This is a genomic window from Maribacter stanieri (genome assembly GCF_900112245.1).
Lineage (GTDB): Bacteria > Bacteroidota > Bacteroidia > Flavobacteriales > Flavobacteriaceae > Maribacter > Maribacter stanieri.
On the sequence record NZ_FOYX01000004.1, the window covers coordinates 1 to 115,343 of the forward strand.

90 protein-coding genes, 2 tRNA genes, 1 rRNA gene and 2 riboswitches (1 of these 95 running past the window's edge) are annotated in these 115,343 nt (G+C 34.8%); of the genes, 70 read left to right on the forward strand and 23 right to left on the reverse strand.

What is annotated here, in order from left to right:
• Nucleotides 1–193: 193 nt before the first annotated feature.
• Nucleotides 194–305 (forward strand): 5S ribosomal RNA (rrf, locus tag BM296_RS17000).
• A 664-nt stretch (nt 306–969) separates the two neighbouring features.
• Here the strand turns inward: rrf and BM296_RS17005 are convergent.
• The 3 genes from BM296_RS17005 to BM296_RS17015 all read right to left on the reverse strand — a co-directional run bounded on the left by BM296_RS17005 (nt 970) and on the right by BM296_RS17015 (nt 8,415).
• A complete protein-coding gene (locus BM296_RS17005) occupies nt 970–2,436 on the reverse strand; it encodes a glutamate synthase subunit beta (RefSeq protein WP_091904931.1) in 1,467 nt (488 codons plus the stop codon).
• 9 nt (nt 2,437–2,445) lie between these two features.
• On the reverse strand, nt 2,446–6,954 hold the full coding sequence (gene gltB, locus BM296_RS17010) for a glutamate synthase large subunit (RefSeq protein ID WP_091904934.1): 4,509 nt from the start codon (nt 6,952–6,954) through the stop codon (nt 2,446–2,448).
• A 321-nt stretch (nt 6,955–7,275) separates the two neighbouring features.
• Nucleotides 7,276–8,415, reverse strand: a complete 1,140-nt coding sequence (locus BM296_RS17015) for an acyl-CoA dehydrogenase (RefSeq protein ID WP_027068118.1) — start codon at nt 8,413–8,415, stop codon at nt 7,276–7,278.
• A 337-nt stretch (nt 8,416–8,752) separates the two neighbouring features.
• On the opposite strand from BM296_RS17015, the gene nhaD reads away from it, so the two are divergent.
• The 15 genes from nhaD (at nt 8,753) to BM296_RS17090 (ending at nt 25,819) form a co-directional block, all read left to right on the forward strand.
• On the forward strand, nt 8,753–10,123 hold the full coding sequence (gene nhaD, locus BM296_RS17020; RefSeq protein ID WP_027068117.1) for a sodium:proton antiporter NhaD: 1,371 nt from the start codon (nt 8,753–8,755) through the stop codon (nt 10,121–10,123).
• Between the two features lie 52 nt (nt 10,124–10,175).
• On the forward strand, nt 10,176–10,865 hold the full coding sequence (locus BM296_RS17025; RefSeq protein WP_027068116.1) for a MotA/TolQ/ExbB proton channel family protein: 690 nt from the start codon (nt 10,176–10,178) through the stop codon (nt 10,863–10,865).
• A 9-nt stretch (nt 10,866–10,874) separates the two neighbouring features.
• Complete coding sequence (locus BM296_RS17030; RefSeq protein WP_027068115.1) at nt 10,875–11,261, forward strand: ExbD/TolR family protein; 387 nt, start codon at nt 10,875–10,877, stop codon at nt 11,259–11,261.
• On the forward strand, nt 11,262–12,200 hold the full coding sequence (locus BM296_RS17035; protein WP_091904937.1) for an energy transducer TonB: 939 nt from the start codon (nt 11,262–11,264) through the stop codon (nt 12,198–12,200).
• Nucleotides 12,197–13,408, forward strand: coding sequence for a bifunctional folylpolyglutamate synthase/dihydrofolate synthase (locus BM296_RS17040; RefSeq protein WP_091904940.1), 1,212 nt, complete (start codon nt 12,197–12,199; stop codon nt 13,406–13,408). Before BM296_RS17035 ends, BM296_RS17040 begins: the two co-directional genes overlap by 4 nt.
• Nucleotides 13,409–13,467: 59 nt before the next feature.
• Nucleotides 13,468–13,542, forward strand: a tRNA-Val gene (locus tag BM296_RS17045).
• A gap of 905 nt (nt 13,543–14,447) precedes the next feature.
• Nucleotides 14,448–17,552 (forward strand): SusC/RagA family TonB-linked outer membrane protein, encoded by a 3,105-nt coding sequence (locus BM296_RS17050; protein ID WP_027068112.1) that lies wholly within the window; start codon nt 14,448–14,450, stop codon nt 17,550–17,552.
• A gap of 17 nt (nt 17,553–17,569) precedes the next feature.
• On the forward strand, nt 17,570–19,012 hold the full coding sequence (locus tag BM296_RS17055) for a RagB/SusD family nutrient uptake outer membrane protein (RefSeq protein WP_091904943.1): 1,443 nt from the start codon (nt 17,570–17,572) through the stop codon (nt 19,010–19,012).
• A gap of 21 nt (nt 19,013–19,033) precedes the next feature.
• Nucleotides 19,034–19,855, forward strand: a complete 822-nt coding sequence (locus BM296_RS17060; protein ID WP_091904946.1) for a PKD domain-containing protein — start codon at nt 19,034–19,036, stop codon at nt 19,853–19,855.
• 163 nt (nt 19,856–20,018) lie between these two features.
• Entirely contained in the window at nt 20,019–21,461 is a 1,443-nt protein-coding gene (locus BM296_RS17065) for a hypothetical protein (protein WP_091904949.1), read from the forward strand.
• 9 nt (nt 21,462–21,470) lie between these two features.
• Nucleotides 21,471–22,379 carry a polysaccharide lyase family 7 protein gene (locus BM296_RS17070; RefSeq protein ID WP_091904952.1) on the forward strand — a complete coding sequence of 303 codons (909 nt, stop codon included), beginning with the start codon at nt 21,471–21,473 and terminating at the stop codon, nt 22,377–22,379.
• A gap of 12 nt (nt 22,380–22,391) precedes the next feature.
• A complete protein-coding gene (locus tag BM296_RS17075) occupies nt 22,392–23,372 on the forward strand; it encodes a polysaccharide lyase family 7 protein (RefSeq protein ID WP_245787047.1) in 981 nt (326 codons plus the stop codon).
• 225 nt (nt 23,373–23,597) lie between these two features.
• Nucleotides 23,598–24,305 carry a FadR/GntR family transcriptional regulator gene (locus tag BM296_RS17080; RefSeq protein ID WP_091904954.1) on the forward strand — a complete coding sequence of 236 codons (708 nt, stop codon included), beginning with the start codon at nt 23,598–23,600 and terminating at the stop codon, nt 24,303–24,305.
• 105 nt (nt 24,306–24,410) lie between these two features.
• Nucleotides 24,411–25,682, forward strand: a complete 1,272-nt coding sequence (locus tag BM296_RS17085; protein ID WP_091904957.1) for an Nramp family divalent metal transporter — start codon at nt 24,411–24,413, stop codon at nt 25,680–25,682.
• A gap of 62 nt (nt 25,683–25,744) precedes the next feature.
• Nucleotides 25,745–25,819: transfer RNA gene (locus BM296_RS17090), tRNA-Val, on the forward strand.
• A 19-nt stretch (nt 25,820–25,838) separates the two neighbouring features.
• Here BM296_RS17090 and BM296_RS17095 read toward each other — a convergent pair.
• Complete coding sequence (locus BM296_RS17095; protein WP_091904960.1) at nt 25,839–27,116, reverse strand: UDP-N-acetylmuramoyl-tripeptide--D-alanyl-D-alanine ligase; 1,278 nt, start codon at nt 27,114–27,116, stop codon at nt 25,839–25,841.
• A 63-nt stretch (nt 27,117–27,179) separates the two neighbouring features.
• The gene (gene gldJ / locus BM296_RS17100) at nt 27,180–28,847 is read right to left on the reverse strand and encodes a gliding motility lipoprotein GldJ (RefSeq protein WP_027068103.1); all 1,668 of its coding nucleotides are present in this window, start codon (nt 28,845–28,847) and stop codon (nt 27,180–27,182) included.
• 440 nt (nt 28,848–29,287) lie between these two features.
• Between gldJ and porV the strand changes: the two genes are divergently transcribed.
• From porV to BM296_RS17145, 9 genes are all read left to right on the forward strand, one after another.
• Nucleotides 29,288–30,436 carry a type IX secretion system outer membrane channel protein PorV gene (gene porV / locus BM296_RS17105; RefSeq protein ID WP_027068102.1) on the forward strand — a complete coding sequence of 383 codons (1,149 nt, stop codon included), beginning with the start codon at nt 29,288–29,290 and terminating at the stop codon, nt 30,434–30,436.
• A 125-nt stretch (nt 30,437–30,561) separates the two neighbouring features.
• A complete protein-coding gene (gene cdd, locus BM296_RS17110) occupies nt 30,562–31,047 on the forward strand; it encodes a cytidine deaminase (protein ID WP_091905292.1) in 486 nt (161 codons plus the stop codon).
• 188 nt (nt 31,048–31,235) lie between these two features.
• The gene (gene pdhA / locus BM296_RS17115; RefSeq protein WP_091904963.1) at nt 31,236–32,234 is read left to right on the forward strand and encodes a pyruvate dehydrogenase (acetyl-transferring) E1 component subunit alpha; all 999 of its coding nucleotides are present in this window, start codon (nt 31,236–31,238) and stop codon (nt 32,232–32,234) included.
• Nucleotides 32,235–32,238: 4 nt separating this feature from the next.
• Nucleotides 32,239–33,879, forward strand: a complete 1,641-nt coding sequence (locus tag BM296_RS17120; protein WP_091904966.1) for a dihydrolipoyl dehydrogenase family protein — start codon at nt 32,239–32,241, stop codon at nt 33,877–33,879.
• Between the two features lie 86 nt (nt 33,880–33,965).
• On the forward strand, nt 33,966–35,015 hold the full coding sequence (locus BM296_RS17125) for a M28 family metallopeptidase (protein WP_091904969.1): 1,050 nt from the start codon (nt 33,966–33,968) through the stop codon (nt 35,013–35,015).
• Nucleotides 35,015–35,695 (forward strand): SDR family NAD(P)-dependent oxidoreductase, encoded by a 681-nt coding sequence (locus tag BM296_RS17130; RefSeq protein ID WP_091904971.1) that lies wholly within the window; start codon nt 35,015–35,017, stop codon nt 35,693–35,695. The genes BM296_RS17125 and BM296_RS17130 overlap by 1 nt, the downstream gene beginning before the upstream one ends.
• Nucleotides 35,696–35,697: 2 nt before the next feature.
• On the forward strand, nt 35,698–36,300 hold the full coding sequence (locus BM296_RS17135; protein ID WP_091904973.1) for a SprT-like domain-containing protein: 603 nt from the start codon (nt 35,698–35,700) through the stop codon (nt 36,298–36,300).
• 1 nt (nt 36,301) lies between these two features.
• Nucleotides 36,302–37,381 carry a mannose-1-phosphate guanylyltransferase gene (locus tag BM296_RS17140; RefSeq protein WP_091904975.1) on the forward strand — a complete coding sequence of 360 codons (1,080 nt, stop codon included), beginning with the start codon at nt 36,302–36,304 and terminating at the stop codon, nt 37,379–37,381.
• A 2-nt stretch (nt 37,382–37,383) separates the two neighbouring features.
• A complete protein-coding gene (locus BM296_RS17145) occupies nt 37,384–38,853 on the forward strand; it encodes a DUF389 domain-containing protein (RefSeq protein ID WP_027068094.1) in 1,470 nt (489 codons plus the stop codon).
• Here BM296_RS17145 and BM296_RS17150 read toward each other — a convergent pair.
• Together BM296_RS17150 and BM296_RS17155 are read right to left on the reverse strand one after the other, a co-directional pair.
• The gene (locus BM296_RS17150; protein WP_091904977.1) at nt 38,850–39,617 is read right to left on the reverse strand and encodes an ABC transporter ATP-binding protein; all 768 of its coding nucleotides are present in this window, start codon (nt 39,615–39,617) and stop codon (nt 38,850–38,852) included. The two genes, BM296_RS17145 and BM296_RS17150, sit on opposite strands and share 4 nt — an antisense overlap.
• Nucleotides 39,617–40,354, reverse strand: coding sequence for an MlaE family ABC transporter permease (locus tag BM296_RS17155; RefSeq protein WP_027068092.1), 738 nt, complete (start codon nt 40,352–40,354; stop codon nt 39,617–39,619). The genes BM296_RS17150 and BM296_RS17155 overlap by 1 nt, the downstream gene beginning before the upstream one ends.
• A 117-nt stretch (nt 40,355–40,471) precedes the next feature.
• Here BM296_RS17155 and pafA point away from each other — a divergent pair, with 117 nt between their 5' ends.
• The gene (gene pafA / locus BM296_RS17160; RefSeq protein ID WP_091905295.1) at nt 40,472–42,139 is read left to right on the forward strand and encodes an alkaline phosphatase PafA; all 1,668 of its coding nucleotides are present in this window, start codon (nt 40,472–40,474) and stop codon (nt 42,137–42,139) included.
• A gap of 1 nt (nt 42,140) precedes the next feature.
• The gene (gene murI / locus BM296_RS17165) at nt 42,141–42,929 is read left to right on the forward strand and encodes a glutamate racemase (RefSeq protein WP_091904979.1); all 789 of its coding nucleotides are present in this window, start codon (nt 42,141–42,143) and stop codon (nt 42,927–42,929) included.
• Here murI and BM296_RS17170 read toward each other — a convergent pair.
• Complete coding sequence (locus BM296_RS17170; RefSeq protein ID WP_091904981.1) at nt 42,916–43,416, reverse strand: dihydrofolate reductase; 501 nt, start codon at nt 43,414–43,416, stop codon at nt 42,916–42,918. The genes murI and BM296_RS17170 overlap by 14 nt on opposite strands.
• Nucleotides 43,417–43,427: 11 nt before the next feature.
• Nucleotides 43,428–43,829 (reverse strand): 2TM domain-containing protein, encoded by a 402-nt coding sequence (locus BM296_RS17175; protein WP_091904984.1) that lies wholly within the window; start codon nt 43,827–43,829, stop codon nt 43,428–43,430.
• A gap of 54 nt (nt 43,830–43,883) precedes the next feature.
• Here BM296_RS17175 and BM296_RS17180 point away from each other — a divergent pair, with 54 nt between their 5' ends.
• Nucleotides 43,884–44,969 carry an aminotransferase class V-fold PLP-dependent enzyme gene (locus tag BM296_RS17180; RefSeq protein WP_091904987.1) on the forward strand — a complete coding sequence of 362 codons (1,086 nt, stop codon included), beginning with the start codon at nt 43,884–43,886 and terminating at the stop codon, nt 44,967–44,969.
• Between the two features lie 148 nt (nt 44,970–45,117).
• Nucleotides 45,118–45,414, forward strand: coding sequence for an isoamylase early set domain-containing protein (locus BM296_RS17185; RefSeq protein ID WP_091904990.1), 297 nt, complete (start codon nt 45,118–45,120; stop codon nt 45,412–45,414).
• Between the two features lie 72 nt (nt 45,415–45,486).
• On the opposite strand, the gene egtD is transcribed toward BM296_RS17185, so the two are convergent.
• The 7 genes from egtD to BM296_RS17220 all read right to left on the reverse strand — a co-directional run bounded on the left by egtD (nt 45,487) and on the right by BM296_RS17220 (nt 52,826).
• Nucleotides 45,487–46,455 (reverse strand): L-histidine N(alpha)-methyltransferase, encoded by a 969-nt coding sequence (egtD, locus tag BM296_RS17190; RefSeq protein ID WP_091904993.1) that lies wholly within the window; start codon nt 46,453–46,455, stop codon nt 45,487–45,489.
• A gap of 16 nt (nt 46,456–46,471) precedes the next feature.
• The gene (gene egtB, locus BM296_RS17195) at nt 46,472–47,632 is read right to left on the reverse strand and encodes an ergothioneine biosynthesis protein EgtB (protein WP_091904996.1); all 1,161 of its coding nucleotides are present in this window, start codon (nt 47,630–47,632) and stop codon (nt 46,472–46,474) included.
• Nucleotides 47,633–47,932: 300 nt separating this feature from the next.
• Nucleotides 47,933–48,757, reverse strand: coding sequence for a thymidylate synthase (locus tag BM296_RS17200; protein WP_027068083.1), 825 nt, complete (start codon nt 48,755–48,757; stop codon nt 47,933–47,935).
• A gap of 129 nt (nt 48,758–48,886) precedes the next feature.
• Nucleotides 48,887–50,347, reverse strand: a complete 1,461-nt coding sequence (locus BM296_RS17205) for a NupC/NupG family nucleoside CNT transporter (protein WP_091904999.1) — start codon at nt 50,345–50,347, stop codon at nt 48,887–48,889.
• Nucleotides 50,348–50,364: 17 nt separating this feature from the next.
• The gene (locus BM296_RS17210; RefSeq protein ID WP_027068081.1) at nt 50,365–50,994 is read right to left on the reverse strand and encodes a bifunctional nuclease family protein; all 630 of its coding nucleotides are present in this window, start codon (nt 50,992–50,994) and stop codon (nt 50,365–50,367) included.
• An 85-nt stretch (nt 50,995–51,079) separates the two neighbouring features.
• Nucleotides 51,080–52,048 (reverse strand): electron transfer flavoprotein subunit alpha/FixB family protein, encoded by a 969-nt coding sequence (locus tag BM296_RS17215; RefSeq protein ID WP_091905002.1) that lies wholly within the window; start codon nt 52,046–52,048, stop codon nt 51,080–51,082.
• Between the two features lie 37 nt (nt 52,049–52,085).
• Entirely contained in the window at nt 52,086–52,826 is a 741-nt protein-coding gene (locus BM296_RS17220) for an electron transfer flavoprotein subunit beta/FixA family protein (protein ID WP_027068079.1), read from the reverse strand.
• Between the two features lie 174 nt (nt 52,827–53,000).
• Here BM296_RS17220 and BM296_RS17225 point away from each other — a divergent pair, with 174 nt between their 5' ends.
• From BM296_RS17225 to BM296_RS17240, 4 genes are all read left to right on the forward strand, one after another.
• Nucleotides 53,001–53,978, forward strand: coding sequence for a pyruvate dehydrogenase complex E1 component subunit beta (locus tag BM296_RS17225; RefSeq protein WP_027068078.1), 978 nt, complete (start codon nt 53,001–53,003; stop codon nt 53,976–53,978).
• Between the two features lie 104 nt (nt 53,979–54,082).
• On the forward strand, nt 54,083–56,584 hold the full coding sequence (locus tag BM296_RS17230) for a DUF5686 and carboxypeptidase-like regulatory domain-containing protein (protein WP_091905005.1): 2,502 nt from the start codon (nt 54,083–54,085) through the stop codon (nt 56,582–56,584).
• Between the two features lie 72 nt (nt 56,585–56,656).
• A complete protein-coding gene (locus BM296_RS17235) occupies nt 56,657–57,184 on the forward strand; it encodes an inorganic diphosphatase (protein ID WP_027068076.1) in 528 nt (175 codons plus the stop codon).
• A gap of 105 nt (nt 57,185–57,289) precedes the next feature.
• Entirely contained in the window at nt 57,290–59,713 is a 2,424-nt protein-coding gene (locus BM296_RS17240) for a sodium-translocating pyrophosphatase (RefSeq protein ID WP_091905008.1), read from the forward strand.
• Between the two features lie 60 nt (nt 59,714–59,773).
• Here the strand turns inward: BM296_RS17240 and BM296_RS17245 are convergent, their stop codons facing one another.
• Nucleotides 59,774–60,475 carry an energy transducer TonB gene (locus tag BM296_RS17245; protein ID WP_027068074.1) on the reverse strand — a complete coding sequence of 234 codons (702 nt, stop codon included), beginning with the start codon at nt 60,473–60,475 and terminating at the stop codon, nt 59,774–59,776.
• Nucleotides 60,476–60,682: 207 nt separating this feature from the next.
• Here BM296_RS17245 and BM296_RS17250 point away from each other — a divergent pair, with 207 nt between their 5' ends.
• Complete coding sequence (locus BM296_RS17250) at nt 60,683–61,711, forward strand: App1 family protein phosphatidate phosphatase (RefSeq protein WP_317041569.1); 1,029 nt, start codon at nt 60,683–60,685, stop codon at nt 61,709–61,711.
• Nucleotides 61,712–61,714: 3 nt separating this feature from the next.
• Here BM296_RS17250 and BM296_RS17255 read toward each other — a convergent pair whose 3' ends face one another.
• Genes BM296_RS17255 through BM296_RS17265 form a run of 3 tightly spaced genes read right to left on the reverse strand, consistent with a single transcriptional unit; the run spans nt 61,715 to nt 63,916 of the window.
• Complete coding sequence (locus tag BM296_RS17255; protein WP_091905014.1) at nt 61,715–62,317, reverse strand: aminotransferase class IV; 603 nt, start codon at nt 62,315–62,317, stop codon at nt 61,715–61,717.
• Nucleotides 62,301–63,275 carry an aminodeoxychorismate synthase component I gene (locus BM296_RS17260; protein ID WP_091905017.1) on the reverse strand — a complete coding sequence of 325 codons (975 nt, stop codon included), beginning with the start codon at nt 63,273–63,275 and terminating at the stop codon, nt 62,301–62,303. The genes BM296_RS17255 and BM296_RS17260 overlap by 17 nt, the downstream gene beginning before the upstream one ends.
• Before the next feature lie 26 nt (nt 63,276–63,301).
• Nucleotides 63,302–63,916, reverse strand: a complete 615-nt coding sequence (locus BM296_RS17265) for a deoxynucleoside kinase (protein WP_027068071.1) — start codon at nt 63,914–63,916, stop codon at nt 63,302–63,304.
• Between the two features lie 195 nt (nt 63,917–64,111).
• Here BM296_RS17265 and BM296_RS17270 point away from each other — a divergent pair, with 195 nt between their 5' ends.
• The 10 genes from BM296_RS17270 (at nt 64,112) to BM296_RS17315 (ending at nt 82,002) form a co-directional block, all read left to right on the forward strand.
• Complete coding sequence (locus BM296_RS17270; protein WP_091905020.1) at nt 64,112–64,963, forward strand: GLPGLI family protein; 852 nt, start codon at nt 64,112–64,114, stop codon at nt 64,961–64,963.
• Nucleotides 64,964–65,003: 40 nt separating this feature from the next.
• A complete protein-coding gene (locus BM296_RS17275) occupies nt 65,004–67,682 on the forward strand; it encodes a TonB-dependent receptor (protein WP_091905023.1) in 2,679 nt (892 codons plus the stop codon).
• 262 nt (nt 67,683–67,944) lie between these two features.
• Nucleotides 67,945–69,201, forward strand: coding sequence for a methionine adenosyltransferase (gene metK / locus BM296_RS17280; RefSeq protein WP_091905026.1), 1,257 nt, complete (start codon nt 67,945–67,947; stop codon nt 69,199–69,201).
• A gap of 412 nt (nt 69,202–69,613) precedes the next feature.
• Nucleotides 69,614–69,811: a hypothetical protein gene (locus tag BM296_RS17285; RefSeq protein WP_091905029.1), complete on the forward strand. Its 198-nt coding sequence runs from the start codon at nt 69,614–69,616 to the stop codon at nt 69,809–69,811.
• A 426-nt stretch (nt 69,812–70,237) separates the two neighbouring features.
• On the forward strand, nt 70,238–72,181 hold the full coding sequence (locus BM296_RS17290) for a CocE/NonD family hydrolase (protein WP_091905032.1): 1,944 nt from the start codon (nt 70,238–70,240) through the stop codon (nt 72,179–72,181).
• 64 nt (nt 72,182–72,245) lie between these two features.
• Entirely contained in the window at nt 72,246–73,673 is a 1,428-nt protein-coding gene (locus BM296_RS17295) for an amidohydrolase (protein ID WP_091905035.1), read from the forward strand.
• A 78-nt stretch (nt 73,674–73,751) separates the two neighbouring features.
• Nucleotides 73,752–75,374 (forward strand): sulfatase family protein, encoded by a 1,623-nt coding sequence (locus tag BM296_RS17300; protein WP_091905039.1) that lies wholly within the window; start codon nt 73,752–73,754, stop codon nt 75,372–75,374.
• 389 nt (nt 75,375–75,763) lie between these two features.
• Nucleotides 75,764–75,867, forward strand: a riboswitch (SAM riboswitch).
• 119 nt (nt 75,868–75,986) lie between these two features.
• Nucleotides 75,987–77,261: an O-acetylhomoserine aminocarboxypropyltransferase/cysteine synthase family protein gene (locus tag BM296_RS17305; protein ID WP_091905042.1), complete on the forward strand. Its 1,275-nt coding sequence runs from the start codon at nt 75,987–75,989 to the stop codon at nt 77,259–77,261.
• 146 nt (nt 77,262–77,407) lie between these two features.
• Nucleotides 77,408–80,794 (forward strand): bifunctional aspartate kinase/homoserine dehydrogenase I, encoded by a 3,387-nt coding sequence (thrA, locus tag BM296_RS17310; protein ID WP_091905045.1) that lies wholly within the window; start codon nt 77,408–77,410, stop codon nt 80,792–80,794.
• Between the two features lie 35 nt (nt 80,795–80,829).
• A complete protein-coding gene (locus BM296_RS17315; protein WP_091905048.1) occupies nt 80,830–82,002 on the forward strand; it encodes a trans-sulfuration enzyme family protein in 1,173 nt (390 codons plus the stop codon).
• A 69-nt stretch (nt 82,003–82,071) separates the two neighbouring features.
• Here BM296_RS17315 and BM296_RS17320 read toward each other — a convergent pair whose 3' ends face one another.
• Nucleotides 82,072–82,599, reverse strand: coding sequence for a lipocalin family protein (locus BM296_RS17320; protein ID WP_091905052.1), 528 nt, complete (start codon nt 82,597–82,599; stop codon nt 82,072–82,074).
• An 88-nt stretch (nt 82,600–82,687) separates the two neighbouring features.
• Here BM296_RS17320 and BM296_RS17325 point away from each other — a divergent pair, with 88 nt between their 5' ends.
• The 21 genes from BM296_RS17325 to BM296_RS17425 all read left to right on the forward strand — a co-directional run bounded on the left by BM296_RS17325 (nt 82,688) and on the right by BM296_RS17425 (nt 107,517).
• Nucleotides 82,688–83,098 carry an RrF2 family transcriptional regulator gene (locus tag BM296_RS17325; RefSeq protein WP_027068059.1) on the forward strand — a complete coding sequence of 137 codons (411 nt, stop codon included), beginning with the start codon at nt 82,688–82,690 and terminating at the stop codon, nt 83,096–83,098.
• Between the two features lie 198 nt (nt 83,099–83,296).
• Nucleotides 83,297–83,560 (forward strand): DUF2061 domain-containing protein, encoded by a 264-nt coding sequence (locus BM296_RS17330; RefSeq protein ID WP_091905055.1) that lies wholly within the window; start codon nt 83,297–83,299, stop codon nt 83,558–83,560.
• A 14-nt stretch (nt 83,561–83,574) separates the two neighbouring features.
• Nucleotides 83,575–84,198, forward strand: a complete 624-nt coding sequence (locus tag BM296_RS17335; protein ID WP_091905058.1) for a phosphoadenosine phosphosulfate reductase domain-containing protein — start codon at nt 83,575–83,577, stop codon at nt 84,196–84,198.
• A gap of 47 nt (nt 84,199–84,245) precedes the next feature.
• Complete coding sequence (cysD, locus tag BM296_RS17340) at nt 84,246–85,196, forward strand: sulfate adenylyltransferase subunit CysD (RefSeq protein WP_051638385.1); 951 nt, start codon at nt 84,246–84,248, stop codon at nt 85,194–85,196.
• A gap of 105 nt (nt 85,197–85,301) precedes the next feature.
• Nucleotides 85,302–86,555 carry a sulfate adenylyltransferase subunit 1 gene (locus BM296_RS17345; protein ID WP_091905061.1) on the forward strand — a complete coding sequence of 418 codons (1,254 nt, stop codon included), beginning with the start codon at nt 85,302–85,304 and terminating at the stop codon, nt 86,553–86,555.
• A gap of 107 nt (nt 86,556–86,662) precedes the next feature.
• Complete coding sequence (locus tag BM296_RS17350; RefSeq protein WP_091905064.1) at nt 86,663–88,753, forward strand: ferredoxin-like domain-containing protein; 2,091 nt, start codon at nt 86,663–86,665, stop codon at nt 88,751–88,753.
• A gap of 3 nt (nt 88,754–88,756) precedes the next feature.
• Complete coding sequence (gene cobA / locus BM296_RS17355; protein WP_091905067.1) at nt 88,757–89,575, forward strand: uroporphyrinogen-III C-methyltransferase; 819 nt, start codon at nt 88,757–88,759, stop codon at nt 89,573–89,575.
• Between the two features lie 94 nt (nt 89,576–89,669).
• Nucleotides 89,670–90,731 carry an NAD(P)/FAD-dependent oxidoreductase gene (locus tag BM296_RS17360; protein WP_091905070.1) on the forward strand — a complete coding sequence of 354 codons (1,062 nt, stop codon included), beginning with the start codon at nt 89,670–89,672 and terminating at the stop codon, nt 90,729–90,731.
• 158 nt (nt 90,732–90,889) lie between these two features.
• Nucleotides 90,890–91,002: riboswitch (SAM riboswitch) on the forward strand.
• Nucleotides 91,003–91,120: 118 nt separating this feature from the next.
• Nucleotides 91,121–92,125 (forward strand): homocysteine S-methyltransferase family protein, encoded by a 1,005-nt coding sequence (locus BM296_RS17365; RefSeq protein ID WP_091905073.1) that lies wholly within the window; start codon nt 91,121–91,123, stop codon nt 92,123–92,125.
• A 48-nt stretch (nt 92,126–92,173) separates the two neighbouring features.
• Complete coding sequence (locus tag BM296_RS17370; protein ID WP_073247054.1) at nt 92,174–92,521, forward strand: four helix bundle protein; 348 nt, start codon at nt 92,174–92,176, stop codon at nt 92,519–92,521.
• Nucleotides 92,518–95,247, forward strand: a complete 2,730-nt coding sequence (gene metH, locus BM296_RS17375; RefSeq protein WP_245787048.1) for a methionine synthase — start codon at nt 92,518–92,520, stop codon at nt 95,245–95,247. The genes BM296_RS17370 and metH overlap by 4 nt, the downstream gene beginning before the upstream one ends.
• Before the next feature lie 175 nt (nt 95,248–95,422).
• On the forward strand, nt 95,423–96,376 hold the full coding sequence (gene metF, locus BM296_RS17380) for a methylenetetrahydrofolate reductase [NAD(P)H] (protein WP_027068049.1): 954 nt from the start codon (nt 95,423–95,425) through the stop codon (nt 96,374–96,376).
• A 215-nt stretch (nt 96,377–96,591) separates the two neighbouring features.
• A complete protein-coding gene (locus BM296_RS17385; RefSeq protein WP_091905078.1) occupies nt 96,592–97,689 on the forward strand; it encodes an acyloxyacyl hydrolase in 1,098 nt (365 codons plus the stop codon).
• A 10-nt stretch (nt 97,690–97,699) separates the two neighbouring features.
• A complete protein-coding gene (locus BM296_RS17390; RefSeq protein ID WP_091905298.1) occupies nt 97,700–98,494 on the forward strand; it encodes a head GIN domain-containing protein in 795 nt (264 codons plus the stop codon).
• Nucleotides 98,491–99,621, forward strand: coding sequence for a serine hydrolase domain-containing protein (locus BM296_RS17395; RefSeq protein WP_091905082.1), 1,131 nt, complete (start codon nt 98,491–98,493; stop codon nt 99,619–99,621). The genes BM296_RS17390 and BM296_RS17395 overlap by 4 nt, the downstream gene beginning before the upstream one ends.
• Before the next feature lie 73 nt (nt 99,622–99,694).
• Nucleotides 99,695–101,014, forward strand: a complete 1,320-nt coding sequence (locus tag BM296_RS17400; protein WP_091905085.1) for a hypothetical protein — start codon at nt 99,695–99,697, stop codon at nt 101,012–101,014.
• A 299-nt stretch (nt 101,015–101,313) separates the two neighbouring features.
• Nucleotides 101,314–102,141 carry a prephenate dehydratase gene (locus BM296_RS17405; protein ID WP_091905087.1) on the forward strand — a complete coding sequence of 276 codons (828 nt, stop codon included), beginning with the start codon at nt 101,314–101,316 and terminating at the stop codon, nt 102,139–102,141.
• A complete protein-coding gene (locus BM296_RS17410; RefSeq protein WP_091905090.1) occupies nt 102,138–103,286 on the forward strand; it encodes a pyridoxal phosphate-dependent aminotransferase in 1,149 nt (382 codons plus the stop codon). The genes BM296_RS17405 and BM296_RS17410 overlap by 4 nt, the downstream gene beginning before the upstream one ends.
• Nucleotides 103,287–103,318: 32 nt before the next feature.
• Nucleotides 103,319–104,185 (forward strand): prephenate dehydrogenase, encoded by an 867-nt coding sequence (locus BM296_RS17415; protein ID WP_027068042.1) that lies wholly within the window; start codon nt 103,319–103,321, stop codon nt 104,183–104,185.
• Nucleotides 104,186–104,190: 5 nt separating this feature from the next.
• Nucleotides 104,191–105,273: a bifunctional 3-deoxy-7-phosphoheptulonate synthase/chorismate mutase type II gene (locus tag BM296_RS17420; RefSeq protein ID WP_027068041.1), complete on the forward strand. Its 1,083-nt coding sequence runs from the start codon at nt 104,191–104,193 to the stop codon at nt 105,271–105,273.
• Between the two features lie 153 nt (nt 105,274–105,426).
• Nucleotides 105,427–107,517, forward strand: coding sequence for a DUF5723 family protein (locus BM296_RS17425; protein WP_091905093.1), 2,091 nt, complete (start codon nt 105,427–105,429; stop codon nt 107,515–107,517).
• A gap of 61 nt (nt 107,518–107,578) precedes the next feature.
• Here the strand turns inward: BM296_RS17425 and BM296_RS17430 are convergent, their stop codons facing one another.
• Both BM296_RS17430 and BM296_RS17435 read right to left on the reverse strand, forming a co-directional pair.
• Nucleotides 107,579–108,019 (reverse strand): hypothetical protein, encoded by a 441-nt coding sequence (locus tag BM296_RS17430; protein WP_027068039.1) that lies wholly within the window; start codon nt 108,017–108,019, stop codon nt 107,579–107,581.
• 192 nt (nt 108,020–108,211) lie between these two features.
• The gene (locus tag BM296_RS17435; RefSeq protein ID WP_091905096.1) at nt 108,212–109,024 is read right to left on the reverse strand and encodes a hypothetical protein; all 813 of its coding nucleotides are present in this window, start codon (nt 109,022–109,024) and stop codon (nt 108,212–108,214) included.
• 107 nt (nt 109,025–109,131) lie between these two features.
• On the opposite strand from BM296_RS17435, the gene rsgA reads away from it, so the two are divergent.
• The 5 genes from rsgA to BM296_RS17460 all read left to right on the forward strand — a co-directional run.
• Complete coding sequence (rsgA, locus tag BM296_RS17440; protein WP_091905099.1) at nt 109,132–110,085, forward strand: ribosome small subunit-dependent GTPase A; 954 nt, start codon at nt 109,132–109,134, stop codon at nt 110,083–110,085.
• Complete coding sequence (dtd, locus tag BM296_RS17445) at nt 110,082–110,534, forward strand: D-aminoacyl-tRNA deacylase (RefSeq protein WP_091905102.1); 453 nt, start codon at nt 110,082–110,084, stop codon at nt 110,532–110,534. Before rsgA ends, dtd begins: the two co-directional genes overlap by 4 nt.
• Before the next feature lie 79 nt (nt 110,535–110,613).
• Entirely contained in the window at nt 110,614–112,506 is a 1,893-nt protein-coding gene (locus BM296_RS17450; protein ID WP_091905105.1) for a DUF3857 domain-containing transglutaminase family protein, read from the forward strand.
• 5 nt (nt 112,507–112,511) lie between these two features.
• Complete coding sequence (locus BM296_RS17455) at nt 112,512–114,530, forward strand: DUF3858 domain-containing protein (RefSeq protein WP_091905108.1); 2,019 nt, start codon at nt 112,512–112,514, stop codon at nt 114,528–114,530.
• Nucleotides 114,531–114,602: 72 nt separating this feature from the next.
• Nucleotides 114,603–115,343, forward strand: the beginning of a protein-coding gene (locus tag BM296_RS17460) for a DUF3858 domain-containing protein (protein ID WP_091905111.1). The gene runs 1,236 nt beyond the window's last position; only the first 741 of its 1,977 coding nucleotides appear in the window; it begins with the start codon at nt 114,603–114,605; the stop codon falls past the right edge of the window.

Sequence of the window (115,343 nt, forward strand, 5' to 3'; positions counted from 1 at the left end):
CTAATTGCCCGTCAGGCTTGCGCATACGCTCGTCCCGTTCTTAGGAACGGGGCGGACGACGATCTTTACTTCTTTCTTTTTATTACGAAAATTGCTTAATACTATAAGTGCTTCTTTCCTTTATAGGATCCTGTTCCATTCATGTCAACGATATTGCGGCGGAGGCCGCGCTCGGGAATGCCCGATCTAAAACTTAGGTGGCCATGGCGACGGGGCCCACCCCTTACCATTCCGAACAGGGAAGTTAAGACCGTTTGCGCCGATGGTACTGCTATACCAAGTGGGAGAGTAGGTAGCCGCCTTTTTCGAAAGCCCTTTACAGAAATGTAAGGGGCTTTTTTTATGCCATAGATTTAACGCAAGGGATACGGTCCTTACGTATCAAGACGTGCAAAGAACATTTTATATATAACAACATGAACCCGTCCCGGCATCCGGTACAACACAATAATAAAGGTTCGATTTAAACTAGTTATCTTTTTTGCAACTAAATAGATGTTCCATTGATGGATCTATATTAGCCCTTTCTTAAAAAGCATCTGCCGCAATAAGGACTAATCAATTGATTTTTTAGGTATGTTTACTACGTATAATGTAAAAAATATTGCTACTCTTTTAATTTTAATGGGACATCATCATATACATTATCTTCCCGTAATTCAAATTTAGTGTTAATATATTTATAGAATTGATAGGCTTCTTTAGTGTCGATAAAAATTAACTTTGGTCTCTATGGAAGATTTTTCTTAAATTTTTTACCTTTTATTATTTTGTAATCCTGAATTTTAAAAGCTATTCTTACTGGTATAAAAGAATTTAGTGCTAAGAATAAACTTTAAGACAACATGGTAGTTCTTCTTTTCAAACGCTAGTACTTTAATGTTTTGGTACCAGAGCTATATTTTTAATATTTACGCAAAAAAAAGCACACAACAATGTTGTGTGCTTTTTAGAAATCTTTAATATATATTATACTCTTGGCAAATCGCCTTCACCTTTAAGAGGTAAAGCTGTTTCACCCATCAAATATTTGTCTACATGATGTGCAGCTTGTCTGCCTTCAGAAATAGCCCAAACAATTAGGGATTGACCTCTTCTTTGGTCACCAGCAGCAAATACACCTGCAACATTAGTTTTGTAATTATTTTCGGATGCTTTAATATTTGTTCTGGCATCCATTTCTAATCCTAATTGGCTAGCGACGGTATTTTCAGAACCTGTGAAACCTAATGCTAATAATGCCAATTCACATTTCCATTCTTTTTCCGTACCAGGAACTTCTTTTAGCTGTGGGCGTTGTCCTGGAGTTTTAATCCATTCTACTTCCGACGTTATTAATCCTGTTAAATTACCATCTGAATCACCAATAAATTTCTTAGTAGATATACTAAAGAAACGTTCAGCACCTTCTTTATGAGAAGAACTTGTTCTAAGTCTCATAGGCCAAAATGGCCAAGGTTGACCTTCTGGTCTTTCAGCAGTACCCATTGGCATAATTTCAAAATTCGAAACAGATGTTGCTCCATGGCGAAAAGAAGTTCCAATACAATCGGAACCAGTATCTCCACCACCAATAACAACTACATCCTTGTCAGTGGCTTTAATTTCTTCGCCTAAATCTTTAATACCGTCTACACGTCTGTTGTTTTGACCTAAAAAATCCATCGCTTGAACGACACCTTTTAAATCTGAACCTTCTATTGGTAGATTGCGTCTAATGGTAGCTCCACCTGTTAATACGATAGCATCATAATCTTCTTTAAGTTTATCTGCTTGAATATCAACACCAATATGAACTCCACATGAGAATGATATACCTTCTTCTTTTAGGATTTCTAAACGTCTATCGATAACATTTTTTTCCATTTTAAAATCTGGAATACCATAACGTAATAAACCGCCAGGTTTTTCATCTCGTTCAAAAACAGTAATATCGTGTCCAGCTCTGTTTAATTGTTGAGCAGTTGCTAATCCAGCAGGACCAGATCCAACTACAGCAACCTTTTTACCAGTTCTATTTAATGGGGGTTGGGCAACGATCCATCCCTTTTTAAAGGCAGTTTCTACAATATTTTTTTCAATATTTTCAATACTTACTGGATCTTCATTAATTCCTAAAACACAAGCTTCTTCACATGGGGCTGGACATAATCTTCCCGTAAATTCGGGAAAATTATTAGTTGAATGTAAAATTTCGCTAGCTTTTTCCCATTTACTTCTGTAAACTGCATCGTTAAAATCAGGAATCAAATTTCCTAAAGGACAGCCACTATGACAAAAAGGTATACCACAATCCATACAACGAGCACCTTGCTCTTTTAGTTCCTTTTCAGGAAGCGGCACAGTAAATTCCTTATAATTTTTTAAACGTTCTTCAACCGGTTCGTATGATTCAATTTTTCTATCGAATTCCAAAAATCCTGTTATCTTTCCCATATTCCGATTTTAAATAGTTTGTAAATTTTCTTCTTCTAATCTAATTAAAGCTTGTCTGTATTCTTCAGGTAAGACCTTAACGAATTTAGGTAAGTAAGATTCCCAATTTTCTAAAATACGTTGAGCTAATGGACTAGATGTTGAGTTGTAATGACTTTCTATTAAATCTTTCAACTGTTTAATATCGCTAGCTTCTGTTACTTCTAAAAGGTTTAAACCTTCAGCACTACAGCGTTTTTTGAATGTTTTATTATTATCTAAAACGTAGGCTATTCCTCCACTCATACCAGCTCCAAAGTTTCTTCCAACTTCGCCAAGAATAACAGCAACACCACCGGTCATATATTCACAACCGTGATCTCCTATACCTTCCACTACAGCTTTTGCGCCTGAGTTACGAACGCAAAAACGTTCTCCTGCTTTACCATTAATATACGCTCTACCTGCGGTAGCTCCATATAACGTAACATTGCCGGTAATTACGTTGTCTTCTGGAACAATAGTTGATTTTTCAGGAACTTTGATGACTAATTTTGCACCAGAAAGCCCTTTGCCTAAATAATCATTAGTGTTTCCATTAACGATCATGGTTAATCCTCTTGTGGCAAATGCACCAAAACTTTGACCTGCTGATCCAGTGAAATTAAGTCTTAAAGTGTTTATAGGTAATCCTTCTGCACCGTAGGTCTTTGAGATTTCATTACTAATTATGGCTCCTACTGCACGATCTGTGTTGCAGATTGGATAATCTAAACTAAGTTTCTCCTTTCTAAATAGGGAAGGATTGGCTTTTGCAATAATATCAAACTCGATAGATTTATCTATATCGTGCTTTTGCTTTTCTGTATTATAAAATTTAGTTCCTTTAGGTACATCAACCTGATGTAATATTGGTGTTAAGTCTATACCAGCAGCTTTATAATGGTCTATTGCCTTTTTTCTATCTAGTTTTTGAACTTGACCAACCATTTCATTAATAGTCTTAAATCCTAATTGAGCCATTATTTCACGTAACTCTTGTGCTACAAAATACATGTAGTTAACTACGTGTTCGGGCTTTCCTTTAAATTTCTTTCTTAATTCTGGATTTTGAGTAGCTATACCAACTGGGCAAGTGTTTAAATGACAAACCCGCATCATTATACATCCTGATGCTACTAAAGGAGCTGTTGCGAAACCAAATTCTTCTGCACCTAATAAACATGCAATTGCAACATCTCTACCAGTTTTTAATTGACCGTCACATTCAAGAACAATTCTATTTCTTAAATCATTTAATACTAGAGTTTGTTGTGCTTCGGCAATACCAAGTTCCCAAGGTAATCCACAATGTTTTAGAGAAGTTAAAGGAGATGCTCCTGTTCCCCCATCAAATCCAGAAACAAGAACTACATCTGCTTTAGCTTTTGCAACACCGGCAGCAACTGTACCTACACCTACTTCTGAAACTAATTTAACATTAATTCTTGCTTTTCTATTCGCAGATTTTAAATCGTAAATAAGTTGAGATAAATCTTCTATAGAATATATATCATGATGTGGTGGTGGTGAAATTAAGCCTACATAAGGAGTTGAATTTCTAGTTTTCGCTATTTCAGGATTTACTTTTGGTCCAGGTAATTGACCACCTTCACCAGGTTTGGCCCCTTGTGCCATTTTTATTTGAATTTCCTTAGCGTTTGTTAAGTAATTAGATGTAACGCCAAACCTACCTGAGGCCACTTGTTTAATGGCACTATTTCTCCAGTCACCAGTAGAGTTTTTGTAAAATCTGTTTGCATCCTCTCCACCTTCGCCTGAATTACTTTTACCACCAATACGGTTCATGGCAATAGCTAAATTCTCATGAGCTTCTTTGCTGATTGAGCCATATGACATTGCTCCCGTTTTAAATCTTTTTACAATTTCTGTCCAAGGTTCAACATCTTCTAAAGGAATTGGATCATAGTTAGAAAATTCAAAAAGACCTCTTATTGTCATAAGGTTTTTTGATTGCTCATTAACCATCTTTGAATACTCCTTATAAGTGTTAGGTTCATTATTACGAACCGATTTTTGAAGTTTCGCAATTGATAACGGATTAAACATGTGTTTTTCACCGTCTCTTCTCCATCTATATTCACCACCTATTTCTAAATCTAGATTAGCGGCTACTTGTTTTTTACTAAATGTTTTATGATGACGTAATGCTATTTCTTTTTCTATTTGGTAAAGACCTATACCTTGAATACGTGTTGGTGTATTAGGAAAGTATTTGTCAACGACCTTTGTGTTGATACCAATACATTCAAAAAGTTGAGAACCACGGTAAGAGTTAAGAGTAGAAATACCAATTTTGTTCATCACCTTTAAAATTCCTTTTCCTATAGCCTTATTGTAATTTTTAATGGCTTCATCGAAAGAAATATCGGTAATATCATTTTCCTCTATTTGCTCTGCTATAATCTCATTAACCAAGTATGGGTTAATTGCACTAGCACCAAAACCGAATAATAAAGCGAAATGATGTACTTCACGAGGTTCTGCAGATTCAATTATCACACTTAATTTAGAACGCTTTCCTAATTTTTGTAATCCGCTATTTACAAATGAACAAGCTAACAAGGCTGGAATAGGTGCCATTTCCTCATTTATATTTCTATCGGATAGAATTATAATGTTAGCTCCTTCATCAACAGATTTAGATGCTTGGTCCAATAAAGATTGTAAAGCGTCTTCAAGTCCATTATGTCCTTGTTTTATAGAATATAGCATAGGTAATGAAACTACCTTGTAATCTGGACTTACATCATAATTTTTAATCTTATCTAAATCCTCTTTTGAAATAACAGGGTTTTGAATTTTAAGTTTTCTACAGTGTAATTCAGAAAATTCAAATATGTTATGGTCACTACCTAAGGTTAAACTTATATCTGTAATTAATTCTTCACGAATACCATCCAGTGGTGGGTTGGTAACCTGAGCAAATAGTTGTTTAAAATAATTATATATTAATTGAGGTCTTTGAGATAGTACAGCAATAGGGGTATCTGACCCCATTGATCCTATTGGCTCCTTACCTGCTTTGGCCATTGGGAGAACAATAGTATTAATATCCTCTAAAGTATAACCAAATACTGATTTTCTTTTTTCAAGCGTTTCTTCACCTAAAAATAAAGGACAATCATTATATGGAATGTCTTTTAGATGAACTAAGTTATCTTCTAGCCATTTTTTATAAGGGAATTTTTGAGCGATGTTTTCTTTAATTTCTTCATCGTTAACAATTCTACCTTCCTCCATATTTACCAAGAACATTTTACCTGGCTGTAATCTTCCATGAAAATCTACATTTTCTGGAGCTATGTCAACAACACCAGTTTCAGAAGACATAACTACGTAGTCATCTTTTGTTACTGTGTATCGTGAAGGTCTTAATCCATTTCTGTCTAGCACGGCACCAATAAAGTTACCATCGGTAAATGGTATAGATGCTGGTCCGTCCCAAGGTTCCATCATACAAGAATGATACTCGTAAAATGCTCTTTTAGCTTCAGACATTTCTGCATTTTTCTCCCAAGCTTCAGGTACCAATATCATCATTACCTCAGGTAAAGATCTACCGGTCATTAATAATAGCTCAACTACCATGTCCATTGTAGCTGAATCTGATTTGCCTGGTAATATTATTGGAAGAACATTTTTAATTTCATCTCCGAACATATCACTTTTCAGTAATTCTTCTCTGGAGAACATTCTAGTAACATTTCCTCTTAAGGTGTTTATTTCACCATTATGACACATGTATCTAAAAGGTTGTGCCAAATCCCAGGTAGGAAAAGTGTTTGTAGAGAAACGTTGGTGAACTAAAGCTAATCTTGTAACTACTCTAGAATCCATTAAGTCCGAGTAATAAAGACTAATGTCCAAAGGCATCAATAGTCCTTTGAATATTATAATTTTGGTAGATAAACTAGGGACATAGAAAAATTTATTTTCAGATAATTTTGAACCTATTATAGTATGTTCCGTAGTCTTTCTTGCTATGAATAATTTTAGGTTGAAATCGAAGTAATCCTGTTCTTCGTTTTCTTTTGCAACAAATATTTGTTTTACAAAAGGTTCAGTTTCAGCTGCAATTCTACCAGGAATCGATCTGTTTACAGGAACATTTCTCCATCCTAATAATTTTAACCCCTGTTTCTTAATATTCTCTTCAAAAACTGAAATGCAGAAATCACGTTGATTTTCTTTACGAGGAAAGAATATATTACCAACGGCATAATCGCCAACTTTTGGTAATTCAAAGTCACAAACGGCCTGGAAAAAGTCGTGAGGAATATCAATTAATATACCTGCTCCATCTCCTGTTTTACCATCTGCACTAACTGCACCTCTATGTTCTAATCGTTCAAGTATTTCCAACGCTTTATGTATAATGTCGTTGGACTTCTTTCCTTTAAGACTGCATATAAATCCAGCCCCACAGTTATCATGTTCAAATTCCGGTAGATATAATCCTTGCTTCTTCAGTGTCATCCTTTGTGGTATTTATTCAAAAATATCAATTTAATTGAATTATATTCAGTGATTAGAACAAATTCAAATAAAAAACTCAACGAAATAAATAAAAGCTTAAAAAATCGATAATTATGGATTTTTGAAACCTTCAATTTATCAGATTGATAAATTTAAGTTAAAATTCAGTAAATATAGGAGAGTTGGTGGGGGTGAATTGTGATTTTTATTGCTTTCTAACAATTAAGCTCAGCTTTATTTGTAGTATAACAAAGCAGATGGTGGTATTGAGAACAATCACCCCTATAAAAAATAGGGGTGATTGTTTTGTGTTTGAGTTTTTTACTTTAAAATACTTCTTGAAATTACAATTTTTTGAATTTCAGATGTGCCTTCGTAGATCTGAGTAATCTTAGCATCTCTCATTAATCTTTCAACGTGGTAATCCTTAACAAAGCCGTTGCCTCCATGAATTTGTACGGCTTCCACTGAGGTTTCCATGGCAACTTTAGATGCGTATAATTTTGCCATAGCACCAGATAAATCATAATCTCTTCCGTTATCTTTATCTAAGGCCGATTGATAAACAAGTAATCTTGCTGCTTGAATTTCGGTATGCATATCTGCCAGTTTAAAGGCAATTGCTTGGTGATTGCTAATTTCAGTACCAAAAGCTTTACGTTCTTTAGAATATTTCAATGCTAGTTCATAAGCTCCTGCAGCAATACCTAAGGCTTGAGCTGCAATACCTATTCTACCGCCAGCCAATGTTTTCATTGCAAACTTGAAACCGAAGCCATCTTCACCTATTCTGTTCTCTTTTGGTACTTTAACGTCATTGAATATAAGAGAGTGTGTATCGCTACCTCTAATACCAAGTTTATTTTCTTTGGGTCCAATTTCAAATCCAGGTGCACCTTTTTCTATAATCAAGGCATTAATTCCTCTATGCTTTTTGTCTTTGTCCGTTTGTGCTATTACAATATAGGTACTTGCCGTACCACCATTGGTGATCCAGTTTTTAGTTCCATTTACAATATAGTGGTCTCCCATGTCAATTGCTGTGGTTTTCTGTGAAGTAGCATCACTACCTGCTTCAGGTTCAGAAAGGCAGAATGCTCCAATTTGTTCTCCGGTAGTTAATTTGGTGAGATATTTTTCTTTTTGAGCTTCTGAGCCATATTTTTCTAACCCCCAGCAAACCAAAGAATTATTGACAGACATAACTACAGAAGTAGAGGCGTCTATTTTTGAAATTTCTTCCATTGCTAAAACGTATGAAAGTGTGTCTAGACCACTACCTCCATATTTAGGGTCAACCATCATTCCAAGAAAACCAAGCTCGCCCAATTTTTTAACTTCCTCTTTAGGGAATCTTTGCGCATCATCACGTTCAATTACCTCTGGTAATAGCTCTGTTTGAGCAAAATCACGTGCAGCTTGTTGTATAAGTCTTTGTTCTTCATTCAATGAAAAATCCATCTAATATATATAAGGGTTAACTTCTCAAAGATAAAGATATACCAGTTAAATATTCAACTAAAGGCACCAATTTTGTTGGTTTTGATAATGGACTTTAGTACTTGGTTTGTGGAGTCTTAATATTTAACATTTTGTTAAGCGTTAAAATAGGGTCAATAAAAACTTGTTAAATTTAAATTAGCAATGATTTAAGTATTTGGATGTCAGGTATCTTTAGAATTATTGTGAAATCATTAGGAATTCACAGACAATTTTAAATATCTTTAAGGATTATTTTTTTTAGAATTAGAACCTATATTTGACAACTAATAACTAGTTATTTAAAAAACCAACGAAAATGGAAACCATCATTGTTATTGTTTTTTTGGCGGGATACCTTGCCATTACCTTAGAACACAATCTTAAAATTGATAAGTTAATACCAGCATTAGCCATGATGGCTATATTGTGGGCATTAATTGCTTTGGATATTGACGGATTTACAAATTGGTTCGATTCTGCTAAGCAAGGTTTGGTAGATGGATTTGCGTCTTTAGGGCATCAAGAGAAAATGCATATGATGGAGGAGTCTCTTTTGCATCATCTAGGTAAAACTGCTGAAATTCTGTTCTTCTTGTTAGGTGCTATGACGATTGTGGAAATAATTGATTATTTCGACGGTTTCGCTACTATAAAAGGTTTTATTAAAACAAAAGAAAAAGGAAAATTACTTTGGTTATTTTCAATATTAGCCTTCATATTATCTGCCATTATTGATAACCTTACTGCAACTATAGTTTTAATAACGATACTTCAAAAAGTTATTAAAGATAGAGAAACAAAATTATGGTTTGCCGGTATGATAGTTATAACGGCTAACGCAGGTGGGGCCTGGTCACCAATTGGTGATGTTACAACGACTATGTTATGGATTGCAAATAGGGTAAGTGCGGGGCAGTTAGTGCTACACGTTCTTTTACCTTCATTGGTATGTATGATTGTACCTGTTGTAATTGCAAGTAGATTCAAGGTTTTTAAAGGGTTGATAGATGGCGAATTGGAAGGGGAGAATTCGAAATCCAAATATAGCGGCGTAATGTTGTATTTAGGTCTTGGAGCTATTTTATTCGTTCCAATTTTTAAAACGGTAACACATTTACCTCCTTATGTTGGTATGATGTTGTCTTTAGCCGTGGTAGCAACTTTTGCTGAGATATACAGTAATAAGAAATTTAGTATTTCTTCTGTGGAACAAGAAGGTCAAGATAGCGAAGGTCATCATAGTCCGGTTCATCATTCATTATCAAAAATTGAATTGCCAAGTATATTATTTTTCCTTGGGATTTTGTTAGCAGTTGCTGCTATGGAATCATTAGGAATTCTTTTTAATGCTGCTGGAGCACTAAATGAAGCAATACCTAATACCGATATCGTTGTTATGTTATTTGGTTTAGGTTCTGCTGTAATTGATAACGTACCATTGGTTGCGGCCAGTATGGGTATGTTTAGCGAGCCTATGGATAATCCACTTTGGCATTTTATTGCTTATTCTGCAGGAACAGGCGGTAGTATGTTAATAATTGGTTCTGCGGCAGGTGTTGTTGCAATGGGTATGGAGAAAATTGATTTCTTTTGGTATCTTAAAAAAATTGCATGGTTGGCATTTGTTGGTTTTATAAGTGGAGCCATCGTTTTCATTTTGCTTAGAGATTTTGTGCTCAACGCATAATTTAATTCGCAATTCATCGTTATAAAGGCAAATTCAATACTTAAAGAATATTATGTTATTATACCAGGATTTGGCTCAAGATGCGAGCGATGAATTATTGTCTGAAGAGAAAACTCTTTCGGTTATAGATTTAATATTTAACGGAGGTACGGGTAGTGTGATTATTATTACAGTACTGTTCATTATGTTAGGTGTTGCTCTGTATATCTATTTTGAACGATTGCTTGCTGTAAATGCGGCATCAAAAATAGATAAGAATTTTATGAATCAAATTCGCGATTATGTTACTTCGGGTAAGTTAGATGCGGCAAAACTTTTATGCGCTCAGACTGATTCTCCAGTGGCAAGATTAACTGAAAAAGGTGTTTCACGAATAGGAAAACCTTTGGATGATATAAATACCGCTATTGAAAACGCAGGTACTCTTGAAGTTTATAAACTAGAGAAGAATGTAAGTATTTTGGCGACTGTAGCCGGTGCAGCTCCAATGATTGGTTTCTTAGGAACCGTAATTGGTATGATCTTAGCCTTCCATGAAATGGCAAGTAGCGGTGGTCAAGCGGAAATGGGTTCATTGGCATCGGGTATTTATACAGCGATGACAACTACTGTTGCAGGTCTAATAGTAGGTATTATAGCTTATGTAGGTTATAACCATTTAGTGAACAGAACTGATAAAGTGGTTCATAAAATGGAGGCTAACGCCGTAGAATTCTTAGACTTATTAAACGAACCTCTTTAATTTTATACTATGAAATTAAAAGGAAGAAATAAGGTCAGTCCAGACTTTAGCATGTCTTCAATGACAGATATTGTATTCTTGTTATTGGTATTCTTTATGCTAACTGCAAATTCACCGAACGCTTTAGATTTGTTGCTACCAAAAGCAAAAGGAAAATCAACAAATACGCAAAACGTATCGGTAAGTATCGATAAAAATCTTCAGTATTTCGTTAATGATGAACGCATTAATGGAGAGTACATAGAAATTGAATTGAAGAAAGCTTTGGCAGGACAAGATAGTCCTACCATAATTTTAAGAGCAGAAGAAAGCGTTGCTATTAAAGAAGCTGTAAATGTTATGGACATCGCTAATAGAAATAATTATAAGGTTATTTTGGCCGTACGCCCAAATTAAATGGCATTTTTAGATACCAAACATAAAAAGAAATCATTGACACTTACCACATTGTTGTTAAGTGCACTCTTATTGGTTTTATTTTATATAGGTTTAACTTATATGGACCCTCCAGAAGAAAATGGTATTTCAGTTAATTTTGGTACTATGGAATTTGGCAGTGGTAAAGTTCAGCCAAAAGAAAAAATTCAATCAGAACCTTTAGATACACCTCCCGTTGAGCCAACTAAACAAGAAGTTGCTGAGTCGATAGAGGAGCCAATAGAAGAGGTTGAGGAGGCTGCGGCGGAGAAGGAATCGCCAGCCGAAAAATTTTTGACTCAAGAAAATGAGGAAGCTGTAAAAATCAACCAGGCAAAAGAAGCTAAAAGAAAGGCTGATGAGGCTGCTGCTGACGCAAAAAGAAAAGCAGAAGTTGCAGAAAACAAGAAAAAAGCTGAGGCAGCTAAAATTGCACAGCAAAAGAAGGACGCAGAAGATAAAGCTCGCCAAGAACAAGAAGCCAAAAAGAAGGCTTTAGATGAAATGATGGGCGGACTCAATAAATCTGACGGTACGGCTTCTGGAAGTGAAGGTGATGATAATAGAGCAGGAGATAAGGGGCAACCAGATGGTGATCCTTATGCAACTAGCTACTATGGTTCCCCAGGTGGCGGTAGTGGTACTGGTGGGTATGGACTTAATGGTCGTTCATTGGTGAATAAAGGTAAAGTACAGCAAGAATGTAACGAGTCAGGTAGGGTTGTTGTTAAGATTATTGTGGATAGAAACGGTAAGGTTATTAGTGCAGAACCTGGTGTTAGAGGTACTACAAATAATAATCCATGTTTGTTAGAGCCTGCTAAGAAGACCGCCTTTATGCATAAATGGAATTTAGATAGTAATGCTCCAAATCAACAAGTAGGTTTTGTTGTTGTTAACTTCAAATTAGGAGAGTGACCTATAAAGAGACTTTAGATTGGATGTTTGCTCAACTTCCAATGTATCAGAATAAAGGTAAAGTAGCCTTTAATTCTAAATTAGATGGCATCATATCATTTGCAGGTCATTTAGGTGAACCACACACTGAATTTAAAAGCATTCATGTTGCAGGAACCAATGGTAAGGGCTCTAGCAGTCATTTACTAGCATCTATTTTGCAAGAAGCAGGCTATAAGGTAGGCTTATATACTTCTCCACATTTAAAAGATTTTAGAGAGCGAATTCGCATCAACGGAAAAAAGATAAGCAAAAATTGGGTAGTTGATTTTATTGCTGAAAACCAGTCTTATTTTAAAACTCATAATCTTTCTTTTTTTGAAATGACCGTAGGTATGGCATTTTCTTATTTCGCTGAGGAGTTAGTGGATATTGCCATTATAGAAGTGGGTTTGGGAGGTAGGTTAGATTCCACAAATATTATTAAGCCAGAGGTAAGTTTAATTACAAATATTGGTTTAGACCATACGGATATGTTAGGCGATACAATTCCTCTTATTGCTAAAGAGAAAGCTGGAATTATTAAAACTAACGTTCCTGTGGTTATCAGTGAGTTTAATGAAGAGACTGCGCCAGTTTTTAAATCTATTGCTTATGAGCGAGGTGCTAATATTATTTTTGCAGATGATAAGGAATATCATGATTATAAAATTGGTCTACTTGGTTCTTACCAAAGGAAAAACGTCAAAGGGGTTTTAGCCGTTCTGAGTGTTTTAAAACATTTTAATGTAACCACGGTTAATATTGAAATAGGGCTGCAAAGAGTGGTGGAAAATACTAATTTAATGGGGCGTTGGCAGCAAATAGGAAATGAACCAACCATAATATGTGATACTGCTCACAATAAGGAAGGAATATCTCTTGTGTTAGATCAATTGAAAGAGCAAGATTTTAATGAGCTTCATATTGTATTAGGTTTTGTGAAGGATAAGGATATCAGTAAAATTATACCGTTATTTCCTAAAAATGCCTGTTATTATTTTTGTAAACCAAAAATATTTAGAGGTTTAGACGAAAATATTTTAGCAGACCTATTTTATCAGCTAGATTTTAAAGGTAATATTTATGAGTCTGTAAATAAGGCATTTAAAGCGGCAAAAAAAGCGGCAAAAACGAATGATTTAATTTATGTAGGCGGTAGTAATTTTGTTGTCTCAGAAGTTCTTTAAAATTTTATTGATTTTTCTTTTGTGGAATGTAAAAGTATTATATATTTGCACTCCTTTTGGGGCTCTTAGCTCAGTTGGTTCAGAGCACCTGCCTTACAAGCAGGGGGTCACTGGTTCGAATCCAGTAGGGCCCACAGGTTAGAAGGCTTTCATGAAAATGAAAGCCTTTTTTTATTTTTATATGTTTTATTACATATGATTTTCTTCTCTCTAGCACCTTTTTCCAACGATGGTTTATAGTACTTTAAATTCGATATTTTTATTAATAATATCGAAGGCTTAAATCTTCCAATTTAATCATAAGTTGAAATCAGAAATTAGGTTTAAATTAATACATCTATTTCTTTAGAATCATAACTATTTCATTAAAATGGATTATATCTTTTATCCACATACTTGAGTTTCATAACAGAATTTTAAATAAGTAAACTGTTAAAATTTATAAAATGCTAAGGATGCATTAAAATATTTGTGTAGGAATGCAGAACTTGATTTTATCGTCATGATATTCTGCATCAAACGGCTTAAAACATTAATGTTTTAAGCCGTTTTTGTTTTGTAGTTAAAATTCTTAAGATATTATCAATTGTATAAAATTTACTGTTGAATTTATAGGAAATGATAATTTTAGAGGCTGTAAATCGTCAAAGTAATTTTTTTTAACAATATAATAACATATATTTGGTAAACCAGTTTGACGAACCAATTTGGTAAACCAGTTAAAATATAATTAATAGCGATCCAGTATTAACTTAAAAATGAGACATGAAGCCTTAGAAGAAATTGCATAAAAAAAGGACGGGTGCTCGCCCATCCTTTTTAATAAAAACATTACTTCATTTCGAAGGGAAGTAATACACAAACATGTAAATATTACTATAAACACATTTCCTGTAAAAATAGGGATTTTCATTGATTTAAAATGAAAATGTGTGTATTGGTAAATTAGAGATTATGATGCGAAATAAGTACTCGCATTTTAAGTAGATCAAAAAGATGGCAAATGCCAATTCAATAGAACTAACTTAATTTAACACAGATGAATTTTAAACTGAAAATTTTTATGGTTGCGATGTTGCTGGTCAACATTCAATTATTTGCACAAGATACCTACGATCTATCGGGTACCGTAACAGATGCGAACAATGTACCGATACCTGGTGCGAACATTCTTGTAGCAAACACAACAAGAGGTACCCAAAGTGATTTTGACGGAAATTTTACCATTCAAGTAGCTAGTGGTGATATAGTACGTATTTCTTATATAGGGTATAGTACTCAAAATGTAGCTATTGTTGCTCAAAAAACTGTCACTGTTACCTTAACCGAAGACGCTAGTCAACTTGATGAAGTTGTGGTAGTTGGTTATGGTACGCAAAAGAAATCTACTATAACAGGTTCTATTTCTAAAGTAACGAATGAAACATTAGATCAAATAGCTGTTTCAAGGGTAGATGATGCATTAATAGGTCAAGTATCTGGTGTAAATATTCAAGCGACCAATGCTGAAGCCGGTGGCGCTCCAACCATTACAATAAGAGGTATTGGTTCTGTAACTGCTGACTCTGGTCCTGCATTGGTAATAGATGGGGTTGTTGTAAGTTCTGACTTCCTTGGTAATCTAGATATGAATGATGTTGAATCATTTGAAGTATTAAAAGATGCGGCTTCTGCTGCAATCTATGGTAGTGAAGGTTCTAATGGGGTAATTTTAATTACTACGAAAAGCGGTAAAGCAGGTAAGACTAAATTCAGCTATCAAACTTACACGGGTATTAAAAGTGCTCATGGTAGTGATGATTATAGAAAAAGTGTAGCTGATTGGGCTGCAATTGAATTAGATGCTACGGGTACACTTTCTAATGAAACTCAATATGCTCAATTATTGGTTAAAGCCACTGGTGTTGACAGAGATTGGCAAGATGTTTTCTTCGATGGAGGAACTATTACAAGTCATTCTTTATCTGCAAGAGGTGGTAGCGAGGATACTAAATTCAGTACATCTTTAAGATATCTTCATGATGAAGGTGTTGTTATTACTGATGATTACAAATTGTTCTCTGCTAATATGAAGGTCGATTCAAAAATCGGGGAAAAAGCAAGATTTGGTATTAGAGCTACTCCTTCTTATACTAAACAAAGAAGATTGCCTACATCGATACACAATCCTACACGTCAATCTCCTTGGTTACCAATATACCATACAGAAGAATCATTACAATTTATAAATAGAGATGTTTATCCAGATGTTGGGGTAGGAGATTACTTCTATGAAAATCATCTTGTTGAATTAGATGTAAACGGAGATGGGAATGATAGTAGACCTCGTACTTCTGGTGATTCTAACCCATACGCTCAGTATGTAGAAAGAGAGCATTTTGAGTACAATACCAAATTATTTGGTTCTACATATTTAAGTTATGAGCTTCTTGATGGGCTTACTGCTAAAACATCTTTAGGTGTAACTCTTGAGCAAAGAAAAAGAACTAGATATGATGGAGTATTAAATCATGCTAGTGGTAATTCAAGAGCTGCTTATTATTTAGCTAATAGATTTAGAACTAGAGTTATTTCTGATAATACATTAAATTATACTAAGACATTTAATGATGATCACGATCTAAATTTATTATTAGGTGCTACAATCCAAAAAAGAACATCAGAAGAAAGTATAACTACTGGTAGTGGTTTTTCAAATGACTTACTTAAGAATTTTCAAGGAGCTACATTGGTGGATCTTCCTACAGAAATCAACACAGAACTTAGAAAGTTAGGTTATTTTGCTAGAGTTAATTATGCTTATAAAGGAAAGTATTTAGTAAATGCTTCATTTAGACGTGATGGTAGTTCAGTTTTTGGAATAGATTCTAAGTGGGGTAACTTCCCGGCCGTTTCTTTAGGTTGGAATGTTGCTAAGGAAAACTTCTTATTAGATAGCGACGCGGTTAATACGTTGAAATTTAGAGCTAGTTACGGTCTTACTGGAGCAGAGAATTTTAATGTAGGTGATGATATTGTAAATGCATGGCCTTACTTAGCTTTATTGCAAAATTCTAATTCAATTGATAATGGTAGTATCGCAGCAGGTGTTTCTCCATTGAATATAGCTAATACATTATTACAGTGGGAAGCTTCTAAAGAATTAACTATTGGTTTGGATTATGGGTTTTTCGGTAACGTAGTGTCTGGTTCAATTGATTACTACAAAAGAACAAGTGATGAATTACTTTTAAATAATCCTGTTTCCTACATATCTGGATTTAATAGTGGTATAGTGAATTTAGGTGAAGTTGAAAACAGAGGTTTTGAACTTGAGTTAAGAACTAGAAACGTTTCTAACGAAAAATTCTCTTGGAATTCTACAATAATAGCTTCTACCAATGCTAATGAACTATTAAGTTTTGGTGATTCTAACAATGCCCTAATTGAGGATGATTATGGTCGAAACTCTCAATGGATTAATAGAATAGGTGAGCCTATATCTTCTTTTTGGGGTTACGTAGTTGATGAAGAAGCTTTTGATGAAACTTCTTTTAGAACAACATATGTAGATAGTCCTTGGAACAGGATCAATGGTCAGTCTGATGATACTATTGTTAAAGATTTAAATGGTGATGGCTTAATTACCGAAGAAGACAAGACTATATTAGGAAGTCCTTATCCAGATTTAGTATATAGTTTCACCAATGAGTTTAAAATTGGAGACTTTGATTTTTCTTTCATGGTTCAAGGTAGCTTAGGTGCTCAGGTTAATAATATTGGTGATCAATATTTCTACAATTGGTTTGGGAATAGAACTAGAAGTGGAGGAGAGTTAGAAGCAGTTGCTAATGGTCTTGTATCAGATGTTTCATTCATCCAAGAAAAAGTATTGACGAGTGATGTTATTGCTAGTGCAGACTACTTCTCTTTACGTAATGTAAACCTTGGCTATAACTTACCAAATGATGTAACAGATCGTATAGGTGTAGCTGGATTAAGAGTTTACGCCACAGCTCAGAATTTACTTTATATAACTGCTGATGATTATCACGGTTTTAACCCAGAACATATAGATGGTAGCAACCCAAGAGCTTATGGGTCTCAAAGAGCAGGTACGCCTATCTTTAGAACAGTAACATTCGGACTTAACGTTGATTTTTAATCTAAAAAAAACAAACAATGAAACATATAAAATATATAATTTTTGCCGTAACAGTGTCCGTTTTTGTTTCCTGTGATACTGAAGAATTTTTAAATCCATTGCCTGATACTGCGGTTGCCGTAGATGGGTTCTTTCAATCTGACGATGATGTGTTGTCTGGCGTGTATGGTATTTATGATGCTCTTCAAGGAGTAAATAGTAATACTGTGTCAAATATTGGAGATGCAAATAGAGGCGTGCAGTTTGAGCATCTTCTAACAGAACACCGTACAGATAATACTAGAAATGCAACACTTGAAGGTTCAAAGGCTGATTTTCACAGGTATGTTGTAAATGCTAATAATGTTGAGTCTGAAGATTATTATGCTTCTATGTATGAAGTTATTTTTAGAGCTAACAACATCTTAGATTTTATAGATGTTGCCGATGAAAGCAACCAGGCAAGATATACTGCCGAAGCAAAATTTTTAAGAGCTTATGCTTATTTTAAATTAGTTAGAATGTTTGGTGCCGTGCCATTAGTTACTTCAGTAGTAGGTCCTACGGATAATGAATCTCTTTTTACTAGAATTCCAGAAGCACAAGTTTACGATCAAATCATAGTTGATTTGGAAGAAGCTGCTAGTGTTTTAGATAATTCTTCAAAATCAAGAGCGTCAAAAGCGGCAGCGCAAGGTATCTTGGCAAAAGTTTATTTGTCATTGGATAGTCCCGACTACACTGCTGCACAGCAATTATGTGAGTCTATTATTAATAGTTCTAATTTTGCTTTAGAAGGTAATTTTCGTGACGTTTTTTATAATGAATTGAATGACGAAATTATTTTTGCTGTTCAATATGAAACAGGAAATAGTGCTGAAAGTCAAAGTTTTTCATCAGAATTCACTTCTTCAACACGAGCTGGTTCAGAAGATGGTCAAAACATAGTCAATGAAAATTTAGTTTTAGACTTCGCTGCATATGGCGGTAATAGAACAGCTGAATCGTATGTTACTTTTGGAACATCAAACGAAGTAATTAAATTTTTGCCTGAAGGGTCTGATATCACAACTTCACCACCTTCTTATGGTTCAAGTGCCCGTGATGCTGGAAACGATTACATTGCTCTACGTTATGCAGATGTACTTTTAATGCATGTAGAAGCGATATTGGCAGGTGGTGCATCAACAACAAGCGCTGCGGCATTAGCTTCTTTCCAAGCGGTTAGGGATAGAGCAGGGTTAACAGCAACTGTTTCTACAATTACAAAAGAAGATCTTTTAGTTGAAAGAAGAGTAGAATTAGCATTTGAGAATCAGCGTTGGTTCGATTTACTTAGGTTCGGTGTTGCTGAATCTGTTTTAAGTGCTCATTCTGCAGAAATGGGATATGTATTTGATGCAAGAAAATTGTTATTGCCTATTCCTGCAAGAGAAATAAATATAAGCGGAGGTCTTTTAACACAAAACCCGGGATATTAAATTTTAAAAACTTTTTAAACTATGAAAAATAAACAAAATATTTTCCGTAAAACAACCTTGTTGCTCTTTAGTATAGTTGTTACAAGTTCTTTTGTTGGTTGTGTTGGTTCTGATACTTTTAGAGACGATTTACCAGATTCTAACTCTAAGGTAGATACTATATTTCCAGAAGCCAATTTTGATTATACTGCAGATCAAACAGATTTTACAATAATAAATTTTACAGACCTTTCTACAGAGGCTTCGTCTTATGCGTGGGATTTTGGAGGTGGAGCTACCTCAACAGATCGCGATCCATCTTTTCAGTTTCCAGGTGAAGGAACATTCCCTGTTACCTTAGTTTCTAGCGATGGAAATGGCGAAACTTCGACTGTTACAATAAACGTTGAAGTTGTAGATGAACTAGTGGCAGCTTTTCAATGTCCAGATTTTCTATGTGATCCAAGAACACCTTGGGCAGGAGAAGATAGAGGAACAACAAGTTCTTACTCTGCAAGTTCTTCACCAACGCCACCAGAAGGAAATGGTGCTGCTAAACTAAGTAGTAGTTCAAATTTTCTTGACCAAAGTATTCGTGTGGTTGCTGGTGCAACATATGAAGTAACATTTTGGTATGTAAGTAAAACAACAGGTTCTTCTGCAGGTACACTTTTAATCGAAGATGCTGATACTGGAGATGATTTCCTCAATCAAGCTATTCCGTTAACAGACCAAGCTTCAGCATATGTGCAAACTTCATTTTCATTTACCACAGGTGATGAAACGGAGAACATGAGATTTAATATTGAATATGCAGGTACTGAATGTAGATTTTCTAAAATTAGTATCGATAGACTTAATTAACTAAAGACCTTGAAATAGTAATTTAAAAATGTGTTTGCATTTAGGTATAGCCCCATTTTTAAATTACGCATCAAGGAATCATGTATACGCTTATGCCGAGAAGACTAAGGTTTAATTACCAAAGTCATTTTAGCAGAAACTAAAAAATAAAAAATAAAATATTATGAGTTTAATAAAAAAAGGAATAAGTGCCTTGTTGTTTACTGGCCTTATTATGTCATGTGATGACGACGGGTTTGAGCCAATTGAGCCAGTTGATTCATCGGGAGGGTCTATTGAAAGTGTATTTTCAAGTTTTGATGTTTCTACCGGCGGAGATGGCACTATTGTTACAGTAAAGCCATTATCTGTTGGCGTTGATTCTTACGTAATCGATTTTGGAGATGGTAGTACTCCTGCTACTGCTCTTCAAGGAGAATCTGTAACATATGATTATCCTAATGTAGAAGCTTCGGCAGATTATACTATTACTGTAACTACAAAAGCAGCTGGTCAAAGTGATCTTACAAAAACGGAAGATATTACAGTAGAGCATACAGTACAATCTATTGATAATGCTCCTGCATCGCCAGAGTTTAAAAGATATAATTTGTTGAACATTTTTACTGATGCTAGTTCGGTTGGATCAGCAGGTACCGGTGGTAAAGCCGTGGTTTTGGAATCTGGAAATAACTTAATTGAATTTTCTAGGCTACACAGTGATACAGGAGTATTTGCATTGAGTGATGAAGTTGTTACTGCTGATGCTTTTTACAGCGAAGTGGGTTCTAACAACATTCATTTTGATGTTTATTCTGAGTTTGCGACAGGAATTGATAAGCTGAAAATAACTTTGGTAGACAGTACTAATTCTACTAGTCATGTAATTGATAATTTAGATTTAACAGATGGTGAATGGACGGGTATAGATTTGGATTTAGCTACAGATTTTTCATCTCCAGTTACTCAATTTAAAACTATTCTTTTTGAATTAGGAAGCACAGGTACAGCAAATGATCACGCAACTATAACTGTTGATAATATTTATATGTCAAGAATGACCGGTTCAACTATTTTAAATGGTGATTTTGAAGATGGTCAAGATTTCTGGAAATGGTCAACATTTACAGATGGGGAAACAAATCCTTTTGGTTCTAGTTCGGATGGTTCTAACCAAGATTATGATGGTGTTGATACAGGAAGCAAGACAAGAGGAGCAAAATGGTCTTCTAGTCAATCTGGTGGGGAGTTTAGAACTGCTAGTTCTAGATACGCATATCAAGAACTTAACTTGGTTCCTGGAGCTGATTATATTTTAGAGTATCAATATGCAATAAAAGATGATAGCGGCACTGATCCAATTGGCGGAAGAAGAGTTGTAGGATTAATTTTAGACGGACAATACGATGATGGAGCTGATGCAGTTGATAATATTGGTGACAACCTAGGATTTAATGAAGGGTTTGTAGCTGAAGGTAAATTTTCAGATACAACTGACGGTGCAGGTACATTAGTACAGATTCCATTTACAGCTAATTCTAGTGGTGAAATTGCCATTATGTTCTATGCTGTTACTCCAAAAGATGCGTTTGTAGATAATGTAAAAGTACGTTCAGTAAACCCATAATTTAATAGAATGTTGAATAACCGAAGAGAAATATTAGTATGTATAGTAATACTGTTTCTGTCTGTTAACGCTATTTCTCAAAACCAGAGAAGTAGTGTTACAGAATCGGATTTAAAAATGAAAAAATCAAGAAAAAAAAAGAAGGTCAAGCTTCCAAACATTGATTTAAGTAATTGGAAAGTGACCATACCGGAAGGAAAGGGAAAAGGAGGGGCAATTAGTGTAGAACCGCCAGCAATTTTGGATTATGCCAAAAATGAGACGTTAAAACCTTATATGTACAATGATTCTACAAAAGGAGCAATTACTTTTTATGCATATCCTACCTCTGCTACTACCGCTAATACAAAATACTCTAGATCAGAACTTAGGGAGCAATTGGTGCCTGGTGATGATAACTTTAACTGGACATTTAAGCAAGGAGGGACTTTAAAAGCAAAACTTTCTGTAGATGATGTTTCTCGGGATAAAAGTGGTAAATATCATAAGGTTATTATTTTACAGATACATGGTAGATTAACAAATGAACAACGAGATTTAATTGACCAAAAAGATAATAACGCGCCACCGGTATTAAAAATATACTGGCAAAATGGTAAAATAAGAGTCAAAACTAAAAAACTAAAAAATACCGAAGTAAATTCTATAGGAATATTGCATGAAGAAGCTTGGACAGATGATGAAGGATTTAATTTTGAACAGGAAGTAGGATTCAGAAAGTTTCAAATCGAAATAAAAGTAACCGATGGTAAATTGGTTGTTAGTTTAAACAAAACGGAATTTGCAATATATGATGACTTTAACATGAAGCGTTGGGGCATATTTGAGAATTACTTCAAAGCTGGAAATTATTTTCAAAGCAGGGATGAGGGATCTTTTGCTAAAGTTAGTTTTTACGAACTAGAAGTGGAACATTAATAGCGTTGGTAAATGACATTTAAAACTATATTTTTTAATTTAAAGAGGTTTGCAAGTGCCGGTATACTTGAATTTATGTTGGTTTTTAGCTTTTTGAGTTGTGATAGTTCCTCTGATATTATTGAAGATGAAGTTGAGCAGGAGGTTAATAAACAAGAAGAAGTGGAAGAAGAAGAGGAGATTGAAGAAGAAATTATAGTAGAGGAAGAAATTGTTAAAGTAGAAGGCGAAGATTATTTCTTGCCATATATTGATTTAAGTAATTGGAAAGTTACATTGCCAATTGGCAGTCCAGATGAAGTAGAGCCGCCGGAAATTTTAGATTATGCCACTGATGAACGATTATTTCCTTATATGTATAATGATTCTACAGATGGTTCTTTAGTATTTTATACTTCACCGGGTTCTTCAACCGCTAATTCGTCATATTCAAGAACTGAATTAAGAGAGCAAATAGTACCTGGTAGTAATAGTACAAATTGGACTTTTGCTGGGGGTGGTCGTATGAAAGGAGTATTGTCTGTTCCAGAAATTACAACCGATGTAAATGGTGAATATCATAGAACATTAGTAATGCAAATTCACGGTAGACTAACTAATGAACAGCGAGATTTAATTGGGGAAGACGATAACAATGCCCCTCCGGTATTAAAAGTATATTGGCAGAAAGGAAAAGTTAGAGTACTGACCAAAAAGCTTAAAAATGAAGATTCTACCAGCGAAGAAATATTACACACGGATGCTTGGGAAGATAATGAAGGCTATATTTTTTCAGAAGAAATAGGGTCTAGCAAATTTACCTTAGAGATTATTGCATCCAGTGGTAGGTTAGAAGTTATTTTGAATGACACAGACTCTGTAGTTTATGAAGATATCCATATGGAAAAATGGAGTGTTTTCGAGAATTATTTTAAAGCAGGTAATTATTTACAGACCTTAGATATTGGCGCATCTGCCAAAGTTAAATATTACGAATTAGAAGTAACACATTAGTGTTAAACGATTAATATACCTAGTAAAAATAAGAAAGTTGTTTGAGTTAGATTTGTTGAAATGAATTTACTGGCCTGTTATAGGTCAGTAAATTTCATAAGCATTGAAATCTAATAATTTAAAATTTGCGATGTTAAGAATAGAGTTTACTCTTGTAGTTAACGATATATTAAATCTTAACTCATGTTTTTTTGCCAACCAAGTTTCTTTTAAAGCAAGCTATATATGAAATTAGAAATCCTCACAAGGACAGAAAATCAAGAAATACATAATGAGATTATAGTACAGTTAAGAGATTTAATGAATAATAAAAATCTTGAACCTGGTGATAAACTACCGTCAGAAAGAATGCTTTCCGACAAATTCGGAGTAAGTAGAAGTAGTGTTCGAGAAGCAATTCAAAAATTAGAATTCTATGGAATTTTAATATCAAAACCTCAAAGTGGAACCTTTGTCGCAGATATAGGTCAGGTTGCTATGAACGGAATGGTCAATGATATTTTACGCTTAGAAGAACCTGATTTTAAATCATTAGTAGAAACTAGAATTCTTTTAGAACTAAAAACAGTAAGACTTGCTGCTAGAAGAAGAACTGAAAATGATCTAAAACAGTTGAAAAACGCATTGGATGCTTATCGTAAAAAAGTGGAAAACGAGGAAGATGCCGTTCAAGAAGATTTATTATTTCATTTGGCAATTGCAAAAGCAAGTGGTAATAGTACAATGAACACTTTTATGTTAATAATCACGCCCGAAATATTGACCAATTTTGAAAAGTACCATGTATGTGATAAAAATATGGCATTTAGGGGTATTCAAGAGCATCAAGATATCTTCGATGCTATTAAAGAACAGAACCCCCAACTAGCAAAAGAAAAGATGAAAGTTCATTTTAAGAACCTATATCAATATTGCTATAATTTGAAACCTTAGCAGATTACCGAATTTGTAGGTGCTAAAGTTTAACGGATGCTGTTTTTACAAAGGAGAATATAATTCTTATGTTTTCGGCAATATCCAAACCAAAAGAATACATAAATGAGTAACTCGACAAGCCCTTCAATCTGGAAAAAAATAATAGCGTTAGTATTGGCTTTTGGACCAGGTATTTTTGCAATTGGCTATACCATTGGTACCGGAAGTGTTACTTCTATGATTGTTGCTGGTAGTACTTATGGCATGCTGTTATTATGGGTATTATTACTAAGTTGTATTTTCTCGGGATTACTAATGTACGCTTATGGGAATTTTGCCTTGGTTACAGGTGAAACTGCTTTGTATGCATTTAAGAAGCATTTAAAATGGGGTAAGCTCATCGCAATTCTTATAATTCTAGGAATCTCTTTTGGTCAATGGAATTCGTTGATGGGTATTCTTGGTATTTCTGCTAATATTATTTATGAAATATTTTTAATTTACTTTCCATACATAGCAGACTTTAAATATGAAGCTGTATTAATAATTGCAATTACTGTCATAGCTGTATTTTATGGTTTGTTGATGGTCGGTAAGTATGCCTTTTTTGAAAAAATATTGGTGATATTCGTTACTATAATGGGGCTTTCTTTTATTATTTCCCTATTTATGGTTTATCCTTTACCGATAGAAGTGGTAAAAGGTTTGGTGCCAACAATACCAAAAGTTGAAGGAGGTCAAATGATGGTTGCGGCATTTGTAGGCACAACTATGGCTGCGGCAACTTTTCTTTCTAGGCCACTATTTGTAAAAGGAAAAGGTTGGACAATAAAAAACCGTAGTCAGCAAAAAAAAGATGCAATTATTGCAGCGACTCTTGTGTTTTTTATTAGTGCATCTGTAATGGCTGTGGCGTGTGGGGCATTGTTTCATCAAGGGCAACCTGTAACTAAGGTACTAGATATGGTAAATACGTTAGAACCTGTAGCAGGTAAATTTGCTTTGACTCTTTTCTTTTTTGGAACTTTAAGTGCAGGTTTATCTTCAATATTTCCTTGTTTACTAATTGCCCCAATTTTATTGGCAGACTATCAATCGGGAGAATTGGATACTAATTCAAAACAATTTAGAATTATTACGGCAATAGCATGTGTGTTTGCCTTGATTGTTCCTGTATATGGTGCAAATCCTATAGAAATGCAAATACTCTCGCAAGTGTTTAATGTATTTGTATTACCATTAGTGATTTTGGGTATTATACTTTTAATAAACAACAAAAAATTAATGATTAATTACAAAGCAACTATTTGGCTTAATATCGGATTATTTGCAGCATTATTCTTTTCATGCGTTATTTCTTATAATGGGGTTATGGCGCTATTCGACTATTTTTAATTTTATGCATTACTATTAAAATAGGATTAGTAGTATCTTTGTTCCCTTAATGATAATTTAAGGGGATATTAGCTCAGTTGGTTTAGAGCGCTGCCTTGACAGGGCAGAGGTCACCGGTTCGAATCCAGTATATCCCACTCGTCTTTTAAGAATAGTTCAAATCAAATCCAATACTCTTTCTAGTGCCATTCCTCTCGAACCTTTTATAAGTATCGTGGAGTTTTCTTGAATTTGATTTTCCTTTAAATAATCTTTTAAATTATCAAAACTCTTTAATTTGGTTGCAGTGGTTTTAGTGCGATTAAAATTTTCACCTATTAAAAGTACTTGTTCAAAATTTAGTTTTTTGGTTAAATCAGCAATATTTTGATGTTCTTCTTTTGCTGTGTTTCCTAATTCGAACATATCACCAAGAATTAAAAATTTTCTGTCTTTATTCAAGGTGTAAAAGTTTTCGAGGGCTACAGTCATACTAGAGGGATTTGCATTGTAAGCATCTAGTATTATATAATGTCCATTGGTATTTAATATTTGTGATCTATTATTGTTGGGAGTGTATTTGTCAATAGCGTTTTTTACCTCACTTAAATCAACATTGAAATATTTTGCTATTATAATCGCCGCACAGCAGTTAGTAAAATTATAAGCACCAATTAAGTTGGATTTTATAATCGTATCCTCAACTTTTATAGTAACAAATGGTTGGGCTTCTACTAATTTAATGTTGTAGTACTTAGAATTTTCTGAGCTAAATCCATATTTTTTAGTGTATGTGCCAAGTTTCTCTAATTGGATTGGGTCATCAGCATTTAAGAAAATAGACTTATTATTTAAAATCAAGTAATCATACAATTCACTCTTACCTTTTTTCACTCCTTCAATCCCACCAAAGCCTTCTAAATGAGCTTTGCCAAAATTAGTGATGTAGCCAAAATCTGGTTCTGCTATTTTACATAAGAATTCTATTTCCTTTAAGTGATTTGCACCCATTTCAACAATAGCAATTTCAGTATCTGGTTGTATTGTCAGAAGTGTTAAAGGAACACCGATATGGTTGTTTAAATTACCTTTGGTGGCTACCGTTTTGTAAGTTTTGCTTATTACAGCGTTAATTAATTCTTTAGTTGTGGTTTTACCGTTACTACCTGTTAAGCTAATAATTTTAGCACTACAGTAGTTTCTATGGAAATTGGCTAATTCTTGTAAAGCTGTTAGAACATCTTTTACTAGAATTGTCCTGTCATTAAGAATATATTCTTCTTCGTCTATAATTACTAAACTTGCTCCACTGTCAAGGGCTTTCTGCGCATATAGATTGCCGTTGAAATTTTCTCCTTTGAGAGCGAAGAAAATATCATTCGTTTTAATCTTTCTAGTGTCAGTGCTAATAGAAGGGTTTGCTAAAAAAGCAGAATGTAAATCTTGAATTTTCATAAAATCGAAGATAAAAAAAAGCCCTTTAAGAAAAGGGCTTTTTTTAGTTCGTAAGGAGAAAAATTATTTAGCTTTTTTTCCTCTAACTGTTTTATTCTTTGTTTTTGATTTTGAACCAACTCTAGACATTGCACATCTAAAGCCGATGTAATCAGTAGCCATATATTGAGGCAAGTATCTTCTTTGCGCAGGGTCTAACCAATAAGCTCTATCTCTCCAAGAGCCACCTTTGTAAACTCTAACTTCATCATTAATTAAGGTAGTTCTATTGTTTGAAGAATCATAACCTTTAACAAGATTTCCTAATGAATCTCTTTCTACCGAATGCTTAGGAGAGTTATACATTTTCTTATTTGGGTCTTCATCTTCACCATCATTAAATCTGTCATAAAATCTTGATGAACCAGAATCACCATCTCTGTAGCCTCTATTATCGCTAGAAGAGAAATTTGTTCTTAAATAAGTTTCTTCTTCATCAACAGGTACCATTTTTATTTCACCTGGTAAATTTACTGCAACTACTTTTCCGTTTGGTAAAGTATCATATACAATAGAATCTCTTAAGATGTTTACTTTTCCATCTTCGCCAATAGCGGTTTTCATGTATATATTACCTCTGTAGTAGTTAAAATCACTTACTTCGTCATCAACTATTGGTCGGTAAACATCAGCTGTCCATTCTGCAACGTTACCAGCCATATCATAAAGACCTAAGTCATTTGGCTTGTAAGACATTACTTGTGCTGTAATATCGGCACCATCGTCAGACCAACCTGCAATTCCGCCATAATCACCTTTACCTTGCTTAAAGTTAGCTAACTGATCACCTCTACCAACACGTTGTCCGTTTCTAGTGTAATCACCTTCCCAAGGATATTTTTTTCTACCTCTGTAATTGTTATATTCTCTTTGACCAACTTGAGCCTGAGCAGCATACTCCCATTCAGTCTCTGTAGGTAGTCTGTATTCTGGCATAATAATACCACTACTTCTTTTTGCGAAAGCGGACGTACTATCCTTTTTCATTTTTCCTTGTAGAGAATCAATTTGTCCATTATAAACAGATTCTGGTCTGTTTAAGTAAGCTTCGGTACTAAAGGTACCTTGTACTTCTCCTGTAGCGGCTTGATATTTTGCGTCTTCAGATAAGTAACCTTCTCTTTCTAGCATTACCTCGTTTACACGGTCTGTTCTCCATTCAGCAAATTGTGTTGCTTGAATCCAGTTTACACCTACCACTGGGTATTCTGCATATGCTGGGTGTCTAAGGTAATTGTTTGTCATTGTTTCGTTGAAGCCTAATCTATTTCTCCAAACCAAAGTATCTGGTAAAGCACCAACATAAATATTCGTGTACTTAGGATTTTCTGGAGGGTAAACACTCTTTAAATAATCAAGGTATTCCAAATACATTACATTGGTTACCTCTGTCTCATCCATGTAAAAAGATTGTACATGTTGCGATGTAGGGGTGTTGTTCCAATCGTGCATAACATCATCTTGTACTTTACCTTTGGTAAAAGTACCACCTTCAACAAATACTAATCCTGGAGCGGTTTCTTGCTCTTTGAAATCGGTATTGTATTGAAAACCACCTTCCTTGGCATTTATTTTCCAACCTGTAGCTCTAGACGTGTTTTTTGAAGATGAAGATTTAGAACAGCTACTAACTGTTAATCCTCCTACGATTACCGTGCATGAGAGTACAACTTTTATTAAATGTTTTTTCATAATTAGGACTTGAGTTCAATTTTCATATACTATAGTAGTTTGGTCGCTATAGAAATATGATACTGTAATTTCTTTTAATTTGTTTGTCACTTTCGCTCAATAGAACGGTGTTTTTATGAGAATATTTTATAATTGAAAATAATTTTAAAAATCTCAAATCGAACTGTCAATAAATTTAGGCTCGCTTAAATAGGTAAACGCTTAAAACAGCTAATTAGTATGGTTTTAAATATTTCTTTTAGAATGAATATGTAACTATATGTTTTTGGAATAAATTACTGGAAAGAATACTTATACTTTTAAGGTGGGAATAAAATTTTGTAAAAAATAGATATTCATGCAAGATAACGGGAAAATGTGCGTTTACATGTAAAATATAAGAGCTCGAAATAGGTTAATCACTATATTTCACCTTTAAAAATTTAAAGAACTATTTTAAGATGAGAAAAATTTCAATAATTTTCTTTGTATTGATTATCGGTAAAGTTTTTGCGCAAGATGATCAGCGTGTGATTACTACGGCTGTTCCATTTCTGACAATTGCGGCAGACGCTAGATCTGCAGGTATGGGAGATATGGGTGTGGCAACTTCTACAGATGCTTTTTCTCAACAATGGAACCCTGCTAAATTTGCTTTTGCTGAGCAAAAAATGGGAATTGGTGTTAGTTATACCCCATATTTAGAAAGTATAATTACGGATATATCTCTATTAAACGCCAGCTTTTATAACAAGCTAGATGATCAAAGTGCTTTTGCGGTTAGCTTACGTTATTTTACATTGGGTGAAATAGAATTAAGACAATTTGCAAATGATCCAGGAACAATAGCAAAACCAAATGAATTGGCATTAGATGGCTCATATTCTTTAAAACTAAGTCCAACTTTCTCAATGGCTGTCGGTGGTAGATATATAAGGTCTAACTTAAAATTACCGCAAAATGGTTCGGAAGATTCTCAAGCGGCCGGTTCATTCGCAGTAGATGTAGCGGGTTACTACAGGTCTAGGGAAATTGCTTATAATAATTTTGATGGTAGATGGAGAGGTGGTTTTAATCTTTCTAATATTGGTGGTAAGATTCAATATGATGAAGGTGGTCAAGAAAACTTTTTGCCAAGTAAATTAAGTGTTGGTGGTGGTTTTGATTTTATTTTAGATCAGGACAACGTAATTGGTGTCACTACAGAATTCAGTAAATTACTTGTGCCAACACCTCAGGATTATGATGGTGACGGAGATGTGGATGCTGCAGATAATGATATTTACCAAAATGAAAGTGGGTTCAGCGGTATTTTTAATTCTTTTTCAGATGCTCCCGATGGATTTAGTGAGGAATTAAAAGAATTTACATGGGCTTTAGGAGCTGAGTATACTTATCAAGATGCTTTCATGTTAAGGACAGGGTATTTTAATGAAAGTGAAGAGAAAGGGTCTAGGAAGTTTTTCACCTTAGGGGCTGGATTTAAATTTAAAGCGGCACAAGTAGATTTATCATACTTATTTTCAACTTCTCAAGTTAGAAATCCATTGGAAAATACACTTCGTTTTTCTCTTACATTTAATTTAGGTGAAGAGTTTTACAACGATTAATTTTAAAGATTTTATATTTTAAAAACCTGCTAAAAGCAGGTTTTTTTATGTACTTATATTTTTATGGTGTTTTTTTAACGACACCAGATTTATATTTGTAGATTGAAAAACAAAATAAACATATGATTAACCGAAAGAAGATAAGTTTTGATGTTACGGTGTACGATGCATTCAATGAATTAAATGATGCAGATCAAACTTTAATGTCAGCGGCTGTTAATGCTAGGCAAAGAGCATATGCCCCTTATTCAAGTTTTAATGTAGGTGCATCTGTATTATTGGAGAATGGAGAAATCATAGAGGGTAATAATCAAGAAAATGCATCTTATCCATCAGGCTTGTGTGCAGAAAGGGTGGCTGTTTTTTATGCTGGAGCTAAATACCCAGGTATGCACATAAAGGCTATTGCAATTACCGCGGCATCTTTAAATCATGAAGTTAATGAGCCTGCCGCGCCTTGTGGTAATTGCCGACAAGCAATTTCTGAGTATGAATTTAGACAAGGGGAACCTATAAGAATTTTATTAATGGGAGAGACTGGTAGTGTTATTGAGTGTAATTCTTTAGCAGATTTATTGCCGTTAGGATTTAATAGTAGCTTTCTTAATTGATGATTTTTGCAAAAAAGTATTGTAAATAAACACGTTATATACTTTATTTGTTAAGCATATAATTTCTTAATGGATTTGCTTCTATTATTTTTATCGGTTCATTTATATGTGTATTTTTGCTCTTCTTGTATACCTTGGTCATGTTACCTTGGTTATCAATTAAGAATTTAAACCTTTAGTTAAAATTGATGAAAAAAATCACCAAGGAAACATATTTAAAATGGTATGCAGACATGCTATTTTGGAGAAAATTTGAGGACAAATTGGCTGCTGTATACATTCAGCAGAAGGTAAGAGGGTTTTTACATTTGTATAATGGGCAAGAGGCTGTTTTGGCTGGTGCACTTCATGCAATGGATTTAACCAAAGACCGAATGATAACCGCTTACAGAAATCACGTTCAACCAATTGGTATGGGTGTTGATCCTAAAATGGTTATGGCAGAACTATTTGGTAAAGTAACCGGTACCTCAAAAGGTATGGGTGGTTCAATGCATATTTTTTCAAAAGAACATCGTTTTCATGGTGGTCATGGTATCGTAGGAGGGCAAATTCCTTTAGGTGCGGGTATGGCTTTCGGCGATAAATATGCAGGTAGAGATAATGTTACTTTGTGTTACATGGGCGATGGTGCCGTTAGACAAGGAGCGTTACATGAAACTTTTAACTTAGCTATGTTATGGCAATTACCAGTTGTTTTTATTTGTGAAAACAATGGTTATGCGATGGGAACTTCGGTAGCAAGAACATCTTTTTCTACAGAAATATGGAAATTAGGTTTAGGTTATGAAATGCCTTGTGGACCGGTTGATGGAATGAATCCTGTTACTGTTGCTCAAGAAATGAATAAAGCTATTGATAGAGCACGTAGTGGGGGCGGACCAACGTTCCTTGAAATGAAAACTTATAGGTATAGAGGTCATTCAATGTCAGATGCACAGCATTATAGAACTAAGGATGAAGTTGAAGAATACAAAAAGATAGATCCAATTACTCAAGTATTGGATATTATCAAAGAAAATAATTATGCAACAGACGCTGAAATCAAAGAAATTGACAAGAATGTCAAGGCTATGGTTAAGGAGTGCGAGAAGTTTGCAGAAGAATCAGATTATCCACCAGTAAACCAATTATATGATATGGTTTACGAACAAGAGGATTTTCCATTTGTTCAACATAAATTATAATTAGATGGCTATAGTAGTAAATATGCCCCGTTTAAGCGATACCATGGAAGAGGGAACGGTAGCTAAATGGTTAAAAAGCGTTGGAGATAAAATAGAAGAAGGAGATATACTGGCTGAAATTGAAACTGATAAAGCGACGATGGAGTTCGAATCTTTCAATGAAGGGACCTTGTTACATATAGGTATTCAAGAAGGTGATACTGCTCCTGTTGATAGTTTGTTGGCAATTATCGGTGACGAAGGTGAAGATATTTCAGCTTTGTTAGGTGGTGGTGCATCAGTTTCTGAATCAGAAGCAAAATCAGCTGAAGAAGAAGTCGTAGTCGAAGATAATTCTGAAGAAGTACAAGGCGGTGGTGAAATTCCTGAAGGAGTTGAAATAGTTAAGATGCCCCGTTTAAGTGACACCATGGAAGAAGGTACTGTGGCTAGTTGGTTGAAGAAAGTTGGTGATGATGTAGAAGAAGGGGATATACTAGCGGAGATTGAAACAGACAAGGCTACAATGGAGTTTGAGTCTTTCTATAATGGTAAGTTGTTGTATATAGGAATACAAGAAGGTGAATCTTCTCCTGTAGATGCGGTTTTAGCGGTAATAGGTCCGGAAGGTACAGATGTTGATGCTGTTTTAAGTAACAAATCTGGTGGAGCTAAAAAGAGTGTCTCAAAAAATACTGAAAAAGAAGAAGAGAAATCTTCTGTTGCATCCGATAATAATGAGGTTTCAAAATCAGTTGCAGATGGAGAAAGAATTTTTGCCTCTCCTTTGGCTAAGAAAATAGCGGCTGATAAAGGTATTGATTTAGCAAAGGTTTCTGGTTCTGGCGATAACGGTAGAATTATTAAAAAAGATATAGAGAATTATACTCCAAGTGCAAGTCCTGCACCAGTTGCGGCTCCAAGTGTAAAAACTGAAAATGCAATTGCTTCACAACCGGTTTCTATGGCTTTGCCATCTGGTGAAGAAGGGACAGAGGAAGTTAAGAATTCTAATATGCGTAAGGCTATAGCCAAAGCATTGGGGAATTCTAAATTTAATGCACCACATTTCTACCTTACGATTGAAGTGGACATGGATAATGCGAAAGCATCTCGTGCTCAAATTAATAGCTTGCCAGATACTAAAGTATCATTTAATGATATGGTATTGAAAGCTTGTGCTATGGCACTTAGAAAGCATCCTCAGGTAAATACTTCTTGGAACGGAGATACAACAAAACAACACAAACATATTCATATGGGTGTTGCCGTAGCTGTTGACGAAGGTTTGGTTGTACCTGTGGTGAAGCATGCAGATTTACTAGGTTTAACGCAGATTGGTAGTGCGGTTAAAGACTTAGCGGGTAAAGCTAGAAATAAGAAAATAGCACCTTCAGAAATGGAAGGTAGCACGTTTACGGTTTCTAATTTAGGAATGTTCGGTATACTTGAATTTACAAGTATTATCAATCAACCTAATTCTGCTATTTTATCTGTAGGTGCAATTGTTGAAAAGCCTGTTGTTAAAAACGGTGAAATTGTAGTAGGTAATACTATGAAATTAACACTTGCTTGTGATCATAGAACTGTTGATGGTGCTGTAGGAGCTCAGTTCCTTCAGACATTAAGATATTTTGTAGAGAATCCTGTTACTATGCTAGCATAGAATATTGGTTTTAAAATAGAATTGCTAAAAGCATCCTTTCAACGGGATGCTTTTTTTTATCTTTAGATTTTAAATTTGATTTTAATATGAAACATATAAGTACAGTATTTCTTAGCTTTTTAGTTTTAAGCTGTGGAGGAGCAAAAGTTGATCAGTCAACAGTTTTAAATCCTACCAATCCAAAAGGTGTAAAGGGTCAGGTTGTTACTAATGCAACTGTTGAAAAAACGGAAAGTAAAATATCAGCATTAAAGACAGGTACTGGTAGTTTTACAACGTCTGGTGATATTGAAACATCTATGTCTTTCTTGACTTCTGATGAACTGCAGGGTAGAGACACTGGAAGTGACGGGATAGCTAAGGCTGCAGATTTTATTCAAAATGTATTTGAAGAGTATAATATAGCTCCATATTTTGCATCTTATAGAGATACTTTATCTAATTATAGTGATGGTACGGCATATAATGTAGTGGGTTTTTTGCCCGGTACCGACGAAAAACTAAAGAATGAGATTGTTATTATAGGTGCGCATTATGATCATATTGGGATAATAAGTGGTAATGATGGTGATACAATTGCCAATGGAGCTAATGATAATGCGTCAGGAACAACTACCGTATTAGAATTTGCAAAGTATTTTGGTAAATTAAACGGCAATAAGAGAAGTATAGTTTTTGCGCTATTTTCAGCAGAAGAAAAGGGCTTAATGGGCTCAAAACATTTAGCCGAGAAGCTTAAAAATGAAAATATTGAATTATACGCTATGTTAAATTTTGAGATGGTTGGTGTGCCTATGGTAGATAAGGACCATAGCTTGTATTTAACGGGTTATGAGCTTTCTAATTTAGCCGAGGTTAGTAACAGATATGCGAATAAAAAATTAGTTGGTTTTCTTCCAAAAGCTAAAGAATTTAATTTGTTTAGAAGGTCAGATAATGCTCCATTTCATGATGCGTTCAACGTGCCTTCTCAAACATATAGTTCTTTTGATTTTACCAATTTTGGTGAGTATCATAAGGTAGGTGATGAAGCCTCGTTGATGGATTATAATTATATGGAAAAAGTTGTAAATGATGTTATACCTGTGCTTACGGGTATTATTAATTCACCTATTAAAGAAGTAAAGTATAACTAATGGAATACGTTATTGTAACAGGTACTAGTAGAGGAATTGGTTTTGAATTGAGTAGGTTATTTGCTGATGCAGGTTTTAAAGTATTGGCGCTATCAAGAAATGATAAACCTATTAATAGCCTTAAACATGAAAACATCGAAGCATTTCCTTTTGATGTATCTTCAAAAGAAGATCAAGATATGTTGTTCAAATTTTTAAAGGAAAATGATTGTACTGTTTCTGCGCTAATTAATAATGCTGGTAAATTAATTAATAAACCTTTTCTAGAGTTAACAGACCAAGAATTTAAATCTGTCTATGAGGTCAATGTTTTTGGCGTCGCTTCTATGACTAAGTTAGTTTTGCCTTTTATGAATAAAGAGGGTCACGTACTAACCATAAGCTCTATGGGTGGTATTCAAGGAAGTGCTAAGTTTCCAGGGCTTTCAGCATATAGTTCTAGTAAGGGAGCAGTTCTTACATTAACCGAATTATTAGCTGAAGAATTTAAAGAAACTGGTCCGGCTTTCAATGCATTGGCGTTGGGCGCAGTACAGACTGAAATGTTAGAAGAAGCATTTCCTGGATATAAAGCACCTGTAAGTGCCGTAGAAATGGCAGAATACATAATGGATTTCGCCTTAAAAGGGCAAAAATTGTACAATGGTAAAATACTACAAGTAAGCAGCAGTACTCCGTAAAAATGCAACAGACCTTAGCTAAATACTTGCCAGAATTAGCAGTTAGTCCTTGTTTTGAACTAATTAAAAATAGTCACGTTCATTTGAAAATTGTGAATGAGCGCGTAACTCGTCATGGCGATTATAGAAGACGAAAAGATGGTAATCATCAAATTACAGTCAATGCATCTTTGAATAAATATCGATTTCTGATGACCTTAATACATGAAATTGCTCATTTAATAGCTTTTGAGAAGTATGGTCGTAATATAAAGCCACATGGCTTAGAGTGGAAAAAGACCTTTCAGCATTTAATGCTTCCGTTCATACGTCCAGAAATATTTCCTGCACAACTTTTGCCATTATTAGCTAGGCATTTTAAAAACCCTAAAGCTAGCAGCGGTACAGATGCTCAGTTGGCTATTGCTTTAAAACAATTCGATGAACAACAATCAGATAAAACTTACGTTTACGAATTACCGATAGGGTGTGTTTTTCGCATCTATAACGGGAAATTATTTAAAAAAGGAAATAAACGAACCAAGCGTTATGAGTGCATAGAAATATCTTCGGGAAGGATGTTTTTGTTTCAACCCAATGCTGAGGTAGAATTAATAAAAAGCTGACATGAATAAAAATTATTATGCCGTTTTAATGGCAGGAGGAGTGGGGTCAAGATTCTGGCCTATAAGCACAAGTGAAAATCCTAAACAATTTCATGATATGTTGGGTACGGGAACCACGCTTATTCAAAAAACATTTCAGAGGTTAAATAAGTTTGTACCTGCCGAGAATATTTTGATTCTTACCAATGAGCGCTATAATGATTTAGTATTAGAACAGCTTCCAATGGTAAAGCAAGAGCAAGTAGTTCTTGAGCCTGCTATGAGAAATACAGCGCCGTGTATTTTATATGCAGCGATGAAGATTCGAAAAATGAACGAAGATGCTGTAATGATAGTGGCGCCTAGTGATCATTGGATTGAAGATGAGGATGCCTTTGCAAAGGATGTTACGGCATGTTTTAAAAAGTGTGAAACTGAAGATGTTCTTTGTACGTTAGGTATAAAGCCTTCTTTTCCAAACACTGGTTTTGGATATATAGAATATAATAAGACAGATAAAGCCCAACTTAAAAAGGTAAATCAATTTAGAGAAAAGCCAGATTATGAAACGGCTAAAGATTTTCTAGCTCAAGGAAATTTTCTTTGGAATGCAGGTATATTTATGTGGAGTGCAAAAACAATTGTAAACGCGTTTCAAAATTTTCAGCCTAAACAATATGCATTATTCAGAGATGGTTTAGTGTGTTACAATACAGATGATGAAAAGAAATTTATATCAGAGAATTATCCTAAAGCTGAAAATATTTCCATCGATTATGCTATTTTAGAAAATTCTGAATCAATTTATGTTAAGGAAGCAACATTTGATTGGAACGATTTAGGTACGTGGGGTTCTTTATATGATAAACTAGATAAAGACAAAAATCATAATGCCGTAGTAAATGCCAAGGTTCTGGCAGAAGATGCTAGTGGTAACATGATAAGGTCTAAGGCAGGTAAGGTTGTTGTTGTAGATGGTCTTAAAGACTATATCATTGTTGATAAAGATGAAGTACTTTTGATCTATCCTAAGTCAAAGGAACAAGATATAAAACAAGTTTTAAATAAGGTAAAGGATACCTTTGGTGATGAATTCGCTTAAGTATGGAAAACAATCTTGATCAAGATAATATTACCCCTAACAGTAACGAGAGCAATGGCGGTACTGAAGTTAAAAAAGATTTTCAAGGTCTTTTAGGTAGCGTTAAAAAGTTTTTGTCTGAATTATTGGATATTAGAACCAATACAGATCAGCAGGCTACGAAAGAAGCTATTATTGCTGATATTCCTTTTAAGGGGCATACTTCTTGGATTTTGATTTGTTCCATTTTTATTGCATCTATAGGTCTCAATGCCAATTCTACTGCGGTGGTAATCGGTGCGATGTTAATTTCTCCACTTATGGGGCCTATTTTAGGAATAGGCATGTCTGTGGCAATTAATGACATTGATACGTTAAAAAGGTCATTGAAGAATTTTGCCGTAATGGTGGTTCTAAGTGTAATAACTGCATATTTATTCTATCGTTTCTTTCCTTTGAGAGATGAGTCTTCGGAGCTTTTAGCAAGAACAGAACCCGATATTAGAGATGTTTTAATAGCATTTTTTGGTGGTTTGGCATTAGTAATTGCTCGTGCAAAAAAAGGAACTATTGCCAGTGTTATTTTTGGTGTAGCAATTGCTACTGCATTAATGCCTCCGCTGTGTACCGTAGGTTTTGGTTTGGCAATAGGTAACTGGTCTTATGCAACAGGGGCAATGTACCTGTTTATTATCAATACTATTTTTATAGCACTCGCAACCTTTTTGGTCATTAAGCTTTTACGTTTTCCCATGGTTCGCTATGTGAATTCGCAAAGAAGAAAATTGATCGGAAGATTGGCTTCACTATTGGCAATTTTAGTGATGATACCGGCCGGTTTTACATTTTATAGTGTGTTCAAAAAATCTTTATTCAATAGAGATGCCGAAACTTTTATTACTGAAAAAATAGTGCCTTACCAATTTTCTGGAGAAGGTAAATTTTTAAAAGATTTTAGTGAAGTCATATACAACGATGATGGTAATTCTAAAATTGAATTATTTTTTATGGGTAATGAAGGTATACCCGATAATGTAATTGCTACTTGGCGAACTCAAATGGCAGAATTTAAGCAACTTGAAGGTACTGAGCTTGCTGTTGTTCAAGGTTCTAAAAGTGACGAAGCCAACGAGCTTAAATACGTTAATGAGTTATACGAATCTCAGAAAAGTATTTTGACGAGTAAAGATGAGAAGATTCAGCTTTTAGAAAGTGAATTGGTTAGGTTAAACCAGATATCATCCAATCAGATTCCTTTTAAGGAGATTAGTCTAGAGGCAAAAACAAATTACGAGAATTTGGATCGCATAGGTTATGCATATTTAATTTCAACAGATTTTACTAAAACCGATAGTATACCTTTATTTGAAGTGACTTGGAAAAAGGAAGCGAAAAGAGCAGAAACGGTAAAGGATATGAATAAGCTGCAAGATTGGTTGCGTCTTAGGTTGAACAATAAGAATATTCAGATAAAAGAGATGCCCAAAGATTAGTTTTGTTCTTGAATGTACATTTGTCTCACTTTTTTAAATAAGTCAGATGAGTAGACGAAATTAGTTACCGCTTCATTATCGGTTTTGAAAATTTCGTTTTTGGTACCTTCCCACTCTAATAACCCATCTTTAAGAAAGATAATTTTCTCTCCAATTTGCATTACAGAGTTCATGTCATGTGTATTTATGACAGTTGTAATGTTATATTCCTCTGTAATTTCTTTGATGAGGTCATCTATAAGAATAGCTGTTTTGGGATCTAGACCAGAATTTGGTTCGTCGCAAAAAAGATATTTTGGATTCATTACAATTGCACGTGCAATAGCAACACGTTTTTGCATACCGCCAGAAATCTCGGAAGGAAATTTATGATGTGCATCAATAAGGTTAACTCTCTTTAATACCGCATCAACTCGATCTTTCATTTCCGACTTCGACTGGTTGGTAAACATTTCTAAAGGGAACATAACATTACCTTCTACCGTCATACTATCAAAAAGGGCACTGCCTTGAAAAACCATCCCCATCTCTTGTCTTAATTCACGTTTTTCATCATCGGTATGATCAGAATATAATTTACCGTCATATGCTATACCTCCTTCTTCAGGGACAAAAAGACCTAATAAACATTTAAGAAAAACAGTTTTCCCAGAGCCACTCTGTCCAATAATTAAATTAGTTTTTCCTTTTTCAAAAGTTGTGGTAATCCCCTTAAGAATATGAGCTTCGCCAAAAGATTTATGTATGTCTCGTACGTCTATCATTATCCTAGTAAAAGTTGGGTTAAAATATAATTTAGTATGATGATTACAACACTTGTCCAAACAAAAGCAGTTGTGCTGGCTTTCCCAACCTCTAAGGCTCCCCCACGCATATAAAAACCATGAAAAGATGGTATCGTTGCAATTACAAATGCAAAAATTAAGGTTTTGACAAAGGCATATGCTATATGAAAAGGAACAAAATCAGACTGTAGTCCTGTTATAAAATCTTCACTGGTTAAGAATCCCCCAAACACGCCTGCCATCCATCCGCCAAATATTCCAACGTACATAGAAATAGCAATTGCAAAAGGGTAAAATAGCATTGCTATAATTTTAGGAAAAACTAAATAATTAAGAGAGTTAACGCCCATAACTTCTAAGGCGTCTATTTGTTCTGTAACCCGCATTGTACCAATACTAGACGTAATGTAAGAACCTACTTTACCCGCCATGATAATGGAAACAAATGTGGGTGCAAATTCTAGTATAACCGATTGCCTAGTGGCAAAGCCAATCAGGTTTCGTGGAATTAACGGGTTGGTAAGGTTAAGCGCAGTTTGTATGGCTACAACGGCACCTATAAAAAAGGAGATGAATATAATAATACCCAATGAGCTAAATATTAACTCATCTATTTCTTTGAATATTAGGGATTTCATTATTCTCCATTTCGTAGGTTTTTTAAAAACCTCGCGGATCATAATTGCATAGCTTCCTACAGATGCTAAATAGTTCATTCTTTAAAAATAGATTTCTTATTGTAAAAATAACAATAAAGGACTTGATTTAACCTGAGTTTAATCTTTAAAGGGGTAAATTATTTACATTTGCGTTTCAATCTTATAAGTATGAAAATGAAAAAATATTTTATTACTTCATTGTTTATTGGGACTTTGTTGTTAGTTAACGGATTAACTGCGCAGAAGAAAAACAAAGACAATACAAGTGACGATTTGTTAAGGGTGAAACCAAAATTGGTAGTGGGGATAATAGTAGATCAAATGCGATATGATTATTTAACGCGCTTCTATAATGGTTTTGGTGACGACGGATTTAAAAAACTTATTGAGCAAGGTTTTAATTGTAAAAACAATCATTTTAATTATGCGCCAACAAGTACGGCTCCTGGGCATACTTCTGTCTTTACAGGCGCATCACCGTCTACACACGGTATTATTGGAAATGACTGGTACGACAAAGAAATAGATGCTAGTGTTTACTGTGCTGGCGATGATGCTTATACTTCTGTAGGGACTTCATCAAATGCTGGGAAAATGTCTCCACATAGAATGACCGTTACCACAATAACCGATGAGTTACGTTTAAGTACACAAATGCAGGGGAAGACTATTGCTGTTGCATTGAAAGATAGAGGAGCGGTTTTACCAGGCGGTCATACAGCTAATGCCGCATATTGGTTTCATGGCGCAGATGAAGGTAAATGGATTACAAGTACATACTATATGAACGAGCTTCCTAAATGGGTAAATGACTTTAACTCTTCTGGTAAAGCGCAATCATATAAAAAAGAATGGAACACTCTTAGGGATATTAAGGATTACAAAGAGAGTGGAACGGATAATAATCTATATGAAGGAAAGTTTAAGGATGAAACAACAACTTCATTTCCTCACAACACGGCAGAACTTTTAGATAAGACAAAGGCATTCGATATCATTAAGGCAACACCTTACGGAAATTCCTTGACGGCAGATTTTGCCATAGAGGCTTTGAAGAATGAAGGTCTAGGTAAGGATGAAATTACAGATTTTTTGACGGTTAGTTTTTCTAGTACTGATTATGTTGGTCATATGTTCGGAGTAAATTCAAAAGAGGTTCAAGATACTTATCTAAGACTGGATGAAGATTTGGCGCGATTATTTAAAGCTTTGGATAAAAATGTAGGTGAGGGTGAGTATACTTTGTTTTTGACAGCTGATCATGCTGCTATAGAAGTTCCCACATATTTAAAAGATCAAAAAATACCTGCAGGATATATCGATAATAAAGCAAATGCAGCAAGGCTTTCCGAGTTTTTGAAATATACCTATGGCACAGAGGATATTGTTAAAAACCATTCTAATAATCAATTATTTTTAGATCATAAAATTGTAAAAAATTTAGATCTTGATTTAGCAGACGTTCAAGCTGAAATAGCGCAAGAATATTTAGGATACGATGGTATTGATAAAGTCTATACGGCTGATCAAATGTGGAACAATGAGTATACTAGGGGAATTCCATATATTTTACAAAACGGATATAATCAAAAGAGATCGGGAGATGTGCTTTTAGTATTAAAGCCTGGTTTTATCTCTTATAATACAACAGGTTCTACACACGGATCACCACAGATTTATGATACTCATGCTCCTTTATTATTTTATGGTAAAGGAATTAAGCCTGGATCAACAATTAAACGTACTGAGATTCCAGATATAGCTCCAACAATTTCTGCCCTATTAGGAATTTCTTATCCAAGTGGTACCACTGGCACACCTATAATAGAGGTTTTAGAGTAATATGGATGATAGGCATATAGGTATTTTTGACTCTGGTATTGGAGGTACATCTATCTGGGGTGAGATTCAAGAGCTTTTACCAAATGAAAGTTGTATATATCTTGCGGATAGTAAGAATGCACCTTATGGTGAAAAATCTGAAGAACGAATACTAGAGCTGAGTATTAAGAATACAGAATATTTATTAAGCCAAGGCTGTAAATTAATAGTCGTTGCTTGTAATACGGCAACGACTAATGCCATAGATTATTTAAGGAATAATTATAGTGTACCTTTTATTGGAATAGAACCCGCTATAAAGCCTGCTGCTATAAATAGTAAATCTAAAATAGTAGGGGTATTGGCAACTAAAGGGACCTTGTCTAGCAGTTTGTTTCACAGTACATCTAAAAATCACGCTGCAGGTATAACGGTATTAGAACAAAGAGGTACTGGTTTAGTAGAGATGATTGAAAATGGTAATCTAGAAAGTGATCAATTGTATCAACTTTTAGAACAGTACATAATGCCAATGCTTGATAAGGGAATGGATTATTTAGTTTTAGGTTGCACTCATTACCCTTATCTCATACCTATGTTAAAAAAAATGCTTCCAGAACATGTTACTATAATAGATTCTGGTCAGGCAGTTGCCAGGCAAACAAAAATGGTTTTAGATAAATATGATTTATTGACCAGTAAAGTAGAATTGGGTAAGCATCAATTTTATACCAATGGAGATGTAAATGTACTTGCTACTATTTTAAACACTACTAAATCTAATATCAATATTTCGTTCAAAGACTTTTAAGGGCGTCGGCTTTTTTTATGTAGGTTAAATAAGTGAAAGAGAGTTTATGTTTTTCATCAGTTGGGTGAAATTCTTGTTTGGTCAGCATCCAAAATTCTTCGTCAATTTCTGGGAAGAAAGTGTCAGCATCTTCAAAAGTACCGTGTACACGAGTAAGCTCTATTTTATCAGAACGTTTTTCTCCTTGCTTATAGATTTCTCCTCCACCAATTATAAATGCAATCTCTTCTTTAACTAAATCAATAGCTTCATCTAAAGAATGAACTACTATACATTCTTTATGTGCTACTGTGTAATTTTTATCCCTGGTAATTATAATGTGAGTTCTATTAGGTAGGGGTTTAGGAAAACTTTCATAGGTTTTTCTGCCCATAATAATTTTGTGCCCAGATGTCAATTTTTTAAATCGTTTAAAATCATCTGGCAAATGCCAAAGTAAATCATTGTCTTTACCCAGAGCATCATTTTCTGCTGCCGCGGCAATCATTATAAGTGTTTTCAAAGCAATTTTTTTTTAGGTTCTATTTCTATAGGGGCTTGTAGTTCATGTTCTCGTTCAATCTCCTTCTCCATTGCGGCAATTCGCTCTTTTTGTTTCTGTACTAATTTTTCTCTTTGAGAACGTTCCCAATCTTGCCCCATAAATTTATTGGTGATGAAAACATTAAAAATGTGAAGGACAAACAAGAAAGCCCAAAAAGTAATGACCCATATAAACCAGTTATATTCTTGTCCGTATTTTAAAATTTTATTGATGAGCACTAGGAATACACTACCAACCAAAAAGACAACAAAATGGGTGTATAGGCGCTTCTTTTGGCGAACCCTTTTCTGAGCATTCTCTAATAGCTCATGCTGTTCTAAATCTAATTTGGAGGTGTTTTTATTTTTAGAAAACATACTCTTCTTATCTTTGGTATAAAGATACAGGAATTGTACAATACGCTATAACTAATGGAAAAATTTAGAAAGGAATTTCCCGTCTTACGAAAAGGAATATATGCTAATACAGCAGTATATGGTTTGTTGTACGAATCGCTGTTAGATTGGAGACAAGAGCATGATTTGGATTTTCTGATATATGGTAGCGATATGCGAGAGAAATCTTTAAAGGTGGTCTCAGATACTCGTTCAGCAGTGGCTAATTTTTTTAATTGTAAAAGAAATAACGTAGCCTTAGTAAATAATTTCTCAACCGGACTTAACGTATTGTTAGAAGGGTTGGGTCAAAAAAAGAAAATACTGCTTATAGAAAACGATTATCCTTCGCTTAATTGGGGTTTTGAGAATAGAGGTTTTGATATCGAATATTTACAAATGACCGCTACCATTGAAGAACAAATTAAAGATGCGGTTGAAAATAAGCATATTGATGTCTTGGCATTAAGCCTAGTACAATGGCTTAACGGGTTTGCTATTGATCTTGATTTTTTGAAAGCATTGAAAAACCAATATCCTAGTTTGATTATCATAGCTGATGGTACACAATTTTGCGGTAGTACTACCTTTGATTTTGATAATTCTGGAATAGATGTTTTAGGGAGCAGTGCTTACAAATGGTTATTGGCGGGTTATGGAAATGGTTTTATGTTGTTTTCAGACCAAATTAAAGATAAATTTTCAGTGAATAATATTGGCTTTAATGCTGCTGATGGTGATTTGGGTAAAATGGATGCTGTTAGGTTTGCTAAACGTTTTGAGCCTGGTCATCTATCATCTTTAAATTTCGGTAGTTTAAAATTTTCTATAGAGTATTTCGAAAGAATAGGAATGGATAAAATTTCTGAACATAACCGTAAATTATCTAAGTATGCTAAAGGGGAATTTCAAAAATTAGGGCTTTTGTCAGATGAGGTTGTCGGAAGAAAAAATCACAGTACTATTTTCAATATTAAGGCGAATGCAGCAACTTTTCAAAAATTAATAGACAATGATGTGTTTTGTGCCCAACGGGGAAATGGGGTGCGTTTAAGTTTTCATTTTTATAACACAGAAGCGGACATTGATACAATTGTAAAAATCTTAAAAACAGATAAGTAGAGATTCCTAATAAATTAATTTTGTAGGATTATATTTCATTGAATGATTATTAATTGCCTAATTATTACGGAATTCATAAAAATCTCTTACGTGTTGGAAATGAGTGTTTTATTATGCTAGTTTTGTCTTAAATATTAAATTAATTATCATGGCAATTGCAAAAAAATATCTAAAGACCAAGCCAGTGTGTAAGGTTACTTTTACAGTACCTACCGACGATGCAAAAAAAGTAGCTGTTGTAGGCGATTTCAATAATTGGAACGCAAAAAAGAGCGAATTAAAGAAACAAAAGAATGGTTCTTTCAAAGGAACTTTCGATCTTCCAAAAGAGAATACATTTGAATTCAAATATATTGTGGATGGAGAATACATTAACGATGCTGAAGCTGATCGTTTTCAATGGAATGATTTTGCTGGATCTGAAAATGCTGTTTTAGAACTGTAAACTAAGTTTGTCAATATAGAAAAAGCCTGCTATTGTAAATAGCAGGCTTTTTTGTTAAATACTTATGATGGATTAAACTTTTTTAAAGACACAATTTTTATACCCATATGCCAAAGATTGGTAAGCTGTTGTCATCTCTAGGCCAGATTCTTTTGCAAGCCAATTAATTATTTCATCATCATATTTCTGCGAAATTTCTGTATGTATGGTTTCCCATGGCTTAAAAGTTATATTTAAATCGAGTGCTTCAATTCTTACTTTCTGTTCAATTTTGGAAACCAAATAGCTTTTTGCAGAGCCTGTTTCAGGATTGTAGACTTCCCAATGCAGAAACTGTTCTAGATTAAAATTTGCATTTAATTCCGTGTTAATTCGTGCAAGTACGTTTTTATTGAATGCAGCGGTAACACCTTCTTTATCATTATAGGCATCTAAAATAGTCTGCGGATTTTTCTTTTGGTCAAATCCCATAAAAAGTAAATCTTCAGGCTCCATTAATTCTTGAATTTTTTTCATAAACCCTTTTGCTTGGTCATGTTCTAAATTGCCAATATTAGAGCCTAGGAATAAAATTATTTTTCTGTTCTTACGACTATTTATGTCCTCTAATGCTTCAAAATAAGTTCCTTGAAAAGGCTGAACCTTAATTTTTGGCAGTTCTTTTTCAATTGAATTATGAAGTTGATTTAAGGCATTATCGCTAATGTCGATAGGTACATAAGTGAAATCTACATTTTTGTCACTAAATTCTTTGAGTAGAATTTTGGTTTTTTTACCATCTCCTGCACCAAGTTCAATTAGGTCGAAAGCTCCAAATTCGGTGAATAAATTTGTAATTTCCTCTTTATTATCTTCTAAGATTTCATACTCACAGTCCGTTAGGTAGTATGTGGGCATAGCCATAATATCTTGAAAAAGCTTGTCACCTTTCTTGTCGTAAAAATACTTGGAAGACAGGTGTTTAGGGTAATCCGTCAAGCCTGTATATACTTCTTTTTCAAACTCAGAGGTACTGGTAAGTGTTGTTTTTGTGTCTTGCATACGTAATATGTCGTAATTATTTAGCTAACCTAATACCGGTGAACTGCCATTTTAAATCTGTTTGAAAAAAATTGCGATAGGTATGCCTTGCGTGATTTTTTGGTGTGGCAATAGAACTCCCTCTAAGAACTTTTTGGTTGACCATAAATTTACCATTATATTCACCTAAGGCACCATCAACTTTTTTATAGTTAGGGTAGGGTAGGTAGGCGCTCTCTGTCCACTCCCAGCGTTGTCCCCAATTAAATTGATTCTGTGCGGCTTCCCATTCAAATTCGGTAGGTAAACGGCAGTTTTTATATTGAGCAAAGGCAAATGCTTCAAAGTACGAGATATGTGTTACAGGCGCTTCTAAATCTACCTTAGTTAATCCTTTAAGACTATAATAATGCCAGTCTCCATCAATCTCATGCCAATATAAAGGTGAGGTAATTTTGTATTGTTGAACCCAATCCCAACCTGCGGCATGCCAAAGGTCAAAACGTTTATAACCATCGGCTTTTATGAATTCTAAATATTCGGCATTCGTTACTAGTTTATTTGAAATTTGATAGTCATGTATATAAACTTTGTGCCTGCCTAATTCATTATCAAAACAAAAATCAGTAGAATTATGACCTATTTCATAAATACCTTCACTCATTCCAATCCAATTTTGAACTTCTTTTTCGGTAGTATATTCTTGGATAGAATCAGAGTATTTCGGTAAAAGAGGATTATTCCCTAAAATATATTTAATATCTGTAAGAAGTAATTCTTGATGTTGTTTTTCATGATGTATTCCTATTTCTAGAACATTTAAAAGTGTGCTGTTGTAGTTTGTTTCTAGCAACTTGTTCATCGCTTCGGTAACATAATGCCTGTATTCGTACACCTTTTTTACGGAAGGTCTGGATAGGTTGCCACGGTCTGCTCGCACAACACGTTTACCCACGGTTTCGTAGTAGCTATTGAATACGAAAGAAAAATCTTCGTCAAAAATTTGATATGATTTATCGTATGTTTTTAGAATAAATTCTTCAAAAAACCATGTTGTATGACCTAGATGCCATTTTGGAGGGGAAACGTCAATTATAGGTTGTACCACATAATCTTCAATTTCAAGAGGCTTACAAATAACCTCGGTATGGGCTCTAGTTTCTAAAAAGAAATCTAAGAGCGTATCAGTACTAACCATGAAAACAATTTTTATTGTAAGATAAATAAAAATGGTCAAACGGAATTAGCCCGATAAATTAAGAAATTGATACTATTAAAGCTTGAAGTTAATGGGGACACAATACGGCATCTTTACGGGGAGAGCATTTGGAAAACAGAGCTGAAATTTTACTAGTAGATTAATATTACGAATTACTTCGTTATCTAAAATAAGACGGGGTCTTTTGAGTTTGCCAATAGGTGCTCTATTAGGAAGTTAGTTAATTGCTAAAATAAAACAGTTGGTCAGAATATAAAAAATTGTTTTAAGACTCATAGCTTATATAGCTACTTTCCCTTTTATATGAGGATGCGGATTATAATCTTCTAATGAAAAATCTTCGAATTTAAAATCAAAAATATCTTTCACATCAGGATTTATATTCATTTTTGGCAATGCTCTAGGTTCTCTGCTTAATTGCAACTCTACCTGTTCCATATGGTTATTGTAAATATGCGCGTCACCGAAAGTGTGAATAAAATCGCCAGCTTCATAGCCACATACTTGAGCCATCATCATGGTAAATAATGCGTAAGATGCAATATTGAATGGTACACCTAAAAAGATATCTGCACTACGTTGGTATAATTGGCAAGATAATTTGCCATCTGCAACATAAAATTGAAAGAATGCATGGCAAGGAGGTAATGCGGCTTTACCATCTGCTACATTTTCAGAAAAAGTTTTAGAATTATCTGGTAACACACTGGGATTCCAGGCAGAGACTAACATTCTTCTACTGTTAGGATTCGTTTTTAATGAGTGGATAACTTCCTTGATCTGGTCAATTTCATCATTGTTCCAGTTGCGCCATTGATGACCGTAAACAGGACCTAAGTCGCCATTTTCATCAGCCCATTCATTCCAAATACGAACACCATTTTCTTGTAAATACTTAATATTGGTGTCACCTTTCAGAAACCAAAGTAACTCATATACGATAGATTTTAAATGCAGTTTTTTAGTAGTGACCATAGGGAAACCTTCACTGAGGTCAAATCTCATCTGATACCCAAAAACACTTTTAGTTCCGGTTCCTGTACGGTCTCCTTTTTGGTTTCCTTCTTTAAGAACATGTTTTAAAAGGTCGTGGTATTGTTTCATAGAGATATTATTATATAAACGCTAAAAAAAACTAGATAGGCGCACTGCAAAAATACCATTTAGATGAATTTTTGAACAGAAATAGTAATAAGGGTTATTAGAATTTATTAACTAAAATAACATATTGGATTATCCTAAAATCATACCGGCAATGGTAGCGGAAAGTAAAGATGCTAAAGAGCCACCAAGTACAGCCTTCATGCCGAATTCAGATAAAGTTTTTCTTTGCCCCGGAGCAAGTGATCCAATGCCACCAATTTGAATACCTATAGATGCAAAGTTTGCAAAACCACATAACATATAAGTGGCCATAATAACAGACTTGTTGAACTTTAAATGTGGTAAAGTGCTAAGGTCTTTAAGTTCTGCTAATTGCACATAGCCTACAAATTCGCTTGCTACCAATTTAATACCGAGTAATTGACCCATGAGCATTATATCTTCGTCGGCGACGCCAATTAACCACATTAATGGAGCGAATACAGTCCCTAAAATTGCTTCAAGCGAGAATTTAGAATAGGAAGTATTGTCCGCTATCCAGCCATTTAAGTGGGTTAAGTCTCCTGTCCACTCTAGAATACCGTTAACCATTGCAATAATGGCTACGAATACTAAGAGCATTGCACCAACATTAACTGCTAGTCTTAAGCCTTCAGTAGTTCCATTTGATATGGCATCCAATACATTGGCTCCAATTTTTTCAGAAGATACATGAACATCACTATTTACTTCTTCAGTTTGTGGGTATAACATTTTAGATATTACAATTGCTCCTGGTGCAGCCATCACGGAAGCGGCTAATAAATGCTTGGCAAATACCAATTGTAACAATTCATCTTCACCACCTAAAAATCCTATATAAGCAGCTAAAACTGCACCAGCAAGAGTTGCCATACCGCCAATCATGACTAATAGAATCTCTGATTTGGTCATTTTTTCTAGATATGCTTTTATCAATAAAGGAGCTTCGGTTTGTCCGAGAAATATATTTCCGGCAATAGAAAGACTCTCAGGTCCTGAAATACCCAGGGTTTTGGAAAGTGCCCAAGCAAGCCACTTTACCACTTTTTGTATCAATCCTAAATAGAATAATAAGGAGGTTAATGCAGAGAAAAATATGATAGTAGGCAGTACTTGAAAAGCGAAAATATATCCGAAGGTCCCTGTATCTACTACAAGACCTTCAAATAGAAATTTACTACCTGCGCGGGTAAATTCTAAGATACTCACAAAGATTCTTCCTATTTGCTCAAAAACCAATTGTACAAAAGGTATTTTAAGAACACCGATGGCAATTACCAATTGTAGTGCTAGACCTATACCAACCGTTTTCCAATTAATGGCTCTTCTGTTAGAACTGAATAAAAATGCTAGAAGTAGTAAGACCGCCATACCAAGAATTCCTCTTCCAAGGCTGTTGATGGAAAACCCCTCACTAGTTTCCATACCCATAACACCGGCAGTAGCTACATCTTCAACCAAAGTAGTGTCAGCTGTACTTTCTAAAGGTGTATTAATGTCTACGTCTTGAGCAAATGTAAATGCGGTAAGAATTAGTGCAAAAAATAGCAACCATTTGCCTTTTTTCATAAACTATAATTTAGTGTTTAGTTGCGTTTAGAGATTTCATCTCTCAATTTAGCCGCTTTTTCGTAGTCTTCGTTGGTGACAGCTTTTTTTAATTCAGCTTCCAATTCGTCTATAGTAAGTTCTGTATAGCCGTCAGATGCACCAGATTCTATTTCAATGGTTTCCCCTTCTTGCAATATTTCATCAACCATAATACTATCGTCACTATCTTTTTGATCCTTTTCTTTAGAAGAGAATTTTAAGAAGATACCGGCTTTATCCAATATAGTTTTATAAGTGAAAATAGGGGCGTTGAAACGTAACGCCAACGCTATGGCATCACTAGTTCTTGCGTCAATTATTTCTTCAATACCATCTCTCTCACAGATAATACTGGAGTAAAATACTCCATCTACTAATTTATGAATTATAACCTGTTTGATTACAATATCAAACCTGTCAGAGAAATTCTTAAATAAATCGTGGGTTAAAGGTCTTGGTGGTTTTATTTCTTTTTCCAAAGCAATAGCAATGGATTGAGCTTCAAAAGCGCCAATGACAATAGGAAGCTTTCTGTCGCCCTCAACTTCGTTCAAAATAAGTGCGTATGCACCATTTTGAGTTTGGCTGTAAGAGATACCTTTTATTTTTAATCGTACTAGACTCATAGGTTTTTAACTAAAAAAGGCTGTTCGAATACTTGGGGCTCCAACTATTCGAACAGCCCTTTAAGGGGCACAAAATAACAAAAATTTAGCCGTTTTGCGCTTTAAAATCCTTTAATTTTTCAATCAATTGAGGAACTACTTCAAAGGCGTCACCAACAATTCCGTAATCAGCGGCTTTAAAGAATGGTGCTTCTGGGTCATTATTTATAACAACTTTCGTTTTTGAAGCACTTACACCTGCTAAATGTTGAATAGCTCCAGAAATACCAATGGCAATGTATAGGTTACTTGCTACAGGCTTCCCTGTTTGCCCTACATGCTCGCCATGAGGTCTCCATCCAAGATCGGATACCGGTTTAGAGCAAGCTGTCGCTGCACCTAAAACATCGGCTAATTCTTCAATCATCCCCCAGTTTTCAGGTCCTTTCATTCCTCTACCAGCAGAAACAACAATGTCTGCATCGGCAATGGTAGCCTTACCTACAACTTTATCGATTTCAACCGATTTAGTATCATTGGTAGCGCTATCTGCAGTACCACTAATATCTTCAACAGAAACATCTACCTTGTTTTCGTGTGCGCCAAAAGCGTTATTTGAAACACCTACTATTTTAATATCGGTATCTATTTGCGTGTGGGCAAATCCTTTATTACTGAAAGCTGTTCTTTTAACCGTAAATGGAGATGTGCTATCTGGGGCCTGGACTACATTTGGTGCATAACCGGCAGATAATTTGGCAGATAATAACGGTGCTAAATATTTTGTATCAGTACTAGAGCTAAGAATAACAACTTTTGCATCTGTACTTTTAACAGCTTCTGCAATAGATGCAGCATATGCACCTGCATTAAAAGTTGTTAATGAGTCATCTGCTACATTCATTACTTTAGAGACTCCATACTCACCAAGAGATTCATTATCCGTACTGTTGAAAGCTATTGCGGTAACGGTAGTGTCCATCATTTTTGCCACTGCCGAAGCATAAGAAGCGGCTTCGAACGCATTCTTTTTAAACTTTCCTTTTTCTGATTCTGTATATACTAAAACTGACATGTTTTTTGTTTTTTAATTAGTACCTATAAATAGGTTATTAAATGACTTTTGCTTCATTATGTAGCAAATCAACCAATTGATCTACGCTGTCGGCAAGTTTAACTTGTCCTTTAGGAGCTGGTTTGTCGAATTTTTTATCTTCAGTAGCTTTTAGTCCATCAACGGGTTCAACTACAGATAAACTTTTCTTTCTTGCCATCATAATACCACGCATATTAGGTATGCGAAGATCACTTTCCTCAACAAGACCTTTTTGACCACCAACTACAAGAGGGAGTGCGCTGCTTAATTTTTCTTTTCCACCATCAATTTCTCGTACTGCGGTAACATTGTTGCCATCAATTTCAAGATTTATACAAGAATTAATGAAATTCATATTTGTCAAAGAAGCTAAAATTCCTGGTACCATTCCACCATTGTAATCAATAGATTCTCTACCGCCAATTACAAGGTCGTAACCACCGTTTTTAACTACTTCTGCAAGTTGTTGTGCAACATAAAAACCATCTGTAGGTTCTGCGTTAATTCTAAAAGCTTCATCTGCACCAATGGCAAGAGCTTTACGCATTGTTGGTTCAACACTAGGGCCGCCAACAGTAGCAATATGTACTGTAGCACCTTGTTTTTCTTTAAACCACATAGCTCTCGTCAAGCCGAATTCATCATTTGGGTTAATTACAAATTGTACACCATTAGTGTCAAATTTAGTATCACCATCTGTGAAATTTATCTTAGATGTGGTATCTGGAACATTACTTATACAAACTAATATCTTCATGTGTAAATAAACTTTATATCAATGACCACGAAGATAGCTATTTAAATCCTAATTTACTATGCATGCATAGTAAATTTTATAACTTTTTTTAAATCTGGCATTCTATTTTTTGATATTATATTTCCTATTTTTGCTTGCTTTCTAGCATATAACAAAGAATAATATTTACCATACATGAAAACACTACAATTTAGGCAAGCAATAGCCGAGGCCATGTCCGAAGAAATGAGGAAGGATGAATCTATCTATTTAATGGGTGAAGAGGTAGCGGAATATAATGGCGCTTATAAGGCTTCCAAGGGTATGTTGGATGAGTTTGGCCCTAAGAGGGTTATAGATACTCCAATTTCTGAACTTGGTTTTGCGGGAATAGGAGTTGGTTCTACTATGACGGGTAATAGACCTATTATAGAATTCATGACCTTCAACTTTGCGTTAGTAGGTATCGATCAAATTATAAATAATGCAGCTAAAATTAGACAAATGTCTGGAGGGCAATTTCCTTGTCCAATAGTATTTAGAGGTCCTACAGGTTCTGCAGGTCAATTGGCGGCAACGCACTCACAAGCTTTTGAGAGTTGGTATGCCAACTGTCCGGGTTTAAAAGTTGTTGTTCCTTCTAACCCAGCGGATGCGAAAGGATTGTTGAAAGCGGCAATACGTGATAACGACCCTGTAATATTTATGGAGTCTGAGCAAATGTATGGTGATAAAGGTGAAGTGCCAGAGGGTGATTACACTATTCCATTAGGTGTTGCTGATATTCGTAGAGAAGGTAAAGATGTTACTATAGTTTCTTTTGGTAAGATTATAAAGGAAGCCGATAAAGCTGCCGATGAATTGGAGAAAGAAGGTATTAGTTGTGAGATTATAGATTTACGTACCGTTAAGCCTTTAGATTATGAGGCGGTATTAAAATCTGTTAAAAAGACAAATAGATTAGTGATTTTAGAAGAAGCTTGGCCATTTGGTAACGTTGCTACAGAAATTACATATCATATACAAGCACATGCATTTGATTATTTAGACGCACCTGTTGTTAAAATAAATACTGCTGATACACCGGCACCTTATTCTCCTGTATTATTAGAGGAGTGGTTGCCAAATTACAAAGATGTTGTTGACGCTGTCAAAAAAGTTTTATACAAATAGGATACAATTTTGTAAAGTACTTTAGCTTCTCCGACCAAGTCTGGAGAAGCTTTTTTTATTAGTATGTTATTTGATCAAGATTTTTTATTAAAAGAATTATTTTAATGAGAGGGATATTATTCACATTCTTAAGCCTATGTTTTTTCATAGCGCAGGGTCAGACCAAAATTGGTGGCATTGTCATCGATGAACAGGGTGATCCGGTATCCTTTGCAAACGTATTCTTCAAAAATTCTACAGAAGGTACCATCACAAATGATTATGGTAGGTTCTATTTAGAATCGGAAAATAATTATTCTACGGCAATTATTTCTTTTATAGGTTATACTGAATATGAACTTCAGTTAGAAAGCAAGGTCACTTATGACTTAAAAATAACCCTTTTAGAAGCTGCGGAACAGTTGAACGAAGTGGTCTTAATTGCTGGTAAACAGTCAAAAAAGAACAATCCGGCGGTAGATATTCTTAGGAAAATCTGGGCTAAGAAACGTCAAAATGGTGTACGGCAGTTCAATCAATATGCTTATGATAAGTATGAAAAGGTTGAGTTTGATTTAAATACAATTGATAGTTCATTAATTAAAAGTAAAATATTCAAAGGTTTAGAATTTGTTTTTCAAGATTTAGATACCTCACGTGTAACGGGTAAAACTTATTTGCCTATTTTCTTAAATGAAACTTTTTCAAAAGTTTACGGAGATAATAAAATTAAAGAAGAGAAAGAGGAAGTACTTGGTAATAAGAATTCTGGTTTCGAAAACAATCAGGCAATTATAGCTTTCGTAAAAGATTTGTACCAAGAGTATGATGTGTATAATAATTACTTAAAATTCTTTGATAAAAGTTTCACTAGTCCGTTATCAAAAACCGGCGTAGATGTTTACAACTATGCCTTAAGGGATAGTGCTTACATTGATAATAAATGGTGTTATAATATAGTATACTATCCACGTCGAAAAAATGAGTTGACCTTTAAAGGAGATTTTTGGGTAAATGATTCTACTTGGGCGGTAAAAAATATAAATCTACAAGTAACAAAAAGTGCCAATATTAACTGGGTAAAGGAAATTTATATAGAGCAAGATTTTGATGTTGTAAATGATTCTGTTTTTCTTTTGAAAAGAGATTATATGTTGAGTGATTTCAGCTTTAATAAAAAAGAAGAATCTAAGGGGTTGTACGGCAAACGTACATCTGTTTACGATAATTATGAATTCGATAAACCTAGACCAAGGGAAGTTTACCGTAAGGATAGAAATCCGTTAGATGTTACCCAGATTATAAAGGATGATGCGTTCTGGGAAAAGAATAGGTTAGAGAGCTTAAATAAAGATGAACAGGGAATTTATAAATTGCTAGACACGCTTAAAACGGTTCCCAAATTTAAGACCTACTATAATTTCATAAGTATTTTGGGTTCTGGTTATGTAGAGGTCGATAAATGGAATTTGGATTTAGGCTCTGTCTATGATTTTTTTGGATATAATACAGCGGAAGGAGCAAGGGTAAGGCTAGGGGCAAGAACTTATTATGGACAAAATGACCTTTGGCGTATAGAAGGCTACACTGCATATGGCTTTAAAGATCATAAATTTAAACATGGTCTGGCAGGAAAAATGCTTTTGGATAAAAACAGTAGGTTAATAGTTTCTGGGGGTAATCGAAGAGATATAGAACAGCTTGGGGTAAGTTTAACGGCAACTAATGATGTTCTTGGGCGAAGTATTGCTTCTTCTTCATTATTGACGGTAGGTGCAAATAATAGGTTGACGAATATTAATCTAAGTGCGCTTAATTTTGAGATTGAACCATTAACGAATTTAAAGCTGTCTGTTGGAGGTACGTTTAGAACCTTAAGTTCTGCTTTGCCAAACGATTTTAGTTTAGATTATGTTGATCCAGAATCTGCAACAGGAGTTTCGTCAGAAATACGTCAATTTGATTTCAATGCAATTGTTCTATATACTCCAGGTAAAAAGACAATTGGTTTTGGGGTAGAACGTAGAGATGTAAATGATACCTATAGTACTCTTTTGTTGAACTATACAAAAGGCACAAAAGGTGTGCTGGATAGTGATTTCGATTACGATAAGCTTCAGTTTTCATATAGTCAACCATGGCAATTAGGTGGTTTTGGTAGATTGTTAAGTACGGTTGAGCTTGGTAAAACATTTGGTGAAGTTCCTTTGGGACTTTTAAGTGTTGTACCTGGTAACCAAACATTTTTCTCTAACTATGGTACCTTTCCAAATTTAGATTTTTATGAATTTGTAACCGATACTTATGCGGCAGTTCATTTGCAACATAATTTTAATGGTAGATTTTTCTCAAGAATTCCTTTTCTTAGGAAATATAATTTAAGGGAAATCGTAGCTTTGCGCGGAGTATGGGGAGACCTGTCTGATGAGAATAAAGCGTTAAGCGCTCCGGCAACTTTAAATACACCGTTAAATGCTCCGTCAGATAAAATATATTATGAATATTCTTTTGGAATAGGAAACATATTTAAAGTATTTAGATTGGATTTCAATTTTAGAGGAAATTATTTAGAAAATCCAGATGCCAGAAAGTTCGGAGTTACCGGTACATTTGGATTTGTATTTTAATTCGATTAATTTTTACAATTATAACAACTAAGCAACGTTTCATAACAAACTATAAATTAAACAATTTTAAATATGGCAGCAGCAAAAGGCTTAACCTTTGATGTTTTAATAGAAATTCCGAAAGGAAGCAGAAACAAGTACGAATACGATTTTGATTTACATAAAATTCGTTTTGACCGTATGTTATTTTCTTCAATGATGTACCCTGGAGATTACGGTTTTATTCCTGAAACTTTGGCTTTAGATAAAGATCCTTTAGATGTGTTGGTAATGGGTACGGAACCTACTTACCCAATGACAGTAATGGAAGTTAAACCTATTGGGGTTTTCCATATGACAGATGAAAAAGGACCAGATGAAAAAATTATCTGTGTACCAGTTTCTGATCCAATTTGGAGTAACAATAACGATATCAGTGATTTAAATCCGCATAGATTAAAAGAAATAGAACATTTCTTTCAAGTGTATAAAGATTTAGAAGAGAAAAAAGTTGATACAGGTGGCTGGAGTAATGCTGAAAAGGCAATAGAAATCTATCACGAATGTGTTAAGAGATATGATGATAGTGAGCATAAAGCAAAGCGCACTTTTGTGATATAAATAATTTTTGACTTTATTTAAGCCACTTTTTTTAATAAAAAGTGGCTTTTTTTATTCTATTCTAATTTACTACATTAGTCGAACTAACAACTAACAATAGATTAAATGGAGTCAATGATGATTTACATGCCAATTCTTATGGCAGTATTAGGCCTAATTTATATGGGCATTAAAAGATCTTGGGTAATGAAACAACATGCCGGAGATGGAAAAATGAAAGAAATTTCAGATTATATTTATGAAGGCGCCTTGGCTTTCTTAAGTGCAGAATATAAGCTTTTGGCTGTATTCGTAGTAATTGTAAGTGTTTTGCTTGCTATTGTTTCTTTCGTAGTGCCAACTACACATTGGTTAATTGTTGTCTCATTTATTTTCGGAGCTATCTTTTCTGCTTTTGCAGGAAATATAGGAATGAAAATCGCTACAAAAACAAACGTTCGTACAACACAGGCTGCCCGTACAAGTTTACCTAACGCATTAAAGATTTCTTTTGGTGGTGGTACGGTAATGGGACTAGGTGTTGCAGGTTTGGCGGTACTTGGACTTACTGTATTTTTTATCGCGTTTTTTCAATTCTTTACGGGAGGTGTTTGGACATCTACTATGGATATGACTATCGTTTTAGAAACCCTTGCAGGTTTCTCTTTAGGAGCAGAGTCAATAGCATTATTTGCACGTGTAGGTGGTGGTATTTATACTAAAGCTGCCGATGTAGGTGCAGATTTAGTAGGAAAAGTAGAAGCAGGGATTCCAGAAGATGATCCACGTAATCCTGCTACAATTGCAGATAATGTAGGTGATAACGTAGGTGATGTTGCCGGTATGGGAGCAGATTTATTTGGATCTTATGTAGCAACAGTTTTAGCTGCCATGGTTTTGGGTAATTATGTTATTAAAGATATGGGTGGTAGTATTTCTGATGCTTTTGGTGGTATTGGTCCTATTCTATTACCAATGGCAATTGCAGGTGTAGGAATCATTATTTCTATCATCGGTACTATGTTGGTGAAAATAAAAGATAACGACGCAAAGGAAGCTCAAGTTATGGGGGCTTTAAATATAGGTAACTGGACATCAATTGTTCTTGTTGCTATTTCATGTTACGGATTGGTAACATGGATGTTGCCTGAAACTATGAAAATGGAGTTCTTTGGTGAAGGGGTATTGGAAATATCTTCTATGAGGGTATTCTATGCTACTTTGGTAGGTTTAATTGTAGGTGCAGTAATTTCTTCGGTGACAGAATATTATACGGGTCTTGGTAAACCTCCTATTTTAAAAATTGTACAACAATCTAGTACAGGTGCAGGTACCAATATTATTGCTGGTTTGGCTACGGGAATGATCTCTACTTTCCCTTCTGTGTTACTGTTTGCTGGTGCTATTTGGGCATCTTATGCCTTTGCTGGTTTTTACGGTGTTGCATTAGCGGCATCTGCAATGATGGCAACTACAGCTATGCAATTGGCTATTGATGCTTTCGGGCCAATATCGGATAATGCTGGTGGTATTGCTGAAATGAGCGAACAAGAACCAATTGTAAGAGAAAGAACAGATATTTTAGATTCAGTGGGTAATACTACTGCTGCAACTGGAAAAGGTTTTGCCATCGCTTCGGCGGCATTAACGTCTTTAGCATTGTTTGCAGCTTATGTAACTTTTACGGGAATTGACGGAATCAACATTTTTAAAGCTCCGGTATTGGCCATGTTATTTGTAGGTGGTATGGTGCCTGTAGTATTCTCGGCATTAGCTATGAATGCAGTAGGTAAAGCGGCAATGGAAATGGTGCAGGAAGTTAGACGTCAGTTTAAGGAAATTCCGGGAATTATGGAAGGTACTGGGAAACCAGAATATGATAAATGTGTGGCTATCTCTACACAAGCTTCTTTGAAAGAAATGATGTTACCGGGTTTATTGACGATTGGTTTCCCGTTGGTTATCGCATTTTTTCCTATGTTATTTGGAATGAATAAACTGGCGATTGCAGAAATGTTAGGTGGCTATATGGCTGGTGTAACGGTATCTGGTGTATTGTGGGCTATCTTCCAGAACAACGCTGGTGGTGCTTGGGATAACGCAAAGAAATCATTTGAAGCAGGTGTTGAAATTAATGGTGAAATGACTTACAAAGGTTCTGAAGCACATAAGGCAGCAGTAACTGGTGATACTGTTGGTGATCCTTTTAAAGATACTTCTGGTCCTTCAATGAATATCTTAATTAAATTGACTTGTTTAATTGGTTTGGTAATTGCACCAATATTAGGTGGGCACGCAGAAGAAGGCGTTGCTATGCTGAATAGTACTAATGAGGTTGCTATTGAAATGAATGTAGAAAGTGCAGATCTAGCGGAAGCTATTGTTACATATTCTACAACTGTTAATGGTGAAGCTATAACTGAAAAAGTAGTCTTTAACGGAACAAAAGCAGAAGTTGAGGCTCAACTAGTTGAATTCGAAAAAGCGAATGTTGAGAAAAAAGGAACTGCGACGGAAGTAACTATAGAAAAAGTAGAGATTAATAAGTGATTTATTTACATTCAATATATAAAAACCATCAGCTTTGCTGATGGTTTTTTTGTTTTTGAGCTATTGTAATTGAAATGTTATCGGAATAGCGAAAGAAACTTTTACGGCTGAACCTCTTTGTTTACCAGGGGTCATTTTTGGCAGTTTAGACAAAATTCTAACAGCTTCTTTTTCTAGTACATCATGCGGACCTCTTTTTCGAATAGTACCGATAGTACCATCATTGTTGATCATAAATGTAGTATTGACTCTACCTTCAATGTTCATTTCTTGGGCTAATTCTGGGTAGCGAAAGTTTTTGCGAATATGCTTTTGCATCATCTCATTAAAACAGGCTCTTTTATCTTTTTCATTCTCACAACCAGGAAAAACAGGAACTTCTTCAATTGTACTCCAGATAACTTTCACCTCTTCCTCTTCTTCTACAACTTCAAAATCTTTAACGTCTACAATCTCGGTTTCGATGTTGACTTCAATAGCTATGATTTCTGTTTCTTCAACCTCTGTATCATTCTCTTCAATTTTTATTTCTTGAGGTAAAACTTGTTTTATTTTGGGTTGTTCAATTTCAAATTTTTCAATATGTTCTTCTTCAATTCCATCCTCTGGGGTATTCATTGCGAAATCGATATTGATATCCGACTCAAATGATTTCCATTCTAAGGCGGTGTATACCATAGTTAGTACTAATAATAGTCCGACTACAAAGAACATTCCGCTCTTTTTGTTCAGGTCTTTCTGTGGATTCTTTTTTGGTTTCATACTGTTAAAATTTAGACTTGTGTAAACAAGTAGGGTTATTATTCATTTTACTTATCTAAATCTATGTCAAAGAGCGATGGTAGAAAATGAGTAATGAGTTAACGCTGCTTTTGAATGAGTGAAAGAGATATTCATTTAAAACAGACGCACAGAATGATTGCTTGTAGGTAGTAAAATCAATAATTCTTGAAATAAAAATTTTAAAGGTTGCGGAAAGACCGTAATTTTAACGCCATGGGTATTTTTAAGAAAGATAAACTTCAAATTATCAACTTCCAATCATACGGTAATGCTACTCGACTGTACGCGAGAGGTAGGGCTATTGAAGATGAAAATATCGATTTGGACCAAAAAGGTATTTTTAATTTAATGCAGAATACTTGGAAGCGGTTTGAAACTGATGAAATAAAAAACTCCCTAGTTAAGATTACTTTTTCTAATGGTCATACGGTAGAAGGTAAAACCGATAATGATGGTTATTATTTAATTGATGAACATGTAGAAGGACTGCAGAGTCTTGCAAATGATGAGGGTTGGGTGAATTTTGAGCTGTCTTTTGCGAATACAAAACTAAAAAGGGAAATATTGCTTCAAAATCGTTTTCCTGGCGAAATGTTAATACCAAGCATTCATGCCAAGTTTGGGGTAATTAGTGATATAGACGATACTATTCTACATACTGGCGTAGTTTCTTCTTTAAAATGGAAGGTGATTATCAACACCATGTTTAAAAGGGCAACCAAGCGATTGCAATTAGAAGGAGCATCTGATTTCTATACAAAACTTCATCAGGGAAAAACCGGGCAAGAAGCTAATCCCATATTTTATGTAAGTCACAGTCCGTGGAATTTATATAGATATCTTGAGCTCTTTTTAAAGACAAATAACTTCCCTAAAGGTCCTATATTATTGCGTAGTATGGCAAGTTTTAAAAGGAGGTCTAAAAGTGATGAAAAGCCTCAAAAGCAAAAAGAAATTAATAATTTATTAAAAGCCTATCCTAATCTACCATTTATCTTAATTGGTGATAGTGGTGAAAAGGATGGGGATATTTATCAAGAAGTTTCTACATTATTTCCTGGTAGAATAAAAGCCATTTACCTACGTAGCGTAAATCATTCTAAGCGAATGAAACGAGTTGAAAATTTATTTTCTGACTTCAAGGATATTCCCTTTTTAATGGTGAATAAAACGGAAGAAGCAATTGAACATGCTAAGAAAAACGGTTTCATTTAAAAATTAACCTCTTTGTATGTTAGAAATTGGTACCCATCTAGAATCATCAAAATCATTTAAAGCATTTACTAATTGAAAGCTTTTAAAATTTTGAATGTCACTTTCTAAAATGTGAGCTTCGGTAATTTTGTTATCATCTAAAAGTCTAGCTCTACATGTACCTTGAAGCAATGGGGTAGAAGGCGTAGTTATTAGCTTGCCATCTGTAAAAATGATGTTAGAGTAAGAGGCGTCTGTAATCAATCCATTTCTTACAATAAGCACATCTTCAGAGTTTCCTCTTTGATCAAAAAGTTGATTTAGTTTTTTACGATTATTCCTTTTTAAAGAATAATTTATGGTGTCATCATTTACTAATTGTAGTGATGTAGGTATGCTGTTTTCGTATAAGGAAATAGAATAGCGGGTACCATGTTGCTTATAGCCAATTCTCAACTTATATTTTAGAGCGTTGTCTAAATTAGTTAAATGAATTCCGTCAAATAAAGAGTAGTTAGGGTGGGTTTTGTATTGTTGAATATAGGAACTTCTAAATCGGGATTCGTGGTAATGTTCATTCTTAATTTGACTATTTTCAATGCAAACAGATTCAAATAATGGGTACATAAATTTTTTCTAAAAGTTCTTGATATTCTTCTTTCATCTCGCTTAAATGGGTAATTCCACCGCCACTTTTGTAAAAAAGCTTTTTGTTGATTTTTTCGATAAACCGAATGCTTACGGCACTGTCAATTTGATGACCATCAAATATTCCAAAAATACCTGTGTAAAATCCACGTGGCGCAATTTCTGCTTTTGAAATAATTTCTAGGGTTTTCTTTTTAGGTGCCCCGCTTATGGAACCTGCTGGTAATGTTTTTAATAATAACGACGAAAATTCATCTTTCCAGTTCTCAGGTAACTTTCCCTGTATTTCGGTACTGGTCTGCAGCAGTTCTTGATTTCCTTTTTTAATCGTGTTTACAAATCTAAACTTATTTACGCTAACATTTTTGGCAATCATAGAAAGATCGTTTCGTATGAGGTCAACAATGGTATTATGTTCGTATAATTCCTTTTTATTAGAAAGCAATAATTCTTCGGCATTGGGCACACTACTATTTATTGTGCCTTTCATAGGATAAGAGAAAACGTTGCCGTCCTTAATTTTTAAGTAGCATTCTGGCGAAAAAACAACAAAGTTATCTTTATAGAGAAGCTTATATGGAGCATGTGCTTTTTTGTAAATTTCGTGAAGTTCTACGTTGGTATCAAGCGCGGTAGGAAAAGTAAGGTTTAGCAAAAAACTATTACCATTGTTTAATTCCTGCTTAACGGTGTTAAAGGCCTTCTCATAAATATCTTTAGAAATGAGTGTAGGTTTTAAATCTATGATTTTATCGTCTAACTGATTAAACGTAAGTTCATTGTCATTACTAACACCGTTTATGTTAAAGTAAATTTTTTCTTGTAAAGCCTCTTCAAACGTAAAAACTTGTTTTACAGATTTTTCAAAATCGATAATGAAGAAAAAAGGAGTTTCATCTTGAAGAAAGCGCGTGACTTTTTTTTCAAAATTTTCCAAATTTTTAGGGTTTTGAGAAGATGAACTTAAAATAGACCGTTTATTTGAGCGTCAATTTTATTCAAAATAATACCTAAGTCTTCAGGTTTATCAACAAAGTCTAAATCATCTACATCAATAATCAGCAAGTTGCCTTTTTCATAACCATGTACCCAAGCTTCATAACGTTCATTTAATCGGCTTAAATAGTCAATTGAAATTGTGTTTTCATATTCTCTACCTCTTTTGTGAATTTGCTTCACCAAGTTTGGGATAGAGCTGCGTAGATAAATTAGAAGATCTGGCGGATCTACCAGACTCTCCATTAAATCAAACAAGCTAGAGTAGTTTTGAAAATCACGGTTGGTCATAAGACCCATTGCGTGTAGGTTAGGAGCAAAAATATGTGCATCCTCATAAATAGTTCTATCCTGAATAATTTCCTTTCCACTTTCTTTAATCTGTAGAATTTGACGGTATCTACTATTTAAAAAGTATATCTGAAGGTTAAAACTCCAACGTTCCATTTGATTGTAAAAATCATCTAAATATGGGTTCTCAACTACATCTTCAAAATGAGGTTCCCAATTATAATGTTTAGCAAGTAATCTAGTTAGGGTCGTTTTTCCTGCACCGATATTTCCGGCAACTGCTATGTGCATAGACGTAAATTGATTAATGGTTGTGTTCTAATTCTCAACAAGATTAGATGGTACAAGATACAAGATAACTACAGGAAGTAAAAACATATTTGTTGTATGGCACAAAAAAAATGACCTCAATCCAATTCTTTGCAAAATGCAATTAAACCAAAATCATATTTTGATGTCATACTACCATTCTAATACATAAGCAAGATGAGATATAAGTGGTTCAAAGGTTTAATGATTGTATGCATGGGCGTAAGCTTACAAGCGCAAGATTTTCAAGGCAAGGCAATTTACCAAAGTAAAACACAGGTAAATTTCGATTTTGGAAATAGAAACATTCCTGAGGATAGAAAAAAGGAAATGATGGAACGCATGAAAAAAGCGAACGAAAAAACCTTTATTCTCAATTTCAATAAAACGGCATCTATTTATAAAGTAGAGGAAAAATTAGAGCAGCCCGGAGAAAGAGGTGGTGGTCGTGGTCCTCGTTTTGGAGCAATGGCAGGTAATGATGGGGATTTATACAAGAATATTCAGGATCAAAAGTATTTGGTGAAGAATGAATTATTAGGTAAAATTTTTCTGATTGATGATGAGTTGGAGGCATTAGATTGGAAAATGGAGAGCGAGTCTAAACAAATAGGAAATTATACGGCATTTAAGGCAACGTCTGTAAAGACTATTAAGCGACCGAATATGAGCGCTATTTTTAGAAGACCTGGTAGGGGAGAAGAAAATGATGAGGAGAAAAAAGGGGAAGAGTTTATTATAAAAGAAGTTGAAATAGTTGCGTGGTATACTCCAGAAATACCAATAAATCAAGGTCCTGGTTTGTATTGGGGACTTCCGGGTTTAATTTTGGCTGTAAACGATGATGTTACTACAATCGTTTGTTCAGAAATCACATTAAATCCTTCAGAGAAGATTGAAATAAAAGCACCTAGTAAAGGAAAACAAGTTACCCAGGCGGAATATGATCAGATTTCTCAAGAGAAAATGAAAGAAATGCGAGAGAATTTCAGAAACCGTGGTGGTCGTGGTGGCGGTAGACCAAATTAATTAAAGTACTTCTTAATTTATTTCTATTTACACCTTTCCTATGAAACATAATGTGCTTGTTATTCTTTCGCTATTATTAGCTACTATTGGTGCTGCCCAAGAAATTTCATTATCGGGAACGGTAAAGGATAGTCTAGGTGTTGGTGTAGATATGGCGAATGTTATTGCCATAAATACGGAGACCAAAGGCTTGGAATCTTATGGGATTACCAATCATGCGGGGCTATTTAAATTAAAACTGAAAACTGGTCAGCAATACACGGTAAAGGTCAGTTATTTAGGGTTTAAACCAGAGTCTTTTACATTTACTGCAGGTGAGAGCGATGCTGTAAAAGATATTATAATGCAAGAGCAAGCAGCACAGCTGGATGAAGTAGATGTAACATACGAAATGCCGGTTTCGGTAAAAGGCGATACTATTGTGTACGATACCGATGCATTTGTGTCGGGCACGGAAAAGAAACTGAAAGATGTGCTAGAAAACCTTCCGGGAATTGAAATAAACGATGATGGTCAAATAGAGGTAGAGGGTAAAACCGTAAGTAAGATTATGGTAGAAGGTAAAGATTTTTTTGACGGAGATACAAAGCTTGCGGTAGAAAATATTCCGGCTAACGCCTTAAGTAAAGTTGAGGTATTGCGTAATTTCAATGAGGTGTCGCAAATGAAAGGTCTTACCAATGACGATGATAATGTGGCTTTGAACATTAAGTTGAAAGAGGGTAAAAAGAACTTTTGGTTTGGCGAATTAACTGCAGGGTATGGTCCGGATGATAGGTATTTGGCACATCCTAAATTGTTTTACTACAGTCCAAAGTACAGTATTAATATCATCACCGATTTAAATAATATTGGCGAAGTACCTTTTACGCGAAACGACTATAGAAATTTTACGGGAGGATTCAGAAATATCAATTCAAGAGGAGGTAGTTCTATTGCTACTGGTGTAGATGGGTTGGGACTTTCTTCTGTACAAAATAATAGGGCAAATGACATTGATACAAAATTTGCTGCCGCCAATTTTAGTTATGCGCCTATAGCAGGGTTGGATTTAAGCGGATTTGGTATTTATTCTTATACAGGAACTCTTATGAAATCTGAAGGGAGCACCTCTTATATAGCAAGTAATGATGTAGAAAGCACAACATCAAATACAGATCAGACCATTCATTTGGGTTTAGCAAAGTTGAGTGCGAAATATAAGCCCAATGAAGATTTTCAATTAGATTATGATGCGCTTTTAAAACAATCGGATGATACGGAGGAAGTAGATGTGCTATCAATATCCTCTATTACCGATCAAATTGCAGAGGTAAAAAAGCAGAAGCCGTTATCTGTAAATCAGAATTTAAATATCTATTACACCTTAAATGAGAAGAACATTTTTGCGGTAGAAGCACAGCATTTATATCAAGATGAAGATCCTTTTTATGAGGCCCTTAGAAGTGAGTTCGCCTTTGTTGATATTTTTCCTGTAGATGAAAATCAGAACGTATATAATATCAACCAGGCAAAAAATATAGTAACCAATAAGGTTGATGCCAAGGTGGATTATTATAGGGTTCTTGGAAATAAAAGCAACATAAATCTAACATTAGGTACCACGCAAAGCAATCAGAATTTTAATTCAAGCATATACCAGATTTTAGACAATGAAGAAACTTTGAATATGAATGGTGATGCGTTTGGCAATGAAGTCGCGTTTCATGTGTCTGATGTTTATGCAGGCTTACATTATAAAGTTATTTCTGGAATATTCACCTTTAATCCTGGGGTTACGCTGCATCAATTCAATGTAAAAAATGAGCAGCTAGGTACAGTGGTCGAAGATAATTTGACGTCGTTATTGCCAGATTTATATATTAATGCACAACTTAAGAAATCGGAGAATATTCGTTTTAATTATCGTGTAACCCGTTCGTTTACAGATGTCAGTAATTTTGCACAAGGTTATGTGTTAAACAATTACAATTCGCTTTATAGTGGAAATCGAGATTTAGAGAGTGCACTTAACCATAACGTTTCGCTTAATTTCTTCAGTTTTAATATGTTTAATTTCACTAATATATTTGCGAACATAGCGTACACCAAAAGAATAGATGCGTTAAAAAGTGGCGTTGATATTATTGGTATTAACAGAGTAACTAGTACCATCAATTCAAATTTTGAAGACGAATCATTAACCGCAAGCGGAAAATACGAACGTACATTTGGTAAAATAAAAGCATCTGTGCAAGGTAATTTAGGTTGGTCTACCACTAACAACCTTGTTGATAATCAGCAGCGAACCTCAAATTCATTGACACAGAATTATACAACCGCTTTATCTACTAATTTTAAGAATGCGCCAAATTTAGAATTAGGGTATAGATACACCGTTAATAATTATGAAAACGGAGATTTAGAAACAACATTCTTCACAAGTAGACCTTATGCTCGTTTTGATGCCAGTTTTTTAAAGAACTTTATTTTCAATGTAGAGTATGATTATTATAATTATTCGGATAAGGAAGATACTATATCCAATACTTATAGTTTTCTAGAATCTACCCTAACATATCAGAAGAAAGATAGCCGATGGGAATATGGTATTAAAGGCACTAATTTATTGAATACTACAACACTGAATAGAGATAGTACAAACGAACTGTTTTTTAGCACACAAGCCTATTTTGTGCAACCACGCTATGTGCTACTGTCTGTGAAATATGATCTTTAAAAATCGAAAATTTAGGGTGCGAATTATCAAATCTTTTAAATGCGTTAATAAATAACATCATATTAAGATATTGAACTGAACATTTTTTCTATTTTTGCACCATAATTAAAATAAAGAGGAGGGATTTGACTGATTGCAACCTCTGTTTTAACCTAAGGGTATAAAACAAAAAAAATGCTAAAGCAGTTGATGCTGATACTACATCGCATCACACTTCTTTTCGGCATTCGTTCAAATCCTTTTAAGAATAAAAAAGATTGTTATGCCATATTTATTTACATCAGAATCTGTTAGTGAAGGACATCCGGATAAAGTTGCGGATCAAATCAGTGATGCGTTATTAGATAATTTTCTTGCTTTTGATCCAGAAAGTAAAGTTGCCTGCGAAACATTGGTTACTACAGGTCAAGTAGTATTAGCTGGGGAAGTAAAAAGTGATACGTATTTAGATGTACAGAACATTGCCCGTGAAGTCATTAATAAAATAGGATATACCAAAGGAGAATATCAGTTTAGTGGAGATTCTTGTGGTGTTATTTCTTTGATACATGAGCAGTCTCAAGATATTAACCAAGGTGTAGATCGTGGTTCTAAAGAAGAGCAAGGTGCAGGTGATCAAGGTATGATGTTTGGTTACGCAACTAGCGAGACCGAGAATTACATGCCGTTAGCGCTAGATATTTCACATAAAATTCTGCATACTTTGGCAGAAATGCGTCGCGAGAATAAAGAGATTACTTATTTAAGACCAGATGCTAAGGCACAGGTTACTATAGAATATTCAGATGCCAATGAGCCAATACGTATAGATACTATCGTAGTTTCTACACAGCACGATGCTTTTGATGCAGATGATGAGAAAATGTTGGCGAAGATTAAGTCTGATATTATATCTATTTTAATTCCAAGAGTAAAGGAACAATTACCAGCAGATACTCAGAAATTATTTGATGATCAAATCAAATACCATATTAACCCAACTGGGAAATTTGTAATTGGCGGTCCTCATGGTGATACCGGATTAACAGGTAGAAAGATTATTGTTGACACTTACGGTGGTAAAGGGGCACACGGTGGTGGAGCTTTTAGTGGAAAAGACCCAAGTAAGGTAGACCGTAGTGCAGCTTATGCAGCGCGTCATGCAGCAAAGAATTTAATAGCAGCTGGTGTAGCAACTGAAATTTTAGTACAAGTAAGTTATGCTATTGGTGTGGTTGAACCAACATCAATTTATGTAGATACTTACGGTACGTCTAAAGTTGGTTTAAGTGATGGTGAGATTGCAAAAAAGGTAGCTCAGATTTTTGATATGAGACCGTTTGCAATTGAAGAACGTTTAAAGCTAAGAAACCCAATTTATTTAGAAACTGCCGCTTACGGACACATGGGGAAAACACCTGTAACTGTTACCAAGGTTTTCGAATCTCCTTATAATGGCCGTATAGAAAGAGAAGTAGAGCTGTTTACATGGGAAAAGTTGGATAAAGTAGATGAGATAAGAGCAGCGTTTAATATTTAACGTTATTGCTAGTTGCCGATATTAAAAAATAAAAAAATGCTCCGTGATACACGGAGCATTTTTTATAGATCGTACATCAAACGTCATTGCGAGGTACGAAGCAATCTACCGCTCAGAACTCTCAGGTTAAAATCAGCTCACAAGACAATTAACATCTCTTCACAACAAGTATTATGCATTTTACCACAAAATATATTTTGTAGGAAAAGGATTACATATGTTTGATATATAATAATTAGAGAACCCCAAATCTCGCCACCTAAAAGATGAAATATTTTGTACTGGTATAAACCAAATATAGATGGTATTAAGTTCAAGTTGAAGCCCCAAAAGTCAACCTGATTTTAAAACTATTTAAAAGTATCGAGTCTTTAAAAAACCTATTAAAAATATAACTTAACCTACGAATGCCATGTTAAAACGATTTGCTTTTCCCTTAGCGGTATTTCTATGTATTGTACTGCAATCTTGCACAAAAGAAACAGACCTTATTTCAGGGTATGTTGTTTTAGATGCAACGAAAAAAGAATACCGTTCTTTAAACGTTAATCCAGATTTTAAAATTAAAAAATCTGAAGGAACAGTTGCATTGATTCCTTTTTCTGATTAGATTTAAATCCAGCTAAAAACTATTTTAATGAAAGACCAATTAATTCAAGACAATAAAATTCAAGTTTATAAAAGTGATTTTTTCTCGGGCATTCTTATGCTGGCCAGAAAGTTATTTATGATATAATTTTAATTGTAATTGCGTGCAGTACTAATGTAATGCAGTAAACTGAGAAATAATATAACTATTTGGGGCATGCCATTTACGTGTATGTAAATTAAAGCCTTTTCAATTAATGTAGAGCTTGTTAGAAAAACTTACACATTCTATTTTAGCCTATTATTTTGTTTTAAAGTAGGTGCCTCCTTCGATTAAGAATAAGCGGTCCAAATTTTTTTTGGTAGTTTTTATCCGTAATTCTGGACATGTTAAAATCTAAATAATCGAGTAAACTTTCTTAGATTTAAGACTTCAAACTCTTAAGACATGCCAAAGTTTACCATCAAACATTTTTTTACCCTAATTTTTCTTTCTACACTGATTATTTCCTGTAGAAAAACAGCACCTAAAGTTGCAGATGCCGAAGTCTCCGAAACTTATGTAGCGGATAACTACACCAAAAAAGAGGTAGATATCACTATGCGAGACGGCATAAAACTCCATACCACAATTTATTCTCCAAAGGATACTTCAAAAGAATATCCTATTATTATGCAAAGAACTCCTTATAGCTCTCAGCCATATGGAGCTGGGAAGTTCAAAGAAAAAATTGCACCAAATATTCACATGATGCAAGATGGCTATATTGTCGTCTATCAAGATGTGCGAGGGCGTTGGTTAAGCGAAGGGCATTATGAAAATATGCGTGCTTACAAGCCCAATAAAAAAACCGATCAAGATATTGATGAAAGCTCAGACACCTATGATACTATTGAGTGGTTGGTAAACAATGTAGAAAACAATAATGGCAATGTAGGTATTTGGGGAATTTCATATCCTGGATATTATTCTACATACGCAGTAGTAGATGCACACCCAGCTTTAAAAGCAGCTTCTCCACAGGCAAGTATTGCCGATTTCTTTTTCGATGATTTTCACCATAACGGAGCTTATTTATTAAGCTATTTTAGAGCAACCTCTTTATTTGGTACACCAAGACCAGATGGTGATAAACCAATAGATACGGCATGGTATGTATTACCAGAATTACCCACCGAAGATCAATACCAATTCTTTTTAGATGAAGGTCCGTTAAAGAATTTAGATCGCTTCTTTGAATATGAAACTACAGATACGCCACGTATGGCAAAAGAAGGTGTTACAGATGATTATTTCTGGAACGAGTTAAAAGAGCACCCTAATTACGATGAGCTTTGGCAAAGTCGCGGATTAATTCAGCATTTAAAAAATGTAAAACCAACGGTAGCCACAATGGTCGTTGCAGGTGAGTTTGATGCCGAAGATTTATACGGACCCTTAGAAACCTACAAGAATATTGGAAAGTACAATGCCGAAAATTATAACACTTTGGTTTTTGGACCGTGGGATCACGGCGGATGGGCAAGAAGAAAAGGACAGAACATTGTTGGCAACTACTATTTTGGGGACGGAATTTCAGAATTTTTTCAAGAGAATATAGAAACTAAATTCTTTGATCATTTCTTAAAGGGAAGTGGAGATAAAAATAGCGGACTTCCGGAAGCTTATGTATTTGATACCGGTAAGAAAGATTGGAAGATGTATGATACATGGCCACCAGAAGGTGTAGTTAAAAAAGATATGTACTTATCTCCTGATCAAGAACTGACTGTCGAGCCAAAAGCAGTTGAGGAAGTAAAATTCATAAGTGATATTAAAAAGCCTGTTCCTTATTCAGAGGATATTAAAACGGTTTTTACACCAAGAAAATATATGACCGATGATCAGCGTTTTGCTGCTCGCCGTGGCGATGTTTTGGTTTTTGAAACCGAAGTGATGGAGAATGATATGACCTTAGCAGGGGATATATTAGCTAAGCTAAAAGTAGCCACTACGGGTACTGCAGCAGATTGGATTGTAAAAATCATTGATGTACACCCAGCCGACGAGCCAGCTTATGAAGGCATGCAAGACCATTTAAAAATGAGCAACTATCATTTAATGGTACGTAGTGAGGTGCTTAGAGGTAGATTTAGAAATAGCTTTGCAGAGCCAGAGCCATTTGTGGCTAATCAAAAGACAGATGTAAACATAAAGCTGCAAGATGTTTTTCATACCATTAAAAAAGGACACAAATTACAGGTGCAAGTACAGAGCACGTGGTTTCCATTGATAGATTTAAATCCGCAGACTTACATAGATAATATTTTCAACGCAGATGAGTCAGACTTTAAAACTCAAACACATACCGTTTTTACAGATTCTAGTATTGAGTTTTCGGTGTTGGAGTAGCGGTTTTAAACTATTTATGTTCTTATTTTTAAACTAAACAAACCACCAGACAACAACTACTAAAATGAAAAAAGTAATCCAAACAATATCGGTTATATTATTACTGATACCAGTAACTGCTGTAGCACAAAAAAGCAAAAAAGAAATAATTAACAAATTAGATTCTCAATTTGAAGTCTACAAAGGTATTGCAAATCAACTTTGGGAAAATCCTGAATTAGGATATCTAGAGGAAAACAGTTCAATTCTTTTACAAGAAAAACTTAGTGCAGCCGGATTTAAAATTGAAAAAGGTGTAGCAGGAATTCCTACTGCCTTTACGGCTACTTATGGTTCAGGTTCGCCTGTAATTGGTATATTAGGAGAGTTTGATGCTCTGCCAGGTATGTCTCAATCTGCAGAGCCATTTAAAAAATCTAGAGTTGTCGATGCACCTGGTCAAGCTTGTGGTCATCATTTGTTCGGTACTGGGTCAATGGCTGCAGCAATAACAGTTAAGAATTGGCTGGCTGATTCTAAAAAATCAGGAACGATAAGATTTTATGGAACTCCAGCGGAAGAAGGAGGTTCCGGAAAAGTTTATATGGTCAGAGCTGGTCTTTTTGATGATATTGATGCTATTGTTTCTTGGCATCCAGGCGATGAAAACACTTCAAATCCTAGCACGAATTTGGCAACGATATCTGGAAAATTTAGATTTAAAGGAGTTTCTTCACACGCTGCTGCAGCACCTGAATTAGGTCGTTCTGCCCTTGATGGGGTAGAAGGAATGAACGATTTAGTGAATATGCTTAGAGAACATACTACCGAATCTACCCGTATTCATTATGTAATAACTAAAGGAGGTGATGCTCCCAATATTGTACCTGAAGAAGCTGAGGTTTATTATGTTGTTCGCCATTCAAATAGAAAAGAAGTAAAGGCGGTTTGGGATAGAGTTGTTAAAGCAGCGGAAGGAGCTGCCATAGGAACGGAAACAGAAATGTCTTATGAGATTATTGGTGGAACTTATGAGCGTTTGCCAAATGAGGTTCTTGCAACATTAATGCATGATAATATGAAATTGGTTGGTGGTGTAAACTACACAAAAGAAGAAATAAAGTTCGCCGAAGAAATCCAGAAAACTTTAAAAACACCAAAACTTATCGAAAGTGCCAGTGAAATTAAACCAATGGTATTTACTTATGGTAAAGCATCTGCCGATACCGGTGATGTTAGTTGGAATGCACCGACAGCTGCCGTAAGAGCTGCCACTTGGGTGCCAGGAACTCCTCCTCATAGTTGGCAAGCCGTCGCAGCTGGCGGAACAGATATTGGATTCAAAGGAATGATGGTTGCAGCTAAAACAATGGCGTTAACCGCAATTGATATTTATGAAAAACCGGCAATTTTGAAAGAAGTGAAAGCCGAATTTGAGAAAAGAAGAGGGGCTGATTTTAAGTATGAAGCTTTATTGGGAGATAGAAAACCAGCTTTAGATTATAGAAAGTAATGAGCTTATAAATCAGGAAGAATTCCATAAAAATCTTCTTATTTTTAAAACTATCAAACTTACCAAACAACAACAAAAATGAAAAAACTATTACTAGCTGTAGCAAGTATACTATTCTTGCTGCCAATTACTACTGAGGCACAAAAGAGTAAAAAGAAAAAGCCCAATATTATTTTCATCATGTCAGATGATCATGCGTACCAAGCAATTAGCGCGTATGATGATAAACTGTTGAACACACCTAATATTGATCGTTTGGCAAAAGAAGGTATGCTGTTTACCAATGCGAGTGTTACCAACTCCATTTGTGCACCATCAAGAGCTACGATTCTTACGGGCAAGCATACACATATTAATGGGAAAGTAGATAATTACTTCCCGTTTGATACTACACAAACGACCTTTCCGCAGATATTTAAAAAGAACGGTTATAAAACAGCTATGTTCGGCAAGCTTCACTTTGGTAACAATCCAAAAGGGGTAGATGAGTTCATGATTTTGCCAGGTCAGGGGCATTATATTAATCCCGATTTTATTGTAACCAATGGCGATACCATCACCAAACAAGGGTATGTAACCGATATTATTACAGATGTATCTTTAGATTGGTTAAAGAAAGAAGCGTCTGACGACGAACCGTTTATGATGATGTATTTGCATAAAGCACCGCATCGCCCATGGTGGCCAAGACCAGATAAGTTTAAGGAATTCACTAAGAAAACATTCCCAGAACCAGAAACACTTTTTGACGATTACAGCAATAGAGGTTCGGCGGCGAAAACAGCCGAAATGAATTTGTTGACGCACATGATGTATAGTCATGACAGTAAAATTAGACCAGAAACTTTAGCTAAAATGGAAGGCACTGTTTTCCCGGTAGTTGAAGAATTTCCAAATAGTTTTTATGGACCATATGGTCGTGCTACTGCAGAACAAAAAGCACTGTATGATCCAGTTTTAGATTCTATCAATGATTTTTTCTACGAGAATTGGCCAAAAATGAACGATACCGAGAAAATGAAATGGAAATACCAAAGGTATATGCAAGATTACCTAGGTAGTATTTCTTCGGTAGATGATAACGTAGGTCGCTTGTTAGATTATTTAGATGAAACTGGATTGGCAGAGAATACTATTGTTATATATACATCTGACCAAGGTTTTTACTTAGGTGAACATGGTTGGTTCGATAAGCGGTTTATATATGACGAATCTTTTAAGACTCCGTTATTGGTGCGTTGGACTAATGTGGTGAAGCCAGGATCAGTGGAAAATGAAATGGTACAGAATTTAGACTTTGCACAAACCATGTTAGAAGCTGTGGGTATTAAACCTCCAAGTGATATGCAAGGAGAAAGTTTAATTCCGTTATTAAAAGGTGAAAAAGACAAATGGACACGTGATGCGGTGTATTATCAGTATTATGAATATCCATCGGTACACATGGTAAAGCGCCATTACGGCATTGTAAACAAAGAATTTAAGCTAGTTCATTTCTATTATGATGTAGATGAATGGGAATTGTATGATAGGTTAAATGATCCTAATGAAATGAACAATGTATATAACGACCCAGCTTATGCGGACACCGTTAAGAAACTAAAGAAAGATTTAGTCGCTTTGCGTAAGAAATACAAAGACTCACCAGAACAAGATCAAAAATACATTGATAAATACAAGAGTGCGGGAATGATTAAGTAATCGTTTTCAATTACGTATCTGTAAATAACCTGCTATTCGAATGCTTTCTATCTAATTATGAAATTGGATAGAAAGTATATCGAAAATCTTCAAGATTATCATTGTTCTATTAATGATGAAGGATAAATTCGGTTGTAATTAATCTTCTCGTTATAATTTCCGTTCACATTAAAATTGCAAAGACCAATTGAAGTGACATCTTTCCATAATTTAGTTTGTCTAGCAAAAACGCAAATAATCATCAAGAATGAGCGATTATTTGCGTTTTTAGTTACAAACAGCCCTTTTACGTACACAACTTGTTATTTTATTCAAATTTTTAGAAATGATTAGGTTTTTAAATTTCTCTGCCCTTATATTTGTAGCTCAAAGTTCACACACTTATTGAATAGTTATCAAGAAAGGTGGAGGGATTAGACCCTTTGAAACCTTAGCAACCCTTTGTTCCATACAAAGAAGGTGCTACATTCTACCCTTAGGGGATGGATAACAGTAATCGATTTTTTATCGATATTACTTTCTTATAACTTTTTGATTTTACCTACCCGCAATTTATGTGGGATTAGGACGGGGCTTTTTAATTATTTAAATAATTTTAAAAACAACAAAATCATGAGTAACTACAAATTAGCAACAAACGCATTACACGCAGGTCACGACACAACTACCAATGGAGGTACTAGAGCAGTGCCTATTTATCAGACATCATCATATGTTTTTAATGATACGGAGCACGCCGCAAATCTTTTCTCATTAAAAGAGCTTGGATTTATATATACGCGTTTAAACAACCCAACCAATCAAATCTTACAAGATAGATTAGCTGCTGTAGAAGGTGGAATCGGAGCAGTGGTTTTTGCATCGGGTACAGCTGCAATCTCAACAGGTTTATTGACATTATTAAAAGCAGGTGATCACATTGTAGCATCAAGCAGTTTATATGGAGGTACATTTAACTTATTAAATGTTACCCTTCCAAGATTTGGCATTACGACGACGTTCGTAGATGCATCTGATCCTGAAAACTTTGGAAAAGCTGTACAGGAGAATACAAGAGCATTCTTTGTGGAGTCTTTAGGGAATCCGAAATTAGATGTATTGGATTTGAAAGGAATTTCAAAAGAATCTAAAGCGGCAGGTGTTCCATTTATAGTTGATAATACAGTTGCTACTCCGTCATTGTTAAACCCTATTGAGCACGGAGCAAACTTGGTAATACACTCGTTAACAAAATACATTGGCGGACAAGGAACTTCTTTAGGAGGTGCTATTATTGATGCTGGTACGTTTGACTGGACCAACGGAAAATTCCCAGAGTTTACAGAACCATCTGCAGGATATCACGGTTTGGTATACAGCGAGGCATTAGGTGCTGCGGCATTTACTTTCAAATTAATATTGGAAGGGCTGCGTGATTTTGGTGGAGCATTAAGTCCGTTTAACGCATTCCAAATTATACAAGGTTTAGAAACGTTGCCGGTACGTATTAAGCAACACAGTGCAAATGCATTGGAATTGGCTACTTGGTTAGAGGGTAGAAAAGAAGTGGCTTGGGTAAACTACCCAGGGCTTAAAAGTAACAAGTACAACGCATTAGCGAAAGAATACTTGCCAAAAGGACAAAGCGGATTAGTTACCTTTGGAGTAAAAGGCGGATTTGATGCTGCTAAAAAAGTAACCGATGCTACGAAGATATTTTCTTTGCTAGCTAATATTGGAGATACGAAGTCATTGATCATTCACCCAGCAAGTACTACGCACCAGCAATTGACTGCAGAACAACAAGAAAGTGCAGGTGTAGGTCAAGATTTAATTCGTTTATCTGTTGGTCTAGAAGATATCGAAGATTTAAAAGCCGATTTAGAACAGGCATTTGCTAGTCTTTAATTTAGATTATTGAACAAGGTATAAGCAAAAAAGACTAAACAATCGGTTGCTGAGTAAAGCTCAAGTGACCGATTATTTGATAATAAAATACTAGTGCTGGTGGCTGAGCGAAGTCGAAGCCGAGCCATAAATTGATTTTGAAATAGATGCTACATCAATTACAGATTAAAAAATACAAGACCTTAAGCGGGATTTCTCAAGACATTCAATTGTCTTATCAGGTATTCGGTAAAAAGTTGCACACTGCACCCATAATTTTGGTAAACCATGCATTAACGGGAAACTCTAATGTTACTGGAGATAATGGTTGGTGGTCTGCACTTATTGGTGATGGTAAATGTATTGATACTGAAAAATATACCATTTTGGCATTCAACATTCCGGGTAATGGTCATGATAAATTTGTGATTGAAAATTATAAGGATTTTGTAGCGGGTGATGTAGCTAGAATGTTTTTGTTAGGGTTACAGCAGTTGAAAGTGGAACGTTTATTCGCTATAATTGGTGGCTCTTTAGGAGGAGGAATTGCTTGGGAAATGGCGGCATTAAGACCAGATTTGTCAGAGCATTTAATTCCTGTGGCATCCGATTGGAAATCGACCGATTGGTTAATTGCCAATTGCCAGATACAAGAACAGTTTTTGGTGAACTCAAAGCAACCGGTACACGATGCTCGCATGCATGCAATGTTATGCTATAGAACTCCGGCTTCTTTTAAGGAGCGCTTCAAAAGAAGTACTAATGAAGAGCTGAAGGTTTTTAATGTAGAAAGCTGGTTAATGCATCATGGCGATAAGCTGCAAGAGCGTTTTCAATTATCTGCCTATAAATTGATGAATCAGTTATTGAAAACTATTGATGTAACTAGAGATGGTGATGAGAATTTCATCAAGCTTCAGAATAGTAATACCAACATACATATTATAGGGGTAGATTCTGACATGTTCTTTACTGCGCAAGAAAATAAAGATACGTTTAAGCAATTGGCGCAAGCAAAAAGTAACGTTACTTATGGGGAGGTTCAGTCGCTACATGGGCATGATGCTTTTTTGATTGAGTTTGATCAAATGGAAAAATTGCTTACCGGTATTTTTAATACCAACGGCAATATCCAAAAAATTAAGATTTTAAAGTTTGGAGGTAAATCTTTGAGTAATGGTGAAGGTTTAGAACGTGTTTTAGATATCGTTACCCAGAAGGTGAAGAATGATGAGAATGTTGCTATAGTTCTATCTGCAAGGGAAAAAGCTACAGACCAATTAGAAGATATGTTGGAAAAGGCTGCCAAGGGAAAAGATTATAAGTCAGATTTTGAGGCCTTAGAAAAATATCAGAAACATACCTATTCTAATGTCAACCTATCAGCGGAATTCAAAGGTTTGGCAAAACTGTATGAAGGTGTCTCTTTATTGGGAGATTACAGTGCAAAAATAAAAGATGAGGTTTTAGCCTATGGCGAGCTAATATCAGCCAAATTGGTTACTAAGTTATTAATTGGTAAAGGCATAAAAGCCAAATTGGTAGATACCCGTGAAGTAATTAAAACTGACAATACATTTGGTGATGCTAAAGTTTTAGAGGCGGAGTCGAAAGAAAAAGTATTGTTGAAGTTTGCTGAAATTCCAAAAGATACCGTAGCGGTAGTTACCGGTTTCATTGCTTCTACCTTAGAAGGAGAAACAACTACTTTGGGTAGAAATGGTAGTAACTATTCTGCAGCTTTGATAGCAAACTTTTTAGATGCGGAAGAATTACAGAATTACACGCATGTTGACGGAATTTACACGGCTAATCCTGATTATGTGCCAGAAGCAAAAAAACTCGCGAATCTATCATATGCGGAAGCAAATGAATTAGCGAATTTTGGAGCTACCATTTTACATGCTAAAACTATTATTCCTTTAATTGAAAAGAACATTCCGCTACGTATTTTAAATACGTATAACGATGATAATGAAGGAACATTAATTAGTGCTAAGTCCAGCAAAGAAGGCATTAAATCACTTTCTGTAATAGAAGATGTTGCCATGATCAATATTGAAGGTCGTGGTTTGTTGGGTAAGGTTGGAGTAGATGCCAGAATTTTTAAGGCATTGGAATCAAGTAATATCAGTGTAAGTATTATATCTCAAGGGTCTTCGGAAAGAGGCATAGGTCTTGTAGTGAAAAAGGATAAGGCTAAAAGAGCAAAATTGGCTTTGGAAAATGAATTTAGCAATGACTTTGAATCGAAAGATGTGAATATGATTACGGTAATAGATGATGTATCTATTATTTCGATTGTAGGTCAAGATTTAAGCACATTCCATAATCCGTTCAATGCTTTAATTAAGAACCAGATAGTACCGTTATTGTTCAATAATACGTTATCGGGTAAGAATGTTAGTTTGGTGGTAAAGAAAACTGATTTACATAAAGCTGTGAATGTTATGCATGGGCAGGTTTTTGGGATCAGTAAAAAAATAAATATTCTTGTCTTTGGGCATGGAAATGTTGGTGGCACTTTAATTGATCAGATTCTTAAATCTGCAAAAACTATTAAGGACCGTAAAAAATTAGATCTTAGAGTATTTGGTATCGCGAATTCTAAAAAGATTTTGTTGAATGAAAAGGGAATTACTAAAAGCTGGAAAACGAATCTGAAGCAAAAAGGAAAAGCATATCAAGTTAATGATGTGTTTGAATTTGCAAAGCGCCACCATTTAGAGAATTTGATAGTTATAGATAATACGGCAAGTAAAGATTTTGTAGCCAACTATTTTGAATTTGTAGATCACGGCTTTGACATTGTGTCTTCGAATAAAATTGCAAATACCTTACGATACGATTTCTATCAGCTATTGCGAGAAGAGTTGCAAAAGAATCAAAAGCAATATTTGTATGAAACCAATGTAGGTGCAGGGTTACCACTAATAGATACCATTAAGTTATTGCATTTATCTGGAGAGAACATTACTAGAATAAAAGGAGTGTTCTCGGGGTCATTGAGTTATATATTTAATACTTTTTCAGAAAGCGACCTGCCATTCTCATCTATTTTAAAAGATGCAATGCAACAAGGATTTACAGAGCCAGATCCACGTGAAGATTTATCTGGAAATGATGTAGGTCGTAAATTATTGATCTTAGCACGTGAGCTAGATTTGCATAATGAGTTTGGTGATATACATATTGATAATCTTATCCCTAAGAAATTACAAGAAGGATCGGTTGATTTCTTTTTAGAGAATTTAGATGTATTAGATGCTAAATTCAATGAAATTAAAAAGAATCAGAAGCCTAACCACGTTTTACGTTATGTAGGTGATTTACATGGAAATCTTCAAAAAGAAAAAGGAGTGTTAGATGTAAAGTTGATTTCCGTTCCAAAAGAAAGTGCTTTAGGGCAGGTAAAAGGGTCAGATTCTATCATAGAAATCTATACGGAATCTTACGGTGAAAATCCGTTAGTAATTCAAGGAGCAGGTGCAGGAGCAGCTGTTACAGCTAGAGGAGTATTTGGAGATATTCTAAGAATAGCGGAAAAAGGGTAATCGTTTGGTTGAAGCAAACGCCAAAAAAATAAGAAATGAATAAGAACAATAATAAATTTGAAACCAACGCGATACGTACGCAACTAAAGCGAACTGAAAACTTAGAACATTCCGTTCCGTTGTATTTAACGTCTAGTTTTGTTTTTGAAGATGCGGAAGATATGCGCGCATCGTTTGCAGAAGAGAAAGAACGTAATATTTATTCTAGATACTCTAATCCCAATTCATCTGAGTTTATAGAAAAAGTGTGCCAGATGGAAGGTGCAGAGAGTGGCTTCGCATTTGCATCGGGTATGGCGGCTGTGTTTTCTACATTAGCGGCATTATTAGATAGTGGTGATCATGTGTTATCGGCAAGAAGTATATTTGGATCAACACATTCATTGTTTACCAACTTTTTTCCCAAATGGAATATTGACCACACCTATTTCAAGATAGATGCATTAGAGGAAATTGAGAGTCTGATCACTCCGAAAACAAAAATAATCTATGCAGAGACGCCTACGAATCCTGGGGTGGATGTATTAGATTTAGAAGAGTTGGGTAAGATTGCGAAAAAGAATAATTTAATTCTGGTAATCGATAACTGCTTTGCATCCCCTTATTTACAGCAGCCAATTAAATTTGGTGCAGATTTGGTAATTCATTCTGGTACCAAGTTAATGGATGGTCAAGGTAGAGTGTTAGCGGGTATTACGGTAGGTAGTGCAGAATTAATGGATAAAGTATATCGTTTTTCTCGTATTACAGGTCCGGCGTTATCACCATTTAATGCATGGGTGCTTTCTAAAAGTTTAGAAACTTTGGCAATACGAGTAGATAGGCATTGTGAAAATGCTTTAAAACTGGCGGAGTATTTAGAAGCACATGAAAACATAAATTGGGTGAAGTATCCATTTTTAAAATCGCACCCTATGTATGAGGTAGCCAAAAAGCAAATGAAAGCTGGTGGTTGTGTAGTAGCTTTTGAGGTAAAAGGAGGGTTAGACGCAGGTAGGGAGTTTTTCAATTCCATTAAGCTTTTGTCCCTTTCTGCCAATTTAGGAGATTCAAGAACAATTGTAACGCACCCTGCATCAACGACGCATAGTAAATTAAGTGTTGAAGAACGTGCAGCTGTTGGTATCTCTGACGGAACCGTTAGAATTTCTGTAGGTCTAGAACATATAGATGATATCATCGCAGATATAGCGCAAGCTTTAGGATAAATATCTAACTAGTAGAAATAAAGAATGCCCGGTATGTACCGGGCATTTTTATATATAATAATATTGTAATTATTTACTTAGTGTCATGTTATATGTTGCAGTAACGGTAGATACTCCAAATAAAGATTCTACAGTTTCGTTCAACTCATAACGAAGAGACATTTTAGAATCTGTAAGTTCAATGATAGTAAAACCAATTTCTTCTTCATCAGCCCCAAAGTATAAAATACTTCCGTCTAATCTCCATTTTTCAGATTCAAAGAAGTCTTCACCTTCTTGTTCCTGTGTTTGGTTTTCTCCACCTATAGTGGTGCTTAATACTGTAGTGTAAGAACCTTCACTTACTACGGTTTGTGGATCTTCAGAAAAAGTTACAACAGTTTGAAAATCTTTACCTACGGCTTCAAAAGTGGCAGGAATTACGGTTCCTTCAATTGTTGTTTCGGATCTACCATTGGTAGCTTCTAGTGCTGTTAAATTCCATACACCCACAATTTCTTCTTCACTTGCGTTAGAAACTGCATCTTCATCATTTGAACATGATATGAAAACTAGCGTAAAGGCAGTGATAATCGATAATAAGAATATTTTTTTCATAAATTAATTTAATGATTGCGATTTTATAACGGCAAATTGTGAGTTCAAGTATTTAACACATATTTTAATATTTGGTTATCTTAGCAATATGCTCTCAAAAAAGACAAAATATGGGTTAAAAGCGCTAGCATACTTAGCAGCGCAGCCTGATAAAAAACCAGTTCAGATTTCAGAAATTGCTGAAAATGAGAACATTTCCCAGAAATTCTTGGAGAGTATTTTATTGAGTTTAAGAAAAACTGGCTTTTTAGGTTCTAAGAAAGGCAAGGGTGGGGGTTACTACTTATTAAGAACTCCCGAAGAAATTTCTATGACCGATGTAATGCGAGTGCTAGAAGGACCTATTGCTATGGTACCCTGCGTTAGTCTAAATTTCTACGAAACCTGTGATGACTGTCCAGATGAGCATACCTGTTCTGTTCATAAATTAATGCTTCAAGTACGTGATAGTGCTTTAGATGTGTATAGAAATAATACATTGAAGGACATCATTTCGTAATTATCATTTTTTTTAATTCTAGGTTTCGCAATTACTCAATCTATTGCGAAAAATAAATTTTTCATGCCCATTTGTTAATAATCTACTAAATCTATAGGGTAATGGAAATTTATTTTGATTTTACCCGACTACTTTCAAAATATATACTATTTTTGAAAACTCTATTAAATTAGTAGGGTAATAAAAATTAAGTAAAAGATGATTGCAGATCAACTTATTTTAAATAAAAAAGAGTCTAAAACTACCTATAAAGAAGATAAAACTTCAGAGAAACCTATGCGTAGTATCGCTAAGGCTTTTAGTTGGAGAGTTATTGGTACGTTAGATACTTTAGTTATTTCATACTTACTTACAGGTAAAATATCACTTGCTGCCTCAATTGCGTCTATAGATTTTGTTACGAAAATGGTGTTGTACTTTTTTCACGAAAGAATTTGGAATCTAGTAAAGTGGGGTAAATAATAAAGAAAAGGATAATGGCATTAACAGAAGCACAAGTTCAGAAGTTAAACATACAATTTAAAGGTATTCCGCCAGAAGAAATTATTTCTTGGGCCGTAAAACATGCAGAAACACCTGTAGTAACTACAAACTTTAGACCATATGAAGTAGCTATTTTACATGCGGTATCTGGAGTAAGAAATGATATTCCGGTAGTTTGGTGTGATACAGGGTATAACACTCCAAAGACATATAAGCACGCAGACGAAATAATCAGCAAATTGGATTTGAACGTTAAATTGTTTGTGCCTAAGCAGACTACTGCACATAGAGATGCTGTTATGGGAATTCCTCAGATAGATGACCCAAGACATGCAGAGTTTACAGAGCAAGTAAAGTTGGAGCCCTTTAAAAGAGCAATGGCAGAGTTTAAACCAGATGTATGGTTTACGAACCTAAGAAAAGGGCAGACTGCACATAGAGATAGTTTAGATATTTTAAGTCTAAGTAAAGACGGGGTGTTAAAGGTGAGTCCTTTTTACCACTGGAACGATACACAGCTAGATACCTATTTAAAGAAATATAATCTACCTAATGAGCATAACTATTTTGATCCAACGAAAGTTTTGGAAAATAGAGAATGCGGGTTACATAGTTAATTGAAGGTAGTAGAAAAGAATAAAGATAATTTATCTAAAAAATTATAATGAGTAATACAAGCACGGAATTGGAAGTAACACCATCCCTAGAACTTTTAAAAGATACCTCTAATATAAATGCTCTTGAGAATGAAGCAATTTATATCATTAGAGAAGTGGCAGCTCAGTTCGAGAAGCCTGTTCTTTTGTTCTCTGGAGGAAAAGATTCAATTACATTGGTTCGTTTGGCACAAAAAGCATTTTGGCCATCAAAAATACCTTTCCCATTAATGCATATTGATACGGGACATAACTTTCCTGAGACTATTGAATTTAGAGATAGATTGGTAGAAGAATTAGGTTTAGAGTTAATTGTACGCAATGTGCAAGATTCTATCGATCAAGGTAAAGTAAAAGAAGAGTCTGGTAGATATTCTAGTAGAAACAGCCTGCAGACAACTACGTTGTTAGATGCAATTGAGGAATTTAAATTCGATGCCTGTATTGGTGGTGCTCGTAGAGATGAAGAAAAGGCACGTGCTAAAGAACGTATTTTCTCCGTAAGAGATGATTTTGGTCAATGGGATGAACGAAACCAACGTCCGGAGTTATTTGATATGTTGAACGGGCAAATTGAATTGGGTCAAAACGTAAGAGTTTTTCCAATATCGAACTGGACAGAGCTAGATGTTTGGTCTTATATCAAAGAAGAGCAAATTGAAATTCCATCAATCTACTTTGCACACAAGCGTAAAACATTTTTAAGAGATGGTATGATCTGGTCTGCAGAAGACGGTATTGTATTTAGAGAAGAAGATGAGGTTGTAGAAGAACGTTTAATTCGTTTCCGTACGGTAGGTGATATGTCATGTACTGCCGCAGTACTTTCAGATGCCGAAACTATAGATAAAGTAGTAGAGGAAATTAGAGATTCTTCTATTTCAGAACGAGGCGCACGTATAGATGACAAGCGTTCTGAGGCAGCAATGGAGAAAAGAAAACAACAAGGATATTTTTAGAACTTTCTTTTGAAAATTCCGCCTTTAGCTTTTGGCTATCGGTAACTAGCAATAACAATAATATTAAAAGCCAATAGCGAATAGCGAAAGGCGAACAGCTTTAGAATGGAAGTACTAAAAATAGCAACAGCAGGTAGTGTAGATGACGGTAAAAGTACCTTGATCGGTAGAATACTGTATGATACAAAATCATTGACCAGCGATAAGTTAGAGGCAATTGAAAAGACCAGTAAGCAAAAGGGATATGATTATTTAGATTTCTCTTTGGCAACAGATGGTTTGGTAGCGGAACGTGAGCAAGGAATCACTATAGATGTTGCCCATATTTATTTCTCTACAGCAAAGAAAAGTTACATTATTGCAGATACCCCTGGGCATGTAGAATATACACGTAACATGGTTACTGGTGCATCTACTTCACAGGCGGCGATTATATTGATCGATGCTAGAAAAGGTGTAATTGAACAAACAAACAGACATTTCTTTATAAATAATTTACTGCGCATTAAAGATGTTGTAGTGGCAATTAATAAGATGGATTTGGTTGATTATTCTGAGGAAACGTATAATGCTATTAAAGCCGATTTTCAAGAATTAATGGCAAAACGCGATTACCAAGACCAGAAAATCACCTTCATTCCAGTAAGTGCATTAAAAGGAGATAACGTAGTAAATAAAACGGACAAGACACCTTGGTATACAGGTCCTACTTTGTTAGAACATTTTGAAGCCTTAGATAGAAAAGATATTTTTAATGTAGGAACACCACGTTTTCCGGTGCAATATGTTATTCGCCCTAAGACAGATGAGCATCATGATTTTAGAGGATTTGCAGGTAAGGTATATGGTGGCGAGTTAAGTGTAGGTGATGAGGTAGTAGCACTTCCGTCGCAAACACGTTCTAAGATAAAGGACATTTATTTTCACGATAAAAAATACAAAACAGCTTCTAGACGTTCATCGGTAACAATCACATTAGATGATGAAATTAATTTAAGCCGTGGAGACATGTTAGTGAAAGCTAATGATTTACCAACAGTAGATAAGCAATTTACAGCTACAATTTCTTGGATGGATTCGTTGCCTTTGGCAACAGGGAATAAATATATAGTACAACACGGTGTCAACAAAGTATTGGCAAAAGTGGAACAAGTACATCATAAAATTGCTCCGGATTATTCGGGTATCGATACAGAAGCAGATTCTTTGGGTATGAATGATATAGCCCAGGTTAGCTTTCGTTTAAATAAACCAATCTTCTATGATCAATTTAAGAATCACAGAACTAACGGTTCGTTTATTTTAATAGACACCAAATCTAATAGTACCGTAGGAGCGGGATTCATTAGTTATATATAAAAGGTCAATTTTAATATTGACTGTTTTTAATAAGTCTATAAAATCTATAGGCAAAATATAGTAATAATTTATCTCAGTACGTAGTGCTGAATACTTAATACCGAACGATGCAGAGTTTTAGAACAGAAATAGAGAATCAAGTAGTTGCGAATGATATTTTAGAATTGGAACGCAAGATTCATGAGTTCCATGGCGGCAAATTAGATGAGGAGAAATTTAGAAGCCTACGTTTGGCTCGTGGAGTATACGGTCAGCGTCAAGAAGGGGTTCAGATGATTCGTATAAAATTACCATACGGTAAGGTGACTTCTAAGCAATTGCTTCGTATTTGTGATGTATCAGACGAGTATTCTACAGGTAGGTTACACATTACTACGCGTCAAGATATACAGATTCACTATGTGGATTTGAACAGGACTCCAGAGTTATGGTCAGAATTAGAAAAGGATGATATTACATTAAGAGAAGCATGTGGTAATACGGTACGTAATGTAACGGCTAGTGAAACTGCAGGTATAGATGTAGATGAACCTTTTGATGTTTCGCCTTATGCACATGCATTATTCCAGTATTTCTTAAGAAATCCTGTGAGTCAAGAAATGGGACGTAAGTTCAAGGTTTCTTTCTCTGCAAGTGATGCCGATACCGGATTGTCATACATGCATGATTTAGGTTTTATTGCTAAGCTTGAAAATGGAGAGCCAGGTTTTAAAGTAATGCTTGGTGGCGGATTAGGTTCTCAGCCAAGACATGCGGATGAGTTGTATAGCTTTTTACCAGCGGATCAGATTATTCCGTTGATGGAAACGGTTATTAGAGTTTTTGACCGTTACGGTGAGCGTAAGAGTAGAGCAAAGGCTAGAATGAAGTTTTTACTGAAGGATTTAGGTCTTGACGGATTCAAAGAATTATTGGCAGCAGAGAAAACAGCTGTTCCTTTTAATACTTTTCCAATTAATCCAGAAGAATATCCGAAGATAAAAGTTTCACAATTAGAAGTTCCTAAAGTAGAAATTTCTAATCAGAAAGAATTTGAGCAGTGGAAATCAACGAATGTAGTACCACAGAAACAACCAGGTTATGTTGCTATTGGTATCAAAGTTTTATTAGGTGATTTTTATACTGATAAAGCACGCTTATTGGCGAATTTGGTACAGAAATATGCTGCAGGAGAATTAAGGTTGTCGCTACGTCAGAATATTTTAATTCCTTTTGTAAAAGAAGAAAATATTGAATTTTTCTATACTGAATTAAAAGAATTAGGCTTTACCGATGCTGGCTATAACAAGGCATTAGATATTACTGCTTGCCCAGGTACAGATACGTGTAACTTAGGTATTGCTAGTAGTACAGGTATTGCAGAAGAATTAGAAAGAGTAATTAAAACAGAATATCCAGATTATATTAATAACGAAGATGTTGTTATAAAAATTAGTGGATGTATGAATGCCTGCGGACAACACAATATGGCAAATATTGGTTTTCAAGGAATGTCTGTTCGTACAAAAGATAAATTAGTTGCACCTGCACTTCAGGTTCTGTTGGGAGGAAGTACAGATGGTAACGGTCAAGGACGTTTTGCTGATAAGGTGGTAAAAGTACCAAGTAAAAGAGGTCCGGAAGCATTACGTTTAATACTAAATGATTTTGATGCAAATGGTGGCGATTTATCGTTCCCTGATTATTATGCAGAAAAAGGACAAATGTATTTCTATGATTTTCTTACGCCACTTTCATCAATAGATGATTTAACACCGGAAGACTTTATAGACTGGGGAAATACGGAGCGTTATGAAAAAGCTATTGGAGTAGGTGAGTGTGCCGGAGTTGTAATTGATTTAATTGCGACGCTACTTTTTGAAAGTGAAGAGAAAATACAGAATGCACAAGATATGTTCGATGCCGAAAAATGGTCGGCAAGTATCTACCACGCATATTCTTCAATGGTAAATTCAGCGAAAGCAATGTTAACGTCAGAGAATACGAAAGTAAATACGCATGTAAGTATCATTAAAGATTTCGATGAGAAATTTGTAGCCGATGGAAGAATTGCTGTTGCAGGCGGATTCGAGAAATTGGTTCTTCAATTGAATCAAAATGAGCCATCAAAAGCTTTTGCAGCATCGTATATTAAAGATGCTAAAGCGTTTTTAGAGATTGTTGCGAAATTTAGAGAACAGGAATTAGCAGAAGCATAAATCATGGCAGATAGTAATTTACATAAAAATAGACAGGCAAAATTAACCGTAGTAGGTGCAGGACCTGGTGATATTGAACTTATCACTTTAAAAGCGATTAAGGCGCTGGAAAATGCCGATGTTGTGTTGTACGATGCTTTGGTAAATGAAGATTTGCTAGACTACGCTAAAAATGCAGAATTAATTTTTGTTGGTAAACGCAAAGGATGCTATGCCTATCAGCAAGAGCAGATTAATCAGCTCATTATAAGTAGGGCAAAATCGCACGGACATGTAGTTCGTTTAAAAGGTGGAGATCCGTTTGTATTTGGTCGTGGTTCTGAGGAAATGGAATATGCAGCATCGCATGGTTTAGAAGTTGCCATGGTTCCTGGTATTTCCTCTAGTTTAAGTGTACCGGCATATCAAAATATTCCAGTAACAAAAAGAGGAGCGTCAGAAAGTTTTTGGGTAATTACGGGAACAACAAAAGAACATAAACTATCAACAGATGTTGCCTTAGCAGCTAAAAGTAGTGCTACTGTAGTAATACTTATGGGGATGTCCAAACTACCACAGATAGTAGCATTGTTTAAAGGCGAAGGTAAGTCAGACATGCCTGTTGCAATTATTCAGAATGGAACTCGTGAAAATGAAAAGGTAGGTATAGGCACTATAGATACTATTGTTGATGTAGTGGAAAAAGAAGAGTTATCTAATCCGGCTATTATTATAATAGGGGAAGTTGTAAGGCATAGAGAATCACTGATGAAGGCAAAGCTTGAATATTCAAGTAATAAGAATGTCAGGTTGAGTCCAGTAGAAACCTCATTGAGTAAATAGTAATAAGTAAGTAGTTTAAATATAAAGTAGAATTTAAAGAAGTAGCATAGGGAGTGAAGACTCAATACTAGCTGCTCTATATCAATAAATAGTTATGATTAAAACAGATATGCTCATTATAGGGGCGGGACCAACCGGATTGTTTACGGTGTTTGAAGCAGGATTGTTAAAATTAAAAACACATTTAATAGATGCGTTGCCACAACCAGGTGGACAATGTTCAGAGATATATCCAAAGAAGCCTATTTATGATATTCCGGCATTTCCAGAAATCCTTGCGGGTACTTTGGTAGATAATCTAATGGAACAAATAAAACCTTTTGAGCCAGGATTTACGTTAGGCGAAAGAGCGGAAACTTTAGATAAATTGGAAGATGGTTCTTTTGTAGTAACGACAAATAAAGGAACGCAGCATAATGCGCCAGTAGTAGTTATTGCTGGTGGTTTAGGTTCTTTTGAGCCAAGAAAACCACCTATCGAGAATATTGTAAATTTTGAGGATACCGGTGTTGCTTATATGATTAAAGATCCAGAAGTATATCGCGATAAAAAGGTTGTAATTTCTGGTGGAGGTGATTCTGCTTTAGACTGGGCTATATTTTTAACAGATGTGGCTTCAGAGGTGACTTTGGTACATAGAAGAGATGAATTTAGGGGCGCTTTGGATTCTGTTGAAAAAGCAGCTGAATTGGCTAAGCTTGGTAAAATAAAATTGATTACTAAAGCAGAGGTTAAAGAATTACATGGTAAAGATCAACTTGAGGCTGTAGTTATAAAACATACGGATAAAGAGAAAGAAGATACCTATTTAGAAGTTGATAATTTTATTCCGCTTTTTGGTTTATCACCTAAATTAGGTCCGATAGGCGATTGGGGCTTAGATATTCATAAGAATGCGATTAAGGTAAACAACGCAAAAGATTATCAAACAAACATACCGGGAGTATATGCAATTGGCGATGTAAATACATATGAAGGTAAATTGAAATTGATATTGTCAGGTTTCCATGAAGCTGCAGTAATGTGTCAGTATGCATACCAACAAATCAATCCGGGTAAACGATATGTAATGAAGTATACTACCGTTGGCGGAGTCGAAGGATTTGATGGTTCTAAGAAAGAAGCTAAGAAAGAAGTAGTACAAAGTATAGCCTAAAATACTTAAGTAATATGGCAGAAACCTCTGATTCTTTAATGATTCAGAGGTTTTTTTATGACAATTCCCCAGAATTTCGTTAACTAAATAACCTATTGAAGTTTTGGATAAGAGCATACTGTGCCGTTACTTTGCAATTAGTTCATAAATATATTGAAACGTTATCAAGAAAGGTGGAGGGACTAGACCCATTGAAACCTTGGCAACCCTTTCCAATATGGAAAAGAAGGTGCTACATTCTATCTTTATTCTGCTTACTTCTGCAGAATGTGTTATTTTAAATAGCATTACAAAAGACAGATAACTTAAGAAAAGGCATCTAGCCTAACTTTCCTTACTTGATTTCGAATTAGTTTTTTATTGGATGTAGAATCTTTTTACAACGTAAAATGAAGGATATAAAAGAAATTTTAAAAGAGCGAATTCTCATATTAGATGGTGCCATGGGTACGATGCTACAACGCTATAAATTTACTGAGGAAGATTTTAGGGGAGAACGTTTTAAAGATTATGAGCACCCATTACAGGGTAATAATGATTTATTATCGCTAACCCAACCTGAGGCAATTGCCGAGGTACATCGTAAATACTTTGCTGCAGGGGCAGATATTGTGGAAACCAATACATTTTCGGGTACAACAATTGCCATGGCAGATTATTACATGGAAGATTTGGTTTATGAGCTTAACTATGAATCTGCACGTATTGCAAAAAAAGTAGCTGATGAATTCACGGCGAAAGAACCTAATAAACCACGATTTGTAGCTGGTAGTATAGGACCCACAAATAAGACGGCAAGCATGTCTCCAGATGTAAATGACCCAGGATATAGAGCCGTGTCTTTTGAGGAATTAAGAATAGCCTATAAACAACAAGTTGAAGCTTTGTTAGATGGTGGTTCAGATTTATTATTGGTAGAAACCATATTTGATACCTTAAATGCAAAAGCAGCTTTATTTGCTATAGAAGAAGTAAAAGAGGAAAGAAATATTGATGTGCCAATTATGGTGAGCGGTACAATTACCGATGCTTCGGGTAGAACATTGTCCGGACAAACAGCGGAAGCTTTTTTAATATCCATTTCACATATTCCAATTTTATCGGTAGGGTTTAATTGCGCTCTAGGCGCAAGTCAGCTGGTACCTCATTTAGAAGTATTATCTAAAAAAAGTGAGCATGCAGTTTCTGCACACCCTAATGCAGGTTTACCTAATGCGTTTGGAGAATATGATGAGACTCCGGATCAAATGGCAGCGCAAATAAAAGAATACGCAGAAAAAGGATTAGTAAATATTGTAGGAGGTTGTTGTGGAACAACACCGGAGCATATTACAGCGATAGCTGAAATAGTGGCTAAATACGAACCTAGAAAGTTGACAGTTGTTAGTAAATAAATCGTTTTTCGTTTCTCGTTAATGGTTTATCGTAGTTATAAAAATTAAATGGATTATAAAGATTTAGACATTTGGGTGCAGGCTAGAGTACTTGTTAAAACAGTTTATGTTTTGACAAAGTCCTTTCCAAAAGACGAACAATTTTCTTTAACCTCGCAGGTTAGACGATGTGTTATTTCTGTACCATCAAATATTGCAGAAGGTTGTGGAAGGCAATCCAATAAGGAGACTATTCATTTTTTACATATAGCGAGAGGTTCTTTATATGAGCTGGAAACGCAGTTGATTTTAGCCGGAGATTTAAATTACATTTCAGATATAGATAACGTTTTGAAAGAAATAGAAAGAGTTAAAAAGTTGTTGAACGGATTCATAAACTATCACAAGAAACTATGAATACAAAAAACGAACAACGAGCAACGAGCAACGAGCAACGCTTTTTAAAACTAAGCGGATTAGAACCCTTGATTGTTACCCCTGAGACTAACTTTATCAATGTTGGTGAACGTACCAATGTAGCTGGTTCTAAAAAGTTTTTACGTCTTGTTAAGGAAGAGAAGTTTGAAGAGGCACTGGCGGTTGCAAGAGAGCAAGTGGAGAATGGAGCTCAGGTCATCGACATAAATATGGATGATGGTCTGATTGATGGAAAAGAGGCCATGGTCAAGTTTTTGAATTTGGTCATTGCCGAGCCAGATATTTCTCGTGTTCCTATTATGATAGATAGTTCTAAATGGGAAATCATTGAGGCTGGTTTACAAGTAGTGCAGGGTAAGTGTGTAGTAAACTCTATTAGTTTAAAGGAAGGTGAAGAGCAATTTTTGCATCATGCAAAATTGATTAAAAGATATGGTGCTGCGGTAATTGTGATGGCATTTGATGAGGTTGGGCAAGCAGATAATTATGACCGACGTATTGAAATAGCAAAACGTTCTTATGATGTTTTGGTAAATAAAGTCAATTTTGCACCAGAAGATATCATTTTTGATTTAAATATTTTCCCTGTTGCTACAGGTATGGACGAGCATAAATTGAATGCTCTAGATTTTATCAGAGCAACAAAATGGGTTCGTGAGAACCTACCACATGCAAGTGTTAGTGGAGGTGTCAGTAATGTTTCGTTTTCGTTTAGGGGAAACAATCCTGTGCGTGAGGCAATGCATTCTGTTTTCTTGTACCATGCGATTAAGGCAGGTATGAATATGGGTATCGTTAACCCAAGTATGCTAGAGGTTTACGATGATATTCCTAAAGATTTATTAGAACGTGTAGAAGATGTTATTCTTAATAGAAGAGATGATGCCACTGAGCGTTTACTAGATTTTGCAGAGTCTGTAGTTGGTAAAACAAAAGAAAGTAAGATAGATTTATCTTGGAGAGAAGAGCCATTACAAGATAGAATTACACGAGCCTTGGTAAAAGGTATTGATCAATATATAGTAGAAGATGTAGAAGAAGCTAGGCTGGCAGCCGCAAAACCAATTGAAGTTATTGAAGGGAATCTAATGACCGGTATGAATGTGGTTGGTGATTTATTTGGAAGCGGAAAGATGTTCTTGCCACAAGTAGTAAAATCTGCCCGAGTAATGAAAAAGGCGGTAGCTTATTTATTACCATATATAGAAGAAGAAAAGTTATTGAATCCGCAAGAAGGAGATTCTGATAATGCAGGTAAAATATTGATGGCAACCGTTAAAGGTGATGTGCATGATATTGGTAAGAATATTGTTGGTGTTGTTTTGGCATGTAACAATTATGAGATTGTTGACTTAGGGGTCATGGTACCACCAGAAAAAATAATTGCAGCCGCCATTGAGCACAATGTAGATATTATAGGACTTAGCGGATTGATTACGCCGTCATTAGATGAAATGGTTCATTTGGCGAAGGAAATGGAACGTAAAGACTTCAAGATTCCGTTGTTAATTGGTGGTGCAACCACAAGTAAAGCACATACGGCAGTAAAAATAGATACCCAATACAATGAAGCTGTAGTGCATGTAAATGATGCTTCTAGGGCGGTAACCGTTGTGGGAGATTTGCTTCAAAAAGATACATCAAAAGGCTATAAAAAGAGCATTAAGGATGATTATGATGTTTTTAGGGAAAAGTTCTTAAATCGTTCTTCAAGTAAAACCTATAAGCCTATTTCTGCTGCACGTAGAAATAAATTTAAGATTGATTGGAAAACCTCTGAGATAGTTAAACCAAACAAATTAGGTATTCAGGTTATTGAAGATTTAGATTTAAATATACTAGTACCATTTATTGATTGGACTCCATTTTTTAGAAGTTGGGAATTACATGGTAAATATCCTGCTATACTTACCGATGAGGTAGTTGGAGAACAAGCGACCGAATTATTTGCAGATGCTAAAGCAATGCTGAATAAAATTATTTCTGAAAAGAAATTGAAGGCAAAAGGTATTTTTGGATTGTTCCCGGCAAACTCAATTAATGAAGATGATATCGATGTCACTTTAAGTGAAGTTGAAGGGCGAAATGAAGAGCATTTTACATTTAGAACACTTCGTCAACAATTACAGAAAAGAGAGGGTGTTGCAGATTATGCTTTGGCAGATTTTATAGCACCTAAAGAATTTGGTAGGCAAGATTATATGGGTTGTTTTTGCGTGTCTACAGGGTTTGGTACGGCAGAATTAGCGGCTAAATATGAAAAGGATTTAGATGATTATAATTCTATAATGGTAAAAGCTTTAGCAGATCGTTTGGCAGAGGCTTTTGCAGAATATTTGCATAAAGAAGTGCGTATGAAACATTGGGGTTATGCTGCAAATGAAGATTTGAGCAATGAAGATTTAATTAAAGAATCATACAAAGGTATTCGTCCTGCACCAGGTTATCCTGCTTGTCCTGATCACTTAGAGAAATTGACCATTTGGGATATTTTAAAAGTTAATGAAACTATAGGGGTAGAATTAACGGATAGTTTGGCAATGTGGCCAGCTGCATCTGTAAGTGGGTATTATTTTGGAAATCCAGAAGCACGTTATTTTGGATTAGGAAAAATAAAAGATGATCAAGTTAAAGATTTTGCCGAACGTAAAAATATACCAATAGAGAAGGCAGAAAGATGGCTAGCGCCGAATATAGTTGATTAGTGCGTTAGGGATAGAAGCGGCATCTTTTTCTATTTAAATTGATGTTCACTAAGATGAATGAGTGAATTATAAATAGAAAAAATAGAGCTGAAAGCCCGCCCGAACGCCCAAAAGAATAAGTATAAGTAATAATGCCTCCATGGAGGTTGCTCTTAAAAGGGTAATAGTATAGAACATGAAAGTAACAGACCATATTACAAACGCTAAAGGAAAAACGCTTTTTTCATTTGAAATTGTACCTCCGGTAAAAGGGCGCAATATTCAAGAATTATATAATAATATAGACCCTTTAATGGAGTTTAACCCTCCGTTTATTGATGTAACCACATCTAGAGAAGAGACTATATACATAAAGAAAGAAGGGTTGTTAGATAAGAAAACCACCCGTATGCGACCTGGTACGGTGGGTATTTGTGCCTCTATTCAACATAAATATAATGTTGATACGGTGCCACATGTAATATGCGGCGGATTTACCAAAGAAGAGACCGAATACATGTTGGTCGATTGTCATTATTTGGGCATACAAAATGTAATGGCATTGCGTGGTGATGCCCGTAGTGAGCAAAAATATTTTGAACCTACCGATGGTGGGCATCCGTTTGCTATAAACTTGGTAAAACAGATTCAAGATTTAAATTGTGGCAAGTATTTGCACGAATCTATAGAAAGTGAGCATTGCAGTGAATTTTGTATTGGCGTAGCCGGATATCCTGAAAAGCATTTAGAATCACCTTCATTACAATCAGATTTAAAGCGTTTAAAAGAAAAAGTAGATGCAGGTGCCGATTATGTGGTAACACAAATGTTCTTCGATAATAAAAAGTATTTTGAGTTTGTTGAAGCAGCCAAGAATATTGGAATTACGGTACCAATCATACCAGGTATTAAACCAATTGCTGTAAAGCGACATATGCAGTTGTTGCCACAAGTGTTTAGAATAGATATGCCACAAGATTTAATAGAAGCAGTTGATAGTTGCGCTACTAACAAAGATGTACGTGCGGTAGGTATTGAATGGGCAATTCAACAATCTAAAGAATTGAAAGCTGCGGGAGTACCTGTTTTACATTACTACTCTATGGGTAAATCTGATAATATAAAGGCAATAGCAGAAGCACTTTTTTAGTTTTCAGGAAGCTAGTTTGTCAGTTTGAGGGTTTTTATATCGTAGAGTAACGGAGATATGAAAATGTGTCGAGAACCTTTGTAACGAGGGGGCTTTTCGATAAAAATTTCTTGGTGCCTCAAAAAATCACTCGAAGTGACATTATTACTTTTGTAATTACATTATTTGTAAGAAAGAACTTGGTACTTCGTACTTACTACTTATTTTTGCCCTCAATGAATTTCAAGTTTTTTTCTATTTTACTGTTATCAGTTTCTTTTTGTTTTGCACAGGAATCTACTGAGCTTAAAAAATATACCCTTGATGCAAGTCAGTTTTACGGGTCTATTATTTTACATAATCCAGATATATCGCATTTAATTACTTCGCATCCAAGTGGCGTGATTCTGAGCTATAATCGTAAAACGTATGGTGCAGAGGAATGGGAGGAATTATATAATTATCCTGATTTAGGATATTCTTTCATATACCAGAATGGCAACAATGGTACTTTGGGTGATAATTACGGACTTTATGCCCACTATAATTTCTATTTTTTTAAACGTAATGTACAGTTTCGTGTGGGGCAGGGTGTGTCTTATGCCTCTAACCCATATGATAAGGAAACCAATTTTAGGAATAATGCCTACGGGTCTGACATATTGAGTTCCACCTATTTAATGTTCAATTATCACAAAGAAAATATTTTTAAAGGATTAGGGTTTAAGGCTGGTGCTTCTATCATTCATTATTCAAATGCGAATTTTAGAGCTCCAAATACATCTACTAATACATTGGCGTTTAATGCCGGTTTTGTGTATGATTTAGATGGAGGAAAAGAAATAGAATATGTGCATCGTGAAAAAGAAAAAGTAACCGAACCATTACGTTACAACTTTGTGTTAAGAACAGGAATAAATGAAAGTGATGTTATTAATTCAGGTCAATATGGATTCGTTGTCCTTTCTGCTTACGCTGATAAAAGAGTAGGTAGAAAAAGTGCAATACAACTGGGTACAGATGTTTATTTCTCTAATTTCCTGAAAGAATTAATACGTTATCAAAGTATCGCTTTTCCTGAAAATGATGTGGCTGCTGATGATGATTATAAAAGAGTAGGTGTATTTATGGGGCATGAATTGTTCATTAATAGCATGTCGGTAATTTCTCAGTTTGGATATTATGTCTATTATCCGTTTGATTTTGAGGGGCGTACGTATCTGCGTGTTGGTTTAAAACGTTATTTTGGCGACAAATTGTATGGCGCGGTAACCTTAAAGTCTCATGGGGCAAAAGCGGAAGCCGTAGAATTTGGAATAGGAATAAGATTGTAAGATGATAGAAATGATATATAAATTAAAAAGTAATCTGGTCGAGGGCAGTCGAGTTCTTTTAGTCTTGTCTGGGATACTATTATTTTCATTTATTTCTTGCGATTCGGAAAATGCATCAGATTGTTTTCAGGAAACTGGAGCTATTGTCAAGGAAGAAGTTAATGTAGATACATTTAATGCCATAACTGTATTTGAAAATGTAACCTTAGTTATTAAACAGGGCGATACCCAAAAAGTTGAAATTGAAACCGGAGAAAATTTACGTAACGAGGTAGATGCGGTGGTTGAGGATGGGAATTTGTTACTAACAGATACTAACGATTGTAATTACGTACGTGATTATGGTACAACAGTGGTTTATGTTACTACTCCCAATTTAACAAGTATTAGAAGCAGTACCGGTTTTCCAATAACCAGTGATGGCGTTTTAAGTTTTGATAGTTTAAGCTTGTTGTCTGAAAGTTTTACAGATCCGGAAGCGGAAACAACGGATGGAGAATTTAATTTAGAATTAAACGTAACTAGTTTAGGTATTACAAGTAATGGAATTTCCTACTTCAGATTAAAAGGAACCGCAGAAAGTTTTAATATTAGTATAGCTGCAGGAGATTCTAGAATAGAAGCAGAAGAATTGATTGCAGAACGCGTAAATCTAAATCATAGAGGGTCTAATGATTTATTGGTGAATCCGCAAACAAGTCTTACTGGAGTATTAAGGGGGACAGGAGATGTACAAAGTTTTAATCGACCTGAAATTGTTGCCGTTGAAGAATTATATAATGGTCGCTTGATCTTTGTGGAATGAACCCTATCCTTAAATATCTAAAAAATGTTTTTGCTACCAAGCGTGTTTTAGGAGATGACACTGATTTATCTGGTTTGGTAAAAGCAGATTTTTTGTTACAACAATTAATAAAAGAAGAAAAAGCCCCTGGAATTGCTATTACCGTATTAAAAGAGGGTAAAACCATATTTCAAAAAGGTTATGGTTATGCAGATTTAGAGCAGAAGCAATTTGTAAACCCCATAAAATCAATTTTTAGAATAGCTAGTGTGTCAAAACCTATTGCCGCAACGGCATTGGCATATATGGTTCAAGAGGGCATTATTGATTTAGATGAATCTTTTTATACCTATCTGCCAGATTATCCAAAGAAGGAATGGGATTTTACTATTCGTCAATTAGCTAGTCATAGGGCTGGAATTAGAGTATACAAAGGCAAGGAATATGGACTTAACGAGCCTTTTTCTATCATAGAAGGGTTAAGGATTTTTAAGGATGACCCTTTGGTTTATGAACCTGGTACCGAGTATTTGTATAATAGTTTTGACTGGGTAATGATCTCTGCAGCAATGCAAAAAGCAAGCGTAATTCCATTTGAAAAGTATGTGCAAGAGAAGGTGCTGAATCCGTTAGGGATGAAAAATACATGTATTCCAAAATCTCATTCTGACCGTAACCAAAGACAAACAGGAGGTGTTAATTTTATTTCTACATCCGAAAAACAAAACCAGGTAACCAAATTTTACACAAAAGGTATAACTGGATTTAGAAAAGCAATTCCTGTTGATAATTTTTACAAATTAGCAGGAGGAGGATATTTGTCAACTTCGGATGATATTGCAAAATTTGGACAAGCATTTTTAGATAAGAAAGTTGAAATCAGCGAAGAGATTCTCAATCAATTCTTAACCGCGCATCAAGTTCCAGCTAATTCTACATATTACGGTTTAGGCTGGCAGGTGAGTGAAGATGCCAAAGGAAGAAAGTTTTTTGGGCATGTTGGTAATGGAGTAGGAGGGTATTCTAATTTCTTTGTCTATCCCAAAGAGCAGCTTGTATTTTCAATTTTAATTAACTGTACAGATCCTAAAGTGCAGAAAAGTTTAGATGCAATTGTAGATTGTTTTTTCAACGAGTGTAATACCTAGTTATCTAATTATTTTTTTAGTTTTAAAGAAAGGGTATATTAGTCTCACTAACCATGGAAATTGCTAATACAGAATGAGCTTACCACCAGAAACCACCTCAGTTGTAGAAAATAAAAAGAATATTAAATGGCTCCAACGATTAAAGGAAGAGAGTTGGGAAGCAGAGTTATTAGTTTCTGCAATTGCCATTTTTGGTACGTTTCAATTATTTGGGTTAATAGAATGGGCTACAAACAAATACATTGATTTATTACCTGTTGAACAATACATTTATGGGTATATGATTGTTTTTTTAGGTTTGCTAGCTATTAGCATACTAGTATCTATGTTTGTAATTCATTTTGTTTTACGAGCTTATTGGATCGGATTGGTGGGGTTAAACTCCGTTTTTCCAGATTATAGTATTGAGGATAGTGTATACTCTAGAATTTATACAGAGAAGATTTTAGCTATACTGCCAAAGCAAGAAGATACTATTCGGAAAGTAGATGATTTATGTAGTGTAATTTTTTCTTCGGCATTTACTATTCTATTGATTTACACATATATGTCTTTATTTTTAAGTATTTACATGCTTATTTACAATATGTTATTAGACTATATCCCGAGTTATATACTGTTAATTCCTTTATTTTTAATCTTAAGTCTTCTAGTGTTACAAATGATTTTTAGTGTCATTGGAAATTTAAAAAAGTATAACAATAATGTATGGGTACAAACATGGATGTTTAAATTGGTTAGATTGACATCAATGGTAACCTATGGTCCTCTTTACCGTAATTTACTTCAGGTATCAATGGTTTTTGGATCGAATTTTAAAAAGAAAAAGTCGCTAGTATATCTCGTGCTAGCGTTTTTTGCATCCGGTATATTTTTGACGTTAGTGAAGTTTCAAGATACCAATATTCCTCATTTGATTTTACCAAAAAATCATGATGTAAATCTAATGTACTTGAATTATTATAGTGATCAAAACTCTGATGAATCATTTTTGCTAACTCCTCAAATACAATCTGATATTATAGTGGGTGAGACTGTAAAGTTGTTTATTCCTATATTTCATCATGAACGTAATTATCAAGCTGAGACATGTGGGGAATATCAGGAAGACGATAGTTTGTCCAGTGAGGAGGAAAGAGTTAAATCTAGAAAGTTTTATCTAGACTGTTATGAAAAATATCATAAGGTTACCCTCAATGGTACTTTATTAAATATTAATTTTCTAAAGAAAGACCATGCGGTTTCAGAGCAGTTTGGTATCGTAGGTTTTATAGATAAGGAGTTATTGAAAAAAGGCAATAATACCTTGGTAGTCACTAAAACTTTGGGTGATGTAAAAGAATTTACATGGTCTATTCCCTTTTATTATCAGCCAAATACGTTACAGAATTAGTAGTTATTGATTTTGCACTATTGAAAAATTCACTGAACATTTAACACAAAACCATTACATTTTGAGACAGAAATTGATTTTTTTAAAAAAATAAAATGGAACACGACCATTTTTAAATATAATTACTACATTAGCCAAAGTTTTCAAGCACAATGACAAAACAATATTTCTGGAACGGTTTTTATTTTTACTTCTTTTTTAAGAGAGGTACGGGACTGTTCTAGCATATTTTAAATATAAAATAGAATTCAAGTTCCGATATATGTCGGAACTTTTTTTTTGAATAAAATTGAGCAAAAGTGAGTTTAAAAATAGCCATACAGGGAATTAAAGGAAGCAACCATCATCAAGTTGCAAAAGATTGTTTTGGTGATGATATTGAGTTAGTAGAATGTCTTTCTTTTGATGCCTTGGTAGACAAATTATTGTCTAAAGAGGCAGACCAAGGTGTTATGGCTATAGAGAACTCGATCGCAGGATCTATAATACCCAATTATGCATTGGTCAATCATAATGACTTGCACATAATTGGGGAGTATTATTTGAATATCCACCATAACTTAATGGTGTTGAAAGGGCAGAAAATTGAGGATATTACAGAGGTGAGTTCTCATCCTATGGCGCTGTTACAATGTAAGGAATATTTCAGGCAATATCCGCACGTAAGATTGGTAGAAGATGTGGATACGGCAGAGACGGCAAAACGTATACAAGAGCTAAAATTAAAGCATGTGGCAGCTATTGCACCTAATGTAGCGGCAGAATTATATGGGTTGGACATCGTAGCGAACGACATACAGACCATTAAAAATAATGCCACTCGTTTTATCATTGTAAAAACAAAAAACAATGTGTTGCCAGAAGCTGAAATTACAAAGGCTTCATTGCGGTTTATAACCGACCATAAACGGGGAAGTTTAGCTGCTGTGCTTAATGTTATGAGTGATTGTAGATTGAATTTGACAAAGATCCAGTCGTTACCGGTAATAGAAACACCATGGAAATATGCCTTTTTTGTTGATGTTACTTTTACGGAATATAAAGACTTTGTGAAAGCAAAAAGTCTTTTGGACATCATGGCAGAGGACTTTAAAGTTTTAGGTGAATATAAAAATGTAAGACAATGATACGTACGGCCGAAAGGTTAAATACCATACAGGAATACTACTTCTCAAAAAAATTAAGAGAGGTGCGCGGCTTAATGGCGCAGGGTAAACCTATCATAAATATGGGAATTGGAAGTCCAGATTTGGCTCCGTCTCAAGAAGTGTTAAATGCAATTCAGGAAGCTGTACTGGAAAGTGGAGCGCATCAATATCAAAGTTACCAAGGGCTACCACAATTAAGAGCTGGTATAGCCAATTTTTATAACAATAAATTCAATGTAGCTGCAAATCCAGATACAGAAATTCTGCCTTTAATGGGGTCTAAGGAAGGTATCATGCATATTAGTCTTGCTTTTTTAAATGAGGGAGATGAAGTATTGATTCCTAACCCAGGTTATCCTACATATACATCGGTTACAAATTTGGTTGGCGCAGTGCCTAAATATTACGATTTAACTGCAGATAACGGTTGGTTTCCAGATTTAGAAGCATTGGCAAAACAAGACTTGACTAAGGTTAAGATTATGTGGTTAAGTTACCCACATATGCCAACGGGCGCTACGGCAACTAAAGAACAATTTGTAAAGATTGTTGATTTTGCCAAAGAGCATAGCATTCTATTGGTGAATGACAATCCATATAGTTTTGTATTAAATGCAGAGCCTGCAAGTATCTTAAGCATACCAAATGCAAAAGAAGTGTGCCTAGAATTAAATTCTTTGAGTAAAACTTTTAATATGGCTGGTTGGCGCGTAGGTTTTGTATTAGGTAGTGAAGAGCACATTAATGCTATTTTGAAGGTGAAGAGTAATATGGATTCTGGAATGTTTTACGGAATTCAGAAAGGAGCAATTGCAGCACTCAACAGTAGTGATGATTGGTTTAGAGAACTAAATAAAGTATACGGCGATCGAAGAGAATTAATTTTTCAGCTGGCAGAAACGCTTGGATGTACTTTTGATAGAGATGCAGTAGGTATGTTCGTTTGGGCAAAATTACCTGAAGGCAGTGTATCATCAGAAGAATTTATAGATGACATATTATATACAAAAGATTTGTTCATAACGCCAGGTACTATATTTGGTAGTAATGGTGAAGGTTATATTCGCTTTTCGCTATGTATTACTCAGGATAAAATAAAAGAAGCAATTAAAAGATTTGAATAATTAGATCAAACGACTAAAGCGTAGCTTTAAAAATGAATGTATTTGTAATTGGTATCGGTTTAATAGGAGGTTCTCTAGTAAAGGATATAAAGTCTGCTTTTGACAATGTAACTGTATATGGCATAGAATCTAATGAGGCAAATATAGCTGAGGCATTGACTTTGGGTATAATCGATCAGAAAGCGACCTATCAAGATTTACAATTGGCAGATATGGTCATTGTAAGTATACCTGTTGATGTTATGGTAACAGAGCTTCCTGCCATATTAGATGCTGTTAATGAAGATTGTGTAGTTTTTGATGTTGGATCAACCAAAGCACTAATTTGTAAAACTTTAGAGAATCATCCGAAGAGAAGAAATTTTTTAGCATGTCACCCAATTGCAGGAACAGAATTTTCAGGTCCGTCTGCGGCTATACATAATTTATTCAAGGACAAAACGAATATTATTTGTGAGGTGGAATTAACTGCATTTAAGCTTCAAGAAAAGGCTTTAAAAGTTTTTCAGGCAGTGGGAATGAGAATTCGGTATATGAATCCGGTGGCACACGATAAGCATATTGCCTATGTGTCACACTTATCGCACATAAGTGCCTTTATGTTGGGTAAAACGGTAATAGAGAAAGAAAAGAACGAGCGCGATATTTTTGATATGGCGGGCAGTGGGTTTGAAAGTACGGTGCGTCTGGCAAAAAGTTCGCCAGCCATGTGGACACCAATTTTTAAACAGAATAAAGAGAATGTAGTAGAAACATTAGAAGAGTACATTCAAAATCTTACGGCATTTAAAGATTTGTTGCTGAAAGATGATTACGAGGGCATTTATAATGAAATGAATAATACGAATAAGATTAAAGGAATATTAAAAAAGAATACCGTTAAACAAGAAATAGAATAATTAAAATGGAAAATTCAAAACAAATGAGAACATGGTTGGATGACTTAAACCTAGACCATCCACTAGTAATAGCAGGGCCATGTAGTGCGGAAACAGAGGAACAAGTGTTAGGTATAGCACGCTCCTTAAAAGATACCGATGTAAATTATTACAGAGCCGGTATCTGGAAACCACGTACTCGCCCAGGAAATTTTGAAGGAGTAGGCGCTTTAGGTCTTAAATGGCTTCAGAAAGTTAAGGCTGAAACAGGTATGAAAACAGCAACAGAGGTTGCTAACCGTGCGCACGTTGAATTGGCTTTAGAGCATGATATCGATTTGTTATGGATCGGTGCAAGATCAACTGTTAGTCCGTTTATCATGCAGGAATTGGCAGATGCACTAAAAGGTACCGATAAGATTGTATTGGTGAAAAATCCAGTAAATCCAGATTTAGCTTTGTGGTTAGGTGGTATCGAAAGATTGCACACTGCAGGTATCAAAAGATTAGGAGCAATTCATAGAGGATTTTCTACTTACGAAAAAACGAAGTATAGAAATATACCAGAATGGCAAATGGCTATTGATTTCAAAAACAAATTTCCAGATTTACCTTTAATAAACGATCCTTCGCATATTACCGGTAATCGTGATATGATTTTTGATGTTTCGCAAACTGCCTTAGATTTGAATTTTGACGGTTTAATGATTGAAACACACCATGATCCAGATAATGCTTGGAGTGATGCTGCACAACAGGTTACCCCAGATAAATTGGTACAGATCATGAGAGATCTTAAAATTAGAAAAGAAAGTGATCCAGAAGCAGAGTACAATTCTCAGTTGAGTAATTTAAGAGCTCAAATTGATGTTATTGACAGTCAGCTTATTGATACTTTAGGTAAAAGAATGAAAGTTTCTGACGGTATAGGTGAGCTTAAAAAGCAGAAAAACGTTGCCGTTCTTCAATCTAACAGATGGAATCAGATTTTAGGAGCTATGATTTTAGAAGGGGAAAGTAAAGGACTTAGTGAAGAGTTTATTCTTCGTATGTTCAAAGCTATTCACCAAGAATCTATAAATCATCAAGAGAAGATAGTAAACGCGTAAAATTTGCTCAATTTCATAAATATAAAACATCCGCACATTGCGGATGTTTTTTTGTGGCTAATTTAAAATTGTAAGAAAAGGTATACGTTTTAACAATATACGTAACGGTCATCCGTTAGGGGTTTATAAAATCATTTTAACCAAACCAAGAGTATGAAAAAAGTATTATTAGTAGGTATTATGTTGATTGCATCAATATCGGCAAAAGCACAATCCTATATAGGCTATTTGACCGATAACTATAGTGGTGTAAATAGTGTAATCTCTAACCCTGCGAATATAGCGGATTCTCGTTTTAAGACAGATATCAATTTAGTAGGTGCAAGTGCATTTTTAGCCAATGATTATATAGGGGTAGGTTTCTCGGAATTAGTTTCTAGTGATTTTGACTATGATACTGACGCCAATTTAATGCTGTCAAGCAATAATAACTTCTCGGGCAACGTAGATATATTAGGTCCATCCTTTATGTTTAATGTAGGTAGAACATCATCTATAGCCGTTTTTACAAGAGCAAGAAGTTTTGTTACAGGTAATGAATTTAACGGTGAAAGTCTAGATGATCTTGATGACAGTATAGATGAGAGTCAAGATTTTATTGTAAACGAAGGAGATTTCTTTGCATCAGGTCACGGTTGGGCAGAAGCAGGTCTTACCTATGCACAAGAGTTGATGAATAAAGAAGAACATTTCTTAAAAGGCGGTCTTTCTTTAAAGTATTTAAAAGGTTTTGGTAATGCATATGTTACAGGTAGAAATGTAACTATAGATTATGATGCCGACGGTGCAACATTGCCTGATAGCTCAACTATAGGAACTTTAGAATCTACAGGTGATTTAATTTATGGTCGTGCAGATGATTATGATGATGATAATTACGAGTATGAAGTACCAAATGCAAAAGGTTTTGGTGTCGATTTAGGTTTTGTATATGAATGGAGACCTAATTACGAAGACTATGTGGTTACAGGCGCAGACGGTGAAAAAACCGTTATGAAGGATAAGAATAAATACAAGCTTAAACTAGGCTTGTCTCTTACTGATATTGGGTCGGTTAATTATAAGGGTAGTTTAATTGATAATTACAATATCAACAACACCATTACCCAAGATGATTATGACAATATTGAAGATTCTGATGATTTACAGAACCTATATACGTTTACACAAGCTACAGAAGATATGAAAGCTGGTTTACCAACTGCCCTTCATTTTAACGCAGATTGGAATATTAAGAGCAATTTCTATTTAAATTTCAATACAGATTTATCAATGCGTTCTGCTGGTGAAAATGTTTTAAGAACAGCAAATGTGTTTTCATTGACGCCACGTTTTGAAAGCAAATGGTTCAGTTTCTATTTGCCGGTTAGCAGCTATCAATATAACGGACTTCAAATAGGTGCAGGTTTACGTGCGGGTCCACTTTACATTGGTTCAGGTTCTCTAATATCTACATTTACTAAGAATGAGATTCAAGGAGCAGATGTGTATGCAGGTTTGAAAATACCGGTATATTATGGTCGGCCTAAAGATTCTGATGGTGATGGTATTCCTAATAAAGAAGATGGTTGTCCTAAAAAAGCAGGACCAATTGAAAATAATGGTTGCCCATGGGGTGATACTGATGGAGATTCTGTAATGGATAATGAAGATAAATGTCCAGAAGAAGCAGGTCCAGTAGAAAATAACGGATGCCCATGGGGTGATACTGATGGCGATACTATATTGGATAATGAAGATCAATGTCCAGATGAGGCAGGTCCGGTAGAGAATAATGGTTGTCCTTGGGCAGATTCTGATGGCGATTCGGTTATAGATAAAGATGATGAATGTCCTAATGAAATGGGTACAGTTGCAAACAATGGTTGTCCAGAGCCAGTAGTTACTGCTGAGGTTCAAAAGTCTTTGAACGAGTATGCAAAAACAATTTTGTTTACGACAGGAAAATCTACGCTTAAAGATGAATCTACACCAGTGTTGGTAGATATTATTGGGATATTAAATGAATACCCAAATGCTAACTTCACAATTGAAGGGCATACCGACAGTATAGGTTCTGAAGCTACCAATCAAAAACTATCGGAGAAAAGAGCACAAGCCGTATTGCAGTTTTTAATTACTGGAGGTATTTCACCATCAAGGTTAACTGCTATCGGTTATGGGGAAAGTAAGCCAATCGCTACCAACATGTACAAAGATGGTAGACAGAAAAATAGACGCGTTGAAATAAATTTAGCGCAATAGTAATAGAGTATATTTAATAAAAAAGCCCGGTCAATTGACCGGGCTTTTTTTATGTGTTCATTTATCTTTTAAAAATATAACGGGTAATAAAAATACCTGAAGAATCACCTTTACCACCGTCACTTTCAACAGCGCTAGTTACAAATGCGAGTTCCCATCCTTCGGCAACCATTGCATTTATCTTTGAAGTTATAACGGCATCATTGGCAGCTATATTCTGAAAACGGATGCCTCCAATATTGAAGAAATTTAAAAGTTTGGTTTCGTCAAAATCTCTTACCCTAATTTCATCTCTTTTAGATTTGTTACGGCTATTGTCATCTTCGGTTTGGGTTGTGGTAAATTCAGCATAATCCTTTTCTTCATTACCATCTATAATTCTAGAGCGTCCCATTCCACTTGATACGATAGATTCTACACTTGTAATAACTTTAAACTCTTGTGCGCTTAAACTTAGGGCGCCACTGAAAATTAATAGAAGACTAAAAATACTTTTTTTCATGATTTTGGTTTTTAATGATTGGTCATCTTTTCGATGATTATGAATTACTAACACTTCAAAACATGTTTAATTGCATTTAAAAGCCTGAAATTTATTGTTATATAAATTTTGGACTTGATAAGAATGAGTAAAAGAAATAAAAAAGACCCGATGTTTTTGGCATCGGGTCTTTATATAAAATATGTTGTTTTTCTATTGAATAGAGAAATCAAATACAGATTGATTCTCTCTACCTTGAGGTACTTGACCTTGGTAAATAAAGCAATATTCACCTGGCTCTAACGAATCAGGAGTAACTTTGAATTTATTTCCTTCAATTTCCTCGATAGCGAAGTTAAGGGCGTATTTAGGGTCTATACCACTACTACTAGTGATCCAGCTACTTTTACCTGTAATAACTTCTCTAAGATTCTTTTTCTCTTTTACGGTAAGTTTTACCAAAACAAACTCGTTAGGGTTACTTGCCATTCTAAACCACCAGTTAAAAATACCTGCATCGCTACCTTGGTTGTTTTGCATATTATCAACTTGAGTAACACTAGGGTCAAAAATAAAAGTAAATTCAGGTTGACTTTGACGAATAACGTTATTAGATTGTGTTTTTGGTAATTGTGCTTTTTGTTTAGCGTTGATTAGACCAGAAACCAATTTTTGTGCAACTTGGTTAGAGTTAGCTCCAGAAAATACACTTGGTTGAACCAATTTGTCTTCACCACTTACATCAGTATAATATATGCCAGTTTTGGACATTGTGTTCTGTTTAGACTTATCCATAATTAAAGACAAAACTTCAGAAGAAACACCTGCATTTTTCATGGCACCTAAAGCAGTAATAGAAGCATCGAATTTTACATCAGAAGTGTTTATTTTATCAATAATCATATAATCGTCGAAGCCAAGCTCGACCATTTGTACTACAGATTCGTTTGTAATTGTCTCCTGGGCTGCCCCAAAAGTAAACGCTGATAAGGTTAGCGTCAGCAATAAATTTTTAACGGATTTCATTTTCTTGATTTTGGTTATTATTTAATGTTATAGTTCTAAATCCAAATTTATGTTAATTTTTATATTTAAAGCAGTTACTTTGTATAAAAGGAAGGTATTTTGGATAAATGGTAGGAATTGTATACAAATCTACGGGAAGTTGGTACACTGTTAAGGCAGATGATGGCGATTTTTATGAGTGTAGAATCAAAGGAAAGTTTAGGATAAAAGGTATAAAAAGTACAAATCCTGTTGCGGTTGGGGACTATGTGCGTTTTGAAGTGGAGACTACTGGCGATGATACCTTTGGTATTATTAATGAAATAGAAGATCGTAAAAATTATATCATTCGTAAATCTGTTAACCTATCTAAGCAGACCCATATTATAGCGGCCAATTTAGATCAAGTATTTTTATTGGTAACATTGAACAATCCGCCAACCTATCCGGTTTTTATAGATCGATTTTTAATTACGGCCGAGGCATACGAAATTCCTGCGATTTTACTATTCAATAAAGTAGATACCTATACACCAGAAGAGTTAGATGAAATTAAATTCTTAGCGGCATTATACCGAAAAATAGGGTATACCTGTATTGGCATTTCAGCAGCGACAGGAAAAAATGTAGACAAGGTAAAAGAAATGATGGAAGGTAAAACCTCAATGTTTTCTGGACATTCGGGTGTTGGTAAGTCTACATTAGTAAATACTATTGAGCCTAATTTAGATATAAAAACAAAACAGATTTCTGAGCAACATTTACAAGGTCAGCATACGACTACGTTTGCAGAAATGTTCGATTTAAGTTTTGATGCCCGTATTATAGATACGCCTGGAATAAAAGGGTTTGGTATCGTTGATATGGAAAAAGAAGAAATAGGGAACTATTTTCCAGAGTTTTTTAAATTGAAACAAGAATGTAAGTTTAATAATTGTATTCATGTAGATGAGCCAAAATGTGCCGTTAAAGATGCTTTAGAAACAGGTGATATAGCTTGGAGCAGGTACAATAGTTACCTGCAAATGATAAAGGGAGAAGAAGAGCATTACAGAGTAGATATACATGATGATAAGAAATGAGAGCAGTAATACAACGTGCATCAAAAGCCAGTGTAACGGTTAATGGAGAAAAGATAAGCGCCATTGAGGAAGGTGTTTTAATACTTATCGGAATTGAAAATTTAGATACCCAAGAAGATATTGATTGGCTCACGAATAAAATAGTCAATCTCCGTATTTTTAATGATGAAGAAGGGGTAATGAACAATTCTCTACTAGAAACAAACGGAGATGCTATTGTGGTAAGTCAGTTTACCTTGCATGCAAGTACAAAAAAAGGAAATCGCCCATCTTATATAAAAGCAGCAAGACCAGAAGTAGCTATTCCACTTTACGAAGCTTTTATTGCTACCCTAGAATCTAAAATGGATAAAAAAGTTGGTACAGGTGTATTTGGAGCAGATATGAAAGTTGAGTTACTGAATGATGGTCCTGTTACAATTTTGATAGATACTAAAGATAAAACTTAGGGTACAATAATTTTTCTGTAAATTTTTGTAAGAAATATACTGTTTTTGTCGTTAAGATAGAAACCAGCTTACCAAACTTATGCGCTTATCTTTTTTTCTGTTCTTCTTCGCGATAACTCATATCGCGATTGCCCAAAAATACAGTTTTTCTAAAATAGAACCCTCCTTTTTAAAAAATTCAGATGCTGTTGTTCGTTTAGATGAAAGTACTGTTTTAGTTAAATCTTCTGATTTTATGGAAGTTACATCTAAAAGAGTGGTCACCGTATTAAATGAAAGTGGTTCTAAGCATGTAAATGCCAAAGTGTTTTATGACAACGAGACCTCGATAAAGGATCTTGAAGCCATAATACTTGATGCTAATGGCAAAGAAATAGAAAAGTTTAAAGAAAAGGATTTCATTGACCAAACTGCTACTGGTGAAGGAACTTTGTATTCTGATTCTAGAGTAAAATATCTCAGATACACTCCTACTAAATATCCTTATACAGTTGTTTTAACCGAAAAGCATACAACATCTGATACAGCGTTTATGCCACGTTGGTTTTTTATGGATGGTTATAGACTAAGTGTTGAAAAAAGTGAATTCAATTTGAATTTGCCTTCAACAATTAAATATAGATATAAGGAAAATAATCTTGCAGATTATAATGTGATACGTTCAGAAATAGAATCTGGCGTAAACTATACAGCGGTAAATTTAAAAGCATTAGAGTCAGAAGATTTTGATCCTGAGTTTATAGAATTTGCACCTAATGTACAATTCGCACTTGAAGATTTTCATTTAAAAGGGGTAGAGGGTCATGCAACTTCATGGAAAGAATTTGGAGGTTGGATATACAATTCTCTATTAAAGGGGCGAGGGGAACTTAACGCTTCAACCATTCAAAAAGTACAGACTTTAGTTAGGGGAATAGAGGACCCAAAAGAAAAGATAAAAATAGTATATCAATTTGTTCAGGATAACACCAGGTATATCAGTGTACAAATGGGTATAGGTGGATGGGAGCCAATAAGCGCTATTGAAGTAGATAGAGTCAAGTATGGTGATTGTAAAGGTCTTACTAATTATACAATGGCTTTGCTGAAAGCAGTTGGTATAGAGTCATATTATACTATTGTTTCGGCAGGTCCAAATATGCGAAGTTTAGATTATGACTTTCCGTCTTTACAAGGTAATCATGCTTTTTTGAACGTACCATTGGTCGATGAGGAAATTTGGTTAGAATGTACCAGTCAAGTAGTACCTGCAAATTTTTCAGGAACATTTACAGATAATAGGTATGTATTAAAAGTGGGTCCTGATGGTGGTGAAATGGTAAAGTCTAGGCAGTATACATCTGAACAAAGTAAACAGATGACTACGGCAAATATAATAATAGGAGAAAGTGAAATTAATGCGCAGTTAAAGATAAAAAGTACTGGTATACAGTACAATCAAAAATATGGCTTGTCGAATGATAGTAAAGAAGATGTGGAGAAGTACTACAAACGTCATTGGGATTACATAAATGATGTACATATTCTAAACCATGATATAGTAAATGACAAGGATAATATTGAAACAATCGAGAACATAGATATAAAAACATCTGGATATCTGTCAAAAGCAGGTGACCGCCTTCTTTTTGCTCCAAACATGTTGAATAGAAACGAATATGTGCCCAAAAGGGATAAAGAGAGAAACCGAGATATAGTTATTAATAGAGGGTATTTAGATGAAGATGAATTTATAATAGAAATACCAAATGGTTATGAAATAGAATCTTCATTAAAGCCAGTAAAATTAAAAAATGATTTTGGTGAATTTGAAGTCAATGTAGAACAATTATCAGAATCTACATTACATTTCAAAAGGAGATTATTAATGAAGCCTGGTAAATTCTCAAAAACCAGTTATAATGATTATCGAGATTTTAGAAAGACCATTTCTAGAGTAGACGCATCAAAAATTGTACTTATTAAAATATAAAATTAATGAAATTATTTTTTTCAATCACCTTAGCTTTTATTTCATTTTCAATAAATGCACAATCTAGTGCCGTAAAGTTTGGAAAGGTTTCAATGGAGCAAGTTGCTCAGAAACTACATGCTGTTGATAGTGATTCAGAGGCAGCAATATTATATAAAAAAGAAAGACTTTTTTACAATTATTCTTCTGGCAAAGGATTTAATACAACCAGAGAAGTCCATCTAAGAATTAAAATTTATAACAAGGCTGGTTTAGATTGGGCTACTAAAGTAGTATCCTTATATACCTCTAATTCTGGGGAACAAAAAATATATAATATTAAAGGGTTTACATATAATCTTGTTAATGGTAAAATAGAAGAAAGTAAGCTTAAAAAAGAAGGGATTTTTTTAGAAAATGTAAGTAAATATCGCAACAGTGTTTCTATCACTATGCCGAATGTGAAGGTGGGTAGTGTAATGGATATAAGATATGACATTAGTTCTGATATGGTAGGTTATATGGATGATTTTACTTTACAATACGGTATACCTTTAGATTATGTAGAATTAAGCGTAGAGGTGCCAGAGTATTTTAATTTTAAAAGATTTACAAAAGGTTTTTATCCTATATCATTAAAAGAATCTCAAAAGAATCGAAAAATCAATTATAATTATAAAACAAAAAGAGACGATAGTTTTGGGTCTGTTGGGTCAAAATCAACAAACCAGTTGGCTGAACTTGAATTTTTTGAGAAGCATTATGAAATCAACGCAGAAAATATACCTGCTCTAAAAGAGGTTGATTACACTAATAATATTGAGAATTATAGAAGTGCAATTGTATTTGAACTAGAGTCAACAAAATTTCCAAACGCTGGTTTTAAAATATATAGTAAGTCTTGGGAAGATGTTGCAAATACAATTTATAAGTACGATGATTTTGGGGAACAAGTTAGTAAGAATAGATTTTATAGAAATGACTTAGACGTGCTTATAGCGGAAAATAAAGATGCTAAATTGTTGATATCTGAGATTTATAAATATGTTCAGAATAGAATGAGTTGGAATGATTATTATGGTGTGGGTTGTAGTGTTGGTGTAAAGAAAGCATATGAGGAGAAAAGGGGTAACGTTGCAGAAATAAATTTAATGCTAACATCTATGTTGCGATACGCGGGTATAAAAGCTAACCCTGTTTTAGTAAGTACAAAATCTAATGGTATTCCTATTTTTCCTACCACCAGTGGTTTTAATTATGTTATAGCCGCCATAGAAAATGGTGAAGATTTTATTGTATTAGATGCTACTGAAAAAATGTTGGCAGTAAACGAGTTGCCAAGTCGAGCTATGAATTGGATGGGTCGATTAGTTAGAGAAGATGGTACTTCAAAAGAAGTTTCATTAGCGGCTAAATCTATTTCTAATAAATTTGTTTTTATGCAAGCCAACATAAAGGAAGATGGCTTGATTGAAGGGGAAATGAAAATTCGTTTAAGTAATCATTTAGCTTTCGAGCATAGAATGGATAATCATGATAAAACCGAAGAGGAAATTTTTAATAATTCTTCATTATACCAAAATATAGAAGTAGATGATTTTGAGCTAAAAAATGGCAAAGCTCCAGATCAGCCTTTAGAGTATTCTTTGTCGTTTATTAATGATGAACAAATAGAGGTAATTGATGACAAATTATATTTCAATCCATTATTATTTTTAAGCTTAAATGAAAATCCTTTTAAATTAGATTCAAGAGAATACCCTATCGATTTTAATTATCCTTCTTCCAGTAAGGTGAGCATAACTTACACCATCCCTGATGGTTATAAGGTAGAATCTTTGCCAGAGAAAATAACAATAGGGCTACCTGATAAAATTGGCACTTTTAACTTCGCTATTAAACAAAATGGAAATCTATTACAGGTTGTTAGCACCACAAAGATTCAAGAAGCATTAATACCTGCTTTTTATTATGAATCTTTAAAGGAGTTTTATAATCAAATGGTACTGAAACAGACAGAAAAAATTGTTTTGTCAAGAGTATAAATGTTGTAGAGATTAACTTAAATAGTATTTAAGTAAGTGTTTGTTAATTTGTATTTTAAATAAGAAATAATAATGTTCAATACCATTAGAAAAAAATATTATTTGATTTTTATATTGTGTACTTTATCTCTTGTTGCTCAAGAAAAACCAGAATTTGGTACTATCTCACAATCGGAAAGTTCATTTACTTCTTATGATAAAGATAAAGAAGCAACAGCTGTTTATTTGTCTGAATACGGACACAATTATTTTGATGTAAGAGATAGTTACATTTGGCTGATTACCAAATACCACGCTAAAGTGAAGATTTTAAACAAAGATGGTTTTAAACATGCGGATATAGAAATACCATTATATCATTCAAAAAAAAATAAGGAAAAAATAGTAAAAATTAAGGCTGTCACACACAATAATGGCATGAGTATACCCGTCAAAACTGCAGAATTTTATGAGGAAGAAATAAATGAAAAATGGACTCAATTAAAATTTACATTTCCAAATGTACAAGAAGGGGTAATAGTGGAGTATGAATATGAAATGCAGTCACCTTTTCATTTTAATTTTCAGGGTTGGGAGTTTCAGACCGATATTCCTAAGTTATATTCTGAATTTTATGCTGAAATACCGGGTAATTGGCTGTATAACAGAAGTATTATAGGGTCTTTGAAACTTTCTGTGGATGAATCTAGAATAATAAGTTCTTGTTTTAAGTTTCCAGGATTAGAGCAAGATAGTGATTGTGAAGCGCTAAGATATGCCATGAAAGATATACCCGCCTTCAAGGATTCAGAAAAGTACATGCTTTCGGCAAAT

Excerpts from the sequence above, each read along its gene's own strand:
- BM296_RS17005 (WP_091904931.1), bottom strand. The coding sequence starts at position 2,436 with ATGGGAAAGATAACAGGATTTTTGGAATTCGATAGAAAAATTGAATCA.
- gltB (WP_091904934.1), bottom strand. The coding sequence starts at position 6,954 with ATGACACTGAAGAAGCAAGGATTATATCTACCGGAATTTGAACATGAT.
- BM296_RS17015 (WP_027068118.1), bottom strand. The coding sequence starts at position 8,415 with ATGGATTTTTCATTGAATGAAGAACAAAGACTTATACAACAAGCTGCA.
- nhaD (WP_027068117.1), top strand. The coding sequence starts at position 8,753 with ATGGAAACCATCATTGTTATTGTTTTTTTGGCGGGATACCTTGCCATT.
- BM296_RS17025 (WP_027068116.1), top strand. The coding sequence starts at position 10,176 with ATGTTATTATACCAGGATTTGGCTCAAGATGCGAGCGATGAATTATTG.
- BM296_RS17030 (WP_027068115.1), top strand. The coding sequence starts at position 10,875 with ATGAAATTAAAAGGAAGAAATAAGGTCAGTCCAGACTTTAGCATGTCT.
- BM296_RS17035 (WP_091904937.1), top strand. The coding sequence starts at position 11,262 with ATGGCATTTTTAGATACCAAACATAAAAAGAAATCATTGACACTTACC.
- BM296_RS17050 (WP_027068112.1), top strand. The coding sequence starts at position 14,448 with ATGAATTTTAAACTGAAAATTTTTATGGTTGCGATGTTGCTGGTCAAC.
- BM296_RS17055 (WP_091904943.1), top strand. The coding sequence starts at position 17,570 with ATGAAACATATAAAATATATAATTTTTGCCGTAACAGTGTCCGTTTTT.
- BM296_RS17060 (WP_091904946.1), top strand. The coding sequence starts at position 19,034 with ATGAAAAATAAACAAAATATTTTCCGTAAAACAACCTTGTTGCTCTTT.
- BM296_RS17065 (WP_091904949.1), top strand. The coding sequence starts at position 20,019 with ATGAGTTTAATAAAAAAAGGAATAAGTGCCTTGTTGTTTACTGGCCTT.
- BM296_RS17070 (WP_091904952.1), top strand. The coding sequence starts at position 21,471 with ATGTTGAATAACCGAAGAGAAATATTAGTATGTATAGTAATACTGTTT.
- BM296_RS17075 (WP_245787047.1), top strand. The coding sequence starts at position 22,392 with ATGACATTTAAAACTATATTTTTTAATTTAAAGAGGTTTGCAAGTGCC.
- BM296_RS17080 (WP_091904954.1), top strand. The coding sequence starts at position 23,598 with ATGAAATTAGAAATCCTCACAAGGACAGAAAATCAAGAAATACATAAT.
- BM296_RS17085 (WP_091904957.1), top strand. The coding sequence starts at position 24,411 with ATGAGTAACTCGACAAGCCCTTCAATCTGGAAAAAAATAATAGCGTTA.
- BM296_RS17095 (WP_091904960.1), bottom strand. The coding sequence starts at position 27,116 with ATGAAAATTCAAGATTTACATTCTGCTTTTTTAGCAAACCCTTCTATT.
- gldJ (WP_027068103.1), bottom strand. The coding sequence starts at position 28,847 with ATGAAAAAACATTTAATAAAAGTTGTACTCTCATGCACGGTAATCGTA.
- porV (WP_027068102.1), top strand. The coding sequence starts at position 29,288 with ATGAGAAAAATTTCAATAATTTTCTTTGTATTGATTATCGGTAAAGTT.
- pdhA (WP_091904963.1), top strand. The coding sequence starts at position 31,236 with ATGAAAAAAATCACCAAGGAAACATATTTAAAATGGTATGCAGACATG.
- BM296_RS17120 (WP_091904966.1), top strand. The coding sequence starts at position 32,239 with ATGGCTATAGTAGTAAATATGCCCCGTTTAAGCGATACCATGGAAGAG.
- BM296_RS17125 (WP_091904969.1), top strand. The coding sequence starts at position 33,966 with ATGAAACATATAAGTACAGTATTTCTTAGCTTTTTAGTTTTAAGCTGT.
- BM296_RS17130 (WP_091904971.1), top strand. The coding sequence starts at position 35,015 with ATGGAATACGTTATTGTAACAGGTACTAGTAGAGGAATTGGTTTTGAA.
- BM296_RS17135 (WP_091904973.1), top strand. The coding sequence starts at position 35,698 with ATGCAACAGACCTTAGCTAAATACTTGCCAGAATTAGCAGTTAGTCCT.
- BM296_RS17140 (WP_091904975.1), top strand. The coding sequence starts at position 36,302 with ATGAATAAAAATTATTATGCCGTTTTAATGGCAGGAGGAGTGGGGTCA.
- BM296_RS17145 (WP_027068094.1), top strand. The coding sequence starts at position 37,384 with ATGGAAAACAATCTTGATCAAGATAATATTACCCCTAACAGTAACGAG.
- BM296_RS17150 (WP_091904977.1), bottom strand. The coding sequence starts at position 39,617 with ATGATAGACGTACGAGACATACATAAATCTTTTGGCGAAGCTCATATT.
- BM296_RS17155 (WP_027068092.1), bottom strand. The coding sequence starts at position 40,354 with ATGAACTATTTAGCATCTGTAGGAAGCTATGCAATTATGATCCGCGAG.
- pafA (WP_091905295.1), top strand. The coding sequence starts at position 40,472 with ATGAAAAAATATTTTATTACTTCATTGTTTATTGGGACTTTGTTGTTA.
- murI (WP_091904979.1), top strand. The coding sequence starts at position 42,141 with ATGGATGATAGGCATATAGGTATTTTTGACTCTGGTATTGGAGGTACA.
- BM296_RS17170 (WP_091904981.1), bottom strand. The coding sequence starts at position 43,416 with ATGATTGCCGCGGCAGCAGAAAATGATGCTCTGGGTAAAGACAATGAT.
- BM296_RS17175 (WP_091904984.1), bottom strand. The coding sequence starts at position 43,829 with ATGTTTTCTAAAAATAAAAACACCTCCAAATTAGATTTAGAACAGCAT.
- BM296_RS17180 (WP_091904987.1), top strand. The coding sequence starts at position 43,884 with ATGGAAAAATTTAGAAAGGAATTTCCCGTCTTACGAAAAGGAATATAT.
- BM296_RS17185 (WP_091904990.1), top strand. The coding sequence starts at position 45,118 with ATGGCAATTGCAAAAAAATATCTAAAGACCAAGCCAGTGTGTAAGGTT.
- egtD (WP_091904993.1), bottom strand. The coding sequence starts at position 46,455 with ATGCAAGACACAAAAACAACACTTACCAGTACCTCTGAGTTTGAAAAA.
- egtB (WP_091904996.1), bottom strand. The coding sequence starts at position 47,632 with ATGGTTAGTACTGATACGCTCTTAGATTTCTTTTTAGAAACTAGAGCC.
- BM296_RS17200 (WP_027068083.1), bottom strand. The coding sequence starts at position 48,757 with ATGAAACAATACCACGACCTTTTAAAACATGTTCTTAAAGAAGGAAAC.
- BM296_RS17205 (WP_091904999.1), bottom strand. The coding sequence starts at position 50,347 with ATGAAAAAAGGCAAATGGTTGCTATTTTTTGCACTAATTCTTACCGCA.
- BM296_RS17210 (WP_027068081.1), bottom strand. The coding sequence starts at position 50,994 with ATGAGTCTAGTACGATTAAAAATAAAAGGTATCTCTTACAGCCAAACT.
- BM296_RS17215 (WP_091905002.1), bottom strand. The coding sequence starts at position 52,048 with ATGTCAGTTTTAGTATATACAGAATCAGAAAAAGGAAAGTTTAAAAAG.
- BM296_RS17220 (WP_027068079.1), bottom strand. The coding sequence starts at position 52,826 with ATGAAGATATTAGTTTGTATAAGTAATGTTCCAGATACCACATCTAAG.
- BM296_RS17225 (WP_027068078.1), top strand. The coding sequence starts at position 53,001 with ATGAAAACACTACAATTTAGGCAAGCAATAGCCGAGGCCATGTCCGAA.
- BM296_RS17230 (WP_091905005.1), top strand. The coding sequence starts at position 54,083 with ATGAGAGGGATATTATTCACATTCTTAAGCCTATGTTTTTTCATAGCG.
- BM296_RS17235 (WP_027068076.1), top strand. The coding sequence starts at position 56,657 with ATGGCAGCAGCAAAAGGCTTAACCTTTGATGTTTTAATAGAAATTCCG.
- BM296_RS17240 (WP_091905008.1), top strand. The coding sequence starts at position 57,290 with ATGGAGTCAATGATGATTTACATGCCAATTCTTATGGCAGTATTAGGC.
- BM296_RS17245 (WP_027068074.1), bottom strand. The coding sequence starts at position 60,475 with ATGAAACCAAAAAAGAATCCACAGAAAGACCTGAACAAAAAGAGCGGA.
- BM296_RS17255 (WP_091905014.1), bottom strand. The coding sequence starts at position 62,317 with ATGTACCCATTATTTGAATCTGTTTGCATTGAAAATAGTCAAATTAAG.
- BM296_RS17265 (WP_027068071.1), bottom strand. The coding sequence starts at position 63,916 with ATGCACATAGCAGTTGCCGGAAATATCGGTGCAGGAAAAACGACCCTA.
- BM296_RS17270 (WP_091905020.1), top strand. The coding sequence starts at position 64,112 with ATGAGATATAAGTGGTTCAAAGGTTTAATGATTGTATGCATGGGCGTA.
- BM296_RS17275 (WP_091905023.1), top strand. The coding sequence starts at position 65,004 with ATGAAACATAATGTGCTTGTTATTCTTTCGCTATTATTAGCTACTATT.
- metK (WP_091905026.1), top strand. The coding sequence starts at position 67,945 with ATGCCATATTTATTTACATCAGAATCTGTTAGTGAAGGACATCCGGAT.
- BM296_RS17285 (WP_091905029.1), top strand. The coding sequence starts at position 69,614 with ATGTTAAAACGATTTGCTTTTCCCTTAGCGGTATTTCTATGTATTGTA.
- BM296_RS17290 (WP_091905032.1), top strand. The coding sequence starts at position 70,238 with ATGCCAAAGTTTACCATCAAACATTTTTTTACCCTAATTTTTCTTTCT.
- BM296_RS17295 (WP_091905035.1), top strand. The coding sequence starts at position 72,246 with ATGAAAAAAGTAATCCAAACAATATCGGTTATATTATTACTGATACCA.
- BM296_RS17300 (WP_091905039.1), top strand. The coding sequence starts at position 73,752 with ATGAAAAAACTATTACTAGCTGTAGCAAGTATACTATTCTTGCTGCCA.
- BM296_RS17305 (WP_091905042.1), top strand. The coding sequence starts at position 75,987 with ATGAGTAACTACAAATTAGCAACAAACGCATTACACGCAGGTCACGAC.
- thrA (WP_091905045.1), top strand. The coding sequence starts at position 77,408 with ATGCTACATCAATTACAGATTAAAAAATACAAGACCTTAAGCGGGATT.
- BM296_RS17315 (WP_091905048.1), top strand. The coding sequence starts at position 80,830 with ATGAATAAGAACAATAATAAATTTGAAACCAACGCGATACGTACGCAA.
- BM296_RS17320 (WP_091905052.1), bottom strand. The coding sequence starts at position 82,599 with ATGAAAAAAATATTCTTATTATCGATTATCACTGCCTTTACGCTAGTT.
- BM296_RS17325 (WP_027068059.1), top strand. The coding sequence starts at position 82,688 with ATGCTCTCAAAAAAGACAAAATATGGGTTAAAAGCGCTAGCATACTTA.
- BM296_RS17330 (WP_091905055.1), top strand. The coding sequence starts at position 83,297 with ATGATTGCAGATCAACTTATTTTAAATAAAAAAGAGTCTAAAACTACC.
- BM296_RS17335 (WP_091905058.1), top strand. The coding sequence starts at position 83,575 with ATGGCATTAACAGAAGCACAAGTTCAGAAGTTAAACATACAATTTAAA.
- cysD (WP_051638385.1), top strand. The coding sequence starts at position 84,246 with ATGAGTAATACAAGCACGGAATTGGAAGTAACACCATCCCTAGAACTT.
- BM296_RS17345 (WP_091905061.1), top strand. The coding sequence starts at position 85,302 with ATGGAAGTACTAAAAATAGCAACAGCAGGTAGTGTAGATGACGGTAAA.
- BM296_RS17350 (WP_091905064.1), top strand. The coding sequence starts at position 86,663 with ATGCAGAGTTTTAGAACAGAAATAGAGAATCAAGTAGTTGCGAATGAT.
- cobA (WP_091905067.1), top strand. The coding sequence starts at position 88,757 with ATGGCAGATAGTAATTTACATAAAAATAGACAGGCAAAATTAACCGTA.
- BM296_RS17360 (WP_091905070.1), top strand. The coding sequence starts at position 89,670 with ATGATTAAAACAGATATGCTCATTATAGGGGCGGGACCAACCGGATTG.
- BM296_RS17365 (WP_091905073.1), top strand. The coding sequence starts at position 91,121 with ATGAAGGATATAAAAGAAATTTTAAAAGAGCGAATTCTCATATTAGAT.
- BM296_RS17370 (WP_073247054.1), top strand. The coding sequence starts at position 92,174 with ATGGATTATAAAGATTTAGACATTTGGGTGCAGGCTAGAGTACTTGTT.
- metH (WP_245787048.1), top strand. The coding sequence starts at position 92,518 with ATGAATACAAAAAACGAACAACGAGCAACGAGCAACGAGCAACGCTTT.
- metF (WP_027068049.1), top strand. The coding sequence starts at position 95,423 with ATGAAAGTAACAGACCATATTACAAACGCTAAAGGAAAAACGCTTTTT.
- BM296_RS17385 (WP_091905078.1), top strand. The coding sequence starts at position 96,592 with ATGAATTTCAAGTTTTTTTCTATTTTACTGTTATCAGTTTCTTTTTGT.
- BM296_RS17390 (WP_091905298.1), top strand. The coding sequence starts at position 97,700 with ATGATATATAAATTAAAAAGTAATCTGGTCGAGGGCAGTCGAGTTCTT.
- BM296_RS17395 (WP_091905082.1), top strand. The coding sequence starts at position 98,491 with ATGAACCCTATCCTTAAATATCTAAAAAATGTTTTTGCTACCAAGCGT.
- BM296_RS17400 (WP_091905085.1), top strand. The coding sequence starts at position 99,695 with ATGAGCTTACCACCAGAAACCACCTCAGTTGTAGAAAATAAAAAGAAT.
- BM296_RS17410 (WP_091905090.1), top strand. The coding sequence starts at position 102,138 with ATGATACGTACGGCCGAAAGGTTAAATACCATACAGGAATACTACTTC.
- BM296_RS17415 (WP_027068042.1), top strand. The coding sequence starts at position 103,319 with ATGAATGTATTTGTAATTGGTATCGGTTTAATAGGAGGTTCTCTAGTA.
- BM296_RS17420 (WP_027068041.1), top strand. The coding sequence starts at position 104,191 with ATGGAAAATTCAAAACAAATGAGAACATGGTTGGATGACTTAAACCTA.
- BM296_RS17425 (WP_091905093.1), top strand. The coding sequence starts at position 105,427 with ATGAAAAAAGTATTATTAGTAGGTATTATGTTGATTGCATCAATATCG.
- BM296_RS17430 (WP_027068039.1), bottom strand. The coding sequence starts at position 108,019 with ATGAAAAAAAGTATTTTTAGTCTTCTATTAATTTTCAGTGGCGCCCTA.
- BM296_RS17435 (WP_091905096.1), bottom strand. The coding sequence starts at position 109,024 with ATGAAATCCGTTAAAAATTTATTGCTGACGCTAACCTTATCAGCGTTT.
- rsgA (WP_091905099.1), top strand. The coding sequence starts at position 109,132 with ATGGTAGGAATTGTATACAAATCTACGGGAAGTTGGTACACTGTTAAG.
- dtd (WP_091905102.1), top strand. The coding sequence starts at position 110,082 with ATGAGAGCAGTAATACAACGTGCATCAAAAGCCAGTGTAACGGTTAAT.
- BM296_RS17450 (WP_091905105.1), top strand. The coding sequence starts at position 110,614 with ATGCGCTTATCTTTTTTTCTGTTCTTCTTCGCGATAACTCATATCGCG.
- BM296_RS17455 (WP_091905108.1), top strand. The coding sequence starts at position 112,512 with ATGAAATTATTTTTTTCAATCACCTTAGCTTTTATTTCATTTTCAATA.